The organism is Pseudofulvibacter geojedonensis (assembly GCF_042675745.1).
Classification (GTDB): domain Bacteria; phylum Bacteroidota; class Bacteroidia; order Flavobacteriales; family Flavobacteriaceae; genus Pseudofulvibacter; species Pseudofulvibacter geojedonensis.
In genome coordinates this window covers 403,698-519,040 of record NZ_JBHTJM010000002.1, presented here as the reverse complement: position 1 = coordinate 519,040, position 115,343 = coordinate 403,698, and the positions used below count along the sequence as shown (strand labels likewise).

Here is a 115,343-nt window from a genome sequence, read left to right as displayed (position 1 = left end):
AAGAAAGCTGAAAAAAAATAAGATATGCAATTATTACAAAAGATATTAGTAACAATAATAGTAGGCTTTTTATTAACCAGTTGTAACCAAGAGCCAACACTACAGAAGTACTATGTAGAGAACGAGAAAAAAGACGGATTTGGTATTTTTGATATTCCAAAAGGAATGATAGGGCTAGAAGAGAGTAAATTATCTCCTCAGCAGAAAAAAGCATATCAATCTGTAGAAAAACTAAATATTTTAGCCTTTAAAAAAACAGAAGCTAATGCAGAAACGTATAAGGCAGAAACTAGCAAGGTTAAAAGTTTATTAAAAAATGATTCTTATACAGAGTTGTTAAAGTTTAAAGACAAGAACACAAATGCAGTTGTTAAGTATATAGGAACTGAAACAGCCATAGATGAGGTAATTATTTTTGGTAGCGACAATAAAATAGGTTTTGGTATTGTTCGTGTATTAGGTAGCGACATGAAACCAGAAGATATGGTAACGTTAATAGATGCGATGCGCACTGCAAATGTTGACGGTACTCAATTGAAAGAAATTGCAAAATTCTTTCAATAACCAGCACCATGTGTGCTAAATTGGTAACGAAAAAGCCACTCGAAAGAGTGGCTTTTTCTATATAATCTAATCCTTTTTTACAAATTAAATACCCGTATAGTTACTTGGTGTAATTTGTTTTAATTCTGTTTTAATAGCATCAGAAACTTCTAGAGTATCTATAAAAGAAGCTATAGATTTTGCATTAATAGTTTCATTAGTTCTAGTTAAACCTTTTAAGGTTTCATATGGGTTAGGGTATCCTTCTCTACGTAAAATGTTCTGTATAGCCTCTGCTACTACTGCCCAGTTATTTTCTAAATCTTCAGCAAACTTGCTTTCGTTTAATAATAACTTGTTTAAACCTTTTAATGTTGCTTTAAAACCAATTACAGTGTGTCCAAAAGGAACACCCACATTACGTAAAACAGTACTATCTGTTAAGTCTCTTTGTAAACGAGAAACAGGTAATTTACTAGATAAGTGTTCAAAAATAGCATTGGCAATACCTAAGTTTCCTTCAGAGTTTTCAAAATCAATAGGGTTTACTTTATGTGGCATTGCAGATGATCCTACTTCTCCAGCCTTAATTTTTTGCTTGAAGTAATCCATTGCCACGTATGTCCAGATATCTCTATCTAAGTCAATTATGATGGTATTGATACGTTTTAAATTATCAAACAGAGCAGCCATGTGGTCGTAGTGCTCTATTTGTGTAGTAGGAAAAGAGTGGTGTAAACCTAAGCCTTGAACAAATTTAGTTCCAAAAGCTTTCCAGTCTATATCTGGATAAGCAACTTTATGAGCATTGTAATTTCCAGTAGCACCACCAAACTTTGCAGCACTTGGTATATCGTTTAATAAGTTAAACTGTTCTTTTAAACGAACTACAAAAACTTCTATTTCTTTTCCTAAACGAGTAGGAGAAGCAGGTTGCCCATGAGTTCTCGCTAACATAGGTATGTTGGCCCACTCTGCAGATAGCTCTTCTAATTTATTTAAAACACTTAAATACTCATTTATATATACATTGCTAATAGCATCTTTAATAGATAAAGGTATAGCAGTATTGTTAATGTCTTGAGAGGTTAAGCCAAAATGAATAAACTCTTTGTATTGAGATATGTTTAAAGCATCAAATTGTTCTTTAATAAAATACTCAACCGCTTTAACATCATGATTGGTTACTTTTTCTATATCCTTAATTGCTTGTGCATTTTCTGGAGTAAACTCTTTATAAATAGCTCTTAGTTTATCAAATAAAGAAGTATCAAAATCAGCAAGCTGAGGTAAAGGTATTTCGCATAGCGCAATAAAATATTCAATCTCTATTAATACACGATATTTTATCAAAGCTTCTTCAGAAAAATAAGGAGCTAAATCGGCTGTTTTGCTTCTATAACGACCGTCTATTGGCGATATAGCATTTAAGGCAGTAAGTGTCATTTTTGTGTTGTGTGTTTTAAGAAAACGCAAAGATACACAACCGCTTATGATTATAATAATTACAACTTATTTTTTTAAAAATAAAGTAATATAATTTTTAATGAAATGACTTACACTTTTTAAGTATTTGCTTTTTTATTGGAATTAAAGATAACTTAAATAAGTTTTAGAGTATTTAAAAATATAAGTTTAGATTTACAAAAAAACTAAAGAAAGATTTAACAATGATAGTTTTACCCGATAGCTCGGATTTGTAATCCGTATTTAGTTAAAATTTAATTTAAATCTTAAGTAGTGTCCACTAAGTACAAAGCAACAGAAAAGGAGCAAGCCTACTTTATAACGATAACAACAGTAGGTTGGGTAGATGTATTTACACGTTTGTCTCAGAAAGAGTTATTGGTAGCCTCACTTAAATATTGCCAAAAAGAAAAAGGTTTAGAGATATATGCTTATTGTATTATGTCTAGTCATATACATATGTTGTGTAGAGCTACAGAAGGAAAAGTATTGAGTGATGTAATACGAGACTTTAAAAAGTATACTTCAAAAAAGATCATTAAAACCATACAAGAACAACCAGAAAGTAGGCGTGAGTGGATGTTACAATATTTTAAAGAAGCATGTGCACATTTAAAAAGAGAGCAAGAATATAAAGTTTGGCAAGATGGTTATCATGCAGAGATTGTGTATTCTAATAAGTTTATAAAAGAGAAAGTAAATTATATACATGAGAATCCTGTAAAAGCAAAAATAGTAAGTAATGCAGAAGATTATATATTTAGTTCTGCTAGAAATTATGCAGACTTAGGAGGAGAGTTAGAAATAATTAAGGTGTATTTGTTTTGAGTTTGTAGTAGTCACGGATTACAAATCCGCGCCATCAGGTTATTTTTTAGTGATATTGAAACAGGTATAAATAAATATTTAGGGCTTAGTTCAAATGGGTTTAAAATAATAATAGAAGTAAAATCAGGGAATATTATTAATTCATACCCAAAAATATAAATCAAAATGATTAATTATAATTTTAAATTAAAAATAGTAGAAACAACTGGAGATAAATATCTTTTAGTAGAATCAGAAAAAAAATCAATAAGGCAACTTAGTGATTTTGACTGGACTATTGATAAATTACAGACTTTAAGTAATAATATACTAATAACTAAAAATTCTAGCGAAGAGTATAAATGGCAAAATGAAGGAGGGCTTTATATTTATAGTAATGATTTTGGTGTTCAATTTTTTGATTTGAATAGTCAGGAAAATGAAGCAGATTTAATTTTAGAGCATGATATTTTTATTCAATTTTTAGATGATTTTAAAGAGTTTATAGAGCTGAATAGTTAATAATAATTTTTATACTCGATAGTTCAGACTTGTAAATTTAGACAAAACCCGATAGCGCGGATTTGTAATCCGTGTTTAGTTAAAATTTAATTTAAATCTTAAGCAGTGTCCACTAAGTACAAAGCAACAGAAAAGGAGCAAGTCTATTTAGTTTTAGAACTTTTTTATTGAAACTACTGTATAAACATATATATGTATTAGGGTGTTTTAAAATATAAGTTTAGCTTTACAAAAACTAGTTAATTAAAATTGTAATTATGATTGTTTTACTAGACAATGGCCATGGTGGCATTGTAAACAACCAATACCAAACACCGGGTAAACGTAAAGATTGGGGAGACAAAGGTGTAGTGTATGAAGGTGAGTTTAATAGAGCTATTGTTAACGGTATTATACAAGAGCTTACTTTTTTAAATATACCTTATGTAAACATAGCACCCGAGTATTGGGATGTACGTTTAGAAACCCGTGTAAAAAGAGCTAATAAATATCCTGCTAGTAAGTGTTTTTACTTAAGCATACATAGTAATGCTGGAGGAGGAAAAGGATCGGAGTTTTTTACCTCGCCAGGAGATACTAAGAGCGATAAAATAGCTACTATTTTTGGAGAGGAATACAAAAAGGAGTTTCCTAACCAAAAATTACGCACCGATTTTTCAGACGGAGACTTAGACAAAGAACGCAGATTTTATGTGCTTACCAGAACAAAAATGCCAGCTGTGTTAACAGAAAACTTTTTTATGGACAATTTTGAGGAGTACAAAAACTTTCTCATGACAGCAGAAGGCAGACAGCGTATTATAAACTTTCATGTAAAAGCCATTGTAAAAACTATGGTAGAGGTGTTTAAAGAACCAGCACCTAATAACTTTATGTTGTAACAGTAAAATAAATAAAAGTTTAACCAATTTATTTAAAAACAATAGTAGAAAACCAATTAAGATTCCGTTTAGTAGGGAATGACTCAAACTTCAAATTTAAAAATGAAAAAACAACTATTAAAAGGCTTTTTAGCCATTACATTATTAACATTAACCGCTTGTAATAGCATAAAAACAGCTATTTACGATCAGTACAGTTACCAACAAGAAATAGCTTTAAAAGTAGAGACTAATAGCTTGCTTAATCACGCTACAGAACCGTATACCGATTATAAAGAAGAAGTAGAAAAGCTATTACTTGAAATGGAGAAAATGGAGGAGTATGAAAAGAACAAGCCTAATAATTCTATAAGTTATAAAATGTGGGAGTTAATGACAGATGAGGAGAGAAATAGTGTAGCTGGCTTATTTAAAATGTGGAAAGAAAAAGGGCAATTGTCTGCTGTTTTTTTAGAAGAATCTAAAGTACAAGTAAGTCAAGCATTTGACGCTTTAATAAAGTATGAAGTGTCTAAAGACAAAGAAAAAGAGAACTTATTGTTAGAAATATTAAAATAAAAAGCAGTTCCTTCTCCTTGGGGAGAAGGTTAGGATGAGGGGAACAACTACTCATTATTGTTAAAAAATAATAAAAACGAATACAAGCTTATAGAAATGAGAAATCATTGTCAGACTGAGCTTGTAGAAGTCTAAAAAACATATTTATGGATTTTGAAAAATTATTAAAAGAACTTAAAACAAACTTACTAGATGCTTTAGGAGAAAAGTATCAAGATTTTAGTAAAGCAGCTAAAAAAGATATAGAAGCTTTTTTAAAAGAAAGTAAGGTAAAATTAAAGCGTTGGGCAATTTTGTTGGCTGAAGAAAAAATTAATCAAGAAGAGTTTGAGTGGTTGGTAAAAAGCCAAAAAGACTTGTTAGTATTACAAGGGTTGTATCAGGCTGGAATTTCTAAAATTGCTTTAGGACACTTAAAAAACAAGATTATTAAGATTGTTATAGATACAGTTAAAGTAGCTGTTTTAGCTTAAAAAAACATTTAATGAAATACGTTAGAGCTTTTGGTATTTGGGTAAAAATACTTTTAGCAGAGTTAGCCAATAATATAATTAGTGTTATTGTAGTTGCTTTGCTGTATTTTATGTTGTGGCACTTTCCTCAAACATTAGATTTGCTAGTTGTGTTAAACCAAAACGATGCAACAAACTTATTACAGTTGTTTGCATTAGAAGTTCCTTTATATTTTGCATTGTTATTAATATTAGCGTTTTTTATATGGAATGCTCCTAAATATTATTACAAAGCTAATTATACTCAGGTAAAATTTAAAAATGTAATAGGTTTTGTGCCTACAAAACATTACGACTCAATATTGTTAGATAGTAAACATTATAGTTATAATTGTAAGCACCATATACGTAGGGTATTACCAAGGGTTTTAGGTTGTTTATTATTGTTTATATCTGCATTTGCAATTTTAAATGTAATAGAATTATACGGTATAGAAAATTTAGCAATAGACTGGATAAACCCTTTTAAAAGCTTAGTTGTAGTAACTTTATTGTTGTTACTGTTATTAGAATATCATATTTATAATTTTATAAGAAATACAGTTAGAAAAATACCTAAGTCTGATTATTTAATTATTGGTGTATTAATAGCATTATTGGGTTTTATCTTTGTTTTAGGTGCTGTAAATAGCCAAACAGAGAAAGATTTACAATTATTATTTTCTTCTAATTTTGCTTTAGCAATTATATTTTTGGTAATTTCTTTTAATACAAAAGAACTTTTAAAAGTTAAATACAAACCTGTCTTTTACGGAGGAATTATAGTAGCTGGTTTATTAGTTGTAATTCTATATATCTATTTTAATTTTAATCCATATGCAACCAAACTTTTAAACCCTTTGTCAGTTATACTAATTTGTTTAACAGCTCTATATACACTGTCTTTTATATTGGTTTTTGCAGGGAAAAAAATGCGTTTTCCTTTGTTTACTACAGTTTTTATTATTGCCATTGTTTTTGGAGAAATAAATGCGAATAGAACAGGTTTTGATCATTATGTATTAGAAGAAACTAAAACAAATTATACCAGGCCTCCTCTAGAGAAGTATTTATATAATTGGTTGGTAAGTAGAGAAGATAAAATTAAGCAAGCTAAAACAGAATATCCAGTTCTGTTAATTTCTGCAGAAGGCGGAGGGTCTAGGGCTGGTTTATGGTCTTTATTAGTACATAGCTATTTATCAGAAATATCAAATAATAAATATTATACAGATCATTTGTTATCTATAACGGGTGCTTCAGGAGGAAATGTAGGGAACGCTATGTTTTTAGCTACTGCACAAACAGCACACAATACTAATAAAAATGTTTCATATCAATTAGATGCACAAGATGAGGTAAATGAGGACTCTCCTTATAGGTTAAAATATAAAGCCAGTAAAATCTATGCCGGTAATTATTTATCAACATCTATAGTAGGTTTATTAGGTAGAGATTTAATACAAAATATAATTGGCTTTTTATCTTTTGATAATAGAGGTAAACTTTTACAACAAGAATGGCAAAAAAGACATCGTGCTACTTTTAACCAAGGAGAAGTTTTACATAAAGACATCTTGTCATTTTACAGCAGCGCTAAAGACAGTACAGATTTTATTCCTCCTTTATTGTTTATGAACTCTGCCCATACCCAATCTGGTAAGTACAATGTAATAAGTCCGGTAGATTTTAAAAACTCCCCTAATTTTTGTGGTTATTTGAATTTTTATCAAGCTTTAAATAGTAAACAATTAAAAGATAAGGATTCTAAAAGGATACTTTCGTTACCAAGAAAAAGTAAAAGATCTATCCAATTAGTAGAAGCAATGCGTATCAATGCTGCTTTTCCGTATATAACTCCAACAGGTGAGATAAAAGAGTTGGGACAGTTTGGCGATGCTGGTTATTATGATAATATAGGCGGAACGGTAACCATTAATATTAAAGAAACTTTTCAGAGAGTATTGGCTCTAAAGCGATTTGAAGCCATTAGAGATAAAATATGTCTAAAGAGTGTTTTAATTTATAGTGAGTTAGACACTGCTTTAAAAAATGTTTATAAACCAGTTTCTCAGCTAAATACACCTATGCATACTTTGTTACAAGTAAGATCTGGACATACTCAAGAGATGATCGATAGGTTAGGTGATTATAGAATTGGTTTAAGAAAAACCACTATTGATCTTAATAGAAAAGCAGATAATGTTGTTAAAAAAGCTGTTAGAGAAGCAAATAATAATACAGATGGAAAGATAACTCCTATTTTACCTTTAGGAAGGTATTTGTCTAAAACTGCAATATATTCAATGGAACAGTGTCTTGAAAAAAATTATTCTGAGTATTTAAAAGAGTTAATTAGTTATGAAAAAAGCAAACAACTTGACAATTGACGTTTTTATTTGTATATTTGACATAGATAAGTAAGTTACTATGGAAGCAACAACTCAATACTCATTACCAGAAGAGAATGGTCAAGGTTTATTACGTTATTTAAACCTAGATATGCCATTACATAATGTATACGATTTTATAGAACTATCTAGAAATGGTATTAACAAGCGTAATTTATTGTTCTTAGCTAAAAAAATAGATTTTGATTTAAAAGAATTATCTAAAGTATTGCATATTTCTGAACGTACTTTACAGCGTTATGCATCGTCTAAAATATTAAGTTTAGAAGTTAGCGAAAGAGCAATACAATTAGCTAGATTGTATTGTAAAGGAGAGGAAGTTTTTGGAGATTTAAATTTGTTTAAAAAATGGATGCTGTACCCAAGCCAAGCTTTAGGAATGAAAATGCCTAAAGAGTTGTTAGATACAACTTTTGGGTTTCAGTTGTTAAATGACGAGTTAATAAAAATAGAATACGGAGTTTTCTCATAATGCAAGTATATAGAATAGCTAAAGAGGCTTACATAAGAGATTTAACAGGCATTGGAGCAAAAGCTGTAGGCGGAAGATGGAACTTTAAAGGAATATCTGTATGTTATACCAGTAGCACAATTTCTTTATCTATGTTAGAATGCTTAGCTCATTTTCCGCCAGCTTTTACGCCTAAAGATATGGCCTTTGCAACCATAGAAATTCCTGGAAACTCTATTCAGGAAATTGTTGTTAAAGACCTTCCAGATAACTGGAAAAAAGTACCTTCTCCTAGAGTGTTAAAAGATATAGGGTATCAATGGATTAAAGAACAAGAAAAGTTATTGCTTAAAGTGCCAAGTATAATTGTACCACAAGAATATAATTACATTATCAATCCATTTCATCCAGATTTTAAAAAAGTTAAATTAAGTAAAGTAACTCCATTTCCGTTTGATAATAGAGTTTTATAAAAAAGAAAAGATATGATTAAGAAAATATTTTTAGCACTACTTATTATTTTTGGAATTGCTCAGTTTTTTAATCCAGAAAAAAATGAATCAACAGAATTGTTGAGTTCTGATCTTGTAGTAACAGAAAAGCCTAACGACCGTATAAAAGCAATGTTGCATAATGCTTGTTACGATTGTCATTCAAATCATACTAATTATCCTTGGTATGATAGAATTACACCTGTTAATTTTTGGGTGCAAGGGCATGTAGATCACGGAAAAGGAGAGCTTAATTTTTCGTTATGGAGTACTTTTTCTCCTAAAAAGAAGATACACAAGTTAGAAGAGTGTATAGAGTTGATTGAAAAAGGAGAAATGCCTTTAGAATCGTATACTATTATGCATGGCGATGCAAAATTTGATGAGACTGAAAAAAAGGAATTATTAAATTGGTTGCAACTAGTTAAAATTAAGCACGAGACAACAAATTTGCCAATGTAGTAGTGCCTTCTGAGGCACCAGATTTAATAATGGTTAAATTGTTAAAATCTGATTTATTTACTGCTGGATTTGGGTCTATAAAGTATATGGGTGTGTTTATAGGTGCGTAATTTACAAGCCCGGCAGCTGGGTATACTTGCATAGAAGTGCCAATAATAACCAAAATATCTGCTTGCTCTACTTCTAATATTGCTTTTTCTATCATAGGTACATCTTCTCCAAACCAAACAATATGAGGTCTTAGTTGCGACTTTAATTCGCAAAAATCTCCTATATTAACATCTTCTTCCCAATTATAAATAAGACTTTCGTTTAACGTGCTGCGTACTTTTCTTAACTCTCCATGTAAATGTATAATATTAGAACTTCCCGCTCTTTCATGCAAGTCGTCAACATTTTGAGTAACAATTGTAACGTTATATAGATCTTCTAACTTTTTTAAATTGGTATGACCTAGATTGGGTTGTACTTCTTTTAGTTGAGCTCTTCGTTTGTTATAAAAATCTAAAACTAACTCAGGATTATTCGCAAAACCTTCAGGTGAAGCAACTTCCATAATATCATGTCCTTCCCATAAACCGTTAGCATCTCTAAAGGTTGCTATACCGCTTTCGGCACTCATTCCAGCACCACTTAGTACCACTAATTTTTTTTTCATAGAATAAAGAATTGATAGAAAATTATTGTCTTGCCCATTTTTTAAAGGAATTACTTTTGCTTACAAATGGCAATTGGTTTTTGGCCTTACTAATTAAATCTTTTTTATTATAACCAGTATGTTTTACAATAAATTCTAGTAAAAGTACTGCTTTGTCAGCACTTTTTATGCGCTCGTAACACATTAGTAAACTAAATTTAGGTAAGTCAAATTGCGGGTATTGATCAATCATATTTTTATAATAGTTTATAGCAATTTCATATTCTTGTTGCGCATAAGCTAAGTTCCCTTTTTCAAAATCTAAAAAAGAATCGTTTGTATGGTTGTAGAGTTTATTTAAGCAAGTGGCTACTTTGTCGTAATCTTTGTTTAAGTAGTGATATCTAATAGCAATTAAGTTGATACTTGGATCTAGGTTAAAATTAGCAAGAATATCTTCCATAGATTCAAAATATGCTTCTTCACTAATATTATGAGAAGTTTCTAGTTTAAGAGCGGCAACAAATCGATCTTTATAACTCAAAGATTTGTTTAAAATACCAATATGTTGATATGCTTTTTTTGCATCATTACTATTAACCGCATCAACATAATTTTTTAACATTAGAATAAGTTTGTAATCGCTTTTTTCAATGATAGATTTCAAGTCTTTTTTAGAAACACTACTTAGGTAAAATAGTTTTAAGGTTTCAGATAATAATTGATTAGATCCGTATACGTATACATCGTCTATAATTAACTTGTTTTCGTAAGATAGTATTTTATAGTCATGATAATTTATTCCTGTTTTGCTACTATAACTTCTGAAAATTAAATGGTAAGTTTTATCTATTTCATCATAAAAATAACTAACAAAGTTGTAAAAATCACCTTGGTTTAAATTAGTTATCATTTCTTTAGGAAATGAAGCTAATTTGTTTTTAATATCAGAAGAAAATCGCTTGTTAAACTTGGTTAGTTGTTTGTTTTCTAAATCGGTTAAAATCACTTTTCGATACATGTTTTTAAATAATACATGCTCTAAGAAAAGTTTTGGTTTTTGCTGTGCAAAACTATTAGATAGTTGTAAACCAAAAGCTCTTATGCGCTCATCGTTTTTAGGATGATCGGGTATTTTTTCTTGAGCAAAGGCAGAAAAACAAAATAATAGAAATAGTAGGTATAGTTTAGGCATTTTAAGTAAATTGTCTGATGTTAAATATAACTGATTTTATGATTGATACCAAGTTGCGAGCCTATTTAGAACCTTTAGTAACCGAAAAACGCAAGCAAAAGTTTTTAGATATACTCAAAAACCGAACCAAACACTTTACCGTAGTTTTAGAAGATGTTTATCAAATGCACAATACAAGTGCTGTAATACGTAGTTGTGATGTGTTTGGAATTCAACAAGCTCATGCTATAGAAGTGCAGCACAAAAATGTATTAGATAAACAAATAGCATTAGGGGCACAGAAATGGGTTGACTTAAAATATCACAGTTCTCAAGATGCTTGTATAGAAGAACTCAAAGCAGATGGTTATCAAATTATAGCTACCACTCCTCACGAAAACTCTTGCTATTTAAAAGATTTTGATATAACTAAAAAATCAGCTTTGTTTTTTGGTTCTGAAAAAGATGGAATAAGCGAAACAGTTTTACAAAAAGCAGATGGGTTCTTAAAAATACCTATGGTAGGATTTACAGAAAGTTTAAATATATCTGTATCAGCAGCGATTATATTACAATCTATAACACAAAAGTTAAGAGAGTCTGAAGTAAATTGGCAATTGTCTGAAGATGAGCTTGAATATTATCAATTACATTGGATGAAAAAAACGATTAAGAGTATAGATAAAGTAATGAAACGATATAACGAATTAAATAATATAAAATAAAAGGATTATGGTAGCTTGGTTTGAAATTCCAGTAATAGATATGGATCGTGCAATTGCATTTTACGAGAAGGTGTTTAATATATCATTGCAAAGGCAACAAATGGGAATAGAGGAAATGGCTTTCTTTCCTTTTGATGGAGAAAAGAAAGGGGCAATTTCTGGTGCTTTAATTAAGAATGAGAAATTTTATAAACCTTCAGATAATAAAGGAGTGATGATTTACTTTGAATCTTTAGAAGGCGATTTAGCTAAAGAATTAAGTAGAGTAGAAGCAGCTGGAGGTAAAGTGTTGCAAGAAAAAAAGTTAATAAACGAACAAGTAGGTTGTATGGGCTTGTTTTTAGATACAGAAGGTAATAGAATGGCGATGTATCATAATATTACTAAGTAATTGCGATTACTTTTTTCTTTTTAAAACTTTGTATTCTTCATAACAACCGCTTATAGCATCAAGTATTTGAAGGTCGTTAGCAGATTTAATAAACTCTTTAGAGTAGTTGCACTGTGTTAAAACATCTTCAAGTTCTCCCTTATCTATTTGTAAAAAAGAAGTAAGTAAGTCTCTATCGAATTTATTGATGAGTAAGTTACGTATTTCATCATCTTTTTTCATATCACGAAGCTTACGCATTTGTCTTCCTTTTTTACTAAAGGTGTTATAGAGTAAATCTGCAGGATTAAATATAGCCCCAAGTACTTTATTGATAGCTCCAGGTCCTTTTTTACCAGCTTCATATCCTTTAGAAAGTCCGGAAATACTATATCGATATGATTTATTAATTGGAATATATTTAGAATCTATTTCTAAGTATCCGGTTAGCTTATGAGGTAGAATTAATATTTCTTCTAATGCATAGGCACTTTCGGTAAGTTCTATTGTAGAAGAACCAAAATTAATCCAGTCGTTGGTAACTTTAATTTTTATGGATTTATATCCTAGAAAAGAAAAGTGTAGAGTATCGTTAGCTACTGCTTTGATACTAAAATCTCCTTCTTTATTGGTAATAGAACCAACAACTTGATTTAAGTTAACTACGTGAACATTCTCTAGTCCAAAACCAGCAGTATTAACTACTTTTCCTTTAAGTAATTTGACATCTTGAGCAAAAGAAAAAGTGCTTACTAATATGACTAATATAAACGCTAAAAAATGTTTCACTTTAGTAGTTATCAATTTTATGGTACTAAACTAAACTAAAAAAAGCGCTTTCGCACTTTTTTTAGTTAAAAATTAACAGGGTTTTATATCTGTAATTATAATATCATCAAGTTATTATTAGTCTTCGACAAGCTCAGACTGACAGAAAATAAAATTATGTATTTAAAGCCTTGATAAGGCTTAATCTCTAGATCTTCTACCTCTAAAACTAGGTTTTCTATCTCCAGAGTTACTGTTTTCAGATCTTCTTCGTCTGCTTCCTCCGTTGTCAGATCCTCCGCTTCTACGTCTTCTTTCTCCACTACCAGCATCTCGCCTGTCACGTCTTCTAGAATCTCCTCCGCTTCTTTTGCCTCTAAAACCACCAGAGTCTCCATCGCGTCTTCCTCTTCTTCTACCACGATCTCTTCCACCACCGCCACCAGTGTTTTTAGAAACTTCAACATTTATAAAGCGTCCATCTACTTGGTAATCTTGAAAAAATTCCATGATTTTAGTTAAGTGAGAACTATCGGTGTTAAAGAAAGAAAAGTTTTCTTTACAGTCTACTTTAAATACATCGTCTCTACCTAATTCTAATACTTCTTTTAAGAAATCTTTTAAACGCATCCAATCGTAACCATCTCTGGTTCCAACATTAATGAAATAACGTATAGATCCGTCTGGTTCTCCTCGAGTTGCTTTGTCTCCAGATACATTCAGATCTTTAGATTTTTTATAATAATTTGCAAAACGAGTGAACTCTACTGAGAAGAATTTTTTAATTAGTTCCTCTTTGGTTAAATCTTCTAAAGCTTCGCTTAAGCTCGGTAAATACACTTCAATGTCATCATTAATCTCAGTGTTTTTTACTTTGTTGGCTAAGTGAAATAATTGAACCTCGCATATTTCTTTTCCGTTAGGAATATCTTTCTTTTCGAACTTAGTTTTAATAATTCGCTCAACAGATTTAATCTTGCGTAGCTCACTTTTGGTAACGATTACCATAGAAACTCCAGATTTTCCGGCTCTACCTGTTCTACCACTTCGGTGAGTATAGGTTTCAATTTCATCTGGTAATTGATAGTTAATTACATGCGAAATGTCGTCTACATCAATTCCACGAGCAGCTACATCTGTAGCAACTAACATTTGTATTTGTTTGGTTCTAAATGAACGCATTACTAAATCACGCTGATTCTGACTTAAGTCACCATGTAATGCAGCGGCATTATAACCATCTTCAATTAGTTTTTCTGCAACATTTTGAGTATCTCTTTTGGTTCTACAAAAAATTACAGAGAAAATCCCCGGATTAGCATCTGCTAAACGTTTTAAAGCTAAATAGCGATCTCTACCTGAAACAGTATAATATTCGTGAGATACGTTTTTATTACCTGTGTTTTTCGTTCCAACGGTAATCTCCATTGGATTGCTCATAAACTTTTTGGCAATAGTGGCTACTTCTCTTGGCATAGTAGCAGAGAATAGCCAGGTGTTTTTTTCTTCAGGTGTGTCTGATAAAATTTCAGTAATATCTTCATAGAATCCCATGTTTAACATTTCATCTGCTTCATCTAGAACGCAAGTATCTATTTCTCTAATATCAACCATTCCACGGCGAATCATATCACCCATTCTACCAGGAGTAGCTACTAATATTTGAGCTCCCTTTTTTACATTTCGTGCTTGGTCCGTAATGCTTGCCCCACCGTAGATAGCAACTACATTTAAACCTTTTATATATTTAGAATATTTTTTTAATTCGGTTGTAATTTGTAAACATAACTCACGAGTGGGAGATAAAATTAACCCCTGAGTTTTTTTACTAGTAGAGTCTATTTTTTCGATAAGAGGAAATCCGAAAGCAGCTGTTTTACCAGTTCCGGTTTGTGCTAAAGATACAATGTCTGTATCGTGCTCTAATAATAAAGGGATTGCTTTTTCTTGTACTTCAGAAGGAGTTTCAAACCCCATGTCTGTAATTGCCTTTAGGCATAACTCGCCTAGGCCTAACTCATTAAATGTTGCCATATTTTATTTTTTCACTTCTGTTAATGTTACAGTCGTGCTCCCCAACGGAATGCCGAAAAGGCATAAAATAAATCGCACATTTGTAACCAATACCGCCGCTCTGACGGTTTAAATTCTTGGCAAATATAGGCTTTTATATTTAAATGTAGTATCTTGATAATAATGTTCAGGAAGTATTTAAGTGTACAGAAGTGTTTTTTAGTATGTTTATTGTTTAATAATTATAGAGTAAAAATGAAAAATTGCGTAATAATATTTTTTTTGTTTTTCATTTTTTTGATAGGAAAAACTAGTTTAGCTCAAGAAAGAGTGTTAATGGATACTCTTAAATTATCTGTTTTTGAAAAAGCAACAGATACCATTAAGTTTAAAGAAATTGTTTATTTAAAAGAAGCAGTAGATAGTTTAAGTTTACATGATTTATTAGTCTTAGAATGTAATAAAATAGAAAGCACTATGCCTTTACAAGCTGATCAAGAAGAGCAACTAATGTCAGCTTTAGAGCAGGAAATGATAAAAGCTGTCGCAAAAATCAGTTATGACTTAAAAAAGAAAAAAGTAAAAAACAAGGTAGATTTTAATACAAATGTTTTAAAAGAATTGGTAAAAAATTACTCCAAAATCTCTTTAAATAATTCGAATACAGCAATCGTAGATTTATCTAAGCTTCAGTTTAGACAAGAATTTAGATTGGGTAATAATCAAATTAAATGTACTTTAACTCCAAAAAAGATTTTTGTAAAACTTCTTATTGGAAAATATAAAAACAAAACTCTTTATGAGTTGGTTAACGAAGAGGAAATACAAAACTTAGAAGAAGAAGTTTCTATTTTTTTAAAATCAATTTAATTATTGAGTGTTTAAAAAATCTATCAATTTTTGTATCGCTTTTCCTCTATGGCTCACTGTGGCTTTTTCTTCTTGAGTCATTTCTGCAAATGTTTTATTGTATCCATCAGGAACAAAAATAGGGTCGTAACCAAAACCTTTTTCACCACGTTTTTCTTCTATAATGGTTCCGTTGCAAACACCTTCAAATATATATTGTTCTCTATTTAAGTTGAGAGCAATTACTGTTATAAATCTAGCTTTTCGGTTAGTTTGAGATTGTAATTTTTCTAAAACTAAATTCATATTGTCTTCGGCTTTTTTTTGTGGTCCGGCGTAACGAGCAGAAAACACACCAGGTTCGCCATTTAAAGCTTCTATTTCTAAACCAGTATCATCTGCAAAACCATCTTCGCTGTAATATTGAGTTAAATAATTAACTTTCTGAATAGCATTACCTTCAATGGTTGGTGAAGTTTCGGGTATGTCTTCTGTGCAGTTAATTTCTTTTAAAGTTACCAGTTTTATGTTAGGTAACATAGCTTGAACTTCTTGTAGTTTATTAGGGTTGTTTGTTGCGAAAACAAGTTGCATGATAATTTGAATTTTGAATGATGTTTATTGATGGTGATAAGGCTCGTTTTTTAAAATAGTAAAGGCTCTATAGACTTGCTCTACTATAAATAAGCGAATCATTTGGTGTGAGAAAGTCATTTTAGATAAAGATACTTTTCCTTGAGCTTTTTTATAAACAGCTTCAGAAAAACCATAAGGACCACCAATAACAAAAACCAATTGTTTGATACCAGAATTCATTTTTTTCTGTAAATAATTAGCATATTCTATAGAATTAAATTGCTTGCCATTTTCGTCTAATAGAACTAAAACATCTGTAGCAGATATTTTTTTTAATATAAGATCTCCTTCTTTTTCCTTCTGTTGTTTTTCAGAAAGGTTTTTAACATTTTTTATATCAGGAATAATATCTAAATCAAACTTAACATAATGCTTTAAACGCTTCTGATATTGTTCAATAAGCAATGATAGTTGCTTGTCATCTGTTTTTCCTATTGCGAGTAACTTGATATTCAAGAATAACATATTTTTCACCAACAACATAACTGCTTATAGTAAGTTGTTAGTCTTTTATTAAAAAAACAAAAATATGTTTTTAATAACAAAACCTAAAAGTTTACTTCATCGACTTTTATGAACACCTAAGCTAGATATGTACTAAAATATTGTTTTATAGGTAAAAAATAATTAGATTTAATAGGTTTTTATTTACAAAAAAAAAGTTATGTGTTTAAAATTAATATATAGATTAATTTTCATTTGTGTCATTTTGGTTTTCCTGGGATGTAATAATGATGATGAAAATTTTGAGGTGGAAAGTGAAGAAAATGTATATGAGGAAGATGTTGTAAGTAATTGGGTAAAAGAATTAAATTTAGAAGAGCTAGATGAATTATCTAAAAGAAAAGAACCAATTACAGAAAAAGAAATAGAACAATTCGAGCAGCAATTTTTAAAAGAGAGTTTTGGAGCTAAAAGCGCATCAAAAACAAATTCTACAAAAGTATACGCACATTATATGCCTTGGTTTTTAAGTGAGGAAATTAGTGGAGAATGGGGACAACATTGGACAATGACAAACAAAAATCCGAACGTAATAAATGAAGAGGGAGAAAGAGAAATAGCGTCACATTATTATCCAAAAATAGGACCCTATGATACAACAGATAAAGATTTGCAACAGTATCATTTATCTTTAATGAAATTATGTGGTATAGATGGAGTTATATTTGATTGGTATGGAAGTAGAAGTGTACTTGACTTTGATAGTATTAAAGTAAATGTAGAGTCTTTTATTGGTGAATTAGAGAAAACAGATATTGAGTTTGCTATTACTTACGAAGATAGAGTAATAGGAGAAGAATCTTCTAGACTTTTAACCCAAGAGCAAATAGAAACAGCTCAAAATGACTTGTTGTATATAGAACAATATTATTTTTCTAACGATAATTATATTCAACTAAACGGGATTGATTTACTAATGATTTTTGGACCTAATTATGTAGACAGCCCATCAGATTGGGATATTGTATTTTCGGTATTAGCAGAAGAACCTAGAGTGTTGTCTTTATGGGGAGCTCAAAGTGTGGTAGGAAGCACTTCAACTGGTGAATTTGCTTGGGTAGATGAGGGGCACATTTCTGTTCTAAACAATTACTACCAAGGAGCAGATTTTACTAATTTAGATATTGGAGGAGCTGTTTACCCAGGTTTTAACGATTTTTATATAGAAGGAGGTTGGAAAAATAGTACAGATTATGATTGGGTCTTGCCTCATAATGGAGTACAAACTTTTATGGAATCTATGAATATAACAACTCAATACCCTGTAGACTTTGTACAACTAATTACTTGGAATGATTTTGGAGAAGGCACTATGATAGAGCCTACTAAGGAGTATGGTTATTCGTATCTAGAAGAAGTGCAAAATTTTACTGGAGTAGATTATAGTAATAACGATTTGCGTATTCCGTACTACATTTATAAATTAAAGAAGCAATTATCTGGTAATAGTTTCGCTCAACATTTATTAAAAAAGGCACACAAAAACTTAATGCTTTCTAGGGTTAATAAAGCCAAGCTATATGTTTGTATTGTGTATTATTTATATGGATAGATTAAAGCGTTAATTCTTCTGATAAAACAATAGTATTGCAATCCATAAATAGTGTTATATTTGAAAATCATAAATGGTATTTAATGATTTCAGAAGCGCAATTTAAAACAGAGATAGATTTAATAATTAGTAATGCTATACGAGAAGATGTAGGAGATGGAGATCATACTTCACTGTCTTGCATTCCAGCAACTGCAACGGGTAAAGCTAAGTTATTAGTAAAAGACGAAGGTGTTATAGCTGGTGTAGAATTTGCCAAAAAAGTATTTGCATACGTAGATGAAAATTTAAAAGTAGAAACACTTATTAAAGATGGGAGTCAGGTAGCATATGGCGATATAGTTTTTTACGTAGAAGGTAGTTCTCAAAGTATATTGCAGGCAGAGAGATTAGTATTAAATGCAATGCAGCGAATGAGTGCGATTGCTACTAAAACAAAATTATTTGTTGATTTGTTAGAGGGAACTAAAACTCAAATATTAGATACCCGTAAAACAACTCCAGGTATTAGAGCTTTAGAAAAATGGGCTGTAAAAATAGGAGGTGGTGTAAACCATAGGTTTGCTTTGTACGATATGGTCATGATTAAAGACAACCATATAGATTTTGCTGGCGGAATTACAAAAGCTATTCATAAAACAAAAGACTATTTAAAAAAGAATCATAAAGATTTAAAAATTATTGTTGAAGCTAGAAATCTTGAAGAAATTGCAGAGATTTTAGAAACAGAAGGGGTTTATAGAATTTTAATAGACAACTTTAATTATGAAGACACCAAAAAAGCGGTAGCATTAATTGGTGATAAGTGTTTAACAGAATCGTCTGGAGGAATAAACGAAAAAACAGCTCGTAATTATGCTGAGTGTGGAGTAGATTTTATTTCATCAGGGGCTTTAACACATTCGGTTTATAATTTAGATCTAAGTTTAAAAGCTGTTTAATCTTAGATGAAAGAAGAAATAAAGAAAAAGAGTATTCCTGCATTAGATTGGATTTTTGATTTGGGTAAAAAAATTAAATTACCTGGATTAGAAGGTTTGTCACTCTATGATGTATTAGAAATTTATATTGTAGGAATTGTAAAAGGAGCTTTAACAACTAGAGCCGGATCTATATCGTATAGTTTTTTTATGTCTTTATTTCCGTTCTTACTATTTGTGTTTAACTTATTTCCTTATTTCGACTTTATAGATTATAGACAAGATGTATTACCAGTTTTAGAAGACTTGTTTCCTCCACATACTTTAGATGCTTTTCAAGGAACCACAGAAAATATATTTGCAACCAAACGCGGGGGCTTATTATCTACATCGTTCTTTTTATCGATGTTTTTAATGGCCAACGGAGTCAATTCTTTATTCAGCGGGTTTCAAAACTCCTATCACACAAAAATTAATAATAGCTATTTAAAGCAATACATTACTGCTTTTTGTGTAGCCCTTTTGTTAGCAGTATTTTTATTTATAGCTGTTATTTCTGTTCCGTTAATTGAAATCTATATTATTCAGAATTTAAAAGACTTTGGTTATATAACCTCCGATGAGTTTGGCATGATTATAGTAAAGTATGTGTTAATTGTAATGATGTTTTATACAATAATATCGATATTTTACAATTTTGGTTCGCCAGATAATAATAAGAAGAAAAAGTTCTTTTCACCCGGAGCAACGTTGTCTACAATATTATTTTTACTTACAACTTACTTGTTTGGTATATACGTAGAAAACTTTGCGCAATACAACCAATTATACGGGTCTATAGGAGCCATTTTAATATTGATGTTGTATATTTGGTTAAACTCAAATATCTTATTGCTAGGCTACGAGTTAAATGCATCGTTACGATCATTAAAATTTAAAAACAATCAGTATAACTTAAATGAAATAACATGAGAACATTATTAGCAGTATTAATTACAGTAATTGGAATAAATTTTTCAACAGCGCAAAAAGAAATTAACGGTGTAAAAGTTGCCAATACAGAAACATTTCAAGAGAAAGAACTAAGTTTAAACGGAGCAGGATTGCGTGAAAAATTATGGTTTGATTTGTATGTAGGGATGTTATATGTTACCAATAAAAGTAAAAGTGCAGATGCTTTAATTAATAGCGATAACCCAATGGCTATTAAGTTGCATATTACAGACAGTAAAGTAACTCAAGAAAAAATGGTAAAAGCAGTAAACGAAGGATTCGAAAATTCTTCGCATGGTAAAGCTACTAAAGCTCAAATTGCTAAGTTTATTAGTTTTTTTAGTGAAAAAATAGCAGAGGGTACCATTTTTGATATTGTGTATATGGATGGAAAAACTACCGTTTATAGAAACGGAACAAAAAAAGGTAGTGTAGAAGGATTAGAATTTAAAAAAGCATTATACGCTATATGGTTAGGTAATGACCCTGCAGATGAAGATTTAAAAGAAGGAATGTTAGGTAAGTAGTATCTATACTAAATATAATAAAGCTAAAAAGTGCCATCTTAAAATGTAAAGATGGCACTTTTTTAATATGTTAATTTAAAAAGTTTGTTTAACGGTCTAGACTATGAGTAGTTGGGTGGATTAGTATTTAATTTTGCAAGTACACACCAAACTGAAAATCCGCAAGGATTTTCAGAAGTAGGCGAGAATAAGCAATTACTTATAGTCATTGTTATTTTACGAGTGTATATTTAATCAACTCGTTTTGTTCATCGTCAATAAGCGATAAACTTCCATCTTCTCCATAAATATAATTCCAACCAAAAGGTTCATTTTCTATTCTATATATTTTTGATTTCCCTTGATTTCTAACTAGTTCAAGTTTTTGTGCTCGTCCATGTTTTTTTAAGTATATATTATTATCCGACATTTTTACGAATGAGAAAACCCCTTCTTCTTTTAGGTTTTTAAATGACTGAAGTTGCCAATGATGTAAAACTTTAACTTCAAATAATTCTCGCATTTGATTTTGATACTTAAAAGAATTTAAAAGTTTATCAACAATATTTACGGTTTTTATTTCATTCATTTTACTCAAAAGCTTAGGGTACTTTTGTTCTTGGTTCAATAAAGAATAATTATAAAAAGTAGTCGTAACACTTTCAAGCTCATAGGAAGGGTATTTTCCTGCATAGCTATTAATGGCACCTCCAATTTCTGCACATTTTTTAATAATTGGCCAATAAGCTATTTGGCTTTCTCCTATATAATTATGAGTAAGATTAATAATAGATATATGACTACTAGTGCCATTAGGGTTATATCCTTTAGTTCCATAAATGTCAAAAAGTAGAGCAGTTTTGATCATATTTGATATTGAAATACTGTCTGCAATTTTTAAATTGGTTGTATTCATCAAAATATCTTGGTCAATTTTATAAAGCTTATTCCAATATTCATTTATTTTCTTTTCTGTTTTCAAATTTTCAATTTCTGTACGGTATTCTTCAATCGGAATTTGAGAGAAACTAAAGTTTATGATCAATAGAACAGTCAATAAAGTTGTAATATTTTGTTTCATAATAAATGCTAATGTTTAGATAAAAGGAGTTTTTTAATCTTTTTATCGGGAGTTAAACGAAATTAGTTGTTTTTAATATGAAAGTCAAATAATGTAGAGGTGTTAATAACTAGTGTTTTTAATACAATTGAATCTATTTTAAATTCAAGCTCTAATACTTACATTTGTTTAGTGCGATATTTTATAGATGTTATATTACCCATTCCGTTAATTAAGCTATTTACATATAGCATTAATGAAGAGGAGGCTAAGTTTATTTTGCCTAGTATGCGTGTGGCAGTTCCTTTTGGTAAATGTACTCTTGACATAACAAAAGGAACTTCTTCTTTTACAAATCCTCTACTCATTTGGCGATAATTTTATTCTGCTTCTTCTTTATTGAGACTTAAAAATTTTAAACCAAGGGCTAGGAGAACAATTGAAGCGGGGAGTATTATTATTTCCCATTTAAGATTGTCGATATTCACAAATACTACTTCAAGGAACTTAACGAATAGAATGATGACAATGACTTCGGCAAGTACATTTTTTAAATGACCAATGTTTGGTGTTTTAATCCATTTTAAAACACCATTTCCAGCATCATATTTTTTGTTTGAAATAAATAAGGTATACACTCCGTGTGCAAAAATGAAAAGTACCAAAGCAATTAGAAAAGTATCTAAAGATTTAATGAGATATGTTGTCGCAATATCTGCTGTGTGTAAATGTTCTTTGTCTTTTGGAATATAATTGAAAAGAACAACCCTAAAAGCATTGATAGTTTTTAAGGCACCTACAATAAAAAGTAGTAGAGAGCCAAGAAGCGAACCTATAATGGCAATCCAGCTGATATAGCGAAATAGATAGAATGTTTTTTTCATAATAGTTTGTTTCTATAAAGTTACTGCTTTAGATTTTAACAAGAAAGCCCCAGATTAGTCTGGGGCTATACAGAAATTTAATTGCTACTAATTAATTAAAAGAACCCCATAGGTTTCTTGTCGTAAGAGATCAGCATGTTTTTTACAACACGGTAGTGGTCTAAAGCCATTTTGTGGTTTTCACGACCAAACCCTGATTCTTTAACACCTCCGAAAGGAGCATGAGCTGGATAGGTATGGTATTGGTTTACCCAAACTCTACCAGCTTGAATAGCACGAGGAACTTGGAATAATTCGTGAGCATCACGAGACCAAACTCCTGCACCTAACCCATAAGGTGTATCGTTTGCGATAGCTATGGCTTCTTCAGTAGAACTGAATGTTGTTAAAGCTACCACTGGTCCAAAAATTTCTTCTTGGAATACACGCATGTTATTGTCTCCTTTTAATACCGTAGGTTGGATGTAGTATCCTTCAGAAAGGTCTCCTTCATAGTTACCGGCGTCACCACCAGCTAATACTTCTGCACCTTCTTCTTTACCAATGTTGATGTACCCTAAGATTTTTTCGTATTGTGCTTTAGACACTTGAGAACCGATCATAGTTTCAGGATCTAATGGGTTTCCTGTTTTAATGTCTCTCATACGTTCTTGCATTTTTGCAATAAAATCATCAGCAATATCTTCGTGTACTAAAATACGAGATGGTGATGTGCAAATCTCACCTTGGTTAAGAGCGAACATTAACGCGCCTTCAATAGCTTTGCTGTAGAATTCATCGTCTTGATCTGCTACTGACGGGAAGAAAATGTTTGGAGATTTACCGCCTAATTCCATAGTTACTGGAATAATGTTTTCTGCTGCATTATGCAAAACTTTACGACCTGTTTCGGTAGAACCAGTGAATGAAAGTTTTGCAATACGTTTAGACGTAGCTAAAGCTTGTCCTGCTTCTGCACCAAAACCAGTTACAATGTTTAATACACCTGCAGGTAAAATATCACCTATAAGTTCCATTAATGCCATAACACTAGTAGGAGTTTGTTCTGCTGGTTTAACAACAGCAGTACAGCCTGCAGCTAAAGCTGGAGCAATTTTCCAAGCAAGCATTAACATTGGAAAGTTCCAAGGAATAATTTCTCCAACTACACCTATAGGTTCGTGTAAAATCATGCTTACTGTATTCTTGTCGTGTTCAGAAACACTTCCTTCATCAGCACGGATAATGCCTGCAAAATAACGGAAGTGATCTATACAGTAAGGAATATCTGCTGCACGAGACTCGCGGATTGGTTTACCGTTGTCAATAGTTTCTAAAGTCGCTAAGTACTCGAAGTTATCTTCCATTACTTGTGCAATCTTTAATAGTATGTTGCTACGCTCGGTTGCTGAAGTTGTGCTCCAAGATGAGAATGCTTCATGTGCTGCGTCTAATGCAAGATCAACGTCTTCTTGAGTTGAACGCGCTGCTTGGGTAAATACTTTACCGTCTACTGGAGATACATTATCAAAATACTGACCTTTTACAGGAGCTACGAATTTCCCTCCAATAAAGTTCCCATATCTTTCTTTGAATACAGGTTTTGTTACATTTGCCATAATTATATATTTAATTTTAATTCTTAATTAGTGCTTGCTAAAACAAGCGTTTGTAATTACAGTACAAATGTATGGCAAGAGTTGACTGCTTAAGTTACTGATACAGCTCAATAAACTTATGAAAACAGGTCAATATTGTGTTTCTTTTAGAGTGGAGGCGACTTGTTTTTTTTGTAAAACTTTGATTACTAAGTCTTTGTGTTTTTTGTTTTTAATTAGAAATATCAGTTGGACTAACCCCGAACTTATTTTTAAAGGCTATACTAAAGTTAGATAGGTTGTTATAACCAATATCTAAATAAATATCAGAAGCTTTTAAATTACCTTCTTGTAAAAGCTCTTTAGCTTTCTGCAGACGTTTGTCTTGAAGCCACTTTTCAGGTGATGCATTATATTCTGTAGTGAAATGACGTTTAAAAGTCGATAAGCTCATATTGCATAGAAAAGCAATTTCCTCCAACTTTAAATTCGAATATATTTTACTTTCAACTGTTTCTTTGAATGGTGAAACTTCTTTGGATATCAAAGAGTGTAAATAAAATTCAAATTCATTACCATATTTATTAAGCAAATATAGCATGATCTCCTCAAATTTTAAGTCTAATAGCGCGCTGCTATATATTTGGTTTATAAATGTGCTAGAGGATAAAGAGTTTATAAAAGCACCTAAATAATCATCATTTTCGATTACAAAATAAGGCACATCTTCCTTATACGGCTTTACATTGTTAGTGTATTTACTTAAAAAATCTGTGAGTTTTTTTTCAGAAAAAAAGAAGAGCTTACAATAATAAATGGCTTCAGTGTCTAAAAGCTCTGTCCAAAGCCAATTTCCTTTTTTAAGTAATAAGGATTGGTCTTTATTTACTGCAACCGATGTTCCTGCAAAGTGTACTTGTTTTTTGCCAACTTGTAAAAAGCTAAACATATTCATTCCTAAATTCACCTTGCTTTTAACAACATCGCTGGTCATTTTAAAATCATAGACGAATAAATCTTGATTTTCTTTTTTGTCCTTAATATAGATTTCAGGAATGTTTTCTATTGGCATGTGTATTTTTTAAGTTTACACCTCATATTTAAATAAAAGGAGTTTTAAATCTTTTTATCGGGAGTTAAACGAAATTAGTTGTTTTTAATATGAAAGTCAAGTAATGTGTGGATGTTAATAACTAGTGTTTTTAATACAATTGAATCTATTTTAAATTCAAGCTCTAATACTTACATTTGTTTAGTGCGATATTTTATAGATGTTATATTACCCATTCCATTAATTAAACTATTTACTTATAGTATTAATGAGGAGGAGGCTAAGTTTATTTTGCCTGGTATGCGTGTGGCAGTTCCCTTTGGTAAAAGTAAAATTTATACAGCTATTGTGCATAGTGTTCATGAGAGCAAACCAGAAACTTATGAAGCAAAAGAAATTCATCAGATTTTAGACGAAACACCAATCGTAACCCAAGAGCAACTCACTTTTTGGCAATGGATTTCTAGTTACTACATGTGTAGTTTAGGAGATGTAATGAGAGCTTCTTTACCAAGTGCTTTTATTTTAGAAAGCGAAACCTTAATATCGAGATCTAAAAAAGAACTAAGTTCAGACCAAGAAATAACTTTAACAGACGATGAATTTGTGGTTTTAGAAGCCTTAGAAAATCAGTCTGCACTTACTATAACAGAGGTCAGTAAAATTCTTAATAAAAAACAAGTACTCAAACCTATTAAAGCTTTATTAGGTTTGGGGTATATTCAATTAAGAGAAGAAATATACGAGCAGTATAAGCCTAAATTAGTTAAGTACATTAAACTAAAAGAAGGGTATGATAAAGAGGAAGCTTTAATAGAGTTACTTGAAATACTTTCGAGGGCTCAAAAACAAAAAGAGGCTGTAATGGCCTTTTTTAGCTTAAAAGCTGGAAACGAACAGCCAATTAAAGCAAAGGAGTTAGAAGAAAGAGCAAATGTATCTACAGCTGTTTTAAAAGCATTGGTAGAAAAAGAAGTTTTTGAGTTTTATTATATACAGACAGATAGAAATCAGTTTTTAAACGAAACCGAAAATTCTAAGATTCTTAATGAACATCAAGAAAAGGCGCTTGAAGAAATTAGGCAAGTATTTGCAATAGAAAAGCCTTGTTTGTTACATGGTGTTACAGCGTCTGGTAAAACAGAAATCTATGTTAAATTAATAGAGGAGGTTTTAGCTAAAGGAAAAAACACCTTGTATTTGTTGCCAGAAATAGCTTTAACTACTCAGTTAATAGCCAGGTTAAAGAATTATTTTGCAGATAAAATAGTAGTTTTTCATTCCAAATACTCGGTAAATGAACGAGTAGAATCTTGGCAGAAAGTTTTGCAAAATACCAATACTGGACAAGTAATTATAGGAGCGCGTTCTTCTGTTTTATTACCATTTGCAAACCTTGGTTTGGTAATTGTAGATGAAGAACACGAACAGTCTTTTAAACAATTTGATCCGGCACCTCGTTATCACGCCAGAGACGCAGCTTTAGTGTTGGCTAAACAATTCAACGCTCATATTATTTTAGGAAGCGCTACGCCAAGTTTAGAGTCATATTATAATACTACAAAAGGTAAATATGGGTTAGTAGAACTGAAGTACCGTCATAATAATGTGCTCATGCCAGCGATTGAACTAGTTGATATAAAAGACAAGCATAAACGAAAAAGAATGACTGGTCATTTTTCTGATGTTATGCTGAAAGCTATCCACGAAGCTATTGAAAACAAAGAGCAAGTAATTTTATTTCAAAATAGAAGGGGGTACTCGCCTATAGTAGAGTGTGGAACTTGTGGTGAAGCTACGCAATGCCCTAATTGCGATGTAAGCCTAACCTATCATCAATATAGAAACGAGTTGCGCTGTCATTATTGTAGCTATGCAATAGCTATGCAGCATGCTTGTTTATCTTGCGGAAGCCCTGAGTTAGATACCAAAGGTTTTGGAACCGAACAGATAGAAAAAGAATTAACAGAATTATTTCCAGACTTAAAGATAGGTAGGATGGATTTAGATACTACTAGAGGTAAGTATGGTTATCAGAAAATAATAACTGCTTTTGAGCAGCATGAAATAGATATATTGGTAGGGACGCAAATGCTAACTAAAGGATTGGATTTTAAGAATGTAAGTTTAGTGGGTGTTTTAAACGCCGACTCTCTGTTAAATTTTCCAGATTTTAGAGCACACGAGCGCAGTTATCAGTTGTTGTCGCAAGTAGCAGGAAGAGCAGGTCGTTTTGATAAAAAAGGAAGGGTGTTAATTCAAACTTTTAATCCTTTTCATCAAATATTACAACAGGTTTCTTCTCATGATTATTTAAGTATGTATAAGGAGCAGTTAGAACAACGTTATATTTATAAGTACCCGCCAACTAATAGACTATTGAAAATTACATTGCGCCATAGAGATTATAACAAAGTTAATACTGGTGCAGATTGGTTTGCTACATCATTAAGAAATGTTTTTGGTAATCAGGTACTAGGTCCAGAATTTCCACCTGTGTCTAGAATAAGGAATGAGTACCATAAGCATATCTTATTAAAGATGCCTATAAATCAATCTATGTCTAAAAGTAAAAAAGCCATTCTGAAAATTCAGAATAGCTTTATGAGTGTAAAAGATTTTAGACCCATAAGGGTCGTATTGAATGTAGACAACTACTAAAGTTCGTCTAAGGCTTCAATTAATAAATTCTTTTTATTTCTACTTAAAGGAATGTTATTGTTGTTTATTTCTACATGCTTGCTATTAAAACGCTTGATTTTAGTTAGGTTAGCAATGTAAGATTTATGAATTCTCATAAAAGGATATTCTTCTAATTGTTTTTCAAAAGATTTCATAGTAGCTAAAACAATCAAGCTTTCGTCTGGTGTTACAATTTTTACATAATCACCTAAGGCTTCAATCCATAATATACTATTGATGTATACCTTTCTTTTTTTAAGGTTACTCTTTACAAAAATATGATCGCCTTCTGCATTATTACCTTCAAATTTTAGTTTGTGGTAATCCATAGCTTTTGCTACAGCAAGATTGAAACGCTCTTTAGTTATAGGTTTTTGTAAATAATCGGTAGCATCGTAATCAAAAGCTTTAAAAGCATATTCGGTTTTACCCGTTACAAAAATAATTTGTGGTTTGTTACTCAAAACGTCTAGCAATTCAAAACCATTAATTACGGGCATTTCAATATCTAGAAAAATTAAATCTACTTCAACTTCATTAAGCCCTTTTTTGGTTTCTAAGGCATTTTTGTATTCTGCTAATAGAGTTAAAGAAGGGTGTTCTTTTATGAGTTTTACAATAGACAATCTTTGTATAGAAGAATCATCAACAACTACGCAACGTAAGTTCATCTGTATGGGTTAAGTTTGTTTTTAATATAAATTTTAATCTCTTTTTGGTTTAGTTAGTATTTTCGGGTATACAATTTTAGTTAAAAATTGTTAATGTTACAAGGATTTTATCGATAAAATGCAAGTTATTTTGACTAAAATAATTTTGGTGGTTAGTAGAAAAAGGGTATTTTTGCACCCAATTTTATAAACAATTATTAAAGATTTAATTATGAATCAATACGAAACTGTTTTCATTTTGAATCCCGTTTTATCTGAAACTCAGATAAAGGAAACAGTAAAGAAGTACGAAGATCTTCTTGTTTCTAAAGGTGCAAAGATGGTGTCTAAAGAAGATTGGGGGCTAAAAAAATTAGCTTACCCTATCCAGCACAAAAAGAGTGGATTTTACCACTTATTCGAATTTACAGCTCCAGGAGAAGCAATTACTCCTTATGAGTTAGAATTCAGAAGAGATGAGCGTGTTATGCGTTATTTAACTGTAAAGTTAGATAAGCATGCTATTGCTTGGGCTGAAAAAAGAAGAAATAGAAACAAGGCAAAAGCTTAATTATGGCAGGAATAGATCAACAAGCTAAAGGAAAGAAAGACGGAGAAATTAGATATTTAACTCCGTTAAACATCGATACTAACAAGCAAAAGAAATACTGTCGTTTCAAAAGATCGGGTATTAAGTACATCGATTATAAAGATCCAGATTTCTTATTAAAGTTTGTAAATGAGCAAGGTAAATTATTACCAAGACGTTTAACAGGAACTTCTTTAAAATACCAAAGAAAAGTTGCTGTTGCTGTAAAAAGAGCACGTCATTTAGCGTTAATGCCTTACGTAGGTGATTTGTTAAAATAAAAAAGGAGTAACGAAATGGAACTTATATTAAAACAAGACGTTGAGAATCTAGGATTCAAAGACGACGTAGTTACAGTAAAAAATGGTTACGGAAGAAACTATTTAATTCCTACCGGAGCTGCTATTTTAGCTACACCTTCTGCTAAGAAAGTTTTAGCAGAAAACTTAAAGCAAAGAGCTTTTAAAGAGCAAAAAATGGTTGATGATGCTACTAAGTTAGCAGATACCTTAAAAGCATTAGAAGTTAAAATATCTTCTAAAGCTGGTTCTGGAGATAAGTTATTTGGTTCTGTTAACAATGCTAACATTGCTGAAGCTTTAGAAAAAGCGGGTCACTCAATCGAGAAAAAATTCATTACAGTTGCAGGTGGTAACATCAAGAGAACTGGTAGATATACTGCTAAAGTACGTTTACATCGTTCTGTAATTGTAGATTTCCCTTTTGAAGTGGTTGCTGAAAAGTAAGAACTTACAATTCACAATATATAAAGCCACGTTTTACGTGGCTTTTTTTATTTATTTTTGTTTCCGATTTTTAAGAAAATGAAATACCAGCGTTTAAGTAAAGAGCAGTTAGAAGAATTGCACCAAGAGTTTATCAATTTTTTGGCTACCCAATCTATTACAGGTAAAGAGTGGGCTGGAATAAAAGAAAATAAACCAGAAGTAGCAGAACAAGAGTTAGATGTTTTTTCTGATTTAATTTGGGAAGGAGTCTTGAATAAAACCGAGTACGTAGATCATGTATCTCCTCATCAGATGAATTTATTTTCTTTAGAGAAGGATGTAATGAAATTGATATCTGTTAGAACAGATAGAGTAGATTTAACTACAGAAGGAGGAATAAAGTGGTTGCAAGCAAATGTAAGTGCAGATGAGGTTGAATTGTTTACTGCTCAGAAAAATTATAGTAAAGAACCAAACGCAGATAAGTTTAAACTCATTCAGCAAGGAGCTTTTATAAGTAAAGGGGAATGGTATAATAGTTTAGATAAGTTTATAAGTAAAAAATAATATGTTAGGTCGAGCGCAGTCGAGACCTTAATAAAAAATAATTTCCGTTTGCACGGGAAAATATTATGGCACAAAAACCAAGTACACCAAAAGGAACAAGAGATTTTAACCCAAAAGAAGTGGCTAAAAGAAATTATATTTTTAATATGATTAAATCTCAATTTAAGAAGTTTGGGTTTCAACCAATAGAAACTCCATCTTTTGAAAAATCAAGTACTTTATTAGGTAAATATGGGGAAGAAGGTGATAGACTGATATTTAAAGTTTTGAATTCTGGAGATAAAGTTAAAAAAGCAGATTTAAAGGCGTTAGAGGAAGGTAAATTAGCTAGGTTCTCTAATTCGTTATCAGAAAAAGCGTTAAGGTACGATTTAACAGTTCCTTTTGCTCGTTATGTAGTTCAACATCAAAACGATATTACGTTTCCGTTTAAGCGTTATCAAATTCAACCGGTATGGAGGGCTGATAGGCCACAACACGGTAGGTTTCAAGAGTTTTATCAGTGTGATGCAGATGTAGTAGGTTCTCAATCTTTATGGCAAGAAGTTGAGTTTGTTCAGTTGTACGATTCGGTTTTTACAGCTTTAGATTTAAAAGGAGTGACTATTAAAATGAATAATCGTAAAGTATTAAGCGGTATCGCAGAGGTTATTGGTGCTTCAGATAAATTGATTGATTTTACGGTTGCTCTTGATAAGTTAGATAAGATTGGAGAAGATGGGGTGAAGAAGGAAATGCTAGAAAAAGGAATTTCTCAAGAGGCTATAAACAAAGTGCAACCATTATTTTCTTTTTCGGGAACGTTTATTGAAAAGATAAATCAATTAAAAGAATTATTGTCGGGGTCTGAAATAGGGATGACTGGTGTTGAAGAATTACTTTTTATAGGTAATGCAATTGAAGAGTTAGGATTAGAAACAGCGGTTTTAGACTTAGATGTAACATTAGCTAGAGGTTTAAACTATTATACAGGAGCTATTTTTGAAGTGGCTGCACCAGAAGGGGTTAAAATGGGCTCGATTGGTGGTGGAGGTCGTTATGATGACTTAACAGGAATTTTTGGTTTAAAAGATGTTAGTGGTGTAGGTATTTCTTTTGGGTTAGCTAGAATATACTTAGTCTTAGAGGAGTTAAACTTATTTCCAGATACTGTAGAAGATGATGTTAAAGTACTTTTTGTGAATTTTGGAAAAGAGGAAGCTTTGTATTGTATGAAAGCTATAAAAGAAATGAGAGTTCGTGGAATAAATGTAGAATTGTATCCATCAGATGCCAAAATGAAAAAGCAAATGAATTATGCTAATAAAAGGCAAATACCATATGTGGCGATTGTGGGCTCTGAAGAGATGAAAAGCAATACATTTATGTTAAAAAACATGGAAACGGGAGAGCAAGAACAGTTATTGCTTGAAGAAATAGTGAGAAAAATTTAAACATATACTTGAATTCAAATAAAAGCCCTTATTCTAAAAAAAGTAGAATAAGGGCTTTTTATTTGCTTGTAAACCTGTTGTTTAAGATTGTTGATTAAGATTGTTTCGGAGTATTGATAAAAATATAAAAGTAAGTGTTTACCTATGTTTTTATCGATAAAACCGTGCTTTTTGTCGAAAAAACCAACTATTTACTCAATAGTACTTTTTAATGTTTTGGCTATTTTATTATAAGATAATCAACGTATTAAGGTTTTTTTTAAGGGTAGTTCTGTTAATATGTGTTTTTTGTTGTTAATTTTTTTTAAAGGAAAAATTATATTTTAGTGTCACCAAAAAAACTAAATCTAAAATGAAAAACTATTACAATTGCTGCATAGCTATATTGCTATTTGGCTTAACATTCTCGTACGCTCAAGTTAAAGTTGGAAATAACTTAACTGCAATTCACAAAACATCGGCATTAGAAATAGAGTCTTCTACAGGTACTCTGGTTTTTCCGAGATTAACTAATTCTGAAAGAAATGCTATAGGAACTCCTCTAGAAGGAGCAACAATTTACAATAAAGATTTAAGTAGTTTGCAAGTGTACACTAAAACAGGTTGGATTAATGTGTTAGGAAGTGAATCTTCAGATTTAAAAAGAGGAAGAAAAGGTGTAGAAGGAAAAAAAGGAGAACGAGGTAAAGAAGGTAAGCAGGGGGAGCAGGGTAAAGAAGGAAAACAAGGAAAGAAAGGTGATAAGGGAGATAAAGGAGAAAAAGGAGATCAAGGTAAAGAAGGTAAGCAGGGGAAACAGGGTAAAGAAGGAAAACAAGGAAAGAAAGGTGATAAGGGGGATAAAGGAGAAAAAGGAGACCAAGGTAAAGAAGGTAAGCAAGGGAAACAGGGAAAAGAAGGAAAACAAGGGAAGAAAGGTGATAAGGGAGATAAAGGAGATCAAGGTAAAGAAGGAAAGCAAGGCAAGCAAGGTAAAGAAGGCAGGCAAGGGAAAAAGGGAGAAAAAGGAGATAGAGGAGAGCAAGGTAAAGAAGGTAAGCAGGGTAAACAAGGTAAAGAAGGAAAACAAGGAAAGAAGGGGAATAAAGGAGATAGAGGAGAAAAAGGTAATGCCGGTAAAGATGGAAAAGATGGCCGTGATGGAAAAGATGGAGCAGATGGGGCTGATGGAAAAGACGGACTAGATGGAAAAGATGGAGCAGACGGTAAAGATGGAAGAGATGGAAAAGGAGAAAAAGGGGAAAAGGGTGATAAAGGAGATAAGGGGGATGTTGGACCTCAAGGCCCGCCTGCAGATGAGACTAAAATAAATGAGTTAGCCAATAAGGTTGCTGATTTAGAAAATCAGTTAAAAGATCAAAGACAATTAATGGATGATTTATTGTCTAGAATAGAACAAATTGACGCTAGAGGATTGAATGAAGAAGTAGGATCTAAATAATTTGTATATGAATAAGATTAAATATAAATTATGGATGTTATCTTTTTTTACAATGATAACTGGGTTTTCACAGGATTCTTTTACAGGGAATTTGTTTGTACATTCAGAAAATACAGGAGGAGGAATAGCTTTATTTAAGAACAAAGTATTTACAGCTAATGAAGTAATATCAACTGAACAGTTAAATAAAGGAGATGCTTGTATTGTTTTTGCAGAAAGTAGTAGTTGGGAGAGTGAAACAGAAACAGGTTATGTAGATGGATTTGTTTTAAGTAAGCAAGAAACTTTTGTTTTTCCTGTAGGAGGAAACGGTAAAAGAATGCCTGTAAAAGCAAGTAATGCTAAAAATTTGAAAGTAGCATATATAACCAATGATTCGAGTTTTGACTTGCCTAATGAAGGTGCTTCTGTTCAGTTACTTAATAATTCAGAGTATTGGGTTGTACAAGGTAAAGAGCCAACAAACTTAAGTTTTCTTTGGAAAAATATATCAGTTCAAGATTTAAACATTACAGATATAAATGAATTAAAGGTGATTGGATTTAAAGATTCTAAATGGGAATTATTACCTAGCTCTGTAGATAGCAACTTGTTTAACGGTACCGATTCTAAAGGAAATTTACTAAACGAAACCAGCACGCTACAGAAAGGAGCTGTGTCTACCTCTAATTTAGTTGTGCCAAATGATTATTTAGCTTTTTCAATTGGTATAGTTTCTAATAGTTTAAATAATAGATTAACAGAGAATAAGGAGAAGAGTAGTTTAGATTTAACAAATTATACAAAGATTAAAAGTATTCATTTTCCTTTTAAAGAATTTAATGTAACAAGGTATTCAACTAATTTATTAGAAAAATTATCTAGCACATTAAAAGATAAAAACGTTAAAATAAAACTGATTGGCCATACAGATGGTTTTGGTTCATCTAATTACAATCATAGTTTGGGTGAAAAAAGAGCAGCATCTGTAAAGAGTATGTTAGAAAGTTATGGGGTTCATTTTATAGAGGTTGAGGTTATCTCTAAAGGAAAAAAAGAAGCAAAGTATGATTGTGAACAACTAGATTGTAATTCAAGAGAAACTATAGAAGATAGAAGGGTAGATATTTATATTCTGGATAAATAACCTTACAAGGTAAATTCACATAAAAAAAGAGCTTCTTTAAGAAGCTCTTTTTTTATGTTATAGTTTAATACCTACGGGTAGTAATTCTTTATATTGTCTATTTTTTCTAATGAATTTTGCAATTGTTGGCGAAGTAGGGACTACTTTTAAATTTCTTTCTTCTACGTTAGCAAAAACTTCTTTTATAAATAAACTCTCAAATTCTTCTTCTTGGATGGTTTCTGGAACAACTATCTTGGTTAAAAATATTTTTCTTTCTTGGAGAGAGTATTCGATTTTAGCCAAATTTCCATCAATGTTTACTTCAAACTGTCTTAAAAAGTCATTGTCTTTTAATGTAAGTTCCATTACCATAACTACATAGTTTTTTAGGGTTCAAAAATTAGATTCGCGGTTGTGTTGGTGGTTAATAAATTTGATAAATACTATGAAATTTCAAGCTAGAAATAATATAGATTTAGTAAATTTATGAACACAAAGATACAAAAAAAACATTAAGGCTTAACATTTGTTTAAAACGTAAGTTTTTGTCTTTGATTATATTAACACATTTTTGAAGCAGTTATAAGGAAATGCAAGAAGAGAAAACGCATGTATATTTAATGCCAGGTATGGCAGCTAGTAAAGCAATTTTTGAATATATAAATTTACCATGCGATCAGTTTGAATTGCATTATTTAGAATGGATTATTCCTTATAAAAAAGAAGCTTTAACTAGTTACGCAAAACGAATGTCAGAACTAGTACAACATCAAAATCCTGTTTTACTTGGTGTGTCTTTTGGAGGGATTTTAGTACAAGAAATGAATAAATATATTTCTGTTAAGAAAACTGTGGTTGTTTCTAGTGTGTTAAACGAAAAAGATTATCCATTTAGAATGAAATTTGCAAAGTTGTCTAAAGTGTATAAACTTGCCCCTACAAGAATGTTCTCAGATGTAGAAAAACTAGCTAAATATGCTTTTGGGGTTACAATTAAAGAAAGAATAGAGCTTTATAAGAAATATTTATCGGTTAATGATAAAAAATACTTAGATTGGGCCTTAGAAGAAATAATTAATTGGAAACAGACTCAAAAATTAGATAATGTTATTCATATACACGGAACTAACGATCGAGTTTTTCCATTTAAGAACATTAAAGGAGATTTTATTGCAGTAAAGAATGGAACTCATGTAATGATTATAAATAAGTACAAGTGGTTTAATGAGAACTTACCTAAATTATTAATAGCTTAAATAAATTAAGAAAGAAATGAAGAGGATTAAAAATGTGTTTTTTGCAGTCGGTATTATAGCAGTAGCTGGTGTATTTATAAATGCTGCTAAAAAGAAAGATAAGGGAGAAATAAAGGAAGAATCAAAAGAGGTATTGGTAGATACAAGCTTTGTTAAAGATTACAATGTTTATGCGTTAACCTTGCCAGAGAATTTACAGTTTGCAGGAGAGAAAGTTCCAACACAGTTACCAGATATTAAAGAACGAATAGATAGAGAATTTTTGGTAAATACATATTGGCAATCGAATGGTTTTTTATTATTTAAAAGGGCTCATAAGTATTTCCCGATGATAGAGAAAATTTTAAAAGAAGAAGGGGTTCCTGATGATTTTAAGTACTTAGCGGTAATCGAAAGTGGTTTAACCAATGCTGTATCGCCAGCTGGTGCTAGAGGTTTTTGGCAAATAATGAAAGCTACCGGTAGAGAATATGGCTTAGAGGTTAATACTAATGTAGATGAAAGATATCATTTAGAAAAAGCGACTAGAGTGGCTTGTCAGTATTTAAAGGATGCCAAGAAAAAATTTGGTAGCTGGACTTTAGCAGCAGCTTCATATAATGCTGGTATGTCTGGGTTGGCAAAACAATTGGCTAGACAGGAAGTACTAGATTATTATGATTTATTACTTACGGCAGAAACTTCTAGATATGTTCCTAGAATAGTGGCTTTAAAGTATATTTTAATGCAACCACATCAATTTGGGTTCAATTTTTCTGATGCAGATTTATATAACTCTATTCCAACTTTTAAGGTTAAGGTAGATTCGGCCATAACTAATATTTCTAGGTTTGCTAAAGGCTACGATATCAATTATAAAATTTTAAAATTGCATAATCCTTGGTTAAGAGAGGCACATTTAAACAATAAGAGTAGAAGAGTTTATGAAATTCAAATTCCTCAAAAAGAATATTACACCAAATAAAATGACATTAACAACTATAGTATTATTAGTTTTAATAGGATTAGCAGCTGGAACTTTAAGCGGAGTTCTTGGTATAGGTGGTGGAGTAATCATGGTGCCATTGTTATTGCTGTTAGGTTTTAGTCAGCATCAAGCTCAAGGAACTAGTTTGGCTGCTATGTTACCTCCAGTAACTTTATTGGCAGCGCTAGCTTACGCAAAAGAAGGTCATGTTGACTGGAAAATGGCATTGGTTATTTCTGCAGCCTTTATTATAGGAGGTTTGTTTGGTTCTAAAATAGCAACAGCAATAGACGAAAAAATGTTAAGAAAGATATTTGGGGTGTTAATGCTGATAATATCTATAAAAATGATTTTTGGAAAATAAAAAAGTATTGCCATTACTTACACTTTTATGACAATACTTTTCATCTTGGTTAGTGTTTGTTTTTATAGCAATTTATTTCCCCACTAGATACTCATTTATAGCTTCTCCATTTATTAATAAGCTGTTTAAACCATCTACAAATTCGTTGTAGTTTTGCACGTATGCATCTATATACGACTCTTTTGGTCTTAATAGTTCAGGAGTCTTCTTTTTAATATCGATTATTCTGTCTTCACTATCAATATAGTACGCTAAAGGAAATCCTAAGGCATGTTTTAAGTTCTTTACTTCACTAGCAAACATGTTTTCTCTTTCGTCTATATATAAAATAGTTACTTTATTATTGAATTGTTTAGCTTGCTTTCTAGCTTTATTGGCATTATCCCAAAATAAAACCACAAAGTCTATTTTGTCATGATATCTTTTGGCTAATTCGTTTAATGCTGGAATTTCTCCTTCTTCTACCACACACCAAGAAGCGTAAGTAATAAGTATAACAGGTTTTTTAAAATAACTATTAATAGAAACCAAAGCTCCATTTAGGTTTTTAGCTTTAAAGTTGTCTAGGTATTTATTAGCTACTTTTTCTTGAATAAAGTTTCTAAATAGCTCCTTGCCTTTAGCAAAATTTTTAGTAGCATATGCTTGGTTGGCCTGGTAGCTATAACTTTTTATGTTAGTGTAGATAACTTCAGAGAAAAGACTGTCTTTTAATGATCGTTGAGAAAACGCACTAAAAGATGTTAATATAAAAATTAGAGAGTAAACTATAAACTTCATAAGCCAAGATTTTTTAATAAATTAAAACTTCTTTAGGGTAGTGTTATAGTCAGTTTTTGGTATAATTAATATAGGTTAAATAATTGATTATTAGTAATTTAGTCGATGATGTGGATAAAAAATCGATTAAATGAAAAAAGCCTACGTAAATTGTAGGCTTTTGTAGATAAAGTGTACTTTATTTGTAGTGTTATGATAATTAATTATCGTCTTCTTTGGTTTCTAGAAAAATGTTGTTGTTGGTTTCCTGCTTTTTTCATTTGATGCTGCAACATTTTTATCTGATCAGATAACATGCCATGTTTGTCTAACTGTTTAGCCTCTGCTAATAATTTATTGGCTTCTGCTTTTCTGTTTTTACTTCCGGCAATTCCCGCTAAAAACATTTTTGCTGCAGCTAAATCATGGTCAAAGTTCAATCCTAGGCTAATTGCTTTTCGTAGGTATTTTTCAGCTTTTAAAGGAGCAGATTGAAATTCAAACTGACCTTTTAAGAAATTGTAATATCCTTGTTGTTTTTTAGTTAAACAAGCTTCCGGAGAAGGGATTTTAGCCAACATAGCTTGAGCTCCTTCCATATCTTGCTTTTTTAACTTAAACATGGTCGCTAAAATAATTTCATTTTTAAAATATAATAACATAAACATTCCAGCTAATAAAATGAACATGATACCGTTCCCTATATTTCCGTCTATGAATTGCCAAACAGCTAAAGCAAAAACAGCTATAGCCAATACTAATTTTATATTTTTATTAAACATAATTTTCTAAGTCTGATATTTATTGGGTGCAAAACTACATATTTATTCTTTATAATTTAAAGAATTAAGAAAGCTATTTAGCCCTATAAAACCTAGACTTTATGAGCTTTTTGAATGAATGATAATATTTTTTAAAATTAGGTTTGTCAAAGTAAAAACTCTTTGTATATTTGCCGTCACATTTTAGCAACGGATTGTGGCTAGCATTTATAAGAGAAAAAGAATTAAGATTTTAAAGAAATTATAAAATGAGTAAAAGAACGTTTCAACCATCGAAAAGAAAAAGAAGAAACAAGCACGGTTTTAGAGATAGAATGGCTTCTGTAAACGGAAGAAAAGTTCTTGCTAGAAGAAGAGCTAAAGGAAGAAAGAAATTAACAGTTTCATGTGAAACTCGTCATAAAAAATAATGATTAACAAATTGTTAATATTATAAAGGTGTTCCTATTGGTAACGCCTTTTTTTATACCCAAGAAGATACTACTTTTGCACAACAGAAAAATAACAACACAACATGCCTAAAAGAAAAGAGTTAAAATCGATTTTATTAATAGGTTCTGGTCCTATAGTTATAGGTCAAGCCTGTGAGTTTGATTATTCGGGTTCTCAAGCTTTACGTTCATTACGCGAAGATGGAATAGAAACTATTTTAATTAATTCTAACCCAGCAACTATAATGACAGACCCATCAATGGCAGATCATGTATATCTGAAACCATTGAATACCAAGTCTATTATAGAAATATTAAAAGAACACCCACAAATTGATGCCGTATTACCTACAATGGGAGGTCAAACTGCATTAAACCTTTGTATAGAAGCAGACGAAAAAGGTATTTGGGAAGATTTTGGAGTAGAGATTATTGGAGTTGATATTGACGCTATTAATATTACGGAAGATAGAGATAAGTTCCGTTTATTGATGGAAGAAATAGGAGTGCCAATGGCTCCACAAGCAACAGCAACATCTTTCTTAAAAGGTAAAGAAATTGCTCAAGAATTTGGTTTCCCATTATGTATTAGAGCATCTTTTACATTAGGAGGAGCAGGAGCTGCAATTGTTTATAATGAAGAAGACTTTGAAGAAGCATTATCAAGAGGATTAGAGGTTTCTCCAATTCATGAGGTAATGATAGACAAAGCCATGATGGGATGGAAAGAATTTGAGTTAGAGTTGTTGCGTGATGATAACGATAACGTTGTAATTATCTGTTCTATTGAAAATATGGATCCAATGGGAATCCATACTGGTGATTCTATTACTGTAGCTCCAGCTATGACACTTTCTGATACTACTTACCAGAAAATGCGTGACATGGCAATAAAAATGATGCGCAGTATTGGTGAATTTGCTGGTGGTTGTAATGTACAGTTTGCGGTAAGTCCAGATGAAAAAGAGGATATTATTGCTATTGAAATTAACCCTCGTGTATCTCGTTCATCTGCATTAGCATCTAAAGCAACTGGTTATCCTATTGCAAAAATAGCGGCTAAATTAGCTATTGGTTATACATTAGATGAGTTAGATAACCAGATTACTAAATCTACATCAGCTTTATTTGAGCCAACTTTAGATTATGTAATTGTAAAAATTCCGCGTTGGAACTTTGATAAGTTTGAAGGATCTGATAGAACTTTAGGTTTACAAATGAAAGCGGTAGGAGAGGTAATGGGAATTGGACGTTCTTTCCAAGAGGCATTACACAAAGCTACTCAGTCTTTAGAAATTAAACGTAATGGTTTAGGAGCAGACGGAAAAGGTTATACAGATTATAATACTATTATAGATAAGTTAACCAATGCTAGTTGGGATAGAGTATTCGTAATATATGATGCGATTGCCGCAGGAATTCCGTTAAGTAGAATTTACGAAATTACTAAAATAGATATGTGGTTCTTACGTCAGTACGAAGAATTATATCATTTAGAAAAAGAAATTTCAACAAAAACTATCGATACTATAGATAGAGACTTATTGTTAGAGGCTAAACAAAAAGGATATGGAGATCGTCAGATAGCACATATGTTACGTTGTTTAGAGTCTCAAGTATATAACAAGCGTGATGAAATGAATATTAATCGTGTGTACAAGTTGGTAGATACTTGTGCGGCGGAGTTTACAGCTAAAACACCTTATTACTATTCAACTTTTGAGAGTGAGGTAGAAACAGCAGATGGTAAGCGTTATGTTCATAATGAAAGTGTTGTTACCGATAAGAAAAAAATAATTGTATTAGGATCTGGACCTAACCGTATTGGTCAGGGTATCGAGTTTGATTATTGTTGTGTTCATGGGGTATTAGCATCTGCAGAAGCAGGCTATGAAACCATTATGATTAACTGTAACCCTGAAACAGTTTCTACAGATTTTGATACAGCAGATAAATTATATTTCGAACCAGTATTCTGGGAACATATTTACGATATTATTCGTCATGAAAAACCAGAAGGTGTAATTGTTCAGTTAGGAGGGCAGACGGCACTTAAATTGGCCGAAAAGTTAGACCGTTACGGAATTAATATTATCGGTACTCCATACAAAGCTTTAGATTTAGCTGAAGATAGAGGAAGTTTTTCAACAATATTAAAAGAGAATGATATTCCATATCCTAAATTTGGAGTTGCTGAAACTGTTGATGAGGCTCTAGAATTAGCAGATGAGTTAGATTTTCCATTATTAGTTCGTCCATCTTATGTATTAGGAGGACAAGGAATGAAGATTGTAATAAACAAGCAAGAGTTAGAAGAGCACGTGTTTGATTTATTACGCAAAATTCCGAATAATAAATTATTATTAGACCATTATTTAGATGGGGCTATAGAAGCAGAAGCAGATGCTATTTGCGATGGTGAAAATGTATACATAATTGGTATTATGGAACACATTGAGCCATGTGGAGTTCACTCTGGAGATTCTAATGCAACATTACCACCGTTTAATTTAGGTGAATATGTAATGCAGCAAATTAAAGATCATACTAAAAAGATAGCTTTAGCATTAGAAACAAAAGGATTAATTAATATCCAGTTTGCCATAAAAGATGATAAAGTTTATATTATAGAAGCAAACCCTAGAGCATCTAGAACGGTTCCATTTATTGCAAAAGCATATGGTGAGCCTTATGTAAACTATGCAACAAAAGTAATGTTAGGAGACAAAAAAGTAACTGATTTTAATTTCAACCCGCAGTTAGAGGGGTATGCAATTAAACAACCAGTATTCTCGTTTAACAAATTCCCTAATGTAAACAAACAATTAGGACCAGAAATGAAGAGTACAGGAGAGAGTATTTTGTTTATAGACGACTTAAAAGATGATCAGTTTTACGATTTATATGCTAGACGTAAAATGTACTTAAATAACTAATATTTTAGTTTAATGAATAAAAGAAAGCCTTTCAGAAATGAGAGGCTTTTTTTTTGCTTTTTTTGGTATAAAAATTGCAATTACATAGCAAAACTAACATTTAAATGAAAAATATTTTTTTTGCAGCTGTTTTACTATTGTGTTTTTCTTGTGTTAAACAATACAAAGAAGTTTCAACAGCATTTTTAGCTTCAGATCCATTCATCAATACTGCAACCAAAGGACAATATTTTGATGTAGATTTGAGCGTAGAGAAAAGCATTATTGGAAACCAAGGAACAATTATTTCACTACTAGAGAATAGTTTTATTAATGAAGAAGGAGTTGTAGAAAAAAATATTCATCTAGAATTAATAGAAATGCTAACAATACAAGATGTTATTCTTTCTAATCTTACAACTACTTCAAACGGTAAGCTATTAGAAACAGGAGGCATGATTTATATAAAGGCTTTTGATAAGAGAGGTAATCGACTTAAAATAAATCCTGAAGCACCTTTATATATTGAAATACCTACTAATGAAGTAAAGAATAATATGATGGTGTATGAAGGAGAAAGAGATGAAAAGGGTAATATGAATTGGAGTAATCCCAAACCAATTAAAAGGTATTTAAAAACAGTTCCTTTAGATAGTTTAGACTTTTTACCAATAGCTTATAAGGATTCTCTCCAGAAAATTTTTCCTCAAAAAGAAATAACGAAACAATTTCAAGATAGTATATATTTTAATACATATATAGACTGCAAAGTATTAGATGAGGAGTATTTTAAAGTTTTTGGAGTAGAGAATACAATAGATTGTGGGGTACTACCTCATAGAGTAAAAGCAATAAAACAAAAAGAGTTTCAAGAATCATTTATTGCCACGAGAGCTTTTGAAAAAAGATTAAAGGCAATGCGCAAATATTGCGATTGTAGAATATTTGATGCTTATCTAAATAATTTAGATAAGGATCTATACCAAATAGATTCTATTGTGGCTAGCCATATGAGGTTAAGGTGGGGGGACGAATTGCTAGATCCTGAAGATGAGTTTTTTGAAAACGAATTTTTAAACTTTTCCAAAGAAAGACTTTTAAATGTTAATAAAAGTAACCAGCATTTTAAACAATTAAAAAAAATATATACTAATAAGAGCAAACAATTTTTAAATGAAATTAAGGAGAAAGAGCAAGAGTTAAATAAATTAGCTGCACATGAACTAGGAAAAATTGAAGAGTTAAAGCATGAATTAAATTCTTTAAAAAGAAAGAGAGAAGCAATACGAATGCCTAAATATGGGTTTACTGCTACAAGAGATGGGTGGATTAATATTGATAGAGGTATAGTTCCTAAGAATTGGACATATAAAGAAATAGATGTTTTAGTTGAAAATTATAAAAACTACCAAGTAATAAACGCTTATGTATTATTTGAATCTAAAAAAATAATAACAAAGTTAGTTTTTAATAATGGGGTTTTAGGTTTTGATGATTCTTTAGAAAAAATGCAAGTACCAATAAATGAAAACCTAAATATTGTAGTTATTGCTCAATCTGGAAAAGATTATTTTTACAGTACTAAGGCGGTAAATTCAGGTCAACAAAAAGAGATTAATATTAAATTAAATCTAAGGTTAAAAAGAAAGTCTTTAAAAGAAATAAAACTTGAATTAAGTAGTTTAAATGATGTGTATACTGGTGGCAATTTGGTTAAAGATGTAGAGTTGAGTAGTAAGCTTCAAGTTATTGAAGAAGTGTATAAAGCTGAAGATAGAAAACGAGAAGATTTAAGGAGAATAGCATGCGGTTGCGCCTTTTTAGATGAAGTACGCGAAGTAGCATATATTCAGAAATAATATTTACTCAAATCGTTTTAAATCATCCACAGTAAAAGTCCATTCTGGTGTTTCTATTCGGTTCTTAATATCATTTAAGCTATACCAAGGATTGTTTGAATGAGCTCGGTTTTTAAGAATTTGTGTTTCTTGAGCAGGCATATAGCTTTGAGCTAACAAAAAAGCTTTTTCTTTTGTAGATGGGTTTATACACATGTCTACAACTATTACTGCATGACCTGGCGAACCACCTTGAATTAACACGTCGCCTATTTTTATTTTCTCTAGCTTAATAGAAGTAAGTTCTTTAGATAACGATAAAGTGCCAGCATAAGTAAATATCAATTCCATATAATTCCAGAAGTTCTTATATGTATTAGAAGGAGAGGTTTTTTTTATCCAATAGGTTTTGTTTCCCTTTACAACTACACGGTTTCCTTCTTTGTATTTATGATAATCTACTCTAAATCCGTTAGTGAAATTAAAATGTATATCGTTGTACCTTTTTTGTTTCCATAAATACTCAGCTCTTAATCGCATAACTGCATCGGCACATTGGTGTAAATCTTTTTTACCAATTGGTAAATCTACAACAGCTGTGTACACATTGTAATTGGGTTTAATTTGTCCGTTATAAAACTTTACTTCCGTTCCATGATTTTTTAAAGGAAGTTCTCTTAAATAATTAGCAAAAGAGTTATTGGCTGCTTCTGTTCTTATAAAATTATTAGGTGTGTTAAATCGAGTTTTAATAGTTTTTCCTAAAGTATTTATAATCGATTGTTTTTTTGTTTCTTTTTCAATTTTAGCTGAAACAATATTTTTAGCAATATTTGCATGCTTTTCTTGTTTGCATGAAATATATAGAAAGGTAGCTATGATTAGTAAAAGTCTCATGAATATATAACGCTAGCTACTATTTAATTATTATGAATTGTTTTGCTAAACAAAAACTATTGATTAAAATAGAGCCTAATCTTTAGTATAAAAAAACAGTTCACTATAAAAATGTGAACTGTTTAGTGTGTTTTAGTTTTATTCAACACTTAATGTTTCTATTTGTTTAACCTATAAAACTTTAATTAAATTCTTAGTTTTTTTAGAGCAATTATAGTGCTTAATAGGTTTGAGTTTATCTAAACTATATAAGTTAACGCTTGATATACATAACAGCAGAATCTTCAATGTACTTACTGGGTTTAAACGTCAAAATGAAATTTTTCTTAACTTCTGAAAGATCATTTTTCAAATCATTAGCCTTGGTTATAAATTCTACCGAAAACTTATTATTGTCATTATATTTAGTAAATAATGATTCATACATTTCTATGTTACTTAACATTCTAGCTGTTAATTGCCCAAAACGAATTCTAATTGACTGTACTTGGTACATATAAGTTTCAACATTTCCCATCCAATTTTGGTTGTTACTGTTTTCAAGTGTTTTAAGTTTTTTTAAGATTGCTTCTTTACTGTATACCTTAAAGTTGTCAATGTCTGAGTCTAAGGTAGCAGTTAAGAAATCGTTGTATTTCACTTTGTCAATTTCATAGAATGTTATTTGATTATCTATCAGCTTTTTGTACTCAGTATGTAATTCGTTTAATTCATTATCTATTTTTTTCCATTCATTATCTAAAATAGATTTCTCTGATTCAAATTGACCGATTGAATTTAGAAGGGTTAAAACTTTTGGTGTCTTGTTTATTAGTTTTTTGTCTCTACTTTTTAAGTTCGAAAATATTAAAGTAATACCAGAAGTTACAGTCTGAGAAATTGAACCAAAAAGAGGAATGTCGTTTGTTGTATCACTAATTAAGTTGATAGAATTATTAATAAAATCAAATGTAGCGTTACTACCTTGTCTTTTTTTGTACCATATTTCAAACTCTTTTTTCCAAGATGTAAATTCTGAATAATTCTGTAAATTATCGAATTTTGCTAGCTTAGAATAAAATCCATTAGAAGTAAGATATAATCTTGCCGGTTGAATATCTTTTTGGATTTTAATAAGTTCGGTAAAGGCTAATTGGCCATTTGATTTGATTTTAATTTTAGGACTTTCTTCTAAAAACTTAATTCTTTTATCTAATTCTTTTTGAATTTTTTCTTGCAATTCAATTTTTCGACCATAGTGTTTTCTACTTAGACTTGATAATTGTTGAGTTAGGCTATCTAACTTAATTTGATTTTTATGTAATTTACTTTGTAAGCTGTTTAATGTACTATCTCTTTCTATTTTAATCTGTTCAGATATAGAATTGTCTTGAGCTTTAGAAAGAAGGCAAAAGCATAAAAGTGCTAGTAATGTTATTTGTTTCATACTATTAATTTTTAATGCTGTCAATTTACTCAAGAACAATGCCAAAAACAAAATAAAGTGCTTTGTTAAGGAAAATACTAGATTGTTAAATAACATGAATAAGGAAAATGTTGTGAGTGATTTTAAAGCTCAAGAAATAGTTAGAAGTAGGTGAGTAACTCAGTATAATTTTTCGATTTATAGGTAAAGTGGTTGCTAATAAAATTATACAGTTATCACTCAATGTTTTAATTAAGATCAAAATGCAAGTTAAAGTCAAGAAATAGGTTAATAGTTCAGATGCTTAATTTAAATAATAAAAGCTTAAGTCTGTGAGGGGTCACCTATATAAACAAATCCCCTATTTAGGTATTTCTTATAGGTGTTTCCTAGTCCTATAACCATATAGGGGATTACTGTTTTAAGTATATTAATATAATTGGAAAGATATGGTGTGTTTAAGTATTTAAAGTAAAAATCATTAATATACCTAACAGTTAAATACTCTACTTTAGGTGTTTAAATTTGTGAGCGTTTCCGAGCCCCACAACCATATAGAATATTTGTTGAGTAACTAATGAGAAATACAGCTATTACTCAAAAACAATATAAAATTAATCCTGAAATTCTTAAATTAAAACTAAAGAATCGTTAAAAAATGTTAAAACAAATAACTTTTTAAGACGAGTATTTTTTGTAAGAATTGATTGTTAAAAGATTAATAACTATTCAAAAAAATAATAGATTGTTAGATAACAAATTAATCTTCTTCATTAGCTCTTTCTAATAAATTATCTGGTAAGGCTTTTTTAGCTTTAGCTCCTAATTTTTTAATCTTCTCTACAGAAGTAATTAAATTACCTCGTCCTTCAAACAATTTGTTCATAGCTGCTGCATAATTACCTTTGGCTCTATCCATATCTTTTCCAACAGCTGTTAAGTCTGTCATTAAATTATGAAACTTATCATATAAAGCACCTGCTTGCCTAGCAATTTCTATGGCGTTACGTTGTTGTTTTTCGTTATTCCACATAGTGTCTATGGTACGTAAAGTAGCTAATAAAGTTGCTGGTGTTACAATAACAATGTTTTTTTCAAATGCTTTGTTGTATAAGCTGTTATCTTCGTTTAAAGCTATTGCAAAAGCAGGTTCTATAGGTATAAAAAGTAATACAAAATCGGGACTTTCCATTTTGTATAAGTCGTGGTAATTCTTATCACCTAATTGCTCTACATGCTTTTTGATAGAAGACACATGTTCTTTTAAAAACTGCGCTTGTAGAGTTTCATCTTCTTCGTTTACATATCGTTCATAATGAGTAAGTGATACTTTAGAATCGATAATCATTTTTTTATTGTCTGGAAGATGAATCACAACATCAGGTAAAACACGGTTACCCTCTTCTGTAGTAAAACTTTGCTGAACAAAATACTCTCTATCTTTTTCTAAACCAGATTTTTCTAGTACACGTTCGAGCACCAATTCTCCCCAGTTACCTTGTGTTTTATTATCTCCTTTTAAAGCTTTGGTTAAGTTTAAAGCTTCTTTACTCATTTGTACATTCAACTCTTTCAAACCAGATAATTGTTCTTTTAAAGCAGAATGCATAGAAATACTTTCTTTTTGAGAATCTTCTACTTTCTTTTCAAAAGTTTGAATTTTCTCTTGAAGCGGATTTAAAATGTTTTTTAAGTTTTCTTTGTTCTGCTCTGTAAACTTATTCGATTTTTCGTCTAGTATTTTATTAGCTAAGTTTTCAAACTCTTTTGTAAACTTTTCTTGTAGTTGGTTAACTTCTTCTTTTTGCTCTTCGTTTCGCAACTGTAAATTGGCCAAGTCTGCTTCTTTTTTTGCTAAAATAGAACTGAGTTCAGTGTGTTTTATAGATAAGGATTTACGTTCTTCTTCTAATCGATTAATTTGTTCTTGTTGTAATTGAAATTGTTGATTAGATTGTTCACGTTGATTCTTAATAGAACTTTCTGCTAGTTCTTTTTGGTTGGCTAATTGAACTTCTAATTGTATGATTTGTTCTTCTAAACCTCCTTGTCCGCTATCTTGTTGTAATTTCTGTATGTATTTACCAATAAAAAAGCCAATAGCAGCAAACAATAATGCTACGAGTATAATAATGATAGTTTCGTTCATTTGTTTATTAAGTAGAAATGCTAATAAAAAATAAAGATACTAGTTATCTATTTGCTTAAAAAAGAAAATAGAAAAAGTTATTAACCTACTTAATAGAAAAGCTATTGGTAGAGCTGTTAAATTCAACTAAATCGTTAGGGAATAGAGAGTCAAAGGCATTTATTTCGACCAAATCTTTTGGAGTTCCAAAATGAGTATGCTCTTTTTTCATGACAATTAATTCATCACAAAGTGATAGGGCTACATTAATTTCATGTGTAGAGAAGAGGATGGTTTTTTGAGTTTCTTTTGCTAATCTTTGCAATAATTTAAGAATGTATACTTTGTGGTATAAATCTAGATGAGTGGTGGGTTCGTCTAAAATAATAATATCGGTATCTTGCGCTAAAGCTCTGGCAAGCATTACTTTTTGTAACTGTCCGTCACTTAATTCAAAACATTTTTTTGCAGCAAGATTTTCAATATTTACCACTTTTAAGGCATATGAAACCTTTTCTTTATCTTCTTGGGTAAGACTCCCTATCCAATTGGTGTAAGGTTGCCTTCCTAAAGTTACAATTTCTAAAACAGTTAAATTTGTATCTGAAATCGTTTCGGTTAAAACGACACTAAGTTGTGTAGCTAAGGTTAGGGTAGGTATAGTATTTAATTGTTGGTTATTTATAATAATATTACCAGATAAAGATTTTTGACTTTTATTAAGTGTTCTTAATAAAGTAGACTTACCTATTCCGTTTGCACCAATTAAGCCAATAAGTTTTCCTTTTGTTAGTTCAAAATTAATATCCTTTGCAATAAGAGTATTGCCTTTTTTAGAAGTATAACCTATGCTAAGATTCTCAGCTTTAATTACTATATGTTTATTTTGATCTTTAATTGTTGCTATATTTTTGTTTAGACAAAAAGTTTCTTTTTTCTAACTAATAACCAAATAACTACTGGAGCCCCTACTAAAGAAGTTACTGCGTTTATAGGTAAAGTGTAATCTGTATTAGGTAATTGAGCAATACTATCACAAATAAGCATTAAGATAGCTCCGTTAATAAGTACTGCAGGTAAAATATATTTATGGTTAGAAGTGTCGAAGAACAGTTTTGTTAAATGTGGTACGGCTAAGCCAATAAAAGCAATTGGGCCTGCAAAAGCAGTAATGCTACCTGCTAGTAAACTAGTGGCTAATATAATAGCTAGTCTTGCGTTTTTTATATTCAAGCCTAAGCTTTGTGCATACCGATCACCTAATAAGAGTGTATTAAGTGTTTTAATAGATAAAATTGCTATTATGAGTCCTATTAACGTAATGACAGATAAAATAAGGAGTTCTTCTTTTGCTAAATTTCCTAAGCTTCCGAAGCTCCAGAAAATGTAACGCTGCAATTGTTCGGCGGTAGAAAAATACGACAAAACACTTACAATAGCAGCAGTAACACTAGCAAACATTAATCCTATTATTAAAATAGCCATAGTGTCTTTAACTTTTAAGCTCACAAGTATAACGGCTAATAATACTAAAAAACTCCCTATACTTGAGGCTATAACAATACTCCATTTAGATAAAAGTATAGAAGCAAAATTAACCCCGAAAAAACTAGCTCCTAGAATAACTAAAGCAACGCCTAAACTAGCTCCGGAACTCAAACCTAAAACATAAGGACCCGCAAGAGGATTTCTAAATAATGTCTGCATTAATAGTCCAGCCACTCCTAATCCAGAACCAACTATAACAGCAGTAATAGCTTTAGGTACCCTATAGTTAAGAATAATATGTTGCCAAGATGATTTAATAGATTCATCACCAGTTAAAGAACCAATAATACCATCTATAGGAATATAAATAGAACCTAAACTTATATTGGTGAAAATAAGAATTATCAATATAAGTACTAATAAGAGAAATATCAGTGAATATTTTTTTTGAGTTTTCAAACGATTAAATTAGAAAGTAAAAGTACAAATTAAATGATATTGATGTATAAAATTTTAAATCAGTTATAGTATTTTTTTGTTTATTTGCCGTAGTCTATTTTGTAATTTTTTATGTGTTAATATGAATAAATATAAGATTTTTTGCATAACTTATTTAGTGGTTATTCAGCTATTTGCATTTTCTCATAATAAAGATTCGATTACAAATTATAAAAGTGTTATACATAAAACCAAATCATTAGCTGATTTAAGTAAAGAGTTAGGGGGACAAATAACTAATAAATATAAGTTAAATGACTTTAATAATGAATACTTAATAAAAAACTATTCATTAGATAGTATAACCAATAGTCAAATTCTTGAAGCAAAATCTGTCTTAGAAGATCTAGAGTTATCTCAAAACTATGTGAGTTTAGTATCTTCAGATGAAATGTTAGCTTTACCTGTAGGTGTTAAAAAAGAAATAGGAAATGTTACCTATACATTGGCTATAAACAAGGCACATTTAACTCCAACTTTTACAGAAGTAAGCGCATTTGTTAGAATAACAATCCCTCAATTAGATTCACAAGGGAATCAAAAAGAGCTTTTCTTTGGATCGGATAGTATTAAAATATCTCACAAAGGAGGAATTTACGGAGAGGCTAATTTAGTATTGTTAGGTGATGTTCCGATACCAATTAATGGAGGGAATTCAATGGTAGTTCTTAAAGGAGGCTATGACTTGTCGGATGGTAATATAGATATAGAAAATTCATCATATGTAACTATCGATTGTGGTGGATTTAAAGAATTAGGGATTAATGCAGAAGTTGTTTTTTCTAGAAATTTACTGGAGCCAGTAGATAGTAACTATAATCTTATTTTAGATGAAAATGAAAAAGTTTCTGGTGATTTTCAAGCTATTGTGAGTGATTGGAATGATATATTGGTTGAGGTGAGTTTACCCCCATTTCAAATGACCAATGAAAATGCTAATTCAGAAGCGGGGAAAGCAGGTCTTATATTTGAATTAAATACTGCAGTATTTGATTTTAGTGATATTAGAAATTCCTCTAATGTTGTTTTTCCAGAAGATTATCAGCAATACTTGATTCCGGGTAATGAAGAGCTATGGAGAGGAATATATGTAAACTCTTTAACAGTTGTCCTTCCAGAACAGTTTAAAAGAAGACAAAATGAAGAACGAATAACCTTCGAAGCAACTCATTTATTGATTGATAATATGGGGGTTTCAGGGAGTTTTTCAGTAGATAATATTTTACCTTTAAATGAAGGACATGCTTCTAAATGGCAATTTTCTGTAGATCATATAGAAGTAGATTTAATAGCAAATAATATATCTGGAGCTGGTTTTGATGGGAAAATTGTTTTGCCAGTTTCAGAGGAAGTAACTGAAGAAGAGCTTCAAAATGAAGAAGAAATCAATTCTAATTCAAAAATATTGGCCTATGAAGCATTAATAGACCCAATAAATGATGAGTATTTATTAACAGTAAGAACCCAAGATACGTTATCGTTTAATGTTTTTAAAGCTAAGGCAACTCTAACACAAAATTCATATGTTGAATTAAGAGTGGCTGAGGATAAGTTTAAGCCAAAAGCTGTTCTTCATGGTAATTTAGCAATAAAAGGAAGTAATAGTACTTCTGATCCTGAAAAAGGAACAGTAGATTTTAAAGGAGTTACTTTTCAGAATCTACAATTGCAAACAGTATCACCATATTTTCAAGTGGATTATATGGGGTATAATGGAGAAGTTAAGTTTGCAAATTTTCCAGTTACACTCTCTGATATAGGTGTTACAGCGAATAATGATGAAGCATCTTTACATTTTGGAGTCACAGTTAATATGATGTCTGGAGGTTTTTCAGGTGGTACAAATATTTCGGTTGTAGGAACCTTTAATGAAGAAGAAGGGTTAAGTAGATGGAAATATAACCATTTGAAGATAAACCGTATTTCTTTAGCAGCAGATTTGGGATCTATACAAATTGAAGGTTTTGTAGATATAAAAGATAATGATCCTGTTTATGGAGATGGATTTTACGGAGAGTTAGGAGCAACTTTTAATGGGATTAGTGTAGATGCTTCAGCATGGTTTGGGAAAACTGACTTTAGATATTGGTATGTAGATGCCTATGCAGATCTTTCAAATTCTCCAACCAAAATTTATATAGGACCAGCAATAGTAAATGGTTTCGGGGGAGGAGCTTATTATAGGATGACCAAAGCTCCAGGGAACTATTCATCAATGATTCCTTCTGGACAATCATATATACCAGACGCTAATTCAGGATTGGGTTTTAGAGCATTATTAGGTTTTGCTTTAGCAAATGAAAAAGCTTTCAATGGTAAAGTAGGATTTGAAATGGCATTTAATAATTATGGAGGACTTAACAGGGTTTTGTTTTTTGGAGAAGGTCACATAGTAAAAGCACTTGATTTTAAATTTGGAGACAAGTTTAAAGATAAGTTAACTGCTATGGAAAATAAAATAAACGGATTTGGTGAAAATAATTCTGCTATGCAGAGTCTTAAAGAAAGTAACTTAGTAGATTATAGTAAAGTAGCTTTTCCTCAAGACGGACTTACTTTTGATGTAGGAATTGATGCTCATTTTTCAATGGAAATGGATTTTCAGAATAATGTTTTTCATAGTGAGATGGAAGTTTTTGTCAATACCCCTGGAGGTTTCTTTCAAGGAGTTGGACCACAAGGAAGAGCTGGTTGGGCAGTATTTCATGCTGCACCAGATGAATGGTATTTACATATGGGAACACCAACAGATCGAGTGGGGTTAAAGTTAGGATTGGGTAGTTTTAACATTCAATCCACGTCTTATTTAATGATAGGAGATAATATTCCTGGAAGTCCACCTCCACCAGCAATTGTAGCAGAAATTTTAGGAGAAGATATTGAGTCTTTAGATTATATGAGAGATCTAAATGCTTTAGGAGAAGGTCGTGGTTTTGCTTTTGGAATGGACTTTAGTGTAGACACTGGAGATATGACATTTTTAGTTTTTTATGCTCGTTTTCAAGCTGGATTAGGGTTTGATATTATGATAAAAGATTATGGGGAAACTGCTTGTAATGGAAGTGGACAAATAGGTATAGATGGTTGGTATGCAAATGGGCAATCTTATGCTTATTTACAAGGTGAATTAGGAATAAAAATCAAGCTTCTTTTTATTCGTAAAAAAATACCTATAATTAAAGCGGGAGCTGCAGTTTTATTACAAGCTAAATTACCAAACCCAGCTTGGTTTAAGGGATATTTAGGGGGGCATTTTAGTGTACTTGGTGGTTTAGTAAAAGGACGATTCAGGTTTAAAATTGAATTAGGAGAAGAATGTGATATTATAGGTGGAGCTCCTCTAAACGGAATAAAAGTTATTTCAGATTTAAAACCGGATGATAATGCGAACGAATTGGATGTATTTACTGTTCCTCAGGCTGTTTTTAATATGCGTATTAATACTCCTTTTGAATTAGAAGATGATCAAGGAATAAAAATATATAGGATTTTATTAGATGAGTATAAAGTAACTAATAATGGGGAATCAATTCCAGGTGAAATAGAATGGAATGAAAATTCTGATGTAGCTAATTTTGTGTCTTTTGATGCTTTACCACCAAATACTTCAGTAAATGTAAAAGTAGCAGTTAGTTTTCAGGAGAAGCAAGGCGGAACTTGGGTTACTTTATCACAAGACGGACAACCAGCAAAGGAGGAAGAAGAAACTAGTTTTACAACTGGTGAGGCTCCAGATTATATACCATTAACTAATATTGAGTATTGTTATCCTGTTGTCAATCAAAATTATCTTTATAAAGATGAATATAATTATGGGTATGTGAAATTAGAGAGAGGACAGCCTTACTTATTCACACCAGAAACAGATTGGGTTCAGACGATTCAATTTGAAAGTGACTTAGGAATAGAAGAGGGAACTGGATTAACTTACAATAAAGAAGAAAAACAATTAAAATTTGATTTACCAAACCTAATAAATCAAAAAAAATACACAATTAAAGTTTTAAGTAAACCTTCTGAGCAAGAAACAAGTAATAATGATGAGCAAGAAAATTATGATACTGTAGAGACAGGTCAGGAAGGTAATACAATAGAAGTTTTAAATAACCAAGCTGAGTTAATAGTTCAAGACCATATTAATGTAGAAGTTTTGAATTATAGTTTTATTACTAGTAGTTATAATACTTTTGCAGAGAAAATAAATGCTAAAAGCGCAACTCAACATTATCTAGAACCTATTTTTTCAGATGTTCATGCAATTCAAACAGATGTTCAGGATTCTGAACAATTTGAATTAATTGAATTAAATGGTGGAGATTATACCAATTATCAACCTTTAGTTTCTGTTGAGGCAGTTTTAGATGATACTTACTTTACTAATGATATTGACCCTTTAATATATCAAGAATATCCTTTAGAGCCTGAATTTACAGTAGATAGAGATGTGAGTGAATTTGGATTCCCTCCTAATAAAGCATTAAATATTTTAACATGGTATACTAGTCATTTAGAAAACAATTCATCTTATTCATTATTGAATACAAGAATTCCATACAGATATCATTTGCCATATTTTTATAAACAAGATTTTATAGATATACAATATAAAATAGTGAATAAATATTTAGTAAACCCTGAAGGATATCAAAGTCAAATTCAGCAATATAATTACATTATAAACGGAGTGTTTCCTTCAATAAAAACAGGGGACTATAACGTTAAAATGCAATACACATTGCCAGGTTCTATAGAAGGAACATCTACTATTTTTAAATATACAAACCCATTTTAATGAAATTTAAAAAAGAGAATAATAAGAGTTTTTTTACCAATAAGTATAAGGTGTTTTTATTATATGTTATTATAAGCTTATTGTTTTTTAATGTGAATGCCCAACAAGTTCAAGATACATTAGCTGTAGAAAATCCTCAGATAGTGGTTTTATCAAGACCTCAAAAGAATGGTAGTATTATGTTACGCTGGGCAGTTACTAAAAGCAATGCTTGGCGTAAATTAAATAAGTATGGTTATTTGGTAAAACGTTATACAATAACTAGAAATAAGAGTACACTTTCCATACCAATAGAAAAGGACTTAGGAATTTTTAAACCAAAAGTATTAGAGAGTTGGATGGCGTTAATAGAAGAAAATGATAACGCTGCAGTAATGGCTCAATCTTTATATGGTGATACTTTTGAAGTGGAAGGAATAGATGAATTATCTGCTATTGTAAATTTGGCAGAAGAACAAGAACAACGTTTTACTTGGGGTTTATATGCTGCAGATCAGGATTTTAATGTGGCAGAAATGGCAGGATTAGCATTAGTAGATAATACTGTTTTGCCTAATGAGAAATATGTATATAAAATAAGTTCTTTGGTTCCTCAAGAAGAACTAACAATAGCAGAGGGAGGAGTTTTTGTGGGGTTAGAAGATTATGAGCAATTACCAAAACCATTAGATTTAGCGGGAACTTTTTTAGATGGAAAAGCTATGCTTAGCTGGAACTATGCTATACATAAAGAGTTATATAATAGTTATTATATAGAAAGGTCTTACGATGGGAAAAACTTTATAAGGCTAAATAAATTACCCCTAACTAGTTTGAATAATAGTGATAAAACAGATGCTAAACGTATGTTCTATATAGATTCTGTAACCAATGGTAAAGATTACTTTTATAGGGTAATAGGAAAAACTCCATTTGGAGAGTTAAGTCCTATTTCTAAAGTTATTTCAGGACAAGGAAAAAAGGTGTTAGCATACGTACCTAGAATTACAAACAAGCACTATTTAGACGATAAACGCATTATACTAGAATGGGAGTTTTTAGAAGAGGGTAATGAACACATTAAAGGATTTGAATTAAGTAGAAGCAATAAAGTAAAAGGAAATTATAAGGTGGTTATGAAAAATATACCTCCTGAAGCTAGAAAAATACAATATAATGATTTAGAGCCTACTAATTATTTAACGATAACCGCTATTGGAAAAAATGGAAGTAGTCGTACATCATTTCCGTCTTTGGTACAACCTGTAGATTCAATACCACCTGTAAGACCTACTGGTTTTAAAGGAGTAATAGATAGTTTGGGAATAGTAACTTTAAAATGGGATGAAAATAAAGAAAAAGATATTCTAGGTTATAGAGTTTATAGAGGAAATAATAGAAATGAAGAATATTCTCAAATTACGGTTTCGCCTCACACAGGTACAATATATTATGATAGTATATCTGTGAAAAATTTAAATCCTAAAGTTTTCTATACACTCGTAGCGGTAGATCAGCGTTTTAATATGTCTAAGACTTCTGAAATATTAGAAATTAAAAAACCAGATTTTATAGCTCCTACACAGCCTGTGTTTAAAGCTTACAAGGTAAAAGACGGAGTTGTAAATTTAAAATGGGCTAATAGTTCAAGTAAAGATGTTGTAAAACACGAAATATATAGAAAAGAACAAAATGATAAAGATTGGACATTAATGCATACTGTTGAAATGTTACAAGGACCAATAAATAACATTCAATTAGATAGCTGGATAGATGAAAATGTAAAACAGGGTAATCGTTATAGTTATACTATTATAGCAAAAGATGAAAGTAATTTAGAGTCTGATCCAGCTCCTCCTGTAAATATTGTAATCCCTAAAACAAGTTTACAACCACCTGTTATGGGAATAAGTAGTTATGTAGATAGAAAGGCTAGATATATTGAATTATACTGGAAAAAATATAAGCAAGAAAACGTAGCAGAAATAGCAATTTATAAAACGATAAAAGGAAAAAAAATGAGCTTGTATAGAAATGTGCTACCTACAGTTACAAGATTAGTAGACGTTAAGGTACAACCTAATAATGAGTATGTCTATATGTTTAGGGCTGTTTATAAAGATGGTAGAGTAAGTAAAATAGCTACCATAAATGTAAAATATTAAATCATGAAAAAAGTTTTATTATTAATTATTTTCTGCCTTTGTAGCTTTTGGTGTCTAGCTCAAGATTTTAATTTACAAGGAGATTTAAGATTGGGAACAGCTAACCCATCTTTGAGTCCTATACCTTGGGGATATGGTACTATAAAACTACATTTTGATGATAATACAGAAGTAGAAGTTCCATCGACAAGAACAAGTGTAGGAAATCCAGGAGCAGGAGAGGCTGGAGGAACACAAACAGTCATTATAGATTATACCTTTTCTGGAAAAAAAGCTACTAAAATTGTGATAGAATCACATATAAGTAATTTTGCGGGTACTGAGTTTATAGGAGCTTCTCCTTACACTAAAGAATATTCAATTACAAATAATTGTCTTAATATTGTTAATGATACTTACGATGTTATTGCAACCCATCATGAAATTAATACATTAAAGCTAACTCCACAGATTCAATTAGTACAGCCTACTAATAATTCTTTTTTTACCTGTACACCTTTAAGTATAGATTTAAATTTAGATACTACATATAACCCTATAATTAATTGGGAATATTCTGTAGGTAGTGGTTCTTGGCAATCATTACCGGCTGCTTACCAAAACGATACTTCTATAAACGTTAACGTTAGCGACCTTACCGGAGTATCTGCAGGAAATACTGTTAGATTTAGGCTTCATTTAACTTCTTGTAATAATTTTATTTCTAATATTATAAGTTATACAGTAGTATCATGTTCTCCTCAGTTATTGTCTTTTAACACCACCAACACACAATGTTCTTATACAAGTGATGGTAGTTTTACGGCTACTTTTAATAGGGCTTTAAATGCAGGAGAAACATTACTAATGAGTCTTTATAGAATAGATGGCGGCGGTACAGAAGTATTAATTAATCAAGAGTCAACTACTACATTGGCAACCGGCAATACCTATACTTGGCCTTTACCCTTACCAGCTGCTAATTATGTGGTAAAATACCAAACAGAAACTTCGGGTGTCTTTTCTAGTTTAGAAACCTCTAGTCAATTTACCATAAATAGTCCTTCGGCAGTAAGTTTTACTGCAACTAAAAATAACGATGTATACTGTAATGGAGGAAACGATGGTTCCATAAACATTTCAGCATCTGGAGGAATTGGAACTTATCAGTATCAAATAGATGGGGGAAGTTGGGTTAATTTTGCTAATGCGAATAGCCATACATTATCGAGTTTATCAACAGGTTCTTATACTATTAAGGTTAGAGATGCTAATTTATGCGTAGAAAAATTAGGTAATGGTTCTGATAAAGAGATCACTGTTGTTATAGCTCAGCCTAATGAAGTGGTATCTGTTAACTTAGTGAATATTCAGAATGCGACTGCTAACGGATATACAAATGGAAGCATTCTAGTAGATATAAATGGTGGTACTGCTTTAGGAGATGGTAGTTATACTTTTGAGTGGAGAGATAGCTCAAATAATATTGTTAATACGACAACAACTCAAAATGTAGCTTCTGGATATAGAATAGGTTTAACAAATTTGGGGGCAGGCACTTATACATTAAGGATTTTCGATGCGAATTATTCTACAGCCACTACGCAAAATGGCTGTACTGTATCGAGTTCTTATACCGTCACAGAACCTCCAGTTTTAACAGTTGGGTTAACAGAAACAACTCCTATATCGTGTAATAGTGCTAATACATTTAATAATCCAAGTAATAATGGTGTATTAACAGCAACCGCTACAGGAGGGGTAGTTCATAGTCCTCTTATTGGTGGCTTTTACTCATATATTTATACTTGGGAAAAGAAAGATGGAGCAGGAGTTTGGCAAGTACTATCAGGAGAAACAACAAATCAATTAACCAATGTAAGTGCTGGCGAATATGCTGTAAGAGTAGAAGATGCTAATGGTATAGTAGTAGATTCTAAAGTTAATGGAAATGGTTTGATAATTTCTGAACCAACTTTGTTACAAGTAAGTTTAGTTAAGACCGATGTATTTTGTAATAATGGTACAGACGGAAGCATAGATGCTACTATTACAGGTGGTACAGGGCCTTATAATATATTATGGAACACAGGTAGTACTACAGAAGATTTATCTAATTTGGTTGCAGGAAATTATTCAGTTTCAATTACAGATGCTAGAGGTTGTCAAGCCCAAGCATCTATAACTATAAATCAGCCAACTATACCTTTAAATATTAGTTATAACTTTTCTGAGCCTACTACAGATGGCGCAACAGACGGTTGGATACAAGCTACGATTACAGGAGGTACACCTTTGTCAGATGGTAGTTATACATTTTTATGGCAAGATTCGTCTAATACTAATTTAGTAGCTCAAGTATCAGCAGTTGTTAATGCTAATAATTACCAGTTAACACTTAATAATTTAGGAGAGGGAACATATTATTTAACAATTCAAGATAATAACTATGGAATAGCTGGAAATAATACTAATTGTACAGTTATTAATAGTAGTTTAGTTATTAATGACCCTGATCCATTATCAGTATCAATTAATTTAGACAATCCAATATCGTGTAATAATAGTAATACACAAAATGATCCATTTAGTAATGGCCAACTTACGGCAAATCCTGTAGGAGGTGTTCAATTGCCTACGGGGGGCTATAATTATGAGTGGTTTGTACATAATGGAAGTGGATTTGTGAGTATTGGACAAAATACAGCTACAGCTACTAGTTTGTCAGCTGGACTTTATCAGGTTGTTATAACAGATAATAATGGAATCCAGGTTTTTGATACAATATCTTTATTACAGCCAGATTTATTAGAGCTGAATTTTACCAAGCAAGATATTTTCTGCAAGGGAAGTGTTACAGGGAGTATAGATATAACCGTATCAGGAGGTACACCAACCTATACGTATCAATGGAAAGATGCTTCAGGTACACAAATTTCTACGAGTGAGGATGTTAATAATTTGGGGCCTGGAGATTATACTATAACAGTGACAGATAATAGAGGATGTAAGGCTATACAAGTTATTACTATTACTGAACCAGCAAATGCTTTAACGATTATTTCTAATTCAGTAAATAATCCATCTGCAAATATGGCTACGGACGGAAGTATTAACGTAACTGTTCAAGGAGGTACACCTCCTTATACATACGAATGGCAAGATGCTACAAGTGCTACTATTGGAACAACAGAAGATATAGCTGGTTTAGGAGATGGGACTTATACATTAATTGTTAAAGATGCTAACTTTAATCTTACAACAAGTAATTCCGGATGCGTTGTTTCGGAAGTATTTACATTAACAGAGCCAGCAGTGTTAACGGCTGTAATTAATATTAATAATTCAATATCATGTTTTGGAGGTTCAAATGGAGCTTTGCAAGTTATAGGAAATGGAGGTGTGGCACCATATACCTATAAGTGGTTTGAAGTAAATGGAGGAACACCAACTTCGTTAGGAATAACCTCTAATGTTATTACAAATTTATCGGCAGGTGAATATTTAGTAGAGGTTACAGATTCAAACAGTATTACTGTTCAAGAAACTATTACATTATCAGAACCAGCAGAGCTTACTGTAGATAATATTGCTGTAACAAATATTTTATGCTTTGGTAATACTACAGGGACTATAGATATTACTATAGTTGGAGGTTCTCCTCCTTATACTTATTTCTGGAGTAATGGAGAAACTACGCAAGATATATCAACATTAATAGCTGGAGAGTATGATGTAGTTATAACAGATAGTAATAATTGTCAAGTCACACAAAATAATATAGTGGTTTCTCAGCCTTCTAATGCAATTTCAATAACAAATTCTACAGTAACACCTCTAACTGGGTTTGGAACTAACAATGGTGCTATTGATATAACTGTAAATGGAGGAACACCAAGTTATTCATATCAATGGGTAGATAGTCAAGGTAACCTTATAAGTAATTTACAAGATATTTCAGGATTAGTAGCTGGAACATACCAAGTCACAATAACAGATAATAATATGTGTCAAACTACAGAAACTTATGTTGTTACAGAGCCAGCATTATTAACTGTAGATGCTGTTCAGACACAATTTAATTTATGTTTTAATGATACTATTGCTACTATTCAAGCTAATGTTAATGGAGGTGTTATGCCTTATCAATATGCTTGGTATAATATGTCAGACAGTGCAACCATACTTGGTACAGGTCAGACACTATCAAATCTTTCAGCAGGAACTTATGGTGTAACTATTACAGATGAAAATGGTATTCAAGTTTCTAATACAATTATAGTTACTCATCCAACTGAATTAGGGATTACATCGAGTCAAGTAAATGTATTATGTTTTGGAGAAAATACAGGACTAATAGATGTTACTGTTAATGGTGGTATACCTCCTTATACATACCAATGGAATACAACAGAAACTACAGAAGATATTAATGGATTAATTGCTGGTAATTATACGGTTACAGTATTTGATAATAATAATTGTAGTACTTCTATGTCATATACAATTACACAACCTAGTTCTATTTTAGCTATATCTAGTTCGTCGTTAACCAACCCAACAGGGTTTGGATTAGCCAATGGAAGTGTTAATATAACTGTAGTAGGAGGAACAACAGGATATACATATACTTGGTTAGATAGTAATGGAAACCCTTTATCGGAATCCTCTTCAATACTATCAAATGTGCCGGCAGGAACTTATACTGCTGTTATTACGGATGCTAATAATTGTACAATTCAACAAAGTTTCACACTAAATAATCCACCACAGTTGTCGGTGGTTATTAATGAAACGCAGATAGCTTGTAATGGTGGGGTAGGTAGTTTAGAAGCCATAGGTTCTGGAGGGGTTTTAAATTCAGGAGATAATTATAATTATGAATGGTATGATAATACTAATACTTTAATTGGTAGTAATGCAATACTGAGCGGAGTGTCGGCGGGAGATTATTATGTAATTGTAACTGATAGTAATAATATTCAAGTACAAGCTAATGTAACATTAACAGAGCCAAGTGTATTAAATATTACTAATATTACCGTAACAAATGTATTATGTTATGGAGAATCTACCGGAGCTATAGATATAATGGTTTCTGGAGGAACAGGGGTATATACTTACCAATGGAGTAATGGAAGCGTTAATCAAGATATAACAGGATTAGCTGCAGGAGATTATACTGTTACCATTTCTGATGATAATAACTGTTCTGTATTGCAAACAATTACAGTAGTAGAACCTCAGCTTTATGATATTGTTCAAGTAACATTAATGCGTCCGTCAACTGGCAATTCAGATGGGAGTATATCTGTTGAAATTACTGGTGGAGTTCCAAATTATACTTACGAATGGTATAATGAATCAGGCACTTTACTAAGTCAAACATTAAATTCTGCAAGTGTAACTAATTTGATTACTAATTTACCTATTGGTACATATACTGTAGTGATAACTGATAGTGCAGGTTGTATACACCAAGACTCTTTTAATTTGGCTAATCCAGGTGAGTTAATTGCTAATATAAATCAAGTTCAAAATATAAGTTGTAACGGAGGGAATGATGCACAACTTGAGGCCATTACAATAGGAGGTGCAGGTGGTAATCAGTTTGTTTGGTATAATGCTATAACGAATACACCAATTGGTACCAATAATCCAATATTATCTAATGTCCCAGCAGGAACTTATTATGTAGTGGTAAGTAATGCAGATGGATTACAAGAGCAAAGTGCAGTATTTGAGGTTGTCGAACCACTTCCAATTGATGTAAATTTTGTGTCTAATAATGTTTCTTGCTATCAAGGTAACAACGGTAGTATTACATTGAATGCAACAGGAGGAACAGGTGTTTATGAGTATCGTTTTAGATATAATTCTGGAGCATATAGTGCTTGGTTACCCTTTAATGGGACATCTGCTTTAATGGATGTTTTAGTAAGTGGAAACTACGAAGCCCAAGTAAGAGACTCTAATTTATGTGTTTATAATGACATAATAAATATTGATATTACTGAGCCAAATACATTAGAGATTAATTCAACAACTATAACACATGTATCTGGTTTTGGATTATCCAATGGTACGATAAATATAGCTATAGAAGGAGGAACTTCCCCGTATACAATTTCTTGGGTTAATGAGGCAGGTGTATCACAAGCCTCAACTTCAAATGTCTTATCGAATATACCCGCAGGAAATTATACAGTAATCATTACAGATGCACAATTGTGTTCTATTTCAGAAACATTTACAGTTAATGAACCCAGTTCTTTAGAAGTTAGTATTGCAATTCAAAATGTATTATTGTGTAATGGTGATAGTAATGGAAGTTTACTTGCTACAGTTATGGGAGGAGTTCCATTCACTACGGGTATACCATATCTATATTCATGGTTTGAAGTAGGAAATACTACTAGTATTGGCTCTAATGTTTTAATGGAAAATATTGGAGCAGGTAGTTACTATGTAGTTATCGAAGATCAAAATGGTAATACAACTCAAAGTAGTATTATAGAATTAACAGAACCGGATGCTTTATCAATTGTTTTTGATTCAACTTATTCTGGATGTGGTACAGATAACGATTGGACCATTACAACTCAAGTTTCTGGTGGTACAGCACCATATACATATAGTTGGAATACAGGAGATAATACAGGAGATATTAATAATGTCATTCCAGGAACCTATTTAGTTATAGTAACAGATTCGAATGGCTGCGAATTAATTCAAACTTATACAGTTTCTCCACCATCGAATCTTTTAAGTGTACAATCTAATGTTACCGAAATAACATGTAATGATGTATGCGAAGGCGAAATAGAGTTAGTTGTCTCTGGAGGTGTATCTCCATATATAATTAATTGGAATACAGGAGATAATTTGAATTACCTTCAAAATTTATGTGCAGGGGAGTATAGTGTAATAGTTACAGATCAATTAGGTTGTGAAGTTCAATTAGATTTTATATTAGAAAATGCAGAAGAAGTTATTGTAGATTTAGGAGATGATCGAACATTATGCAGTGGTCAATCTCATGATTTAGATGTAACAATACAAGATTTAGGAGCAACATATAATTGGACTTCTGATAATGGATTTTCAAGTAATTCGCCTACTGTATCATTAACCCAACAAGGAGAATATACTATTAATATAACTACTTCTAGTGGATGTGTAATAACGGATACTATTCAAATTTGGCAATCTAATGTAGGTATTAACTCTCAGTTTTTAATTACCACTCAAGCGTTTGCAGAGGAAGATATAATTTTAGTTAATACTAGTAACCCAGTAAGTGAAAATGTTCAATGGTTTATTCCAAACGAAGCAGAGATTATTCAAGAAGAAGATAATACTATAGTATTACGTTTTGATATTCCAGGTATATACGAAGTAACATTGAGGTCTTTTCAAGGCAGTTGTTATCAAGATTATACTAAGCCAATAATAGTAGAAGAAGCCAGGGATTTACCTGATGTTGGTGATGCAGATGAACCATTTATTATAAGTTTTAATGCGCATCCAAACCCATCAAATGGTAATTTTTCAGTAGATGTAAATTTACAAGAAACCGCTTCCATTTCAGTAAGGATATATAGTTTAATATCTAATATACCTGTTGATGACAGGCAAGTATACGGTTCTAGCGAATATACTTTTAATTATAGTTTAAATTTAGCTTCAGGATTATATGTCATTTTATTAGAAACACCAAAAGGAAGTGAAATTAGAAAAATAGTAATTGAATGATGCAAATGAAAAACAATATAAAAACTAAATTAAAGTTTATTGTTGCCTTAATGTTTGTAATGATAATGATTTTAAGTTGTGTAGAAGAAGTTGCTGTTCCAGTAGTTACTGATTTTAATGCAGAAATAGAAAATAACGACTATTCCGTTCCTGTACATGTTAGAATAACAAATATAACAGAGGGAGCAGATACCTACAATTGGAGCTTTCCGGGAGGAATTCCTGAAGTATCATCAGATCGAAATCCAGGAACGATTATTTATAGTCAACCAGGTAATTATACAATTAGATTGGAGGCTTCTAATAGAGATGGGAGCATTGATGTAAAAGAGAAAGAAATTTCAATTTATGATGCTGTACAGACGAGTTTTACGGCAGAGTATATTATAAATAATTTTCCTCCAATGGAAGTAGTGTTAACAAATAGTACTACAGGAGCAGACTCATATCAATGGTTGTTTGAAGAAGGAATGCCCCTTTCGAGTACTCAACAACATCCCAATAATGTGGTATTTAATACACCGGGCGATCATATAATAACATTAGAGGTTAGTAATGGTATAGAAACATTTCAATCACAGCAAACTGTTACAGTTGCACCACATTTAGAAACTAATTTTTCTTATAATGTAAATTTAGAGGATAATGATTTTGAAGCGCCAGTTACTTTAACAATGGTAAATACATGTATTAGTGCTACCGATTATATATGGACTTTTACTGGAGGAACGCCAAGTTCAAGTACAGAAGAAAACCCTACGGTAACATATAGTACTCCTGGAACTTATACTATAAATTTAGAAGCGACTAATGGAAAAGAAACACAAATGATATCTCAAACAGTTACAGTACTTCCAAATACTAACTTAAGAACTTTTACAGATATTGAAATAGGTATTAATACAGCACATATCAGTAATACTAAAGCGGCTTTTTTTTCAACAACTATGCAAAGGACGTATACCAATAGTGAAGTAGATAATAGTAATGGAAGTGAAATAGATATTGCATTTTATGGTTTAAATCAAAATTTTACTTACAATAAATTTGTCTCGCCAAATCAAGTTCAAGATTATACATTTGATGCAATTCCTGGAGCTAATCATACAAAGTTTATAAACAGTATAGAAACTTGTAATTGTTCTGCATCAATGACTGTTTCCGAGTTTGATAGCATGACAGATGATACAATTTTAGACGCGTTAACTATTGAAGAAACTATAGGAGGATTACAAGATTTTGACAATACCATAGAGCCTAGAATCATATTGTTTGAAACACCTGATGAAAGAAAAGGAGCTATAAAAATAAAAGACTTTGTAGAGGATGGACAGAATTCATATGTAATTGTAGATATTAAAGTACAAAAGCAGTAGTTATAAAAACAATATTAAAAATGAATAAATTTTTAAGCCCCATAAAAAAAATGTTGTCGACTGTAAGCTATAAACTATTTATTATTTGCTGTTTATTATTTACTGGAGTAACATTCGGACAAATTTATCCAGTTCAAGTTACACCACAACTCATACCTCCTTACAGTTTAAAGCTATCTGATTATCAAACTACATCTACAGAGAAACTTTTTGTTAATTTATTACTTACAGATACTCAAGAGTTAAGTAGGCAGGTGCGATTAAAGATGTATATAGAAGGTCAGGGGTTAAATATTCAAACCTCAGATTTTGTAACTGGAGCTTCACCTATTTTTTTAGATGGAGGTATAAGTTTAAGGTTATCTAATTTAGATTTACGGCCATATTTTAATCAAAATAATTTATTAGGTTTACCAGCAGGTCAATATAATCAACCTTTACCTGACGGATTATATAATTTTTGTTTTGAAGTATATGATGCTTTATCGGGGCAACGTATATCTCAAAAAAGTTGTTTGCTGGCATTTTTAGTGTTAAATGATCCTCCGATTCTTAATGTACCATTTAGAGGAGATGTTGTCACTGCTCAAAACCCTCAAAATATTGTATTTAACTGGACTCCAAGACATTTAAATGCCACTGCTGTACAATATGAATTTATTATAAAGGAGTTGTGGGATACTGGAATAGATCCACAAGCTGCATTTTTAAGCAGTCCTCCATTACATGAAGAAACAACTTTTGCAACCACTTTATTATATGGCCCAGCTCATATACAATTAATAGAGGGTAAAACATATGGTTGGCAAGTTAGAGCCTTAGTTAGTGATGGTATTAGTGAAACTTCTGTATTTAGAAATGACGGTTTTAGTGAAATATTTCATTTTAAATATGAGGGTAATTGTGATACACCAGAATTTATATTATCTGAAGCACAAAGTTCACAAACTGTAGAAGTTACTTGGTCATATTCAGATCATTTAAGATATGAAATTCAATATAGAAAAAAAGATTATAGCAATGCACAATGGTTTAGCATATATGCGTATAATCAACAGGCTACTATTCATAATTTAGAGCCAGGAGTTACTTATGAGTTTAGAGTAGGGGGTGAATGTACTGTTCAAGGAGGATTTGCTTTTTCAAATATTTATGAATTTACAACACCAACAGAAGAAGAAGTTGCTTATTATAATTGTGGAGTTTTACCTGAAGTAGAAATTTCAAATCAAAATCCATTGCAGAATATAGGAGTAAACGAAGTCTTTACTGCTGGAGATTTTCCTGTTACTGTAAAGGCAGTTACTAGTATGGGTAATGGAACTTATAGTGGTTGGGGAATTATAAGTGTTCCGTATTTAGATGATACCAAAATAAGGGTAGAGTTTGAAAATATTATAATTAATACAGATTTCCAATTAATACAAGGTGTAGTACAAACCACCTATGACCCTAATTGGGAAGGCATTGCCGATATAGATGAAGCCATAGAAGATGTTTTTGGAGATAACGGAGAAATTGAAGAATTTGATGCGGATACAATAGATATAGCTGATGTTGTTGTAGATGAAAATGGCAATATAACTATTATAGATGAAGAGGGTAACGAAACGACAATAGATGTTGATACGCCAGTAGTTATTACAGATGAAAATGGAGACCAGTGGCTTGTAGATGAAGATGGTAATGTTACTGAATTAGGACCAGAAGCAGAAGGAGGTGCTCCAATAGCCGATAATACAAATGGTATAGGAGATAATGGTTCAGTTACTCAAATATCATCTGAAGATGTAACGGTAATTTTCGGACCGTCGGGTTCTTATGCTACAGATAAACTTAGATTGGATATACAAGACAATAGCTTTGTTAATAAATACGAAAGTATACCAATGGCCAGTGGTGGTAACTACAATGCTTTGTATAAAGCCTTATCAAATACACCGCAGGTTACAGATCAATTAACAGCATCAGCGACATTTAGTAATGGTAAAACTAAAGAAGATATAGTTTTTAAAACTATTCAAGGAACTGCTATTCCGGTAGAATGGAATAATAACATAGCTACATTAAATTTAGAAAAACAATATGATTTTGCTAAAGATGAAATCTTAGCCACTGTAAAGCCTCAAGATTCTACAGCAAATTATGATATAGCTGGTAAAGCCAATATATGGCATATTAAACAACAAGCAGTTAATTTAACTATTGTACCAATAGGTAGTGGGCAAAACTTGGTAAATGAGCAACTTGAAACAGAAATTAATGCTATATACAATCCTGTTGGGGTTCACTTTAATATAACAATAGACGAACCAATAGCAATAAATACATCAATTTGGGATTTAAATAGCAATGATAAACTAGATGTTGGAGATAGTAATTTACTAGCAAATTATACTTCAGAACAACGAGCAATTTATCAATATTATCAATCTCAGCGTCAACAAAACGGACAAATGTATTATATGTTTGTATTGGGTAATGATGTAACGACAACAGATACTGCTGTAAAAGGGTTTATGCCATTAAATCGCCAATATGGTTTTGTATTTAACCCTAGTGATGTAGCTCGAACTATTTCACATGAAATAGGTCATGGAGTTTTTGGGTTAGAGCATCCATTTACTGAATATAACATTCCTCTATCTAGTACAGATTTATTAATGGATTATGGTACAGGTATAGCGTTTACCCATATGGACTGGCAAAAAATTCATGCTCCAGGTTTACAGTTGTACTTATTTCAAAATGATGAAGATGGGGAATTATTTGGAAGAGTGTGGCTTACTGCAGAATGGACACCATTTAGTTTCAATTCAACAAATACAAGTATTATAAGTGATGTAAATAGTAGTAATGTTGCATTGGGAGCGGTTAGAAAAATAAAACATAATAATATAGTCTATACAGCTTCGGGTAATCAATATATAAGTGATACAGGAGAAATTTTACCTATCACAAACGAGAATCCAGAAGAGAATGATTATGTATACCTGTATAAGTATAATAATGGTTGCGGAACAAATACTTTCCATAAGACTAAGTGGGGATATATTAACGACAAAAAAAATCAATTAACTAATAGTTCATTTTATGATGAATCTTGTGTTGATTCGAGTGGAGAAAGGTGTATTGGGATTGGAACATTAATAACTTGCCCAGAAAATAATTCGGAAAATGAAAATAGATGTTCTCAGTTTAATTACTATAGTGAGATTGAACCAGTTCATCAACAAGCGGTAACTAATGCACTTTCAGAGGCTATAAACGAAATACAAAATACATCTAATACATTAGTAAGAGAAAAAAATGTGTTTTCACATATTCAATTTACTAATGTTTCAGAATCTAACTTTAAAAAAGAGCAGTTAGAAGTTTTGGAGGATAAATTACATTTATTAGCACATTACACTCAGGATACTTATATGGTTGTTACTTTTTTAAAGGTTGATAATAATTTTAAGTATAGTAATCAACATATAACAGAGATGGCAGAAAAAGCCTTAGAATCTGTAGATAGTTCTGGAAAAAAGATAATTAATGTAATTGTACCTTGTAGTGATTATGAATCTATATTTGGAGTAGGAGTTTTTAATAATGATGTTTGTTATAACATGGGATACGGAGAAAGTCAGCAAGGTTTAATAGCTCAATCTAATCCGTTACTTTTTTCAGGATCAATACCTAAAGATATTCTTAACCTGTATAAATATATAAATAAGCCAGTTAATTTATATGCTAATGCGCTTCTTGCAGATGGTTCTTTAGTTCATTTAAAGCATCAAAACATTCAAAGTAAAATAGGGTTGCCTTTTATTAATGGAATGAGATTACTTGTTAGTCCTCATTATCAAGTTTTAAAAGAATTAAAAGAAGCGATTCCTAAGCATCCAGATAAAAGTGACTATAAAGATGCTATAGGTCAAACAAATTGGAATGAGTATAATGAAGCAGTTAGAGAATTTGAAATTCAGTATAAGATTAAGAAAGAAGCTTATGATACAGCTGTTATTGCAGCAAGGGTTGCTGATAAAGAGGCAGTTGATACTAAAGATATTGATTACTTTATTAAGGATGAGAACCCTGTTGAATTAAGGGAGGTTTTTATTACAGAAAATACTATAACTTCCGAAAATAATTTACAAATAGTATATTCTAACTATCATTTTTCTAAAGCAGAATATGGAGGTTTAGTTTCAAATTTAGGTTATGCTTTTGGATTATTTGGGAGTTTAGAATCTGAAACACATTTTTATAAGGCAATAAACGAAAGACAATATATTTATGGTACAATAGATGCTTTTTCGTTAATACTTTCTCCTGTTGGTTTAGATATAATACCAGATACTGTAGGGTTATTATACGCAACTTATCATGGAGACTCTTTTGAAATTGGTGCATATACAGTAGGAATTGTAGCAGTAGGATTTACTTCATATGCATCGCATGTATATTTTAAATTAGTAAAAAATAAAAATAGTCTAGGAGAAACGGTAAACTATTCAATGAAAAATATTGATGATGTTCTTGATGCTAATCAAGAAGAAGTAGCCACAGTTGTAGGAAGATCTCTAGACAATAATACAAACGCTATAGATGATGCTTTAAATAAAGTTAGAGCAGATTACGGGTACGACGTTACTCTTGTTTTAGACGATATAATTGATGAATTGTTTGGTTTTGTCGATACAAACTTTCCTGATTGGCCTTTAGATTTAAGAAATGCATTAAAATCGGATCTTCAGAATTCAAATAATCAAATGCTTAACTTATTTAACCAAGCTCCATTATCTAAGAAAATAGAATTAGGAAAAAGTTGGAAGCTATTGCATGAAATGGCAGATGATATAGGTGTAGTTTGGAAGACAGATGCTAGTTTAATAGCCAAACTTACAGATGATATAATAGAAAACCCTGGTTTAAAAAACATATTAAAAAATAATACAGACTTATTTAATGGATGGAAAAGTTTTAGAACTAAGTATCCTGGAGAAGTTTTATGTACACAATAAGAATATAAGTAATGAAAATTATTATTAAGCATATATTATATTTAGTTCTAGCGTTAACTTTTACTGTTAGTCAAGCACAGTGTTGGTTTTCAAGTTTGGTCGCAAATAAAAATGCAGCAAACGCAACAGAAGAGTTTAAGACTTTTGTAAAAAATGACGAGGATGCCTTTTTTCTGTATAAAAAACTGTATACCGCAGGAAAGCCCAATGAAGTTATTACAAATGTTAATGTTCTTGAGTTTTTTAAGAAACTAAATGCTGATGAATTAACAAGTTTAGAGTCTAAAATTTTAAATGATTTAGATGGTATACAACTTACTAAGTTTGTGGATGATTTTGGTATAGATATCTCTAAGTTAACCACTATTAATGACGTCCCTGACTTAATAAATGCTTGGGAATCGCTTAGCTTAGCAAGTGTTGATAATATAATTAGAACAGATACAGATGTCTTAACTAAACTAGATGACTATTTTAAGAAATATTCAAATAATGTAGATGACTTTAATTCAGAACTTAATGCAGTAATTGATAAGGCTGATTATCTTCGAAAATTAGGAATAGTTAGGCATACTAATTGGGTTTCAATTTCTAATATTTCTAATAAAGTTTTGGCAAGAAAGCCTCATGTTTTAGAGGTGGAAAATTTAATACAGACGAATAACTATACACCTCCTGGAAGTAGTACAAGTATAACTTTAGAAGGGTTTACTGGAGTGCATAGTGAAAAAGCTTTGATGAACTATACCAACACTCATGGTGGAACTTATTCTATAAAAAATAAATCGACACCAAATGCAGGAGGAGCTTATGAAGGCCAACCAGTTATAACTATAGGAGGAAAGGATTATGTGAAGGTTAATGGGGTAAAAGTGGAATTTTCCCCAAATAAGTTTGGAGGTACATCTTCTTTTTTTCCTGACTCATGGGATATTCCTAAAGTCTTAGAAGAAGTAGAACATGCTATTAAAAATAATCATGGAAAAGTGAATCCTACCAATCCAGGTAGTAATGTACATTATGGGTATTCAAGTAATGGAAAGGTTAAGATTCATTTCTATTATAATATAAATAATGGAAGTATCATTTCATACTTCCCAAAAATATAAGATATATGAAATATGAAATTAAACCATATATAGCAGTAGAAGATATAAACTATCAAACATTAGTTTCTGAAATAATGAATTTTTCATTAAGAGAACTTGAAGTGATTGTAGATATAATGAAAAGAGTACTTGATAAAGAAATAAAGTCAAGCTCATTTAGTCAGAATATTGTGATAGTAGAGTACAATTCACAAAAAGCAATTATTAAACATTTTGACGAGTACGTTGGAGAGGAGAAGACAATAGATTTATATACTATGTTAGTTGAATATATATCAATGTTAAGAGGAAGATGCTAAAGTTTATAGAGAAGAAATAATTTATAGTAATAAGTAATATTCAGATACAATAATTAAAAAATAAAGCCCTCATTTTTATTATGCCAATACCTACTATAACAATGCTGCTTAAGCATTTGTTCATATGTTTTTGTATGTTTTTATTTACTACTATAGCTTATGGTCAAAATATAGATTTTGAATCCTTTGGTAAAGGAAAAGCACTTAAGGTTAGTGGAGGTATATCTGCAAATTCAGTATTTTATAATGCCAATCAGCAAACAGGAAGAGAAGCCTTTACCTATTTTTTACAAGGGAATTTAAATCTTAGTTTGTATCAGTTTAGTATGCCTATAAGTTATAGTTATAGTAACCAAGGAGCATTGTTAAACTATAACGTTCCGTTTAAATTCAACAGGTTTAGCTTGCATCCAAAATACAAGTGGTTTCAAGGGCATATTGGAGATGTAACTATGAATTTTTCACCTTATACTTTAAATGGGCATTTGTTTACTGGCGGAGGTGTAGAATTAACTCCTAAAGGTAAATTTAAGGTTAGTGCCATGGGAGGTAGATTACTTAGGGCAACAGAAGACGATGATGAACCTAATACCATACCGGCGTTTACCAGAATGGGATATGGTTTAAATGTGGGTTACGAGCATAACAAACTAGCGCTAAATGTTATTGGGTTTTATGCTAAAGACCAAATGAACTCTATTAGTACAATACCAGAAGAAAAAGGTGTAACACCCAAAGAAAACTTGGTAGTTAGCTTAGGAGGTGCGTATAAAATTTCAGAAGATTTAGATATTATTGCAGAATACGCTTCGACAGCTATTACACAGGATTTAAGGGCCGAAGATTCTAGTAATGGAGAAGGGTTAGCTAGTTTATTATTTAATGATAAAAGTTCTACAGAATATCATAAGGCTATAAAAGCAGGGTTTAATTATAGTTTTAAAAAAGCTACTTTAGGTGTTACTTATGAGCGTATAGATCCGGGTTACGAAACTTTAGGGGCATATTTTTTTAATAATGATTTTGAAAATATTACCTTGAATTCTACAACTATGTTGTTAAAAGATAAGCTTAGTTTATCTTTTAATATAGGGTATCAACGTGATAATTTGGAAAAACAAAAAGAACAATCTACTAACAGAACTGTAGGATCTGTAAATGCCAGTTATACAGCATCAGAGCGTTTAACACTAACGGCTATGTATTCTAATTTTACAACATTTACAAATGCTAGATTAGATCAGTTTGAGACCATAAACGACGATAATTTATTAGATAATGCAAATGAGCAATTTGATTATAAACAATTATCGCAAAATGCTAATATTAACGTGAATTATATTTTAGCAAAGAGTGAAAAAAATCAACAAAACTTAAATGTAAATTATGCTTTAGCTGATGTGTCTAATGAACAAAATGGAATTGTACGTATTGGTAATGCTTCAACTTTTCATAATGCTAATGTTTCTTACTCATTGGTGTTTCCAAAGAAAAAAACAGCTATAACTACAGCAATAAACGGTACTGTTAATACTATAGAAAAAGAAAACGCTACTACTTGGGGACCAACATTGGGGGTAAATAAAAAGTTTTTAGATAATAAATTAAATACAGGTTTTGCAGCATCGTATAATTCAAGTACTAGTAAAACCAGCTTCACTAGTGTAACGAATTTTAGAATTAACGCAAATTATGTGTATAAAGACAAGCATAATTTTAACCTTAATGGTATACAATTATTTAGAAACTCTACTTCTAATTATGGTAAAGAATTAACTATAACATTTGGTTATAATTATAGTTTTTAAAAAAAATTAATTCCAATTAATAAAGCAATAGTTCTCGTGTTGTACCTTATTGTATTTTGGCAATTCTATGGCATGCTTAAAATAAAGGACAGTCAACCACTAAAGTATGATATTCTCCATTTTCACCACAACAATCGATTCCCAAGACTTCTAAATCATCTAATAACTCTAGATCAATTTCTCTTCCTAAAAAGATTTTCCTAGAGTGGTGTTGCAAGAAACAATAATGGCTTTTATGCCTTTGTTAATCATATCTATAACCAATTGTTTCCTATTTCCTTGCCATAGAGGAAGTATTGGTTTTAATTTTGCAGCATTACATACTTTTTCTTCCCATGCTTTATGAGATTCAATATCAATATCGCCAAAAACTACTGCATCTAACTGGTGTTTATTTTTTAGGTCGTTTAATTTTTTTATAAAAGTTTTTTCGTAATCTTCCCAAGATGCTTGGCAAGTTTCCAAAGCTAGATTCATAGCATTGGCTTGTTGTTTTAAAATAGATAAGGTAATACCATCTATAGGAATATTAATAGAACCTAAACTTATATTGGTAAGAAAGAGAGTTATAAATACCAGAATAAGTATTATAAATATTGGTGTGTATGTTTTTTTAGATTCCAAAGAATAAATTAAATGTAAAAATACAATTAGAATTTATGTAATTCTCTTTTGTTAAAAATAAAATTCAAAAATGTTTTATGAGTTGCATTCAGCTATAGTTAAGCCTTCCTTAATTTTTAATCCCGACGAGTCTTTTACAATTTTAATTATATGGCCATATTCAAGTTTTATTTTAAAAGAATCTTTTAAGTCTATATTATTTAATCGAGCTATAATGGCTCTAATAACTCCAGCATGAGTTATAATTATTTTGTTGGAATCAGATAGAGTAACAATTCTATCAAAAGATTCATTAACTCTTTTACTTAATTCTATGTACGATTCTCCGTTTGGAGGTTTTTCAAATACAAAATTCTTCATCCAAATATTTAACTCTTCAGAGTCTATATCATTCCACGCTTTTAATTCCCAATCACCAAAATTTATTTCTTTTAGATTACTATCAAGAACAATATTTTCATTAAAACTTTTAGCCAGTATGGTGCATCGTTTTAATGGGCTACTATAAATCTCTGGTTTGATAGTTTGTATACTTGATGTGACTCTTGATATTTCTTCAGCGTAATTATTTATTAAATCTAAATCTGATTGTCCGTAACAAATACCCGAATCTATTTTTGGGGTAGTATGTCTAATTAAATATATTTCCATAAAGCAATAAAACTTAAATAAAATACAACTTCACTAATTTGTTGTACAGCACCTGCACAATCACCTGTTTGTCCTCCAATCCATTTTTTAAACTTAGCACCTAGAAATATTTTTGATAAATACATAGGTATAAATACAAGGAAAATTTCCCATTTGTTAAAAAATAATAAAGGTATACTGGCTATCACAAAATTTGTAAATAAAAAGTACAATGGTATTTTTTGAGCAGCAGCTTTCGATTTACTGTCGTTTGTTATTCTTACATATGGGTGTGTATAAAGTAAGGAGGCGGCTATAAACCTACTAGCACTATGGGCAGAAATTATAACAAGAGGAATTAAAGCAGAATCTATTTCGCGTAAAGCAGAAAATTTAAAAGCAAGAATTAATATAATTCCAATTGCTCCATATACTCCAATGCTAGAGTCTTTCATGATCGATAGTATTTTATCTTTTGTCCATCCACCACCAAAGCCATCACATACATCTGCAAAACCATCTTCATGAAAACCAGCAGTAGCATATATAGTTGCTAAAATGCTAAAAAGAAGTGATATTTCATTTGAAAAAAGAAAAGAACTACCATAAAAAGCAATTGATCCTATACCTCCAACAAGAATACCTATTAAAGAGATGTATTTAGAAGTTTGTGATACAATAATCGGATTATGATCGACCCATTTCGGACATGGTATTCGAGTATAAAACATAATAGCCGTTAAAAATATATGAAGTTCTTTTTTCATTTTTAATTATTGCTAACATTGGCATCTGAAAAGCTCGCCATTTCGTTTAAAAAATTAACAGAAGCTTTAATTACAGGCATTGCTAGAGCAGCTCCGGTTCCTTCGCCCAATCGTAAGCCAATGTTTAAAATTGGAGTAGCATTTAAATGGCTTAACATTTTTTGATGTCCTTGTTCTCCAGAGGTATGTCCAAATACACAGTAATCTAAAACAGCTGAATTTATTTTTTGCGCTACAAGTAACGCTGCAGTTACTATAAAGCCATCAACAAGAATAGTCATTTTTAGTTCGGCTGCGGCTAAAAAAGCACCACAAATCATGGCTATTTCGAACCCTCCATAAGTATGTAAAATATCTAACGGATCTGTAACATTGTGTTTTTTAATTACCGATTTTAGAATAGTAGCTTTTTTTGAAATTTCTGGTTTAGAAAGCCCTGTACCAGCTCCAACACAATCTTCTATAGGAATATTTAAAATAGAGCTCATTATTAATGATGCAGATGATGTGTTGCCAATACCCATTTCTCCAAATCCAATAGTATTACACCCATCTGTATGTATTTTACGAACAATTTCGGCACCTTTTTGAATAGCTTCTTCACACTGAGCTAAAGTCATAGCAGGTTGGTCTTCGTAATTTTGAGTGCCTAAAGCTATTTTAGAATCAATGATTAGGTTATTAGAAAACTCAAAATTAACACCAGCATCTACTATGTGCAGCTCTAAATTATTAGAATTACACAAAACATTTATGGCAGCACCATTATTCACAAAATTTAAAACCATTTGAGCAGTTACTTCTTGCGGAAAAGGATTAACCTCTCCTTTTTTTGCAATACCATGATCGCCAGCAAAAACAACAATAGATGGTTTTTTTATTTGAGGTTGTATACTATTTTGAATTAAACCAACTTGTAGGGCAATAGTTTCTAACATACCCAAGGCACCTAAGGGTTTTGTTTTATTGTTTATTTTATCGGTAAGTACTTGTTTTAAGTCGTTAGAAATATTATCAATATTGAATGAAATCATGATGTAGTCCAGTTTAAGAAGCAATAGTGCTCGTGTTTTATTTTTTCAGTTTTAGGTAAATCTATGGGCGATGAAAATAATGGGCAATCTATTACTAGTGTATGGTACTCGCCATTTTCACCACAACAATCGACTCCCATTTTATCTAATTCATCAAGTAATGATTCATTAATTTCTCTGCCTAAAAAATCAACTCCCAATTCTAAGTTACAAGATACTATAATAGCCTTTATTCCGGCATTAATCATTTCTAAGACCAAGTCTTTTCTGTTTCCTTGCCAAAGTGGTAATAATGCTTTGATGTTAGCAGCGTTACATACTTTTTCTTCCCATTCTCTGTGAGATATAATATCGATATCCCCAAAAACAGCAGCACTTAAATCATAATTTACTGTTAACTTTTTAAGTGTTTTAATGTAATTGTCTTCATAATTATTCCAGGTTGAAGGTTGAGTATGAAGTGGTATATTGATAGCTTGCGATTGCTTTTTTAATATATCAAGAGGAATACCATGAGACCTAGAAATCTCACCATTCTCATTCATGATATTGAGTAAAACACTTGGAGAATAATTCATTTCAATGGCTTTCATTAAAGCATAACAACTATCTTTTCCTCCGCTCCAAGAACTTAGTATATTCATATAATTATTTTAATTTCAATGGAATTCCAGAAATCATACATGTAGCTTTATCTGCATACTTAGCAATGTGTTGATTTGTCCATCCTTGTAATTCAGTAAATTTTCGTCCAATTTCTGTTTGAGCATGAACTCCCATACCTATTTCGTTAGAAATAATAATAATATTTGCATCAATAGATATTAGTTTATCGAATTGTTCTTTAGCTAATTCTAAAGCTTTTTCTATGTCATTTTTAGTATCAATAAAAAAGTTAGTTAGCCATAAGGTTACGCAGTCAATTACAACTGTGTCATTTGGTAAAATGTGTTTGAATAATTCTTTTTCTTCTTCAATAGATGTCCAACGCTCATCTCTATCGCTAATATGTCTATCAATTCTTTTTTGATGATTTTTATCCCAAATTCTAGAGGTAGCTATGTACTTGGGCGAATTAGATAAGGATAAAGCTAAATTTTGCGCATAGCTACTTTTTCCTGATCGCTCTCCTCCTGTAATGTAATGTATCAAATCTTAATGCTTTTTTTTCGAGTTAACACTTATTGTATTTTCTGATAAAAATATAACTCATGATGAGGTAATAGTTCAGGATGAAATATTTTTATTAAATCTTTTAAAATTAAATCGGGTCTATTAGGTCCTAACTCAAAAAACAACAACCCTCCAGTAGCTCCTTTTTTATTGGCTAAGTATACATTCCCATCTTGAAAGGCTTTAAATTGTTTGTAGTGCTGGTTTCTAGCTAATAGCTCATCTTTTGTACTTGCTCCTCCAGAAGTTACCCAAATGTCTGCTTGTTGCGCTTTTTCTATAACAGATTCAATATTTAAAGCAATACTACCAGATCCCTTTGTGTCTTTCCATAGATAATCTCCGTTTGCATCGTCAATAAATTTAGCTACCCAGGAGTTCCCGTAAGGAACATTCCAGACATCTTTAAACATAGATCCTCCTAATATAGTAGGTTTATTAGTTGCATTAGCTGCTAATTTTGAGGCGTTTTTATAATTTGTAACAATGTCTTTAAAAATAGCATTTGCTTGTTTTTCTTTATTGAAAAGATAGCCAAAGAATTTAATCCATTCTGCTCTACCTAAGGCATGTTTTTCTATCCAGGCAGCATTGTATACAACAGGAATTCCTACTTTTTGAATGGTATTGAATGTTTTGTTATTGCCGTTTATGGCAAAACCAACAACAATATCTGGTTGTAAATTTAACAGTACTTCGGTATTGATACTTTCATTTTTTCCTAATTCTTTAATTTCTCCAGCATCTATCTTTTTTCTAGCAGCTTCAGAAGAAATAAAATTAGTACTAGGAAAGCCAACTAGTTTATCTAAAACATCTAATGATTCTAAAGAGGGAATATGGGTTGTAGATGTAACAACTATTTTGTCTACAGGTGTTCTAACAAGTACATCATAATCAATATTTTTAGGTACTTGTTTTTCTTTATCTACTAGTAAATAGGTAAAAGATTTATCGGCTTCAGGCCAAGGAGTTTTTAAGTTGATTTTGGTAAAATCTTCGCTCTTTTCAACTTCAAAACTAGTAGCGTATTCTAACTCTATTTTATGAGTTTTATTACTTGTAATTTCAGGAGTAGAAACTTCTTTTTTACAAGATATAAATACAATAAATAGTAGTATTATGGAAAGTTTATGTAGCATTTTAATTTGTTTTTTCGATTCTAATTAAGCTTATTGAATTTCTATAGCCTTAAATTAAACATTGTTATCTAGGTAATAAATCACAAAAATGAAATCCCATTGGTTTTACACTAGGTTCGCTAGCAAAACAAGCATCTTCTTTTTTCTTTGGGGCTTCGTAGGTTCTATGAATTTTCTCACCGATGGTGAAGTTAATAGGCTCTTTAAAAATAGGCCCGTCATATACAAAAGTATGGAATTCGCCATTCTCACCACAAGGGTCTACAGTTGTAGGTAATTCTTTTAAAAAGTCTTTTGTAATAGTTTCTCCAACAAAATCTTTACCCAATAATTCAGCTTTTGTACAAACAACAATGGTTTTAAAGCCTAAGTCTAAAAACTCATGAATTAATTCTTTAGTGTTTCTTTTCCAAAGCGGGAAATGACCTTTCATACCTACTTTAGCTAGCTGTTGCTCGCGGTAATTTTTAAGGTCTTCTAAAAAAATATCTCCAAAAATGCTATAATCAATACCTTCGTTTTTAATGCCAGTCATGGTTTTACTTAAAAGTTTATTGTAATCTTCCATAGATGGTTGTTCAGGTAAGCGCAATTCTTGTAAAGGAATGCCAATAATTTTGGCTTGTTGTTTTAGTAAAGAAGTACGAACACCATGCATTGAGATACGATCATAAGTGTCGTTTACAGAAGTAAGTAATTTTTGAATATTGAATTCTTTGTTTTGTAAGGTATAATGAAGTGCTAAAGCGCTATCTTTTCCTCCGCTCCAGTTAAAAATGGCCTGTTTCATGAGTTAATGTTTTGCGAATTATATAAAAATCACATTGATACTTAATCTAATAATGCAAAATTGATAAAAAAAGATTACTTTCGCGCCGAATTTGGTTTTAAAGTTGAAAATCTTCAATTTTAATTAAAGGGAATTAGGTGAAAAACCTAAGCTGTACCCGCAACTGTAAGTTTGCACTCAACTTGTTTGGGTGTCTCTGTAAAGAGAAACATCTTTCTTATAAACCACTGGTGTTAACTGGGAAGGTAGTAGATGTTTAAGCAAGTCAGGAGACCTGCCTTATTCTGTACAATGTGATGCTTTCGGGATAAAAGTAAACACGTAAGTACCCAAATAATACTAAAATAAAACAAATTAGAATGAACAAAAAAGTACTGAGCCTTTTAGGCATGGCTTTTATTGGGTGTGCTGTATACGCTCAAGAGAAAACTCAAGACAGTGTAGCTGTAGAGCAATTAGAAACTGTAGAATTAGACACTAAGTTTAAATTAGACAGAGAAAAATCTGGTAAAGTAATTTATAAGATTACTCAAAAAGATTTAGAAAAAGTACAAGGTCAGAGTTTAGCGCAAACTATTAATACTGTTTCTGGTATTGAAATTACTGGAGCTAGAAGTAATCAAGGTAGACCTTTAAGTTATAGAGTAAGAGGGGGAAAAAATAATCAAGTTGTTATTTTAATAGATGGGATTCAGGTAAATGATCCATCAAGTATTGGGTCTGAGTTTAATTTAAACTTAATTGATGTTAACAATATAGAAAGTATAGAGATTATTAAAGGAGGAGTGAGTACTTTATATGGGGCTGGAGCTGCAACAAGTGTTATTAGTATTACTACAAAAAAAGCTACGGATAAAAAAGTAGCTGGAACAGTATTTATGAGCACAGGTAGTAATAGAGCTGTAGTTACTGATAAGTATGAGTTAAACACTGCCAATGTTGGAGCTAATATAAATGGAACAATAAATAAGTTTACTTATTTTGCTGCTGTTTCTACAGAAAACGCTAAAGGTATTTCAGCAAAGAGATCAGATGACGATTCAGTAGTATATGAAGATGATCCGTTTGAAAGAGAAAATGCAAGTATTCGCTTAGGGTATAACTTTTCTGAAAAGTTTAATGTAACAACTTTTGCAAACTACAATAAAGCTTCAAATCAATATGATAATAGTTGGGCACCTATAGATGTCTTTAATGAAGCTGTAACGGAAAATGTACAATTTGGATTAAATTCTGAATACAAGTATAATAAAGGAAATGTGGTAGTTAATGCTATAATTACTGAAACTGATATCGCTAGAAGCAGTAGTTATAAGCAAGAATATTCTTCAAATACCATTGTAATGGACTTGTATAATAAATATAAATTTAGCAAAAAGCTATGGGCAGTTTTGGGAGTGAATTTTCAAGAACAAAAAGCATCTCAAGCAGGTGGATTTTCAAGTTTAACACCAGTTTACACTAAAGATGATACAAAAATTACTTTAGTAGATCCATATCTTAACTTGACTTATTTTACAGATTTTGGATTAACAGTAAACGCAGGAGTAAGAATGAATAATCATAGTAAATATGGAAATCATTTTGTATACAGTATCAACCCATCATATAATTTTGAAGCAACTGATAAACTAAATGTAAAAGTATTTGCCACAGGAAGTACTGCTTTTATAGCACCATCTTTATACCAATTATATGGACCATACGGAGATGAAGATTTAGACCCACAAGAAAGTATTGGTGGTGAAGCAGGTTTTGAACTGAATTATAATAAAAAGTATCGTTTAAGTGTTGTTGCTTTTCATAGAGAGGAACAAAACAAGTTAAACTTTACAAACTTATATGATAATTTAGGTAATTGGATAGGTGGTACATACTTAAACTTAGAGGATGATAATATTAAAATTCAAGGATTAGAAGTTGAAACGAAATTAGTTTTAGCTAAAAATCTAGATTTAAATGCAAACTATACGTTTACTCAGTTTGAATCTGACCCAGTTTTATTTGATTCTAATGAACTTAATTTAGAAGTAGCTAAGCATAAAGCAAATGCAAATTTATCTTATGTTTTAAAAGAAAAAACCAATTTGTCTTTAGCATATCAATTTGTTGATGATAGGTTTGCTTATGGTGGTAGTAGGTTAGATGCTTATAAATTGGTAAACTTTTTTATTAGTCACCAATTAACAGATAATTTAGAGTTAAACGGATCTTTAACAAATGTGTTTGATGAAGATTATCAAGAAATTAATACGTATTCTACATTAGGAAGAAACTATAAATTAGGATTGAGATTGAAATTTTAAGCGAGTTAGTCACCTATTTTTATATAAGGCTGCCCTTTCTTGGGTAGCCTTTTTTTGTTGTTAGTGTTACTAGTTTTTATGGGAGACTGTTAGTTGAAAAAATAAACTAATTAAATAAGCGTTATGTTTGTGGCTTTTGACTTAAGATAAAATAGTTTACTTTTACAGAGACTAATATTTTACAGTATTTACAAATCATGAATAAATTTTTATACCTAGCAGTGCTACTAGTATTAACTTTTTCTTGTACAGATGATGAGGGAGTTAATTTTCAACCAGATAATTTCTTTTTAGGAGGAAATACATCTGTAAACGAAGCTGATGGTACTACAGAAATTACATTCAATTTATTAAGTCCTGTAAATAATGATGTTACTATTAATTTTGAATTAACGGGTACTGCTGTTTCTCCAGACGATTATTCTGTAGCTGGTTTAAGTGTAGTTTTACCTGCTGGAGAAACATCAGTAAGTTTAGTAGTAAACTTGGTAGACGATAATTTAATAGAAGAGCAAGAAGATATTGTTTTAACGGTAACCACTATATCAGATCCAAATATTTTCGTAAATCAGTCTGACACTCTTACTATAACTATTATAGACGACGAAAGTATTGCTTACCAAAGTGGTGTGTTAATAGCTAATAAAGGTGGAGCAGGGGTTGGAACCGTTAGTTATATAAAAAATGATTTATCTGCTGTAGAACAACAAATTTATAGTGCAGTAAATGGAGAAAATATTGGAAACGGATTACAATCTATAGCTTTTCATAACGATAAGGCATACTTAATTGTTTCTGGAGCGAACAAAATAATAGTTGTAAACAGGTATTCGTTTTTTAAAGAAGCGACTATAGAAACAGGTTTAAATAATCCGCGCTATATGACTGTTTCTGGAGATAAAGCTTATGTAACCAACTGGAATGACCCAAATGTTACTGATGATGATTATGTTGCTGTAGTAGATCTTGCAACTAATAGTATAGATTCTAATAATGATATTAATGTAGCAGAAGGTCCAGAAAGAATTTTAGCAAGAAGTGGTAAGCTATATATTTCTCATAAAGGAGGAATAAACCAGAACAATAAGGTATCTGTAATCCCAACTTCGGATGTTACAAACATTACAACGATACCAGTAGGAGATGTTCCAGATGAAATGGTTTTTGATAGTGCTAATAATATTTGGGTGTTATGCGAAGGGAACCCTGCTAGTAGCGGTTCAGAAACAGGAGGGAAATTAGTTAAGATTAATACAACAGATGATACTATGGTTACTACAATAGACTTTACCAATGCAACAGATCATCCAAATACATTAAGTTACTACAACGGTAAATTGTATTATGCTTTAAATAATTCTATTTATGACATGCTTGAAACAGAAACTACGGTATCAACTACTGCAATTTTAACTACACCCGCTTATACAATAGCTATTAATAATGATAAATTATATGTTTCTGATGTAGTAGACTCTGTAGCTAATGGAAGTATAAATGTATATAATTTAGCAGATAACAATGCTTCTTTAGGAACTTTAACAGTTGGAGTGCACCCCGAAGCTATTTATTTCAATTAAGATATAAAATTAAAAAATAGGCTAGAATTTAATTCTAGCCTATTTTTTGTGATAGAGCTGCTTCTAATTTCTTTTTATCTGCGTTTTCTAATAAGGTTACTATTTGGTCATGTATAATAATGTAAGCTGCCATTTGAGTTGTTTTACGGTTATTAAGCATAGTAATGCCTGCTGGTAAGCCAAAAATATTAAATGGGTAGTAGTTGATATAGCAATCCCATTGCTTGTTGTCGTCGGTTTTAACGCCAAAATTAATAACACCAATTTTAGCCATTAAAGTATCAAAATAGTCATTCCATTCTGCTTCACTTAGTATAAAGTCGAAAAGGATTGTATTTTTAACTTGTTTATCTTTTTGATGCAAGTAATCTTTAATAGATTGTTTTATGAGGTTGGTTGTTACTGTCATAGTTTCAAATATATAACAAGCAATTTTATAACCTTATTAGGGTATTTTATTGGCATCACTGTTTTTAGTGATATTAAAAAAATAGGTTTTTGTATAGATTAAATATTTTTAATAAACTCAACTAAATTTTGAGTTCTATCTAGGTTTAATTTTTTTCTAAGCATACTTCTGTAATTATTAACGCTAACCTTGGCAACATTAAGCTGATCGCTAATTTGTTTTGATGAATAACCTAATCTAATTAATGAGGCAATTTTTTTCTCTTTCTCAGTCAAGTCAGGATAATTAATACTTAAGTTATTATAAAACGCATCATTGTTTTTTTCTACATTAGTATATAATTGAGATTTTTCTTTGTTCTTTTTTATGTCCTCATTTATAAATAATAATAAACTTCGTATAGAAGCATTATTTCCATCTAGATTGGCATTCACTATTTGATCTTTTATTTTTTCTAATAGTTCGTTTTTTTCTGCTATGTGTATTGCAAAGTCTGTTAACTGTTTTTTTCTAGCATTAGCATTAAGTTCTAATTGTTTTTGTTCAATAATTAATTGCTCTTGCTCTAGTTCTGTTACTTTTCTTTCTGCATCCCATCTTTTTTTATTTAAGCGGTTAATTTTTTTGTACCTAAAAAAAGAAATGATTGAAAATATGATAATTATTAATGTTCCAATAATTAGAATTAAGTTGTTTTTGGTTTTAATTTTATCTTTTTCTTCTAAAGATTTGATAATTCTTTTTTGTTCAGCGATTTCTTTGTTAGACAACTCTTGCTCAAAAGTAAACTTTAAAAATTCAATGTTATAAAAATTGTTTTTTCGCTGATATTCATCTTTTAAGTTAACATAACTTTTGTAAGCTAACAATTCTTCTTTATCATTTTCTAAAGAATTATATATGTTTGATTTAAGTAAGTAAGCATTTCGTAAGTCTTCTTTGAAGTAATTTTTATGAGGGAGTTTAATAACCTTATTTAGGATTCTTAGAGCTTCCTTGGGAGATCCGTTAGAATGATATACCTTAGCTTTTTCTATAAGAATTTTTGGGTATAAATCTTTACGTAAAATGTTATTAGAAGCTTCTTCCGCATAATTTAATTTGTTTAAAGCAATTTCATAATCCTTATTATGTAGTGCTATTTTTGCTAAATATAAGTACCCTTCTATATTGTTTCCAGTTCTTTTAGAAAGAGGTGTGTTAATTGTTTTTTCAAAAATATTTTTTGCCTTATTATACTCTCCTTTGTTAAAATATAAAATACCAGTGTTGTGGATTACCATAGAATTGCCATTTTCATCAGCAATTTGTTTAAATTTTTCTTTGGCAATATTTATATATTTTAAAGCTTTATTATGATTGCCCATTTCACTATACACACAGGCTAAAGAACTGTATGCATGAGCTTCAGATTTAGGGAAGTTAGAATTTTTAGTTAATTCAATAACTTTGTTTAAATACTCTAAGGTCTTTTCATAGTTCTCAAATTCTAAATTGAAAAAGGCTATATGATCTAGATTTCTAATCTTAATAAGAAATATACTATCAGTTTTATTAAAAGTGTTTTCAGCTTTTAGACTAAACTCTAATACTTTTGAAAAGTTAGATTTTTCATAATAAAAAGTAGCTTTTTCATAGTAAGAACGACCTTCTAAAATAATTTCGTTGTTTTTTATAGCCAACTCCAAGGCTTTATCTATAATATTAAAAAACAATGAATCATTATTTGTTCTAGCTGCTATATGTCCTTCTAATAGTAAACGTTCTATATTTAGTGGATTACTTTCTTCTAGTTTGTTATTCTTTTTAATCTCTTTTGAATAAAATATAACACTATCTAGGCTTATTGGTTTGTAATAATTTGCAATATCAAGTAAAGAACGAACTCTTTTATTAGAATTATTTGATACTGTATAATTATAACGAAGCGAGTCTAAAGTTGCTTTTTGGGAGTAAACTTTATAAATGAATAATATTAAAAATAAGAGTAATAGATTTATATATTTAGGTCTCATCGCAAAGGTAGATGTAGTAACAAATTTATTAAAAATTAATACAATAAAATTACTTTAACCATATAGATTTTATATTCAGAGGTTTGTTAAAGTAGAATAAGTACTACAAAAAATACAAAATACATTGTTTGATTGATATATCAATGATTTTTTTGCATTGTATATTGAGTTTTAAGTGACTTTTTTGAGGCTATAATTCTGAGGAAAGAATTTAATATTGCCAAAGATTTAGTTAGGTGTTTGCTGTTTAACTAAACTAATTTATTAATCCCAAAATTATATTATTTATGAAAACCGTATTTTATTCAATACTAATTACTCCCCTTTTTTTATTTGCTCAAGTAGGTATAGGAACAACAACTCCATCAAATCAATTAGATGTGAACGGATGGGTAGAAATAGCAAATGAAACTGCTGTAGGAAATGATGTAGAAGGCACGATTAGGTATAATAGTGTTAATAAATGTATGGAGTTTTATAATGGAACACTATGGGATTGTATTGGTGTACAACCAAAAATTCAAAATTTCACATTAAGAGATGGAATAGATGAAACAGTCTCAGGAGATGGTGTAACCAATCATACAAACTTTAATGGAGGCGGCTATACAACAAACTTGTATACATTTACTGTTAATGATATAAAAGTAGGTGATAAAATACTTTTTTTGTTAGAAGTTGTTGTGAATGGAAGAAATCTTAGAAAAGATATTGACTATAATAATACTGTTAAAATATACAAGCCTGTAACTACTATGTTCGTAGAAAAAGAAGTTCCTGGTGTGAATGATAAAACTCCTTTTGCTACTTTTTTGTGGATTGACGCTACAGTTAGTGGCAATGTGGATTTTACATTTGAGATGAATTGTGCTTTTTCTGACGCTAAAGTAACAACTGTGGTTTTTTAAGAAAATGTGCAAAGTTATATTGTGTTAGATTAATAAGAATCAACTGTAAAGTGTTAATGATTATTTTTTAAATACGATTAAGTTAAATGTAATAAGGTGAGTAATAATAAGCTAAATGAAGCCCCAAATCCCAAATATTATAACAAAGTCGGGTATTGTTGTAAATAATTAGCTGTTTACTAAATCAGTTATAATTGGGTAAAATAGGCTTCAATATATATTGAAGCCTTATTTTTTATGTTAATTTATTGATATATGATTAGTTAGTATGGTGGTTCAACCTATTGGTTCATCTAAATATCAATAAATTCAAAGAATAAATAGGAGCAGTATAAAATGATTCTAGTTGTTTAATATTAAAAATAACAACGTTTAATGATGAAAAGTGAGTTTTTAGTGATTGTAAATAGTTGATTTACTGATACATATCATGTTTTTGGTTTAAGGTCTAGTGTAGTTTTGTTATCATTATTAATAACTAAAGATACAATTAGATGAAAAGAATATTATCAACAACTATTTTATTTTGTTTAGTTCAAGTAGTTCTCGGGCAGACAACAATAGATTTAGATACTGTAAGAAAAAAGAAAACAACCATTAAAAGCAGTCATAATTTTGGATTAAATAATCCTGTGATTAAAGCTGATGAAGATACTGATTATACAGATTATGATATTATGACTTTTATAGATCATAAAGATACTATAAGCAAATATGGTGCTGCTTTCAAGTTTTATTATACTAACAGTGATGGTGAAAGCGATTTTGATGGTTATGTTTCAGGAGCTATTGGTGGTTATAAATCTAATGGTACTTATAGCTCAGGAGTTAAAAGTGCTTGTGGAATGCCTGTACAAATTAAAGATTTAACACATTCACTAAGAATTAAATGGGAAACAAATCAAACCAATGCAAATGATTCTGACGATACAGAAACCACTGATGTAAATGAAGAAGATAAGTGGTGGGCAACAATCAACGTTATTTTTGACGCAGGAGACGAAAATGCAGAACCAGTTTCTGATAATAGAGATTACGATTTAGTAATACAAAATGTAAGTTATAAACAAGATGATTTTGAAAATCTAACCAATACAAGTGGTCGCTATTGGAAATTTGCCAAAAATAGTGATAATTCTACAAAATACTTTTCGCTTTTTCTTAACGGAACTGAATACAAATGGGCTGTACGCTACAAATTTTTTAATTACCCTAGTGGCCATGACGATTATCATAAAAATGATAAAGTTCATGTAAAATTTATACCAGAGAAAAATAATTCGCCTATACCACGCTTTAATCATTCGCTAAAAGCTTTTATAGACTGTTCTAAAGACTATATGCAATATGCTAGATTAACCGAATCAGAAACAACACTAGCCCAAAAAAAAATTGCTACAGATACTTTATGGATTAAATCACTAACAGCTGGATACGAAATCTATTCAGGAGAATCTACACTAGAAAACGTACATTTCTTAACAACAATAGACAACACAAAACCAAATACGTTAACAGGGTTTACGGCCATTAAGGTTGATAGTGATAGTGATGGAGTGTATGATAAAGTTGATTTAAGCTGGACTGCTACCAATGAATCTGCAAATGAAAGAGATATATATTCCGTTTATAGGTCTACAGACAACGAAGAAACTTATACCGTAATTTCAACCAACCTCACAACCAATAGCTTTACAGATACAGATATTATTGATGGAACAAAGTACATTTATTATGTAACTATAAAAGATCACTCTTATAATGAATCCGATAAATCTACAAAATTAACTATACAACTAGGAGATGCACCGAATGCAGAACCTAGTAACCTATCAGCAACAGCTTCAACAACCAATTGTTCTCAGGTAAGTTTAACATGGACAGATAACTCTAACAATGAAGATGGTTTTAGAATAAGAAAAAGTACCGACGGCACAACCTATACTGAAGTATTAAGAACTGCAGCTAACGCAACATCTTGTACGGTAACGGGGTTAGGGCAATACAAACTATACGTTTAAAGTTGATGCTTACAAAGCAAACATACACTCGTTAGGAGTTACCTCAAGCTCAGTAACAACAGCTACATGCACAAGTACTTCAATTAATACAGAAGCAGATAGCTATGTTAGATCTGGAACTAGTTATAAAGATATTATATGACTTTGTTTTATCATTCAGTATTTTAAGCAAAGTACTAAAGATTTGTTTTTGAAAACGTATAGGTTTTTAAATCGATTATATTTTATAGAGGGTATGTAGAAAGTAATAAAAGTATAAATTATAGATTTTAAAACTTAAAGATGTGAGAGGTATCTTAGGTAAACATCTCTCTTATGAGTAATATATTCTCGAGTAACCTAGTTTTTAGACGAAAAATCTTAAAATTAAATCACTAAAAACTCACTAAATTGAAAAAACATGAGGAAAAGGCCATACTTTGCGAAGTATTTAACGGTTTAATTCACAAAATAATGAGATGCTTTTTATTCACATTTTTATTTTCCTTTAGCACGTATGCTCAAATAAATTTATATGTTCAGCCAGATGCTCCTTCAAATGTAAGTGCCAATGGTAGTTTAGCAAATCCTTATAATGATATATCATCAACAGTAGATTTAGTTGAAGCTGGAGGAGGAGGAAATGTAATTATTATTAATGGTAGTTACGATATGGGAAGCAATAGTGTTTTCATCAATACAGCTGCTACTACATCTACCACTGTAACGATTAAACCTCAGTCTGAAAATGGTGTTAAATTAACATTTACAGGGAGAAAAGGGTTTGAGTTTGATGAAGCTTCAAGCTATATTAATTTACAAGGACTAGAACTTTACGGTAAAACAGATGTGTTAGATTATTGGTCAATAGTAGCTCAAGCTTTTTGGGGTGATGATTCTATTGCTAGAAATGGAGGTTTAGCTATTTTATTAGATGGACACAATATTAATATTGAAGATAATTACATTCACGATTGGTACCAGAAAGGTATAGAAATTAGAGATGGTCGCTATATTGTAGTTAAAGGAAATATTATTAAAAATATTGCCAAAACTTCACTTTCTGGAGGACATGGAATTATGAGACAGCAGAAAGGTCAAGAGTATTTTGATAATGATGTTAATGGTCTATATCGCTGGGATATTAATGAAAATATGATTTTTAACGTAGAACAACGAATATACTCTTGGGTTCCTAAAAAAGGATTTATTGAAATGGTTATAGACGAAGGCAAATCTATTCTTATTGATGACCCTAAAGATACAGACGGAAACCAAGAACACATGAGTGCAAGAATTAAAAACAATGTTGTAGCTTTTGGTTCTGTAGATCACATAAGATTAAAAAGTACACCTAACCTAGAAGTAAGCCATAATAGTATATATGCATATGGAGCAAATGCTGATGGAATTACTGACAAACAAGGAGATACAAACACGCCTCAATTTACAAATTTTAAATGCCATAATAATGCAGCACAAACAGTAGTAGGTATCTCTGCAATAGAAATAGATAAAGCAGTTGAGCAAACTAATAATACAGGAGGAACTCCAGATGTTTCTGGTAATTACGCTATGGATGGTAAAATAAAGCCGCCTTCACAATCTGGATTAACTAGATTAACTAATGGGCAATTATTTGTTAATCCTACAGCTGGAAACTTTAGAATTAATCCCACTCTTAACCTCCCTAGTTCAACGGGAGTTTCTACAGTAGTTTTAGATGAATTAGATCAAAAAGCTACTGGTTTTAATGTAACGGTTAGTCCTGATGATTTTAATCTAGATCATCTTAAATTAACACAGACTATTTTAGATAATATTCCAGGTATAAATGATGGAATTAGTAATAATGAAACTGTTTTTACAGATTTCGGGAATATGGCAGCTAATTATCATACTATTGATTTTGATGTAGTTAATGGAGACTGGAAAATTGATACAGAATCACCATCAACTCAAGAATTTCGCCTTAATGAAGTATATTATACTTGGTATGAAAGTATAGCTACTAATTACCTTAATAGCTCTGGCAGCGAATATGAGAGAATTAGGTGGGGAGATAGTGAAATTAAGCAGGATCAAGTCTTCCAATCAGATTGGTTAACCGTATGTCAAATTAAAAATGATTCGAATACATTAATTAATGGTTATGACAACGATTTTACTTTAGATGGAGATATATTAATTGACTTTGAAAACTTCACCCCTCAAACAGGAGATACTTTCGATTTAATGTCTGCTAGTTCTATTGTTACAAATAATACAGGAGATTTATTTGATAGGGTTTTATTTGAAGGTTTTACCCCAGAGAATTATACATTAACAATAGCAACTAACGTGGCAGGAGATAAAGTATTAAGGTTAACAATTGAAGCTCCATTAGATGTAGATTTATTTTTTATTGATCAACAAAATGAAATAAAAATAATTCCGAACCCTAATAATGGTCAATTTAAACTAAAGACTAATATTGATATTGATTCAATAGAGGTTTTCAATTTCCTAGGAAAAAAAATAGATTATAAAAATATTATTAGAGTAAATGATGGATATTTTTTTACAGCACAACACTTAACTCAAGGTGTTTATATTATAAAAACTAATGTTAAAAATTTAAAATTCATAGTAAAATAGTGTCATACTTTTAGTTTACAATTAACCCCTTATTTATAAATTATTATACACTTTAAATATATTTTTTAGCATTGGACTAATTTTAGTAGTAAGGCTTACTTCACTTTTATAAGATAAATATTTGCTACAACCCAAGTATCCTCATTTATTTAAGGAAATACCAATTGTTGAGTTAGATTTACTAGATTAAAAGCTTATGTGTAATGAATAACCTAATTATTTTAAAATAAAAGAAACTTTTCAAAAGTATTATCAAGACTATTATTCTCAAAAATATAATTCATAATGAAATACATTGATCTATTTAGCTATGCAATACTTTTAAATATTGCATGTGTTCAAATTACTTTAGCCCAAGTTACTACAGTAGCCAGCCAAAACACAATGATTAAACCCAATCATAATTACGGATTAACAAATCCATTGCACGATGAGAATTCGCCAATGACCTATAATCCGTCTGAAATCGATACTAAAGGGGCAGCATTTAGTATTAATTATACCAATCAGGGTGGAACTAGTTTTGATGGATATCCAAATGGAGGTATTGGTGGTTTTAAGGTTGGTGGAGTATACTATCCAGGGAATAGATCGGTTTGTGGTATGCCAATACAAATTCAAGATTTAGCTCATAACTTGAGAATTAACTGGAAAACGAGTCAAACAAATGCTAATGATGCAGACGATAAATGGTGGGCCACAATCAACGTTATTTTCGATAGCGGATCAGAAACATCTGCACCTGTTGCTACTAACAGAGATTATGACTTGGTAATACAGCATATTAGCTATCAACAAGACAGTTTTACAGATTTAGCGAATCCAGGTGGACGTTATTGGTATTTTGCTCGAAATACCGATAATAGTATAAAACCCTTTGTTTTGTATATAAACGGAGTAGCTTATAGTTGGGCCGTACGTTATAAGTTTTTCGACTATCCGGAAGGTCACCCAAAAGAACATAAAAACAACAAGGTTCATATTAAGTTTATACCAATAGATAATGAAAACCCTATTCCTAATTTAGATCATTCCTTAAAATTGTTTATAGATTGCACTAAAGATTATATACAATATTTAACACTAACACAAGATGAACTCAATTTGGCCAATGAAAAGGTAGCAGAACCATCATTATGGATTAAGTCAATTCAAGCAGGTTATGAGGTTTATGAGGGCAGCTCAACTTTAGCTAATGATTATTTTTTTATGACTATAGATGATATAGCTCCTAATTCTTTAACCAATCTTGTGGCAATTGAACAAAATGAGGGAGTATCGTTAAATTGGGATGCTTCTGCAGATGAAGCATTTGATACGTATACTGTTTATCGTTCTACCAATAATGAGGCTTATACGGAGTTGGTTTCAGGCTTAAGAACTAATAATTATGTAGATAATACTGTGGGAACAGGATTGTATTCTTATTATGTAACAGCCTTAGATAGATCCTTTAATGAATCAGGACAGTCAAATGTAGAAGATGTTACTATAGATGTTTTATCAGTAGATGAAGAAGAAGTAACCAATAGCATTATAGTGTATTCGAACCCAACTTCAGATATAGTTAATCTTTTAATAGAAAATGATAAGCTGCTCAATGGCAGAATTCAAGTGTTTGATTTTATGGGTAGATTTGTTAAAAGCCTGCCAATTGTAGATAAGTATATACAATTTAAATTGAATGAGGCATCGGGAGTTTATTTTTTGAAAATCTTTAGAAAAGATAATGTTATTACTAAGAGAGTACTGAAGTTATAAAAGCTTAATAGGTACTGTAGTATTATTTCTGTTCTTTTTCAAATATATCTAATTTTTGAAACGATAAGAACTACCTCAATGTCCAAATACCATAGCTACTCTCTCATGCTCATAAATCAAGTTGTATATTTCAAACTGAGGTTTTGACTATTTTTAGATTAATTGAGATAGATCTGGAAAAATGACTGTTATTGATCATTAGAATAAATTCAGTTTTTAAGTTTGTCTCAGAAATAACAAAGAAATTATATAAAACAAAAAAAGGACAATCATATTGATTGTCCTTTGGTAGCGTGAGGCAGACTCGAACTGCCGACCTCCTGAGTATGAATCAGGCGCTCTAACCAACTGAGCTACCACGCCGTTTTCGTTAGGCGAGTGCAAATATAACAACAATATTAAATCCCACAACATTAATAGCTAAAAAATACTTTCATTTTTTTTTTTAATCTTTCAATAGAAATCAATATATTGTCAAAAAATAAGCTATGAAGTGGCTGTGTTTGTTTATCTAACTATATTAAATACAGTACATTTTATCTGACCAATTATTAAAATTTAAATTGTAAAGAATACAGATGAAAGAAAAGTATGAATTAGAGTTCCCAATTCACGCATCTCCAAAGTTATTATTTCAATACATATCTACTCCTTCGGGGTTAAGTGAATGGTATGCAGATAATGTAAATTCTAGAGGAGAGATGTTTACTTTTATATGGGACGGAAGTGAGGAAGAGGCTAAAATGTTGACCAAAAAAGCTGAAGATAAAATCCGTTTTCAATGGGTAGAAGATGAGGGAGAAGACTATTATTTTGAAATGCGTATTCAGGTAGATGAGATAACCAAAGATGTATCATTAATGGTTACTGATTTTTCTGATGATGACGATATGGAAGAAGATAAAATGTTATGGGATAATCAGATTTCAAGTTTGAAAAAGGTTTTGGGATCAGTTTAGTAAAAGAACTCATAGAATACCGTATATTTGCCCTATTTTTTAGGGCATTTTTTTATGATAAACTTTAATAGAAATATAGTAGAAGAAGCTGTTATTAACCAAAATAATAGGGGATTTAAATTTGGCGACGCCGTTTTTGAAACGTTAAAGGTAATAGATGGTAAAATTCTTTTTTTTGAAGATCATTACTTTAGGTTAATGGCCTCTATGCGTATTATGCGTATGGAAATACCTATGGTATATACTATGGAAAATATTGAGTTTGAGATTAAAAAATTAATTAAGAGAAAAGATTTACTCCAATCTGCCGTAAGAGTAAGATTAACCGTTTATAGGGATGCAGAAGGGTTGTATTTGCCAAAGTCTAACGATGTAGGTTTTGTAATAGAAGCTTCTGCTTTACCAGATAGAAACTATATTTTAAATGATACTACTTATGAAGTAGGCTTGTTTAAAGATCATTATATAACACCTCAGTTACTATCAACTTTAAAAACGAATAATAGAATTTTAAATGTTATTGCTAGTGTTTATGCTCAGGAAAATAGTTTGAGTAATTGTTTGTTACTCAACAGTGATAAAAAAGTTGTAGAGGCTATAAACGGTAATTTGTTTTTAGTTAAAGGAAATGTAGTAAAAACTCCTTTGCTGTCTGATGGTTGTATTAAAGGTATTATGAGAAAACAAATAATAGAATTGCTTACTGTTAAAGAAAATATAACTATAGAAGAAGCAAGCATATCTCCTTTTGAATTACAACAAGCAGACGAACTTTTTATAAGCAATGTTATAAAAGGTGTTGTTAGTATAAGTAAATACCGAAAAAAAGAATATAGCAATAGTTTAGCTACCGATTTAGTAAAACGGTTAAATGCTAAAATTCTTTTAGGTTAATACTTAATTAAGTGTAGGGTTTTCTGGTGCATTAGACCATATTAGGTAATCACCACCTAACTCAATCATTTTCTCTTTCCAAAAAGTAGCATTGTAGTTTTTCTCTATAATGGCATTTTTGTATTTGTTTTCTACTACAAACCATGAGTTAGAATTAAACTCATCGGCTAACTGGTCTGCTGCCCAGCCTGAATAACCTAAAAAGAATCGTATGTCTTTATCATCTAACTCTTTGTTGTTTATAAGTTCGCAAACAGTATCAAAATCGCCACCCCAATAAATGCCTTCAGTAATTTCAATACTATTGGGTATTAAATTGGGTACTTTATGAATAAAGTAAAGATTGTCTTGCTCTACGGGTCCTCCATTATAAACTTTAAAATCTTGCTTAAGTTTGGGGATCAGTTCTTGCAAAGAAAAATCTAAAGGTTTGTTCAAGATGAATCCAATAGAGCCCGTTTCTGTGTGTTCAGCCAATAAAATTACAGATCTATTAAACGATAAATCGCCAATAATAGATGGTTCTGCAATTAATAAATGGCCTTTTTCTGGCTTTAAAGAAATCATTTTTATAAAATTTTGTTAATTAAAGCTACTAAAAAAAAAGCATATTACATAATTTATAAAATGAATATAAGTTATAACTATATGCGAATAGTTGTTAAATATTTGATTTTTAACTATGTAAAAAGCAATTAGTTAAATTAAAGCAATTAGGATAGTAGTATAAAAAAAGCCTTTCTAAAAATAGAAAGGCTTTCGTTATTTTATGTAGTAATATTAGTTTACTGCTTTACCTAAATCAGATCCAGCCTTGAACTTTACAACATTTTTAGCAGCGATTTTGATCGTCTTACCAGTTTGAGGGTTTCTTCCTTCTCTTGCTGCTCTGTTAGAAACAGACCAAGATCCAAATCCTACTAAAGATACTCTGTTACCAGACTTTAAAGATCCTTCAACATTTCCTAAGAAAGATTCTAATGCTTTTTTAGCAGAAGCTTTAGAAATTCCAGCGTCAGCTGCCATCGAGTCGATTAATTGCGTTTTGTTCATAAGAATAAATTTTAAATTATTAATGTTGGTTGGAATTAATTTTCCAATTCCTATACAAATTTATACGGATTTTGCTCTCACGCAAGTAAAACCAAGGGAAAACGCCTATTTTGTTAATAACTTTAACGAATTGTTAACAAATGTGAGGTGAAAACGTTGTTTTTTGCTTATGTCAGTAATAGCAAGGCTTTAGAGCATTTTTGCATTTGTATTAAAAGAATAACCATTTAATAAAGATTTTACTTCCATTTTTCTTTTGCCTGGTAATTGAACTAACTTAAGGTCTAGAAACCCTTCTTTAACAGCAACTTTTACTGAATTTTTGTTACTAACTATGGTACCAGTTTCTAACTGGTGAGGTTCAATTACTTTTTCTGCTTCATAAATTTTTAAAGTAGATTCTTCATTATTATATAAGTTACTCCAAGCAGCAGGATAGGGACTCAAACCTCTAATTTTGTTGTGTATAGCATCAATAGATTCACTCCAATCTATTTTGCATGTATGTTTATGAATTTTGTAAGCAGTTTTTATGTCTTCTGTTTCAGGTTGAATAGTGGCGCTTACCAAATCATTTTGAATGGCTTTAACAGTTTTTATTACAAGTTGACTACCTTGGTACATTAATTTGTCGTGTAATTCTCCAGCAGATTCACTTGGTCCTATAATTGAATGCTCTTGCATGATAATAGCTCCAGTATCTATTTCTTCATCAATAAAAAAAGTTGTAACACCAGTTTGTGTTTCTCCATTCATAATAGCCCAATTAATTGGGGCTGCACCTCTGTAATTTGGTAATAATGAAGCATGCAGATTAAAAGTACCATGTTCTGGCATGTCCCATACTACTTTGGGTAACATTCTAAAGGCAACAATGATTTGTAAGTTGGCATTTAATGCTTTAAGCTCTGCTAAGAATTTTTCATCTTTTAAATAAGTAGGTTGTAAAATAGGCAAGCCTTTTTTTTGAGCAAATTGTTTTACAGCAGATTGGTTTAACTTTCTTCCTCTTCCAGCTGGTTTGTCGGGTGCTGTAATAACACCCACAACATTATACCCTTCTTCTAAAACAGCTTTAAGAGAAGCTACAGCAAAATCAGGAGTTCCTAAAAAAACAATTCTTAAATCTTTCATACACTTAAATTAAAAGCTCAAAAATAAGTTAAAGAAAATAAATGTACAGGATGATTTATAAATACTTTTTTCTAAAATGTACAGTTAAGAAATACTATATTTAGCATTACTAGTTAACTTAATTTTTGAAACATCTAATAAGGCACTTAGATTGTTTATTAAATCTGTTTCATTACAATCTAGAATGTCTAGTAATTCTTTAGAAGAGTAATTTGCTTGCTGAAGTAAAGTTAAAATTTGATTCTGTAAAAAATCTGGAGATATTTTTTCTTTTGGTAATTTATCTGAAAGGCAGTAAGAGCAAATACCACAATCTGTTAAGTTTTCTTCTCCAAAATATTTCAACAACTCATTTTGTTTACAAGATTTAGTATTTAATATGTATTGTTTAACAGACTCTATTTGGTCTTGTTTTAGTTTGTTTTGCTGTTTTAAATACTTAGATACTCTGTTAATGGTATTGTCGTCTTCTCTAGGTTCTAAAAAAGTGAGTGTTATATCAGAGTCATATAATTTCAGTTCTATAATTCCATTTTGTTTTAAAGAGTTTAACTGATTTTTAACCTCTTCTTTGTCAATATTTAACTGTTGGGTAATAAAGTTAAGATCAATTTTAATATTGCTTTCAAATGCTCCGCCGTATTTTCTTAAAATACAATTAATAATAGCATTGTGATGTTTATGAGTGCTAATATATTGAGTTAGATTATAGTTATCAATAACAAATTGAATCTCTGTTTGGTGTTTGAAATTTTTAGAGAATCTAAGTATGCCTTGTCTATCTAAAAAATTAAGAGCATTGACTGTTTTGTTAATACTGAATTGATAATGATTACAAAAAGAATATATGTTAAAGTCGTGAGTAGTATGTTCTCCTTCTTGGTATGCGACACCTAAATAACTACACAACTTTCTGTAAATAATTTTTAAATCAGAACTATTGGGTAATGAAGCTAAAAATTGATTTTCTAATCGATGTATATCGCTATCATCGTAAAGAGTAATAGCGAAGGCTTTTTTATTATTTCTTCCTGCACGCCCAGCTTCTTGATAGTAATTTTCTAAGTTTTCGGTTAAATTTAAATGGATAACTGTTTTAACATTAGATTTATCTATACCCATTCCAAAAGCATTGGTAGCCACCATTACTTGTACTTGATTTAACTTCCAATCATTAAAATGTTGTTCTTTTTCTTGGGGTGTTAATCCGCCATGATAGTAGCTGCTATAAAATCCTTGCTGATTTAAATATTTACTGAGTTCTTGCGTTTTTTTCCTGTTCCGAACATAGATAATTGAAGATTCAGGATTTTTTTTCAGAATTTTATTCAATTTATGGTATTTGTCTGAAGTTTTAAACACCATATATGCCAAGTTCTCTCTTTTAAAAGAGCTGCTAAAAACATTGGGATTCTTTAATTGAAGGTTGTTAATAATGTCTTTTACAACTTGAGGCCTTGCACTACCAGTTAGTGCTATAATAGGAGTTAGAGGTTGTATATCTCTAACTTTTTGAATTAAAGAATAGGCTGGCCTAAAATCACTTCCCCATTGAGATATACAATGAGCCTCATCTACAGCTATTAAATTAATATTAAATAACTTTAAGCGTTCTAAAATCAAGTCTGATTGTAAACGTTCGGGTGATAGGTATAAGAATTTATAGTTACCATATAAACAATTATTAAGCTCTCTATCGATATCTGAAAAATGTAAAGAGCTATCTAGCATTAAGGCTTTTATACCCTTAGAGTTTAAACTTTGAACTTGATCTTTCATTAAGGCTATTAAAGGCGAAATAACCAAACAGATTCCTTCTTGTAACAAAGCAGGTATTTGATAACAGATAGATTTACCACCTCCAGTAGGCAGAAGAACAAAACCATCTTTTTTATTAATGGCATTAATAATAGCCTCTTCTTGTAACGGTCTAAACTTATGGTAGTCCCAATATTGTTTTAGTATGTCTAAAGGAGTTTTGTTCACTAAGAATATTCAATAACATTTAATATGTAATTAGCTCTTTCTTCAACATTTCCAATAGGTACTTCACAAACTTCATAGCCCAAATCTATGTAAGTAGCTTTTAGGCTTTCATGAATTTTCTGAGCTTCTTCAAAGCTTTCATAACGTTCATTGTCATTTTTATAAATGCTTTCCCAAGGAGGGAATATAAACACAAAATCGTAACGATATTCATTTACAGCATTAATTACTTCTTTAGAAGAAGAAACCTTAACATAATCATTATAAGCAACAATGTCTGGTAAAGCTCTGTCTATAAATACTGTATTAGGTTTATATTGTTCGCAGTTTTTAAACTGTTGAATTCTTCCAGACAGTAATTTTTCATTAAATTCATCAGGATGAGATAAAAACAATTGATCGATGTTTCTTGTTTTTTGAGCTTCTAAAATAATTTCTCTTGAAATTTCAGGAAAACAAACAAAACCTCTTTTCTTTAAAGTGCTAATTATGGTTGTTTTTCCTGTTCCAGGTCCACCGGTTAATATAACTCTCTTCATTATTCGAAATTTATTTTTGGGAAATAAAAGGGCAAAATACTTAAAAAACACCATATTAAGTGTAAAATGGTAGAAATATCTGCTTAATATGACTTGAGAAGCAATGTATGTTTTAAACTTAGAGATATAAAGTAAGATATTGGTGGAATTAAGCTTATATTTGTAAGCTCAAATTAGTAAAAGAAATGACCTCAAAATCAGAAGAATTTTATAAAAAATTAAAAGCTCAATTAGAAGATACTACAACTTTTCCAACCACATATTTATACAAGTTTATAGTATCTACAGAAGGGAAACAAAAAGAAGAAGTTTTTGGTTATTTTGATAATATGGGAGCTTCAATAAATACCAAATTGTCTAAAAATGGCAAATATACCAGTATATCTATTCAAGTATCAATGAAATCTGCAGATGCTATTATAGAAAAATACAAAGAGGTTTCTATGGTAGAAGGAATTATTTCCTTGTAATTTTTTACTTGTTCGAGCAAAGAAATTCCTTAAAAATGTGTACTTTGCAAACATCATTTACTTCCTAAGCTCTTGGAGCTAGTTTTAATTTCAACATATTTTGATAGATAATATAGAATATAATACAGAACGTAGTAAATTAATTATACCTGAATATGGTAGGCATATTCAAAAAATGGTTGATTATGCTACTTCTATAGAGGATGAAGCAGAAAGAAATAAAGTAGCTAAAGCTATTATTGCTGTAATGGGGAATTTAAACCCTCACTTAAGAGATGTTCCAGATTTTCAGCATAAGCTATGGGATCAATTGTTTATTATTTCTAATTTTAAACTCGATGTAGAATCACCTTTTCCTAAGCCATCTAAAGAACTTTTAGAAGAGAGACCAGAACCTTTAGAGTATCCTCAAAATTTTCCAAAGTACCGTTTTTATGGAAATAATATCAAGCGAATGATTGATGTAGCTTTAGAATGGGAAGATGGGGAGTTGAAAGAAGCATTAATTATGACTATATGTAATCATATGAAGAAATGCTTTTTAAACTGGAATAAAGATACTGTTGAAGACGATGTTATTTTTAATCATTTATATGAATTGTCTAACGGGGGATTAGACTTAAGATCTTCTGAAATTGTATTGTCTGAATCGGGTAGTTTAATGAAGAACAGAAAACGTCAAGGGCAACAATCTAACAAAAACTCAAATAGGAATAAGGGTAGAAACACCAACAGAAAACGTTACTAAACTAGACTTTACAATATTAAATGGGAACATTTCAAATAGAAGGGGGACACCAGTTAAAAGGAGAAATCCAACCTCAAGGAGCAAAAAATGAAGCTTTACAAATTTTATGTGCGGTGTTATTAACACCAGAAAAAGTAACCATCCATAACATTCCGGATATTATAGATATTAATAAACTAATAAGTTTATTAGGTAACTTAGGAGTGAAAATACAAAAGCTAGCACATGGATCGTATTCGTTTCAGGCAGATGATTTAAATCTTAAGTATTTAGAATCTCCAGAATTTAAAAAGGAAGGAAGTTCTTTAAGAGGTTCTATTATGATTGTTGGTCCGTTGTTAGCTCGTTTTGGTAAAGGATACATCCCTAAACCTGGAGGAGATAAAATAGGTAGACGAAGATTAGATACCCACTTTGAAGGTTTTATAAAATTAGGAGCTAAATTTCGTTACAATCGTGAAGAGTATTTTTATGGAGTAGAAGCAGACGAGTTACAAGGAACTTACATGTTGTTAGATGAAGCTTCTGTTACGGGTACAGCTAATATTGTAATGGCTGCTGTTTTGGCTAAAGGAACAACTACTATTTACAATGCTGCTTGTGAACCTTATTTGCAGCAGTTATGTAAAATGTTGAATAGAATGGGAGCTAAGATTAGCGGAGTAGGTTCTAACTTATTATCGATAGAAGGAGTTGAAGCTCTAGGAGGTTGCGACCATACAGTATTACCTGATATGATTGAAATAGGTAGCTGGATTGGTTTAGCTGCCATGACAAAAAGTGAATTAACTATTAAAAATGTTAGTTGGGAGAACCTAGGAAACATCCCTACTGTTTTTAGAAAGTTAGGAATAACTTTAGAGAAAAGAGGAGACGATATCTATATACCTGAACATAAGGACGGGTATGAAATTCAAAATTATATTGATGGATCTATTTTAACAATTGCAGATGCTCCTTGGCCAGGTTTTACACCTGATTTATTGAGTATTGTTTTAGTGATTGCTACACAAGCTAGAGGAAGTGTATTAATACACCAAAAAATGTTTGAAAGTAGATTGTTTTTTGTAGATAAACTAATAGATATGGGAGCAAAGATTATACTTTGTGATCCGCATAGAGCTTCTGTAATTGGTCACGATTTTAAATCTCAGTTAAAAGCTACTACTATGGTATCTCCTGACATTAGAGCTGGAATTTCGTTGTTAATAGCTGCTTTGTCTGCTAAAGGAACAAGTACCATTCATAATATAGAGCAAATAGATCGTGGTTATGAAAATATTGATGGAAGATTAAAAGCTATTGGAGCTAAAATTGTAAGAACGGCTTAAATTAATGACTTTATTATAATATTAGGCCTTTAAGTTTCTGTAAACTTAAGGGTCTTTTTGTTTTAGCTAGAAAGAAATATAAGAACATTATAATGAAAAAAATATTAGGAGTTTTATTTTACATTTTAGGGTTTTTTCTGAGTATAGTAGTTGTGTTTGGTACTCTTCCAGGTTTTTTTAAGCGTCTAAATTTTAGGGATATACCTTACACTATTGGACAATTAGTTGGATTAGCACTATTTGTAATACCAATATTTTTATTGTTTAAATATGCTAAAAAATGGACTAAAAAAGAGCCAAATGTAAATACATTAGAAATTGATGATATTGGAAAGAGTAATTAATTTCTTTATATATTATTTGCTAACAATTTTTATTTCTATCCGTCTGTTTTCTTTTTGTTTGTCAACAGTATCTTCAGGGAATTCTAATGGTCTTGTAAAAGCGTGCCCGATAAAGTTTAAACGCGATTCTTTAATTCCTTTTTTTAATAAACCATTGTAAACAGCTTTAGCTCTATTAGTAGATAACTTTAAGTTGCCTTCTGTTGCTTCTTTGGATTCGTATTCTTCTTTGGTTCCGCAACAAACATGCCCTTGAATTTCAAACTTAAGTTTAGGGTAAGCTTTTAAAACTTTATACAATCCATCTATGTCTTCTTTAGAATCTTTAACAGGAATGGCTGTACTTATCTGAAAAAAAATGTTTTTAAGTCTAATTTTTTCTCCTTTACTTAATGTTGGTATTCTGGCTAGGTATTTTTGTTTTCTAGTAAGATTAAGTTGAATTCTTTTAGGAGGTTCATAAGATAGAATAATATCTACTTTACGGTGTTGGCTATTACCCTCTGCTACCTCTGTAAATTCATCTTCATCGTCTACTTCTCCTAAGCCTTGTTGCGCAATGGCTTTAAAACTATAATTACTTATAATATATTGGTATGCACTATTAGCACGCTTTTTAGAAAGTTTATTGTTATAGACGTGATTACCAACAAAATCTGTATACCCTTTTATTCTAATACGTTGAACATCATCTGTTTGTATGTTTTTAAAAAACGCTGCAATCTTTTCTTGATGCTCTGGAGTAATCGTATGTTTAGCACTATCAAAAAATAATTGTAGGCTATCTGGTTTTTTTACTTGAGCTATTGAACTTAGTTGAGAGCAAATTAGAGCAAAAAATAAAACGGATATTTTTTTTGGAGTGAGCATAATAACCACTAATGTAGTTATTTAAATTAATATTTAATAATGCTATTGTAGATTTAAATGTTTTGTGATTTTTCTGCTATTAGGTTTAGTGATTGAGTAATAATAGTCTATTAAAGAACCATTTTCATCAACCAGGTATTTCTGAAAGTTCCATTTAACATTAGAATTCTTCATTTTGTTTAACTTTTTTTTGGTTAGCCATTGATAAAGTGGGTGCTGATCAGCACCTTTTACATCAATCTTTTCAGTAATTAAAAAAGTAACTCCGTAATTAAGACTACAAAAATTTTCTATATCGTCTGCAGACCCAGGTTCTTGTCTGCCAAACTGATTACAAGGAACTCCAATAACCATAAGTTGGTCATTATAGTCTTCATAGAGTTTTTGCAATGCCTTATATTGTTTTGTAAAACCACACTCTGATGCTACATTTACGAATAAAATTTTCTTTCCTTGATAGTCTGATAAATCAATAGGCTTTCCTTGTAAAGAATTGATTTGTATTGAGTAAAGATCCATATCTATATTTTTCTTGGTAGAGATAAAGTTACTATTAAAAATCGAGCTTTATAAGTAGTATAAAAAATCAATAAAGAATTAGGAATTACTTTTTATTGAATTACTTCAAGGAAAGCATGCAGTATTCTTCCTGTATGCTATACTTTTCAGAAAAGTAAAATAAAAAAGGAATAACCAGCTATTGTAAAACATAATTGCTAGTTATTCCTTTTAGTGGCGTTAATTCAATTAATAAATATTATTTATAAACAATAGCTTCTACTCGTCTATTGATTTGTCTATCGCTATCAGTAAGTTCAGGATATACTAAAGGTTCATCAAAGCTATATCCTTTATATTCGATATATTCTTTTGGGATCCCTTTTTTTACTAAATAATCTTGTATTCGCAAAGCTCTAGCTGTAGATAAAGCTTGAGAAAATAATTTGTCATCTTCTGTTGCATCTTCATCTAAACAGCATATATGCCCTTTAATAACTAACTTAAATTTAGTTTTTATCTGTTTAATTTGGTTATAGAAGTCTTCTAGTTGAGGTATAGATGCTTCTATAAGTTCTGGTTCATTTCCTATAAAATGTACTTTTTCTAAAACATATACTTGATTAAATCTCATTCCCTCTTCCGAAACAAAAACTTTTGTAGTGTTTCTTTGGTTAATGCTGTATCGTTTTGGAGTCTGATAAAAAACAATTTCAACTTTTCTATGTTCAGCTACTCCTTCAGGTGGAGTAAAAGGAGCATAAACTTCTCCTAAACCTCTAGTGTTTACAGTTCTGTTTATAACAGATTTTTTATGTTCACTAAGTAAGAAGTTTTTGATATTATCTGCTCTCTTTTGCGAAAGTATATCATTGTACTCTTTGTGTCCTAAGTAATCAGAATAACCATTTATATTAATAGAATCTACAGCTATGCTATCGGTTTTTGCCATAAAAACACGAAGCTTTTTTTCGTTTAATAATTCTAGTTTATCAGAGTTTCTATTAAAATATACAGTGTGAGTAACTGTTTGGGAATAGAGAAAACCGGTTGCTAATAAGCAAGTTAAAATAATAGTTCTCATAATTATAATGCTTTTGAATACAGAAAAGCTACAAAAAATAGAATGAGAACAATAATCTACTAGATGAATAGACTAATAAAATTGTTGAATGGTAAATTTAACATTTGCTGTCACAACATTGATCATCTTTAACGAGTTTACAGCTAATTACAGCTAATACAGCTCCAATAATAGGTGCAAATATATAAATCCATATATGTTCTAAGTGGCCAGAAACGAGAGCGGGACCAATAGAGCGAGCTGGATTCATTGAAGCGCCAGTAATGGGACCAGCAAATTGCGCCTCTAACCATACTACAGCTCCTATTGCAATACCTGCCATAATACCTGTTTCCTTAGAACCAGTAGATACGTTGATAATAACGAGCATTAGGAAAAAGGTTAAAATAACTTCAAATAAAAACACTCTCCAAGTATCTATAGAGGGAAGCGTAGTTCCTAGGAGTTCGTTTGTAGGAAAAAAAATTAGTAATAAACCTGCAGCAGCAATGGCACCTGTACATTGAGCAAGAATGTATTTGGGAACTTCTTTTAAGGGAAATTTTTTAGCATAGGTAAATGCAATGGTAACAGCTGGGTTAAAATGAGCACCAGATATTTCACCAAATGCATAAATTAAAGCCATAACAATTAGGCCAAACGTTAAGGCTATACCAGAGTGTGTTACTGTACCGTTAGAAAATTCATTGGTTACAATTGCTCCACATCCGCAAAATACAAGAGTAAATGTACCTATTAGTTCAGCTATATATTGTTTTAAATTCATGATGTTGCTTTCTGATTAGGATTTTTACCTCTGTGTTTCCAACGTTTATGAGTCCAAAGATAATATTCTGGAGCTTCTATAAGCTGTTTTTCAAGCTCTTTAATAAACAAATCAGTAATTTCATAATTGTCAAGCTCTTTAGGGTTTTCAGCTAAAGGAATATAAGTAGCTTTATAATACCCTCGTTTAATCTTTTCTACTTTAAAATAACAAACAGCTAGATCACATTTTTTAGCCAACATTTCTGCTCCGGTAAATGCAGGTACATTTATATTCATAAAATCAACCCAATGTAATGCTTTATTCAGTTTAGGAGATTGATCGCTCACAAAACCATAAATAGCTTTTATACCTTTTCTGTGATTACTTAAAACTGTAGGTATGGTTTCTTTGGTGTTGATTAAAACAGAATTGTATTTTGCCCGAATATTTTTTACTAATTTATCAAAATGAGGGTTTCTAATTCTCTTATAAACACCAAAAGCTTTTGCTTCTATATCTCGTTGAAGAATAATGCCCCATTCCCAACTAGCATAATGTGAAGCCATTAACATAATGTTTTTACGCTTTTCTAAATCTTGAATATAAGGAATATTGGTTATTTGAAAGCGCTTGCGCATTTCAGCTTCAGACATCGACATAGTTTTTATCATTTCTAAAAACATATCGCACATGTGCTTGTAAAACTTTTTTCTTATTAAAAGAATTTCTTTATCTGATTTGTCTGGAAAAACAAGTTTAATGTTATTATAAACTACTTTTTTTCTATATCCAATAATATGAAATACTAAGACGAAAATTAAATCGGAAAAAAGATAAAAAATAGGAAAAGGTAATACCGAAATAGTCCAAAGTATAGGAAAACCAATTATATAGGCTAAAAAGTGTAAGGTCTTTTTCATTGAGTGCAAATATAGTGTATAGCACTTAATACATCAAACCAATAATTATCGTAATTTTATCGGCCAAATAAAAAAATATGAGTTTAGGTTTAGACTTTTCAATTGTTGTAATAATTGCACTTAATGTATTAATATCGTTTAAAGGTTTTAACGATTTTAGTTTTTTTGAAAAATATAAATTCAATGTAGGAGCTGTAAAGGCTGGACAGCAGTATAGAAATATTACATCTGGTTTTCTGCACGCAGACATGCCTCACTTGCTATTTAATATGGTAACCTTGTATTTTTTCGCACCTTTTTTAGTTCAGCAGTTAGATTCGTATAAATTTATATTAGTCTATGTAGTTAGTTTATTAATGGGAAGTTTATTGTCTTTTGGGATTCATAAAGAGAATAATTATTATTCTGCTATTGGTGCTAGCGGGGCTGTAACAGGGGTAATATATGCAGCTGTAACGATGTTTCCAGAAATGAAGTTATATATGTTTTTCGCAATTCCAATTAAAGGATGGATTTTTGGAATCTTGTATTTAGCCTATTCCATATACGGAATGAAAAAAAGTGTAGGTAACATAGGTCATGCTGCTCATTTTGGAGGAGCTATGGGAGGATATGCTTTAGCATTAATATTAAAACCTGAAATTTTAAGCCAAAATTTATTTTATACCATTTTAATAGGATTGCCAATTTTAGCGCTATTTATTTTGATGAAATTGAAGAAAATTTAATTAATAAGTTTTCTGGAAACATTGTAAATGAGAACTTTTCTGTAACATCATTTTTATGTACCCCAAGAGTAAAATCAAATTCTTTGCAAATACTAGAAATAGCTGTTAGCATTTCATGCATGGCTAAATTTTTACCTGGGCAAAAACGTGAACCAGCACCAAACGTTTTTATAACTTCAGGAGAGTGATTAGCACTTATAGGACATTTATTACTTGCTAACCAACGTTCAGGGAGAAAAGTATTAGGTTTGTAAAAATGCTTTTCTTGGGTATGTGCCACTTTGTTTTGTAGCATAATAGTGGTGTCTTTAGGTATTAGAAAGTTGTTAATAATCAACTCTTCGTTCGCTTGCATATATAAGTTTGGTGTTACTGGTTTTAATCGCAAGGTTTCTTGTATTACTGCATTAGTATATTTAAGTTTTTTTAAATCTTGATGATTTTGAGGAATACTATTATTATCAAAAGTAGCAATTGCTTCTTCTCTAATTTTATTGACCATTTCAGGGTGTTGAGCCAAATAATACAATACCCAAGAAATAGAGTTAGAGGTAGTATCTTCTCCAGCAAGTAAAATAGTAAAAACATTTCCATATATTTCTTTATCAGAGAAATGGGAGGCATTTTCTTTTTCTACTAATAATGCTTCTAAAAAGTTAGAAGGGTTTTCTCGTAAAGCAGGATTTGTGGTTAATCTATCTTTAGCTTTCTGAATAAATTCTAAAACAAGCGCTTCTATGGTTTTTAAAGAAGATTCTAACTCTTTGTCTTTATTCCTTTTGTAAAAGCGCCAAATAGGTATAGGAGCAGTAATACGCTCGTTAATCATTGGAAAAATACGCTCTAAATGTTGTTGTAATGAGTCAGACTTATCATTAATAGTATCTAGATTGTATCCAAAGGCAATAGTAGTAGTAATATCAACGGTGTATTTCATTAACTCTTGTTGAACGTTGATGCATTGGTTCTTTAATGCTAATGACTTCCATTTTTCTAGAAGAATTTCGGTTTTATTAGCTATAATAGGGTAGAATCCGTTTACCTTTCTAAGGTTCAATGCTTCAGAGCTAGGTTTTCTATGTCTTTTCCAGTCTTCACCTTCAGTATTAAAAACACCAACGATACCCATTTCTTCCATGATTTCATTTAGTTTGTAAAACCGACGAAACTTTTCTGGGCGTAATTTTAATATTTGATTGTTCATATCATGATTGGCTGAAACAATAAACTCTTTTCCAACAAAATGTATTTTGAATAGTTCTCCACATTCTTTAACCCAATCTTCTAGTACTTGGTGCTTGTTATCTGCTTTAAAATCATTTAAATGACCTAAAATAAATTGTCCTTTTGGCGATGGTAAATCTTTAATTTTTAAAATTTCAGACATGATATAACTGGTTAGAAAAAGTAAATATACTAGAAACAAATTTCAATTTGTACGAAATAGATTAAAACGATGTTTTTTTACTTGTCTTGCTTAAAAAACACTCAGTTACTTTAAAACATACTATTTTTGCGTTTTAATTGAATTGGTATGCAAAACTTAGCTCATTTATTTTTCGATTTGTTTGTTTCTAAAGGAATGGAACCCAAAATGGCATCTTACTTAAACGCGGTAGTATTATCAATACTACTTATGTTAATTGTTTTAACAGTAGACTATCTTGCAAGAAAAGTATTAATAACTACGTTTGGTAAATTTGCTTTAAAATCAAAAACACATTTTGATGATATTGTGGTAGCAAATAAAGTGCCTAGAAACATAGCACATATATTTCCGTTATTAATAGCTATGGAGTTCTGTAGAACTATTTTTTTTGATTTCCCTTATATGGGGAATATGGTGTTTAAGGGGCTACAGGTTTTTGGTGTAGTGTTGACTTTGTGGATTGTTAGAAGTATTTTAACTACTACAAAAGATTATTTTAAAACGCTGCCAAGATTAAAAGACAAGCCAATAGATAGTTATATACAAGTATTTATGATTTTTGCTTGGGGTTTAGGCTTGGTGTCTATTTTAGCCTTAATAACTGGAATTTCTTTTTTTAAGTTTATTACTACAATTGGAGCTGGTTCTGCAATAATTATATTAATTTTTAGAGATACAATTTTAGGTTTTGTAGCGAGTATTCAGGTTTCTATAAACGATATGGTAAGAATAGGTGATTGGATTACTTTTGATAAATATGGTGCAGATGGAGATGTGGTTGAAATAAACTTATCTACAGTAAAAGTCCAAAACTTTGATAAAACAATAACAACTATACCTACTTACGCTTTAATATCTGATTCTTTTAAGAATTGGAGAGGAATGTCTAATTCTGAGGGAAGAAGAATAAAAAGAGCTCTTAATATTAAATTGAATTCAGTTAAATATATTACTAAAGAAGAAATAGTTAAGTATTCAGATATAGAGTTAATAAGTAAATATATAAAAAGTCAAAGTGCTAAAATTGAAGATTATAATATTAGCAATGATATTGATAAAAGTTTATTGTTAAACGGAAGGAACTTAACCAATTTAGGGGTTTTTAGAAAATATGTTGAAGAGTATTTAAACAATCATTCGGCAATTAATAAAGACATGATGATTATGGCAAGACAATTGGCACCTACTTCTCAAGGTATGCCTATAGAAATTTATGCTTTTAGTACAGATAAGCGTTGGGCTAATTATGAATACATAATGGCCGATATTTTTGATCATTTAATAGCTGCATTACCATATTTTGATTTAGAATTATTTGAGCTACCTAATAATGGAAGCTTTAAAGTTAGTTAGATTTTATTATGGTGCTTGAATGTTAATGTGTAAAATTGATTTTCTAATTTATTTTGACTTAGAAAAGAAAGGTATAAATAATGATTAAATCTACTAAAGAGTTTTTTTAATTATAAATAAAATTTAAATTAGCTTTTTAAAGACTCTTTAAATTGTTTGACAAAATAATATCATTTCATACAGCAATCATTAATAAAGGGATTGAATATGTAAGTTCAGAATTTGACAAACGAGCATTAAGGCTATTAAATATGATTTGCTTATATGGAGCAAGTCTAATACTTCCATTAATATTTATAAGAAAAATTATTGAAGCAGATTATTTCTCAATAATTCTCTTATTCATTGCAGAAACAATTTTAGTGTGCGTTGTTTATCTTAATTCTATCGGCAAAAGCCAGATTTCATGTTTAATTTACGTGTTTACTATAAATACTTTAGGGTATGTAGCTGTATATCTAGAAAACCAGCAATCAGAAATCCCTTTCGTTGCTTTTGCTTTAGGTTCTTTCAGCCTTTTTCTTATTAAAGATAAAGTATTACGGAATATTAGTTTTTTATATTCATTTACCACATTTTCTATCCTCTATTATTTTCAGTTAACAGAAAAAGTATTTGGAATTAGCGGATATGTGTTAACGCTGATGGTTCTTCTAATCTTTTCATTTGGTTTGCGTTTTGTTAACTCTATGAGAAACAGAGATGAAAAAACCATTCTAGAGCAGAATGAAAAATTGAAAGATCAGAATGAAATGATTAAAGTTAAGTCAGAACAATTACTTCAATCAGAAAAATTAAGACACCAACAAGAACTTGAGTTAAAAGAAAAAGATATTGAAATGATTTTAACAAATGCTAAAATTCAAGATCGACTGAATGAAAATATTATAGCAAAGTTAAAACAAGCAAAAGAGAAAGGAGTTTTAGAGCAAAATATTAATCAAGTTATTTTAGAGTTAAAAAATCAAAATGAAATTAATAACAGGATACAAATTTTGCAACAAAATATAGGTGTTGTTAATGCTAGTTTTTTTGGAAAATTAGATAAAGCGCATCCCAACATGACAAGAGTTGATAAAGAGTTTTGTTCTTATATAAAAATAGGAATGTCTTCAAAGGAAATTGCGATCATTAGAAATACATCGGTAAACTCAGTAGTTGTTACTAAATCTCGACTTCGAAAAAAATTAAATCTTTTAAGTAATAAAGATATAGCTCCTTATTTAGCCTCTCTTTAAGCATTCTTTAAATTTTATTTTATGACATGTTAAACCTTGTTTATACAAAGGTTTAACATTGTGTTATGTTTTTGTCATCGTACATTTTTTTATTAGGTCTTAGGGTTTTAAAATATTTGTTAGCAATTACTTTCAAACCCAAGAAGCTAAACCATTCAAACATAGTAGCTGTATTTATTTTATATACAATTCTCTTTTTTAGGTAAAAAAGAAAATGATTTGGCTTCAATTAAAAATTGACTTTTAATTATGATAAAAAAAAGACTTGTAATAATGTTAACTTTACTAACTGTTATATCAACCAAAGCACAAGTAGGTATTGGAACTACTAACCCAAATGCCTTGTTAGATATTTCAGTTTCAAATACATCTAATCCAACAATAAAAGATGGTTTTTTACTTCCGAGAATTGAAGTATTCCCAACGGTTAATCCAACAGCTGCACAGCAAGGGATGCTTGTTTATTTAACAACAACTTCAGGAACTAATTTTCCTGGGTTCTATTTTTGGGATAATTCCACAACAAGTTGGAAGGCATTAGAAAATAAACGTTTAGTTGAAGATGCAGATACCGATACGAAAATTCAAGTAGAAGAAACTACCGATGAAGATATGATACGTTTCTACACCGCAGGAACGCAAAGAATGTTTATTAATAATAATGGTGACATTGGAATTGGAGTTAATACACCTCAAGATAGGTTGCACCTTAACGGAGATTTGCGTATAGATAACGGACATAATTTTAGGCTAGACAATGGTACCGGACAATTTACCATTTCAGCAAATAACACAGGTAATTATGTGCACTTAGACGTAGGAGGTACAGGTCATAGTGGTGATAATTTCTATATTGGTGATAGAGTAAACAGTACCAACGATGTTTACATCATGGGTAACACGGGATTAGGAAATGATAATCCACAAGCCAAACTTCACGTTACGGGTGCTATACGTATGGAAGACGGAAATCAAGCGGCAGGTCGAGTACTCACCAGTGATGTTAATGGCACAGCTTCTTGGGAAATTCCTGCAAATGGAACAGTGCTAGAAGATACAGACATCGATACCAAAATACAAGTCGAAGAATCTACTGATGAAGATATCATACGTTTTGATATTAGCGGTACTGAAGAAGTTGTTTTATCTAAAACAGCAGATGGTTCACCACATTTCAATTTAAATGGTACCTCAGTAAATATTGGAAATGGTATTTCTACAAACAGTAATCTAGACAATGTAGTAATAGGTAATAATGCTGGTGGTTCGATGAATGGAGCACAACGTAATGTAGTTGTTGGGAGTAATGCAGGTGACGATTTAACAACTGGAGATTTTAATGTTTTATTGGGCTTTCAAGCTGGACAAGAAATAACATCAGGTATTGATAACACTATTATAGGTTATAATGCAGGTAAAAATATTACTTCTGGGAGTAGAAACGTAATCATAGGTCGAGTAGCTGGGGAAACTGCGACGGGATCAAATAATGTGTTTATTGGAAATGGCGCTGGACGTAATGAAACAGGCAGCAATAAACTTTACATTGATAATTCAAATACCAATAAACCTTTACTGTTTGGAAATTTTGATACAGATGAATTAACCATAAACGGAAATTCAGGAAAGAAAGTAAGCACTATCAATAGCATTTCAAATATTGATGGCATAGCTGGATTAACTAATCCTACTGGAACTTTTGAACTGGATGGCTATGCACTAAACGTGCGAAATAGTAGTGGTGGAGTTCAAACGCTCTCAATAGAAGGAGCACTTCCTGGCGGTGTATACCCTTATGGTAAACTTGATTTTAGAAATACCGATATTGATAGTGCTAACATCCTTTATACAGGAGGGAGTATTCGCTCTTTTAATGATGGTTATGCAAATGATGGTGACTTACGATTTTACACAACAGATAACCAAGTCCTTTCAGAAAAAATGCGAATCAACAGCGCAGGTAGAATAGGAATTGGAGAAAACAATCCACAGGAAACCTTACACATAGATGGTACATTCAGGCTAGAAAATGGTAGTCAAGCAGCAGGGCGAGTATTAACTAGTGATGTTAATGGAACAGCTAGCTGGGTCAATTTACCTACAGATGGAGATAGTAACTCAAATAATGAATTAATAACAGCCTTTGCATTAAGTGGAAATAATTTAAACCTTACTGAAGCGGGAACGACTAGAACCGTTGATTTATCCAGTATTAACCCCAACACAGATAACCAAAATATATCAGGATCTGGTCTTTCGGGTTCAACTTTAACTATTGGAATTCAAAATGGAACTAGTGAAATGGTAGACTTATCGAACTTAATTAATGATGCTGATGCTAGTACTACCAATGAAACCATTACAGCTTTCGCTTTAAGTGGAAATAATTTAAGTTTGACTGAAGCAGGAACGACTAGAACAGTAGATTTATCAGGGTTATCAGTAGGTAGTGGAGATAATTTAGGCAATCATACTGCTACAAACAACATACAAACTGCGGGAAACTACATTTCAAACGATGGTGATAATGAAGGTGTTTTTATTGATGCTACTGGTCAGGTTGGTATAGGAACAAATACTCCAAGTGCTCTAGCAGAAATTTCTAGTGGTACAGATGGAGATGCAGTGTTGCTAATTACAGCCGACACAGATAACAGTGAGGAAAACGATAATCCAGAGATCCAATTTGAACAAGATGGTGGGGCACAAACAGCATTTTTGGGTTTAGAAGGTACACC

The 115,343-nt window shown here is 30.9% G+C and carries 98 protein-coding genes, 1 tRNA gene, 1 pseudogene and 1 riboswitch (2 of these 101 cut by a window edge); of the genes and pseudogenes, 57 read left to right on the top strand and 43 right to left on the bottom strand.

Features of this window, described 5'->3' with window-relative positions; all coding sequences use genetic code 11:
- Together ACFQ1O_RS02995 and ACFQ1O_RS02990 are read left to right on the top strand one after the other, a co-directional pair.
- Nucleotides 1–21: the 3' portion of a DUF4252 domain-containing protein gene (locus ACFQ1O_RS02995; protein WP_377713155.1), read on the top strand. 522 nt of this gene lie to the left of the window's left edge; only the last 21 of its 543 coding nucleotides appear in the window; its start codon lies beyond the left edge, outside the window; the stop codon is at nucleotides 19–21.
- Between the two features lie 3 nt (nucleotides 22–24).
- The gene (locus ACFQ1O_RS02990) at nucleotides 25–564 is read left to right on the top strand and encodes a DUF4252 domain-containing protein (protein WP_377713153.1); all 540 of its coding nucleotides are present in this window, start codon (nucleotides 25–27) and stop codon (nucleotides 562–564) included.
- A gap of 84 nt (nucleotides 565–648) precedes the next feature.
- Here ACFQ1O_RS02990 and purB read toward each other — a convergent pair whose 3' ends face one another.
- Nucleotides 649–1,989, bottom strand: coding sequence for an adenylosuccinate lyase (gene purB / locus ACFQ1O_RS02985; RefSeq protein ID WP_377713151.1), 1,341 nt, complete (start codon nucleotides 1,987–1,989; stop codon nucleotides 649–651).
- Between the two features lie 294 nt (nucleotides 1,990–2,283).
- On the opposite strand from purB, the gene ACFQ1O_RS02980 reads away from it, so the two are divergent.
- From ACFQ1O_RS02980 to ACFQ1O_RS02940, 9 genes are all read left to right on the top strand, one after another.
- Nucleotides 2,284–2,838 (top strand): REP-associated tyrosine transposase, encoded by a 555-nt coding sequence (locus ACFQ1O_RS02980; RefSeq protein WP_377713150.1) that lies wholly within the window; start codon nucleotides 2,284–2,286, stop codon nucleotides 2,836–2,838.
- 165 nt (nucleotides 2,839–3,003) lie between these two features.
- Nucleotides 3,004–3,339: a hypothetical protein gene (locus ACFQ1O_RS02975; protein WP_377713148.1), complete on the top strand. Its 336-nt coding sequence runs from the start codon at nucleotides 3,004–3,006 to the stop codon at nucleotides 3,337–3,339.
- A gap of 257 nt (nucleotides 3,340–3,596) precedes the next feature.
- Nucleotides 3,597–4,220, top strand: coding sequence for an N-acetylmuramoyl-L-alanine amidase (locus ACFQ1O_RS02970; RefSeq protein ID WP_377713146.1), 624 nt, complete (start codon nucleotides 3,597–3,599; stop codon nucleotides 4,218–4,220).
- 102 nt (nucleotides 4,221–4,322) lie between these two features.
- Nucleotides 4,323–4,778 (top strand): hypothetical protein, encoded by a 456-nt coding sequence (locus ACFQ1O_RS02965; protein WP_377713144.1) that lies wholly within the window; start codon nucleotides 4,323–4,325, stop codon nucleotides 4,776–4,778.
- Between the two features lie 146 nt (nucleotides 4,779–4,924).
- Nucleotides 4,925–5,251 (top strand): hypothetical protein, encoded by a 327-nt coding sequence (locus tag ACFQ1O_RS02960; RefSeq protein WP_377713142.1) that lies wholly within the window; start codon nucleotides 4,925–4,927, stop codon nucleotides 5,249–5,251.
- An 11-nt stretch (nucleotides 5,252–5,262) separates the two neighbouring features.
- Nucleotides 5,263–7,659 carry a hypothetical protein gene (locus tag ACFQ1O_RS02955; RefSeq protein WP_377713140.1) on the top strand — a complete coding sequence of 799 codons (2,397 nt, stop codon included), beginning with the start codon at nucleotides 5,263–5,265 and terminating at the stop codon, nucleotides 7,657–7,659.
- A 40-nt stretch (nucleotides 7,660–7,699) separates the two neighbouring features.
- Nucleotides 7,700–8,152: a type II RES/Xre toxin-antitoxin system antitoxin gene (gene parS / locus ACFQ1O_RS02950; RefSeq protein WP_377713138.1), complete on the top strand. Its 453-nt coding sequence runs from the start codon at nucleotides 7,700–7,702 to the stop codon at nucleotides 8,150–8,152.
- Entirely contained in the window at nucleotides 8,152–8,604 is a 453-nt protein-coding gene (locus tag ACFQ1O_RS02945; protein WP_377713136.1) for an RES family NAD+ phosphorylase, read from the top strand. Before parS ends, ACFQ1O_RS02945 begins: the two co-directional genes overlap by 1 nt.
- A gap of 12 nt (nucleotides 8,605–8,616) precedes the next feature.
- Complete coding sequence (locus tag ACFQ1O_RS02940; protein WP_377713134.1) at nucleotides 8,617–9,084, top strand: heme-binding domain-containing protein; 468 nt, start codon at nucleotides 8,617–8,619, stop codon at nucleotides 9,082–9,084.
- Here the strand turns inward: ACFQ1O_RS02940 and ACFQ1O_RS02935 are convergent.
- Together ACFQ1O_RS02935 and ACFQ1O_RS02930 are read right to left on the bottom strand one after the other, a co-directional pair.
- Nucleotides 9,053–9,742, bottom strand: a complete 690-nt coding sequence (locus ACFQ1O_RS02935; protein WP_377713132.1) for an SIR2 family NAD-dependent protein deacylase — start codon at nucleotides 9,740–9,742, stop codon at nucleotides 9,053–9,055. The two genes, ACFQ1O_RS02940 and ACFQ1O_RS02935, sit on opposite strands and share 32 nt — an antisense overlap.
- A 22-nt stretch (nucleotides 9,743–9,764) precedes the next feature.
- Nucleotides 9,765–10,916 (bottom strand): tetratricopeptide repeat protein, encoded by a 1,152-nt coding sequence (locus ACFQ1O_RS02930; protein WP_377713130.1) that lies wholly within the window; start codon nucleotides 10,914–10,916, stop codon nucleotides 9,765–9,767.
- 38 nt (nucleotides 10,917–10,954) lie between these two features.
- Here ACFQ1O_RS02930 and ACFQ1O_RS02925 point away from each other — a divergent pair, with 38 nt between their 5' ends.
- Both ACFQ1O_RS02925 and ACFQ1O_RS02920 read left to right on the top strand, forming a co-directional pair.
- Entirely contained in the window at nucleotides 10,955–11,620 is a 666-nt protein-coding gene (locus ACFQ1O_RS02925) for a TrmH family RNA methyltransferase (protein WP_377713234.1), read from the top strand.
- A 7-nt stretch (nucleotides 11,621–11,627) separates the two neighbouring features.
- Nucleotides 11,628–12,011 (top strand): VOC family protein, encoded by a 384-nt coding sequence (locus tag ACFQ1O_RS02920; protein ID WP_377713127.1) that lies wholly within the window; start codon nucleotides 11,628–11,630, stop codon nucleotides 12,009–12,011.
- Nucleotides 12,012–12,017: 6 nt separating this feature from the next.
- Here the strand turns inward: ACFQ1O_RS02920 and ACFQ1O_RS02915 are convergent, their stop codons facing one another.
- Both ACFQ1O_RS02915 and ACFQ1O_RS02910 read right to left on the bottom strand, forming a co-directional pair.
- The gene (locus ACFQ1O_RS02915) at nucleotides 12,018–12,779 is read right to left on the bottom strand and encodes a carboxypeptidase-like regulatory domain-containing protein (RefSeq protein ID WP_377713124.1); all 762 of its coding nucleotides are present in this window, start codon (nucleotides 12,777–12,779) and stop codon (nucleotides 12,018–12,020) included.
- A 180-nt stretch (nucleotides 12,780–12,959) separates the two neighbouring features.
- A complete protein-coding gene (locus ACFQ1O_RS02910) occupies nucleotides 12,960–14,792 on the bottom strand; it encodes a DEAD/DEAH box helicase (protein WP_377713120.1) in 1,833 nt (610 codons plus the stop codon).
- Between the two features lie 315 nt (nucleotides 14,793–15,107).
- Here ACFQ1O_RS02910 and ACFQ1O_RS02905 point away from each other — a divergent pair, with 315 nt between their 5' ends.
- Complete coding sequence (locus ACFQ1O_RS02905; RefSeq protein ID WP_377713118.1) at nucleotides 15,108–15,641, top strand: hypothetical protein; 534 nt, start codon at nucleotides 15,108–15,110, stop codon at nucleotides 15,639–15,641.
- On the opposite strand, the gene ACFQ1O_RS02900 is transcribed toward ACFQ1O_RS02905, so the two are convergent.
- A complete protein-coding gene (locus ACFQ1O_RS02900; RefSeq protein WP_377713116.1) occupies nucleotides 15,642–16,214 on the bottom strand; it encodes a non-canonical purine NTP diphosphatase in 573 nt (190 codons plus the stop codon).
- A gap of 24 nt (nucleotides 16,215–16,238) precedes the next feature.
- On the bottom strand, nucleotides 16,239–16,712 hold the full coding sequence (gene rlmH / locus ACFQ1O_RS02895) for a 23S rRNA (pseudouridine(1915)-N(3))-methyltransferase RlmH (protein WP_377713231.1): 474 nt from the start codon (nucleotides 16,710–16,712) through the stop codon (nucleotides 16,239–16,241).
- Between the two features lie 253 nt (nucleotides 16,713–16,965).
- On the opposite strand from rlmH, the gene ACFQ1O_RS02890 reads away from it, so the two are divergent.
- The 4 genes from ACFQ1O_RS02890 (at nucleotide 16,966) to ACFQ1O_RS02875 (ending at nucleotide 20,752) form a co-directional block, all read left to right on the top strand.
- Complete coding sequence (locus tag ACFQ1O_RS02890; RefSeq protein WP_377713114.1) at nucleotides 16,966–18,312, top strand: glycoside hydrolase family 71/99-like protein; 1,347 nt, start codon at nucleotides 16,966–16,968, stop codon at nucleotides 18,310–18,312.
- 83 nt (nucleotides 18,313–18,395) lie between these two features.
- Nucleotides 18,396–19,253: a carboxylating nicotinate-nucleotide diphosphorylase gene (nadC, locus tag ACFQ1O_RS02885; protein WP_377713111.1), complete on the top strand. Its 858-nt coding sequence runs from the start codon at nucleotides 18,396–18,398 to the stop codon at nucleotides 19,251–19,253.
- A 6-nt stretch (nucleotides 19,254–19,259) separates the two neighbouring features.
- Nucleotides 19,260–20,204: a YihY/virulence factor BrkB family protein gene (locus ACFQ1O_RS02880; RefSeq protein WP_377713108.1), complete on the top strand. Its 945-nt coding sequence runs from the start codon at nucleotides 19,260–19,262 to the stop codon at nucleotides 20,202–20,204.
- Nucleotides 20,201–20,752 carry a chalcone isomerase family protein gene (locus ACFQ1O_RS02875; protein ID WP_377713105.1) on the top strand — a complete coding sequence of 184 codons (552 nt, stop codon included), beginning with the start codon at nucleotides 20,201–20,203 and terminating at the stop codon, nucleotides 20,750–20,752. Before ACFQ1O_RS02880 ends, ACFQ1O_RS02875 begins: the two co-directional genes overlap by 4 nt.
- A 211-nt stretch (nucleotides 20,753–20,963) precedes the next feature.
- Here the strand turns inward: ACFQ1O_RS02875 and ACFQ1O_RS02870 are convergent, their stop codons facing one another.
- Nucleotides 20,964–21,812 carry a hypothetical protein gene (locus tag ACFQ1O_RS02870; protein ID WP_377713103.1) on the bottom strand — a complete coding sequence of 283 codons (849 nt, stop codon included), beginning with the start codon at nucleotides 21,810–21,812 and terminating at the stop codon, nucleotides 20,964–20,966.
- A 171-nt stretch (nucleotides 21,813–21,983) separates the two neighbouring features.
- Between ACFQ1O_RS02870 and ACFQ1O_RS02865 the strand changes: the two are divergent.
- Nucleotides 21,984–22,106 (top strand): annotated as a pseudogene (locus ACFQ1O_RS02865) (primosomal protein N' family DNA-binding protein); the annotation flags it as partial.
- A gap of 65 nt (nucleotides 22,107–22,171) precedes the next feature.
- On the opposite strand, the gene ACFQ1O_RS02860 reads toward ACFQ1O_RS02865, so the two are convergent.
- From ACFQ1O_RS02860 to ACFQ1O_RS02850, 3 genes are all read right to left on the bottom strand, one after another.
- Complete coding sequence (locus ACFQ1O_RS02860; RefSeq protein WP_377713101.1) at nucleotides 22,172–22,675, bottom strand: YqhA family protein; 504 nt, start codon at nucleotides 22,673–22,675, stop codon at nucleotides 22,172–22,174.
- Between the two features lie 95 nt (nucleotides 22,676–22,770).
- Entirely contained in the window at nucleotides 22,771–24,273 is a 1,503-nt protein-coding gene (locus tag ACFQ1O_RS02855; protein WP_377713099.1) for an aldehyde dehydrogenase family protein, read from the bottom strand.
- A gap of 211 nt (nucleotides 24,274–24,484) precedes the next feature.
- Nucleotides 24,485–25,324, bottom strand: coding sequence for a helix-turn-helix domain-containing protein (locus ACFQ1O_RS02850; protein WP_377713097.1), 840 nt, complete (start codon nucleotides 25,322–25,324; stop codon nucleotides 24,485–24,487).
- Between the two features lie 183 nt (nucleotides 25,325–25,507).
- Between ACFQ1O_RS02850 and priA the strand changes: the two genes are divergently transcribed.
- Nucleotides 25,508–27,964, top strand: coding sequence for a replication restart helicase PriA (gene priA, locus ACFQ1O_RS02845; RefSeq protein ID WP_377713095.1), 2,457 nt, complete (start codon nucleotides 25,508–25,510; stop codon nucleotides 27,962–27,964).
- Here priA and ACFQ1O_RS02840 read toward each other — a convergent pair.
- Nucleotides 27,961–28,656: a LytR/AlgR family response regulator transcription factor gene (locus ACFQ1O_RS02840; protein WP_377713093.1), complete on the bottom strand. Its 696-nt coding sequence runs from the start codon at nucleotides 28,654–28,656 to the stop codon at nucleotides 27,961–27,963. The genes priA and ACFQ1O_RS02840 overlap by 4 nt on opposite strands.
- 211 nt (nucleotides 28,657–28,867) lie before the next feature.
- Between ACFQ1O_RS02840 and rpsF the strand changes: the two genes are divergently transcribed.
- The 7 genes from rpsF (at nucleotide 28,868) to ACFQ1O_RS02805 (ending at nucleotide 34,519) form a co-directional block, all read left to right on the top strand.
- Complete coding sequence (gene rpsF / locus ACFQ1O_RS02835; RefSeq protein WP_377713091.1) at nucleotides 28,868–29,206, top strand: 30S ribosomal protein S6; 339 nt, start codon at nucleotides 28,868–28,870, stop codon at nucleotides 29,204–29,206.
- Between the two features lie 2 nt (nucleotides 29,207–29,208).
- Nucleotides 29,209–29,505, top strand: a complete 297-nt coding sequence (rpsR, locus tag ACFQ1O_RS02830; protein ID WP_377713089.1) for a 30S ribosomal protein S18 — start codon at nucleotides 29,209–29,211, stop codon at nucleotides 29,503–29,505.
- 15 nt (nucleotides 29,506–29,520) lie between these two features.
- Complete coding sequence (gene rplI / locus ACFQ1O_RS02825) at nucleotides 29,521–29,970, top strand: 50S ribosomal protein L9 (RefSeq protein ID WP_377713087.1); 450 nt, start codon at nucleotides 29,521–29,523, stop codon at nucleotides 29,968–29,970.
- 78 nt (nucleotides 29,971–30,048) lie between these two features.
- Nucleotides 30,049–30,519 (top strand): DUF6495 family protein, encoded by a 471-nt coding sequence (locus tag ACFQ1O_RS02820; RefSeq protein WP_377713085.1) that lies wholly within the window; start codon nucleotides 30,049–30,051, stop codon nucleotides 30,517–30,519.
- A 65-nt stretch (nucleotides 30,520–30,584) separates the two neighbouring features.
- A complete protein-coding gene (gene hisS, locus ACFQ1O_RS02815) occupies nucleotides 30,585–31,952 on the top strand; it encodes a histidine--tRNA ligase (RefSeq protein WP_377713083.1) in 1,368 nt (455 codons plus the stop codon).
- A gap of 352 nt (nucleotides 31,953–32,304) precedes the next feature.
- Nucleotides 32,305–33,393: a hypothetical protein gene (locus ACFQ1O_RS02810; RefSeq protein WP_377713082.1), complete on the top strand. Its 1,089-nt coding sequence runs from the start codon at nucleotides 32,305–32,307 to the stop codon at nucleotides 33,391–33,393.
- 7 nt (nucleotides 33,394–33,400) lie between these two features.
- Nucleotides 33,401–34,519: an OmpA family protein gene (locus ACFQ1O_RS02805; protein ID WP_377713081.1), complete on the top strand. Its 1,119-nt coding sequence runs from the start codon at nucleotides 33,401–33,403 to the stop codon at nucleotides 34,517–34,519.
- A 57-nt stretch (nucleotides 34,520–34,576) separates the two neighbouring features.
- Here the strand turns inward: ACFQ1O_RS02805 and ACFQ1O_RS02800 are convergent, their stop codons facing one another.
- Nucleotides 34,577–34,873, bottom strand: a complete 297-nt coding sequence (locus tag ACFQ1O_RS02800; RefSeq protein ID WP_377713080.1) for a GNAT family N-acetyltransferase — start codon at nucleotides 34,871–34,873, stop codon at nucleotides 34,577–34,579.
- Between the two features lie 218 nt (nucleotides 34,874–35,091).
- Between ACFQ1O_RS02800 and ACFQ1O_RS02795 the strand changes: the two genes are divergently transcribed.
- From ACFQ1O_RS02795 to ACFQ1O_RS02785, 3 genes are read left to right on the top strand one after another with little or no spacing between them, the layout of a single operon-like run.
- On the top strand, nucleotides 35,092–35,757 hold the full coding sequence (locus ACFQ1O_RS02795) for an alpha/beta hydrolase (protein WP_377713078.1): 666 nt from the start codon (nucleotides 35,092–35,094) through the stop codon (nucleotides 35,755–35,757).
- Nucleotides 35,758–35,773: 16 nt separating this feature from the next.
- Nucleotides 35,774–36,721, top strand: a complete 948-nt coding sequence (locus ACFQ1O_RS02790) for a lytic transglycosylase domain-containing protein (protein ID WP_377713076.1) — start codon at nucleotides 35,774–35,776, stop codon at nucleotides 36,719–36,721.
- Nucleotides 36,681–37,088 carry a sulfite exporter TauE/SafE family protein gene (locus ACFQ1O_RS02785; RefSeq protein WP_377713074.1) on the top strand — a complete coding sequence of 136 codons (408 nt, stop codon included), beginning with the start codon at nucleotides 36,681–36,683 and terminating at the stop codon, nucleotides 37,086–37,088. Before ACFQ1O_RS02790 ends, ACFQ1O_RS02785 begins: the two co-directional genes overlap by 41 nt.
- A gap of 72 nt (nucleotides 37,089–37,160) precedes the next feature.
- Here ACFQ1O_RS02785 and ACFQ1O_RS02780 read toward each other — a convergent pair whose 3' ends face one another.
- Together ACFQ1O_RS02780 and ACFQ1O_RS02775 are read right to left on the bottom strand one after the other, a co-directional pair.
- Nucleotides 37,161–37,868 carry a TlpA family protein disulfide reductase gene (locus ACFQ1O_RS02780; protein ID WP_377713072.1) on the bottom strand — a complete coding sequence of 236 codons (708 nt, stop codon included), beginning with the start codon at nucleotides 37,866–37,868 and terminating at the stop codon, nucleotides 37,161–37,163.
- Between the two features lie 203 nt (nucleotides 37,869–38,071).
- Nucleotides 38,072–38,629 (bottom strand): DUF2892 domain-containing protein, encoded by a 558-nt coding sequence (locus tag ACFQ1O_RS02775; protein ID WP_377713070.1) that lies wholly within the window; start codon nucleotides 38,627–38,629, stop codon nucleotides 38,072–38,074.
- A gap of 248 nt (nucleotides 38,630–38,877) precedes the next feature.
- Between ACFQ1O_RS02775 and rpmH the strand changes: the two genes are divergently transcribed.
- From rpmH to ACFQ1O_RS02760, 3 genes are all read left to right on the top strand, one after another.
- On the top strand, nucleotides 38,878–39,039 hold the full coding sequence (rpmH, locus tag ACFQ1O_RS02770) for a 50S ribosomal protein L34 (protein ID WP_377713068.1): 162 nt from the start codon (nucleotides 38,878–38,880) through the stop codon (nucleotides 39,037–39,039).
- A gap of 104 nt (nucleotides 39,040–39,143) precedes the next feature.
- On the top strand, nucleotides 39,144–41,996 hold the full coding sequence (gene carB, locus ACFQ1O_RS02765) for a carbamoyl-phosphate synthase large subunit (RefSeq protein WP_377713066.1): 2,853 nt from the start codon (nucleotides 39,144–39,146) through the stop codon (nucleotides 41,994–41,996).
- A gap of 104 nt (nucleotides 41,997–42,100) precedes the next feature.
- Nucleotides 42,101–43,834 (top strand): hypothetical protein, encoded by a 1,734-nt coding sequence (locus ACFQ1O_RS02760; RefSeq protein ID WP_377713063.1) that lies wholly within the window; start codon nucleotides 42,101–42,103, stop codon nucleotides 43,832–43,834.
- 3 nt (nucleotides 43,835–43,837) lie between these two features.
- On the opposite strand, the gene ACFQ1O_RS02755 is transcribed toward ACFQ1O_RS02760, so the two are convergent.
- The 5 genes from ACFQ1O_RS02755 to ACFQ1O_RS02735 all read right to left on the bottom strand — a co-directional run bounded on the left by ACFQ1O_RS02755 (nucleotide 43,838) and on the right by ACFQ1O_RS02735 (nucleotide 50,190).
- Nucleotides 43,838–44,710, bottom strand: coding sequence for a DUF4846 domain-containing protein (locus ACFQ1O_RS02755; protein ID WP_377713061.1), 873 nt, complete (start codon nucleotides 44,708–44,710; stop codon nucleotides 43,838–43,840).
- Between the two features lie 253 nt (nucleotides 44,711–44,963).
- Nucleotides 44,964–46,136, bottom strand: coding sequence for a hypothetical protein (locus ACFQ1O_RS02750; RefSeq protein ID WP_377713059.1), 1,173 nt, complete (start codon nucleotides 46,134–46,136; stop codon nucleotides 44,964–44,966).
- A gap of 739 nt (nucleotides 46,137–46,875) precedes the next feature.
- A complete protein-coding gene (gene rmuC / locus ACFQ1O_RS02745; protein WP_377713057.1) occupies nucleotides 46,876–48,264 on the bottom strand; it encodes a DNA recombination protein RmuC in 1,389 nt (462 codons plus the stop codon).
- Nucleotides 48,265–48,349: 85 nt separating this feature from the next.
- Entirely contained in the window at nucleotides 48,350–49,048 is a 699-nt protein-coding gene (locus ACFQ1O_RS02740; protein WP_377713228.1) for an ABC transporter ATP-binding protein, read from the bottom strand.
- A gap of 110 nt (nucleotides 49,049–49,158) precedes the next feature.
- Nucleotides 49,159–50,190, bottom strand: coding sequence for an iron chelate uptake ABC transporter family permease subunit (locus ACFQ1O_RS02735; protein ID WP_377713055.1), 1,032 nt, complete (start codon nucleotides 50,188–50,190; stop codon nucleotides 49,159–49,161).
- Nucleotides 50,191–50,311: 121 nt separating this feature from the next.
- Between ACFQ1O_RS02735 and ACFQ1O_RS02730 the strand changes: the two genes are divergently transcribed.
- The 8 genes from ACFQ1O_RS02730 (at nucleotide 50,312) to ACFQ1O_RS02695 (ending at nucleotide 74,503) form a co-directional block, all read left to right on the top strand.
- Nucleotides 50,312–55,021, top strand: coding sequence for a hypothetical protein (locus ACFQ1O_RS02730; protein ID WP_377713053.1), 4,710 nt, complete (start codon nucleotides 50,312–50,314; stop codon nucleotides 55,019–55,021).
- Entirely contained in the window at nucleotides 55,021–57,165 is a 2,145-nt protein-coding gene (locus tag ACFQ1O_RS02725; protein ID WP_377713051.1) for a hypothetical protein, read from the top strand. The genes ACFQ1O_RS02730 and ACFQ1O_RS02725 overlap by 1 nt, the downstream gene beginning before the upstream one ends.
- Nucleotides 57,166–57,168: 3 nt before the next feature.
- Nucleotides 57,169–64,899, top strand: coding sequence for a T9SS type A sorting domain-containing protein (locus ACFQ1O_RS02720; protein WP_377713049.1), 7,731 nt, complete (start codon nucleotides 57,169–57,171; stop codon nucleotides 64,897–64,899).
- A gap of 5 nt (nucleotides 64,900–64,904) precedes the next feature.
- The gene (locus tag ACFQ1O_RS02715) at nucleotides 64,905–66,275 is read left to right on the top strand and encodes a PKD domain-containing protein (protein WP_377713047.1); all 1,371 of its coding nucleotides are present in this window, start codon (nucleotides 64,905–64,907) and stop codon (nucleotides 66,273–66,275) included.
- Nucleotides 66,276–66,295: 20 nt separating this feature from the next.
- Complete coding sequence (locus tag ACFQ1O_RS02710) at nucleotides 66,296–71,287, top strand: fibronectin type III domain-containing protein (RefSeq protein ID WP_377713045.1); 4,992 nt, start codon at nucleotides 66,296–66,298, stop codon at nucleotides 71,285–71,287.
- Nucleotides 71,288–71,298: 11 nt separating this feature from the next.
- Nucleotides 71,299–72,396, top strand: a complete 1,098-nt coding sequence (locus ACFQ1O_RS02705; protein WP_377713043.1) for an EndoU domain-containing protein — start codon at nucleotides 71,299–71,301, stop codon at nucleotides 72,394–72,396.
- 5 nt (nucleotides 72,397–72,401) lie between these two features.
- Nucleotides 72,402–72,695: a hypothetical protein gene (locus tag ACFQ1O_RS02700; RefSeq protein ID WP_377713041.1), complete on the top strand. Its 294-nt coding sequence runs from the start codon at nucleotides 72,402–72,404 to the stop codon at nucleotides 72,693–72,695.
- 134 nt (nucleotides 72,696–72,829) lie between these two features.
- On the top strand, nucleotides 72,830–74,503 hold the full coding sequence (locus ACFQ1O_RS02695; RefSeq protein WP_377713039.1) for a hypothetical protein: 1,674 nt from the start codon (nucleotides 72,830–72,832) through the stop codon (nucleotides 74,501–74,503).
- 76 nt (nucleotides 74,504–74,579) lie between these two features.
- Here the strand turns inward: ACFQ1O_RS02695 and ACFQ1O_RS02690 are convergent, their stop codons facing one another.
- The 9 genes from ACFQ1O_RS02690 to ACFQ1O_RS02650 form a co-directional block, all read right to left on the bottom strand.
- A complete protein-coding gene (locus ACFQ1O_RS02690) occupies nucleotides 74,580–74,648 on the bottom strand; it encodes a Dph6-related ATP pyrophosphatase (RefSeq protein ID WP_377713226.1) in 69 nt (22 codons plus the stop codon).
- A gap of 41 nt (nucleotides 74,649–74,689) precedes the next feature.
- On the bottom strand, nucleotides 74,690–75,127 hold the full coding sequence (locus tag ACFQ1O_RS02685; protein WP_377713037.1) for a Dph6-related ATP pyrophosphatase: 438 nt from the start codon (nucleotides 75,125–75,127) through the stop codon (nucleotides 74,690–74,692).
- A gap of 75 nt (nucleotides 75,128–75,202) precedes the next feature.
- Complete coding sequence (gene cobC / locus ACFQ1O_RS02680) at nucleotides 75,203–75,778, bottom strand: alpha-ribazole phosphatase family protein (RefSeq protein WP_377713035.1); 576 nt, start codon at nucleotides 75,776–75,778, stop codon at nucleotides 75,203–75,205.
- Nucleotides 75,763–76,524, bottom strand: coding sequence for an adenosylcobinamide-GDP ribazoletransferase (gene cobS / locus ACFQ1O_RS02675; protein ID WP_377713033.1), 762 nt, complete (start codon nucleotides 76,522–76,524; stop codon nucleotides 75,763–75,765). The genes cobC and cobS overlap by 16 nt, the downstream gene beginning before the upstream one ends.
- Nucleotides 76,525–76,526: 2 nt before the next feature.
- A complete protein-coding gene (gene cobT / locus ACFQ1O_RS02670) occupies nucleotides 76,527–77,558 on the bottom strand; it encodes a nicotinate-nucleotide--dimethylbenzimidazole phosphoribosyltransferase (protein ID WP_377713031.1) in 1,032 nt (343 codons plus the stop codon).
- On the bottom strand, nucleotides 77,555–78,202 hold the full coding sequence (locus tag ACFQ1O_RS02665; protein WP_377713029.1) for a Dph6-related ATP pyrophosphatase: 648 nt from the start codon (nucleotides 78,200–78,202) through the stop codon (nucleotides 77,555–77,557). The genes cobT and ACFQ1O_RS02665 overlap by 4 nt, the downstream gene beginning before the upstream one ends.
- A gap of 4 nt (nucleotides 78,203–78,206) precedes the next feature.
- Complete coding sequence (locus ACFQ1O_RS02660) at nucleotides 78,207–78,710, bottom strand: bifunctional adenosylcobinamide kinase/adenosylcobinamide-phosphate guanylyltransferase (protein ID WP_377713027.1); 504 nt, start codon at nucleotides 78,708–78,710, stop codon at nucleotides 78,207–78,209.
- Nucleotides 78,711–78,739: 29 nt separating this feature from the next.
- Complete coding sequence (locus ACFQ1O_RS02655; RefSeq protein WP_377713025.1) at nucleotides 78,740–79,873, bottom strand: ABC transporter substrate-binding protein; 1,134 nt, start codon at nucleotides 79,871–79,873, stop codon at nucleotides 78,740–78,742.
- A gap of 64 nt (nucleotides 79,874–79,937) precedes the next feature.
- Nucleotides 79,938–80,663 (bottom strand): Dph6-related ATP pyrophosphatase, encoded by a 726-nt coding sequence (locus tag ACFQ1O_RS02650; RefSeq protein WP_377713023.1) that lies wholly within the window; start codon nucleotides 80,661–80,663, stop codon nucleotides 79,938–79,940.
- 75 nt (nucleotides 80,664–80,738) lie between these two features.
- Nucleotides 80,739–80,959: riboswitch (cobalamin riboswitch) on the top strand.
- Nucleotides 80,960–81,022: 63 nt separating this feature from the next.
- Here ACFQ1O_RS02650 and ACFQ1O_RS02645 point away from each other — a divergent pair.
- The gene (locus ACFQ1O_RS02645; RefSeq protein WP_377713021.1) at nucleotides 81,023–82,969 is read left to right on the top strand and encodes a TonB-dependent receptor plug domain-containing protein; all 1,947 of its coding nucleotides are present in this window, start codon (nucleotides 81,023–81,025) and stop codon (nucleotides 82,967–82,969) included.
- 197 nt (nucleotides 82,970–83,166) lie between these two features.
- Entirely contained in the window at nucleotides 83,167–84,549 is a 1,383-nt protein-coding gene (locus ACFQ1O_RS02640) for a Calx-beta domain-containing protein (protein ID WP_377713019.1), read from the top strand.
- 34 nt (nucleotides 84,550–84,583) lie between these two features.
- Here the strand turns inward: ACFQ1O_RS02640 and ACFQ1O_RS02635 are convergent, their stop codons facing one another.
- On the bottom strand, nucleotides 84,584–84,958 hold the full coding sequence (locus ACFQ1O_RS02635) for a hypothetical protein (protein ID WP_377713017.1): 375 nt from the start codon (nucleotides 84,956–84,958) through the stop codon (nucleotides 84,584–84,586).
- Nucleotides 84,959–85,056: 98 nt separating this feature from the next.
- Nucleotides 85,057–86,973, bottom strand: coding sequence for a tetratricopeptide repeat protein (locus ACFQ1O_RS02630; RefSeq protein ID WP_377713015.1), 1,917 nt, complete (start codon nucleotides 86,971–86,973; stop codon nucleotides 85,057–85,059).
- A gap of 287 nt (nucleotides 86,974–87,260) precedes the next feature.
- On the opposite strand from ACFQ1O_RS02630, the gene ACFQ1O_RS02625 reads away from it, so the two are divergent.
- The 4 genes from ACFQ1O_RS02625 (at nucleotide 87,261) to ACFQ1O_RS02610 (ending at nucleotide 94,279) form a co-directional block, all read left to right on the top strand.
- Nucleotides 87,261–87,881, top strand: coding sequence for a hypothetical protein (locus tag ACFQ1O_RS02625; RefSeq protein ID WP_377713013.1), 621 nt, complete (start codon nucleotides 87,261–87,263; stop codon nucleotides 87,879–87,881).
- Nucleotides 87,882–88,375: 494 nt separating this feature from the next.
- A complete protein-coding gene (locus ACFQ1O_RS02620; protein ID WP_377713011.1) occupies nucleotides 88,376–89,902 on the top strand; it encodes a fibronectin type III domain-containing protein in 1,527 nt (508 codons plus the stop codon).
- Nucleotides 89,903–90,355: 453 nt separating this feature from the next.
- Nucleotides 90,356–92,518, top strand: coding sequence for a T9SS type A sorting domain-containing protein (locus ACFQ1O_RS02615; RefSeq protein WP_377713009.1), 2,163 nt, complete (start codon nucleotides 90,356–90,358; stop codon nucleotides 92,516–92,518).
- Between the two features lie 285 nt (nucleotides 92,519–92,803).
- The gene (locus ACFQ1O_RS02610; RefSeq protein WP_377713007.1) at nucleotides 92,804–94,279 is read left to right on the top strand and encodes a T9SS type A sorting domain-containing protein; all 1,476 of its coding nucleotides are present in this window, start codon (nucleotides 92,804–92,806) and stop codon (nucleotides 94,277–94,279) included.
- A gap of 286 nt (nucleotides 94,280–94,565) precedes the next feature.
- On the opposite strand, the gene ACFQ1O_RS02605 is transcribed toward ACFQ1O_RS02610, so the two are convergent.
- Nucleotides 94,566–94,642, bottom strand: a tRNA-Met gene (locus ACFQ1O_RS02605).
- 209 nt (nucleotides 94,643–94,851) lie between these two features.
- On the opposite strand from ACFQ1O_RS02605, the gene ACFQ1O_RS02600 reads away from it, so the two are divergent.
- The gene (locus ACFQ1O_RS02600) at nucleotides 94,852–95,238 is read left to right on the top strand and encodes an START-like domain-containing protein (protein ID WP_377713224.1); all 387 of its coding nucleotides are present in this window, start codon (nucleotides 94,852–94,854) and stop codon (nucleotides 95,236–95,238) included.
- A gap of 54 nt (nucleotides 95,239–95,292) precedes the next feature.
- The gene (locus ACFQ1O_RS02595) at nucleotides 95,293–96,132 is read left to right on the top strand and encodes an aminotransferase class IV (protein WP_377713004.1); all 840 of its coding nucleotides are present in this window, start codon (nucleotides 95,293–95,295) and stop codon (nucleotides 96,130–96,132) included.
- 3 nt (nucleotides 96,133–96,135) lie between these two features.
- Here the strand turns inward: ACFQ1O_RS02595 and ACFQ1O_RS02590 are convergent, their stop codons facing one another.
- From ACFQ1O_RS02590 to ACFQ1O_RS02570, 5 genes are all read right to left on the bottom strand, one after another.
- Nucleotides 96,136–96,699 carry a YqgE/AlgH family protein gene (locus ACFQ1O_RS02590; RefSeq protein ID WP_377713001.1) on the bottom strand — a complete coding sequence of 188 codons (564 nt, stop codon included), beginning with the start codon at nucleotides 96,697–96,699 and terminating at the stop codon, nucleotides 96,136–96,138.
- 213 nt (nucleotides 96,700–96,912) lie between these two features.
- Entirely contained in the window at nucleotides 96,913–97,185 is a 273-nt protein-coding gene (locus tag ACFQ1O_RS02585; protein WP_377712998.1) for an HU family DNA-binding protein, read from the bottom strand.
- A 189-nt stretch (nucleotides 97,186–97,374) separates the two neighbouring features.
- On the bottom strand, nucleotides 97,375–98,319 hold the full coding sequence (gene fmt / locus ACFQ1O_RS02580; RefSeq protein ID WP_377712996.1) for a methionyl-tRNA formyltransferase: 945 nt from the start codon (nucleotides 98,317–98,319) through the stop codon (nucleotides 97,375–97,377).
- 84 nt (nucleotides 98,320–98,403) lie between these two features.
- Complete coding sequence (locus ACFQ1O_RS02575; protein WP_377712994.1) at nucleotides 98,404–100,305, bottom strand: RecQ family ATP-dependent DNA helicase; 1,902 nt, start codon at nucleotides 100,303–100,305, stop codon at nucleotides 98,404–98,406.
- Nucleotides 100,305–100,844 (bottom strand): AAA family ATPase, encoded by a 540-nt coding sequence (locus tag ACFQ1O_RS02570; RefSeq protein ID WP_377712992.1) that lies wholly within the window; start codon nucleotides 100,842–100,844, stop codon nucleotides 100,305–100,307. Before ACFQ1O_RS02570 ends, ACFQ1O_RS02575 begins: the two co-directional genes overlap by 1 nt.
- 185 nt (nucleotides 100,845–101,029) lie before the next feature.
- On the opposite strand from ACFQ1O_RS02570, the gene ACFQ1O_RS02565 reads away from it, so the two are divergent.
- From ACFQ1O_RS02565 to ACFQ1O_RS02550, 4 genes are all read left to right on the top strand, one after another.
- Nucleotides 101,030–101,314, top strand: coding sequence for a DUF493 family protein (locus ACFQ1O_RS02565; protein WP_377712989.1), 285 nt, complete (start codon nucleotides 101,030–101,032; stop codon nucleotides 101,312–101,314).
- A gap of 100 nt (nucleotides 101,315–101,414) precedes the next feature.
- Nucleotides 101,415–102,062 (top strand): DUF4290 domain-containing protein, encoded by a 648-nt coding sequence (locus ACFQ1O_RS02560; protein WP_377712986.1) that lies wholly within the window; start codon nucleotides 101,415–101,417, stop codon nucleotides 102,060–102,062.
- A gap of 20 nt (nucleotides 102,063–102,082) precedes the next feature.
- Nucleotides 102,083–103,393 carry a UDP-N-acetylglucosamine 1-carboxyvinyltransferase gene (gene murA, locus ACFQ1O_RS02555; protein ID WP_377712984.1) on the top strand — a complete coding sequence of 437 codons (1,311 nt, stop codon included), beginning with the start codon at nucleotides 102,083–102,085 and terminating at the stop codon, nucleotides 103,391–103,393.
- 92 nt (nucleotides 103,394–103,485) lie between these two features.
- Nucleotides 103,486–103,737, top strand: a complete 252-nt coding sequence (locus ACFQ1O_RS02550; RefSeq protein WP_377712982.1) for a hypothetical protein — start codon at nucleotides 103,486–103,488, stop codon at nucleotides 103,735–103,737.
- A 12-nt stretch (nucleotides 103,738–103,749) separates the two neighbouring features.
- Here the strand turns inward: ACFQ1O_RS02550 and ACFQ1O_RS02545 are convergent, their stop codons facing one another.
- The 5 genes from ACFQ1O_RS02545 to ACFQ1O_RS02525 form a co-directional block, all read right to left on the bottom strand.
- Nucleotides 103,750–104,607, bottom strand: a complete 858-nt coding sequence (locus ACFQ1O_RS02545) for an OmpA family protein (protein ID WP_377712980.1) — start codon at nucleotides 104,605–104,607, stop codon at nucleotides 103,750–103,752.
- A gap of 42 nt (nucleotides 104,608–104,649) precedes the next feature.
- Entirely contained in the window at nucleotides 104,650–105,126 is a 477-nt protein-coding gene (locus ACFQ1O_RS02540) for a glutathione peroxidase (protein WP_377712978.1), read from the bottom strand.
- 238 nt (nucleotides 105,127–105,364) lie between these two features.
- Nucleotides 105,365–106,189 (bottom strand): OmpA family protein, encoded by an 825-nt coding sequence (locus tag ACFQ1O_RS02535; protein WP_377712976.1) that lies wholly within the window; start codon nucleotides 106,187–106,189, stop codon nucleotides 105,365–105,367.
- A gap of 97 nt (nucleotides 106,190–106,286) precedes the next feature.
- Entirely contained in the window at nucleotides 106,287–106,955 is a 669-nt protein-coding gene (locus ACFQ1O_RS02530) for an MIP/aquaporin family protein (protein WP_377712974.1), read from the bottom strand.
- The gene (locus ACFQ1O_RS02525) at nucleotides 106,952–107,857 is read right to left on the bottom strand and encodes a lysophospholipid acyltransferase family protein (RefSeq protein ID WP_377712972.1); all 906 of its coding nucleotides are present in this window, start codon (nucleotides 107,855–107,857) and stop codon (nucleotides 106,952–106,954) included. Before ACFQ1O_RS02525 ends, ACFQ1O_RS02530 begins: the two co-directional genes overlap by 4 nt.
- Before the next feature lie 77 nt (nucleotides 107,858–107,934).
- Between ACFQ1O_RS02525 and ACFQ1O_RS02520 the strand changes: the two genes are divergently transcribed.
- Nucleotides 107,935–108,585 carry a rhomboid family intramembrane serine protease gene (locus ACFQ1O_RS02520; RefSeq protein ID WP_377712970.1) on the top strand — a complete coding sequence of 217 codons (651 nt, stop codon included), beginning with the start codon at nucleotides 107,935–107,937 and terminating at the stop codon, nucleotides 108,583–108,585.
- On the opposite strand, the gene ACFQ1O_RS02515 is transcribed toward ACFQ1O_RS02520, so the two are convergent.
- Entirely contained in the window at nucleotides 108,557–109,972 is a 1,416-nt protein-coding gene (locus tag ACFQ1O_RS02515; RefSeq protein ID WP_377712968.1) for a cytochrome P450, read from the bottom strand. The two genes, ACFQ1O_RS02520 and ACFQ1O_RS02515, sit on opposite strands and share 29 nt — an antisense overlap.
- A 147-nt stretch (nucleotides 109,973–110,119) precedes the next feature.
- Between ACFQ1O_RS02515 and ACFQ1O_RS02510 the strand changes: the two genes are divergently transcribed.
- The 3 genes from ACFQ1O_RS02510 to ACFQ1O_RS02500 all read left to right on the top strand — a co-directional run.
- Entirely contained in the window at nucleotides 110,120–111,367 is a 1,248-nt protein-coding gene (locus ACFQ1O_RS02510; RefSeq protein WP_377712966.1) for a mechanosensitive ion channel family protein, read from the top strand.
- Between the two features lie 152 nt (nucleotides 111,368–111,519).
- Nucleotides 111,520–112,605, top strand: a complete 1,086-nt coding sequence (locus ACFQ1O_RS02505; protein WP_377712964.1) for a helix-turn-helix transcriptional regulator — start codon at nucleotides 111,520–111,522, stop codon at nucleotides 112,603–112,605.
- 273 nt (nucleotides 112,606–112,878) lie between these two features.
- Nucleotides 112,879–115,343 carry the 5' portion of a tail fiber domain-containing protein gene (locus ACFQ1O_RS02500; RefSeq protein ID WP_377712962.1) on the top strand. 2,155 nt of this gene lie beyond the right edge of the window, so 2,465 of the gene's 4,620 nt are visible here — the first part of the coding sequence; it begins with the start codon at nucleotides 112,879–112,881; the stop codon falls past the right edge of the window.

Excerpts from the sequence above, each read along its gene's own strand:
- ACFQ1O_RS02945 (WP_377713136.1), top strand. The coding sequence starts at position 8,152 with ATGCAAGTATATAGAATAGCTAAAGAGGCTTACATAAGAGATTTAACA.
- ACFQ1O_RS02535 (WP_377712976.1), bottom strand. The coding sequence starts at position 106,189 with ATGAGAACTATTATTTTAACTTGCTTATTAGCAACCGGTTTTCTCTAT.
- hisS (WP_377713083.1), top strand. The coding sequence starts at position 30,585 with ATGGCACAAAAACCAAGTACACCAAAAGGAACAAGAGATTTTAACCCA.
- ACFQ1O_RS02720 (WP_377713049.1), top strand. The coding sequence starts at position 57,169 with ATGAAAAAAGTTTTATTATTAATTATTTTCTGCCTTTGTAGCTTTTGG.
- ACFQ1O_RS02870 (WP_377713103.1), bottom strand. The coding sequence starts at position 21,812 with ATGAAACAAAATATTACAACTTTATTGACTGTTCTATTGATCATAAAC.
- ACFQ1O_RS02755 (WP_377713061.1), bottom strand. The coding sequence starts at position 44,710 with ATGAGACTTTTACTAATCATAGCTACCTTTCTATATATTTCATGCAAA.
- ACFQ1O_RS02940 (WP_377713134.1), top strand. The coding sequence starts at position 8,617 with ATGATTAAGAAAATATTTTTAGCACTACTTATTATTTTTGGAATTGCT.
- ACFQ1O_RS02900 (WP_377713116.1), bottom strand. The coding sequence starts at position 16,214 with ATGCAACTTGTTTTCGCAACAAACAACCCTAATAAACTACAAGAAGTT.
- rmuC (WP_377713057.1), bottom strand. The coding sequence starts at position 48,264 with ATGAACGAAACTATCATTATTATACTCGTAGCATTATTGTTTGCTGCT.
- ACFQ1O_RS02630 (WP_377713015.1), bottom strand. The coding sequence starts at position 86,973 with ATGAGACCTAAATATATAAATCTATTACTCTTATTTTTAATATTATTC.
- ACFQ1O_RS02565 (WP_377712989.1), top strand. The coding sequence starts at position 101,030 with ATGACCTCAAAATCAGAAGAATTTTATAAAAAATTAAAAGCTCAATTA.
- ACFQ1O_RS02620 (WP_377713011.1), top strand. The coding sequence starts at position 88,376 with ATGAAAAGAATATTATCAACAACTATTTTATTTTGTTTAGTTCAAGTA.
- ACFQ1O_RS02570 (WP_377712992.1), bottom strand. The coding sequence starts at position 100,844 with ATGAAGAGAGTTATATTAACCGGTGGACCTGGAACAGGAAAAACAACC.
- ACFQ1O_RS02645 (WP_377713021.1), top strand. The coding sequence starts at position 81,023 with ATGAACAAAAAAGTACTGAGCCTTTTAGGCATGGCTTTTATTGGGTGT.
- rpsR (WP_377713089.1), top strand. The coding sequence starts at position 29,209 with ATGGCAGGAATAGATCAACAAGCTAAAGGAAAGAAAGACGGAGAAATT.
- ACFQ1O_RS02785 (WP_377713074.1), top strand. The coding sequence starts at position 36,681 with ATGAAATTCAAATTCCTCAAAAAGAATATTACACCAAATAAAATGACA.
- ACFQ1O_RS02750 (WP_377713059.1), bottom strand. The coding sequence starts at position 46,136 with ATGAAACAAATAACATTACTAGCACTTTTATGCTTTTGCCTTCTTTCT.
- murA (WP_377712984.1), top strand. The coding sequence starts at position 102,083 with ATGGGAACATTTCAAATAGAAGGGGGACACCAGTTAAAAGGAGAAATC.
- ACFQ1O_RS02805 (WP_377713081.1), top strand. The coding sequence starts at position 33,401 with ATGAATAAGATTAAATATAAATTATGGATGTTATCTTTTTTTACAATG.
- ACFQ1O_RS02585 (WP_377712998.1), bottom strand. The coding sequence starts at position 97,185 with ATGAACAAAACGCAATTAATCGACTCGATGGCAGCTGACGCTGGAATT.
- ACFQ1O_RS02810 (WP_377713082.1), top strand. The coding sequence starts at position 32,305 with ATGAAAAACTATTACAATTGCTGCATAGCTATATTGCTATTTGGCTTA.
- ACFQ1O_RS02780 (WP_377713072.1), bottom strand. The coding sequence starts at position 37,868 with ATGAAGTTTATAGTTTACTCTCTAATTTTTATATTAACATCTTTTAGT.
- cobC (WP_377713035.1), bottom strand. The coding sequence starts at position 75,778 with ATGGAAATATATTTAATTAGACATACTACCCCAAAAATAGATTCGGGT.
- ACFQ1O_RS02935 (WP_377713132.1), bottom strand. The coding sequence starts at position 9,742 with ATGAAAAAAAAATTAGTGGTACTAAGTGGTGCTGGAATGAGTGCCGAA.
- ACFQ1O_RS02975 (WP_377713148.1), top strand. The coding sequence starts at position 3,004 with ATGATTAATTATAATTTTAAATTAAAAATAGTAGAAACAACTGGAGAT.
- ACFQ1O_RS02545 (WP_377712980.1), bottom strand. The coding sequence starts at position 104,607 with ATGCTCACTCCAAAAAAAATATCCGTTTTATTTTTTGCTCTAATTTGC.
- ACFQ1O_RS02705 (WP_377713043.1), top strand. The coding sequence starts at position 71,299 with ATGAAAATTATTATTAAGCATATATTATATTTAGTTCTAGCGTTAACT.
- ACFQ1O_RS02955 (WP_377713140.1), top strand. The coding sequence starts at position 5,263 with ATGAAATACGTTAGAGCTTTTGGTATTTGGGTAAAAATACTTTTAGCA.
- ACFQ1O_RS02775 (WP_377713070.1), bottom strand. The coding sequence starts at position 38,629 with ATGTTTAATAAAAATATAAAATTAGTATTGGCTATAGCTGTTTTTGCT.
- rpsF (WP_377713091.1), top strand. The coding sequence starts at position 28,868 with ATGAATCAATACGAAACTGTTTTCATTTTGAATCCCGTTTTATCTGAA.
- ACFQ1O_RS02920 (WP_377713127.1), top strand. The coding sequence starts at position 11,628 with ATGGTAGCTTGGTTTGAAATTCCAGTAATAGATATGGATCGTGCAATT.
- carB (WP_377713066.1), top strand. The coding sequence starts at position 39,144 with ATGCCTAAAAGAAAAGAGTTAAAATCGATTTTATTAATAGGTTCTGGT.
- ACFQ1O_RS02905 (WP_377713118.1), top strand. The coding sequence starts at position 15,108 with ATGGATACTCTTAAATTATCTGTTTTTGAAAAAGCAACAGATACCATT.
- ACFQ1O_RS02860 (WP_377713101.1), bottom strand. The coding sequence starts at position 22,675 with ATGAAAAAAACATTCTATCTATTTCGCTATATCAGCTGGATTGCCATT.
- ACFQ1O_RS02590 (WP_377713001.1), bottom strand. The coding sequence starts at position 96,699 with ATGATTTCTTTAAAGCCAGAAAAAGGCCATTTATTAATTGCAGAACCA.
- ACFQ1O_RS02790 (WP_377713076.1), top strand. The coding sequence starts at position 35,774 with ATGAAGAGGATTAAAAATGTGTTTTTTGCAGTCGGTATTATAGCAGTA.
- ACFQ1O_RS02595 (WP_377713004.1), top strand. The coding sequence starts at position 95,293 with ATGATAAACTTTAATAGAAATATAGTAGAAGAAGCTGTTATTAACCAA.
- ACFQ1O_RS02800 (WP_377713080.1), bottom strand. The coding sequence starts at position 34,873 with ATGGTAATGGAACTTACATTAAAAGACAATGACTTTTTAAGACAGTTT.
- ACFQ1O_RS02760 (WP_377713063.1), top strand. The coding sequence starts at position 42,101 with ATGAAAAATATTTTTTTTGCAGCTGTTTTACTATTGTGTTTTTCTTGT.
- ACFQ1O_RS02820 (WP_377713085.1), top strand. The coding sequence starts at position 30,049 with ATGAAATACCAGCGTTTAAGTAAAGAGCAGTTAGAAGAATTGCACCAA.
- cobS (WP_377713033.1), bottom strand. The coding sequence starts at position 76,524 with ATGAAAAAAGAACTTCATATATTTTTAACGGCTATTATGTTTTATACT.
- ACFQ1O_RS02965 (WP_377713144.1), top strand. The coding sequence starts at position 4,323 with ATGAAAAAACAACTATTAAAAGGCTTTTTAGCCATTACATTATTAACA.
- ACFQ1O_RS02665 (WP_377713029.1), bottom strand. The coding sequence starts at position 78,202 with ATGAATATACTAAGTTCTTGGAGCGGAGGAAAAGATAGTTGTTATGCT.
- ACFQ1O_RS02550 (WP_377712982.1), top strand. The coding sequence starts at position 103,486 with ATGAAAAAAATATTAGGAGTTTTATTTTACATTTTAGGGTTTTTTCTG.
- ACFQ1O_RS02970 (WP_377713146.1), top strand. The coding sequence starts at position 3,597 with ATGATTGTTTTACTAGACAATGGCCATGGTGGCATTGTAAACAACCAA.
- ACFQ1O_RS02520 (WP_377712970.1), top strand. The coding sequence starts at position 107,935 with ATGAGTTTAGGTTTAGACTTTTCAATTGTTGTAATAATTGCACTTAAT.
- ACFQ1O_RS02530 (WP_377712974.1), bottom strand. The coding sequence starts at position 106,955 with ATGAATTTAAAACAATATATAGCTGAACTAATAGGTACATTTACTCTT.
- ACFQ1O_RS02855 (WP_377713099.1), bottom strand. The coding sequence starts at position 24,273 with ATGGCAAATGTAACAAAACCTGTATTCAAAGAAAGATATGGGAACTTT.
- fmt (WP_377712996.1), bottom strand. The coding sequence starts at position 98,319 with ATGAAAGATTTAAGAATTGTTTTTTTAGGAACTCCTGATTTTGCTGTA.
- ACFQ1O_RS02640 (WP_377713019.1), top strand. The coding sequence starts at position 83,167 with ATGAATAAATTTTTATACCTAGCAGTGCTACTAGTATTAACTTTTTCT.
- ACFQ1O_RS02710 (WP_377713045.1), top strand. The coding sequence starts at position 66,296 with ATGAATAAATTTTTAAGCCCCATAAAAAAAATGTTGTCGACTGTAAGC.
- ACFQ1O_RS02850 (WP_377713097.1), bottom strand. The coding sequence starts at position 25,324 with ATGCCAATAGAAAACATTCCTGAAATCTATATTAAGGACAAAAAAGAA.
- ACFQ1O_RS02960 (WP_377713142.1), top strand. The coding sequence starts at position 4,925 with ATGGATTTTGAAAAATTATTAAAAGAACTTAAAACAAACTTACTAGAT.
- rplI (WP_377713087.1), top strand. The coding sequence starts at position 29,521 with ATGGAACTTATATTAAAACAAGACGTTGAGAATCTAGGATTCAAAGAC.
- ACFQ1O_RS02730 (WP_377713053.1), top strand. The coding sequence starts at position 50,312 with ATGAATAAATATAAGATTTTTTGCATAACTTATTTAGTGGTTATTCAG.
- ACFQ1O_RS02725 (WP_377713051.1), top strand. The coding sequence starts at position 55,021 with ATGAAATTTAAAAAAGAGAATAATAAGAGTTTTTTTACCAATAAGTAT.
- cobT (WP_377713031.1), bottom strand. The coding sequence starts at position 77,558 with ATGATTTCATTCAATATTGATAATATTTCTAACGACTTAAAACAAGTA.
- parS (WP_377713138.1), top strand. The coding sequence starts at position 7,700 with ATGGAAGCAACAACTCAATACTCATTACCAGAAGAGAATGGTCAAGGT.
- ACFQ1O_RS02925 (WP_377713234.1), top strand. The coding sequence starts at position 10,955 with ATGATTGATACCAAGTTGCGAGCCTATTTAGAACCTTTAGTAACCGAA.
- ACFQ1O_RS02615 (WP_377713009.1), top strand. The coding sequence starts at position 90,356 with ATGAGATGCTTTTTATTCACATTTTTATTTTCCTTTAGCACGTATGCT.
- ACFQ1O_RS02525 (WP_377712972.1), bottom strand. The coding sequence starts at position 107,857 with ATGAAAAAGACCTTACACTTTTTAGCCTATATAATTGGTTTTCCTATA.
- ACFQ1O_RS02990 (WP_377713153.1), top strand. The coding sequence starts at position 25 with ATGCAATTATTACAAAAGATATTAGTAACAATAATAGTAGGCTTTTTA.
- ACFQ1O_RS02695 (WP_377713039.1), top strand. The coding sequence starts at position 72,830 with ATGTTTTTATTTACTACTATAGCTTATGGTCAAAATATAGATTTTGAA.
- ACFQ1O_RS02650 (WP_377713023.1), bottom strand. The coding sequence starts at position 80,663 with ATGAAACAGGCCATTTTTAACTGGAGCGGAGGAAAAGATAGCGCTTTA.
- ACFQ1O_RS02540 (WP_377712978.1), bottom strand. The coding sequence starts at position 105,126 with ATGGATCTTTACTCAATACAAATCAATTCTTTACAAGGAAAGCCTATT.
- ACFQ1O_RS02610 (WP_377713007.1), top strand. The coding sequence starts at position 92,804 with ATGAAATACATTGATCTATTTAGCTATGCAATACTTTTAAATATTGCA.
- ACFQ1O_RS02910 (WP_377713120.1), bottom strand. The coding sequence starts at position 14,792 with ATGGCAACATTTAATGAGTTAGGCCTAGGCGAGTTATGCCTAAAGGCA.
- ACFQ1O_RS02700 (WP_377713041.1), top strand. The coding sequence starts at position 72,402 with ATGAAATATGAAATTAAACCATATATAGCAGTAGAAGATATAAACTAT.
- ACFQ1O_RS02510 (WP_377712966.1), top strand. The coding sequence starts at position 110,120 with ATGCAAAACTTAGCTCATTTATTTTTCGATTTGTTTGTTTCTAAAGGA.
- ACFQ1O_RS02655 (WP_377713025.1), bottom strand. The coding sequence starts at position 79,873 with ATGCTACATAAACTTTCCATAATACTACTATTTATTGTATTTATATCT.
- ACFQ1O_RS02625 (WP_377713013.1), top strand. The coding sequence starts at position 87,261 with ATGAAAACCGTATTTTATTCAATACTAATTACTCCCCTTTTTTTATTT.
- nadC (WP_377713111.1), top strand. The coding sequence starts at position 18,396 with ATGATTTCAGAAGCGCAATTTAAAACAGAGATAGATTTAATAATTAGT.
- purB (WP_377713151.1), bottom strand. The coding sequence starts at position 1,989 with ATGACACTTACTGCCTTAAATGCTATATCGCCAATAGACGGTCGTTAT.
- ACFQ1O_RS02635 (WP_377713017.1), bottom strand. The coding sequence starts at position 84,958 with ATGACAGTAACAACCAACCTCATAAAACAATCTATTAAAGATTACTTG.
- ACFQ1O_RS02875 (WP_377713105.1), top strand. The coding sequence starts at position 20,201 with ATGAGAACATTATTAGCAGTATTAATTACAGTAATTGGAATAAATTTT.
- ACFQ1O_RS02840 (WP_377713093.1), bottom strand. The coding sequence starts at position 28,656 with ATGAACTTACGTTGCGTAGTTGTTGATGATTCTTCTATACAAAGATTG.
- ACFQ1O_RS02795 (WP_377713078.1), top strand. The coding sequence starts at position 35,092 with ATGCAAGAAGAGAAAACGCATGTATATTTAATGCCAGGTATGGCAGCT.
- rpmH (WP_377713068.1), top strand. The coding sequence starts at position 38,878 with ATGAGTAAAAGAACGTTTCAACCATCGAAAAGAAAAAGAAGAAACAAG.
- ACFQ1O_RS02715 (WP_377713047.1), top strand. The coding sequence starts at position 64,905 with ATGAAAAACAATATAAAAACTAAATTAAAGTTTATTGTTGCCTTAATG.
- ACFQ1O_RS02880 (WP_377713108.1), top strand. The coding sequence starts at position 19,260 with ATGAAAGAAGAAATAAAGAAAAAGAGTATTCCTGCATTAGATTGGATT.
- ACFQ1O_RS02930 (WP_377713130.1), bottom strand. The coding sequence starts at position 10,916 with ATGCCTAAACTATACCTACTATTTCTATTATTTTGTTTTTCTGCCTTT.
- ACFQ1O_RS02515 (WP_377712968.1), bottom strand. The coding sequence starts at position 109,972 with ATGTCTGAAATTTTAAAAATTAAAGATTTACCATCGCCAAAAGGACAA.